Origin of the sequence: Microcoleus sp. Pol12B3, assembly GCF_036701355.1 — a bacterium.
GTDB lineage: Bacteria > Cyanobacteriota > Cyanobacteriia > Cyanobacteriales > Microcoleaceae > Microcoleus.
Genome location: NZ_JAUBQS010000012.1, coordinates 1 through 115,343, shown reverse-complemented (window position 1 = coordinate 115,343; position 115,343 = coordinate 1). Strand labels below are relative to the sequence as shown.

Annotated in this window: 83 protein-coding genes and 1 tRNA gene (1 of these 84 running past the window's edge); 38 read left to right on the top strand and 46 right to left on the bottom strand. The window is 45.4% G+C overall.

Features of this window, described 5'->3' with window-relative positions; all coding sequences use genetic code 11:
* The 3 genes from QUA53_RS08845 to QUA53_RS08835 all read right to left on the bottom strand — a co-directional run.
* Window positions 1-4,925, bottom strand: the 5' portion of a protein-coding gene (locus QUA53_RS08845) for a PAS domain S-box protein (protein WP_333096300.1). The gene continues 868 nt to the left of window position 1, outside the view; 4,925 of the gene's 5,793 nt are visible here — the first part of the coding sequence; it begins with the start codon at window positions 4,923-4,925; its stop codon lies off the left edge, out of view.
* Window positions 4,926-5,015: 90 nt separating this feature from the next.
* The gene (locus QUA53_RS08840; protein WP_333070276.1) at window positions 5,016-5,519 is read right to left on the bottom strand and encodes a chemotaxis protein CheW; all 504 of its coding nucleotides are present in this window, start codon (window positions 5,517-5,519) and stop codon (window positions 5,016-5,018) included.
* A gap of 257 nt (window positions 5,520-5,776) precedes the next feature.
* The gene (locus tag QUA53_RS08835; protein ID WP_333062848.1) at window positions 5,777-6,142 is read right to left on the bottom strand and encodes a response regulator; all 366 of its coding nucleotides are present in this window, start codon (window positions 6,140-6,142) and stop codon (window positions 5,777-5,779) included.
* Between the two features lie 929 nt (window positions 6,143-7,071).
* Here QUA53_RS08835 and QUA53_RS08830 point away from each other — a divergent pair.
* A complete protein-coding gene (locus QUA53_RS08830; protein WP_333096305.1) occupies window positions 7,072-7,806 on the top strand; it encodes a phosphoadenylyl-sulfate reductase in 735 nt (244 codons plus the stop codon).
* A 294-nt stretch (window positions 7,807-8,100) separates the two neighbouring features.
* A complete protein-coding gene (locus QUA53_RS08825) occupies window positions 8,101-9,078 on the top strand; it encodes a class II fructose-bisphosphate aldolase (protein WP_333096308.1) in 978 nt (325 codons plus the stop codon).
* 53 nt (window positions 9,079-9,131) lie between these two features.
* Here QUA53_RS08825 and QUA53_RS08820 read toward each other — a convergent pair whose 3' ends face one another.
* Window positions 9,132-9,353 (bottom strand): hypothetical protein, encoded by a 222-nt coding sequence (locus QUA53_RS08820; RefSeq protein WP_333096310.1) that lies wholly within the window; start codon window positions 9,351-9,353, stop codon window positions 9,132-9,134.
* On the bottom strand, window positions 9,354-9,926 hold the full coding sequence (locus QUA53_RS08815; RefSeq protein ID WP_333096312.1) for a Uma2 family endonuclease: 573 nt from the start codon (window positions 9,924-9,926) through the stop codon (window positions 9,354-9,356).
* Window positions 9,927-10,132: 206 nt separating this feature from the next.
* Here QUA53_RS08815 and QUA53_RS08810 point away from each other — a divergent pair, with 206 nt between their 5' ends.
* Window positions 10,133-12,337: a Tex family protein gene (locus QUA53_RS08810; protein ID WP_333096314.1), complete on the top strand. Its 2,205-nt coding sequence runs from the start codon at window positions 10,133-10,135 to the stop codon at window positions 12,335-12,337.
* A 93-nt stretch (window positions 12,338-12,430) separates the two neighbouring features.
* Complete coding sequence (locus QUA53_RS08805; RefSeq protein WP_333096316.1) at window positions 12,431-13,003, top strand: Uma2 family endonuclease; 573 nt, start codon at window positions 12,431-12,433, stop codon at window positions 13,001-13,003.
* Window positions 13,004-13,320: 317 nt separating this feature from the next.
* Here QUA53_RS08805 and QUA53_RS08800 read toward each other — a convergent pair whose 3' ends face one another.
* Window positions 13,321-14,400, bottom strand: a complete 1,080-nt coding sequence (locus QUA53_RS08800) for a PIN/TRAM domain-containing protein (protein ID WP_333096317.1) — start codon at window positions 14,398-14,400, stop codon at window positions 13,321-13,323.
* Between the two features lie 375 nt (window positions 14,401-14,775).
* On the opposite strand from QUA53_RS08800, the gene hemW reads away from it, so the two are divergent.
* The 3 genes from hemW to QUA53_RS08785 all read left to right on the top strand — a co-directional run bounded on the left by hemW (window position 14,776) and on the right by QUA53_RS08785 (window position 18,778).
* Entirely contained in the window at window positions 14,776-16,143 is a 1,368-nt protein-coding gene (hemW, locus tag QUA53_RS08795; RefSeq protein ID WP_333096319.1) for a radical SAM family heme chaperone HemW, read from the top strand.
* A gap of 603 nt (window positions 16,144-16,746) precedes the next feature.
* Complete coding sequence (locus QUA53_RS08790) at window positions 16,747-17,019, top strand: DUF1830 domain-containing protein (RefSeq protein WP_190661072.1); 273 nt, start codon at window positions 16,747-16,749, stop codon at window positions 17,017-17,019.
* Between the two features lie 193 nt (window positions 17,020-17,212).
* Window positions 17,213-18,778: an FAD-dependent oxidoreductase gene (locus tag QUA53_RS08785; protein WP_333096322.1), complete on the top strand. Its 1,566-nt coding sequence runs from the start codon at window positions 17,213-17,215 to the stop codon at window positions 18,776-18,778.
* Between the two features lie 90 nt (window positions 18,779-18,868).
* Here QUA53_RS08785 and QUA53_RS08780 read toward each other — a convergent pair whose 3' ends face one another.
* Window positions 18,869-19,738, bottom strand: coding sequence for a lipid kinase (locus QUA53_RS08780; protein WP_333096325.1), 870 nt, complete (start codon window positions 19,736-19,738; stop codon window positions 18,869-18,871).
* A gap of 208 nt (window positions 19,739-19,946) precedes the next feature.
* Here QUA53_RS08780 and QUA53_RS08775 point away from each other — a divergent pair, with 208 nt between their 5' ends.
* A complete protein-coding gene (locus QUA53_RS08775) occupies window positions 19,947-21,269 on the top strand; it encodes a HEAT repeat domain-containing protein (RefSeq protein WP_333096326.1) in 1,323 nt (440 codons plus the stop codon).
* 138 nt (window positions 21,270-21,407) lie between these two features.
* Here the strand turns inward: QUA53_RS08775 and QUA53_RS08770 are convergent, their stop codons facing one another.
* From QUA53_RS08770 to QUA53_RS08735, 8 genes are all read right to left on the bottom strand, one after another.
* Window positions 21,408-22,535 carry an aminotransferase class I/II-fold pyridoxal phosphate-dependent enzyme gene (locus tag QUA53_RS08770; RefSeq protein WP_333096328.1) on the bottom strand — a complete coding sequence of 376 codons (1,128 nt, stop codon included), beginning with the start codon at window positions 22,533-22,535 and terminating at the stop codon, window positions 21,408-21,410.
* Window positions 22,536-22,571: 36 nt separating this feature from the next.
* Window positions 22,572-23,648, bottom strand: a complete 1,077-nt coding sequence (locus QUA53_RS08765) for a GNAT family N-acetyltransferase (protein WP_333096330.1) — start codon at window positions 23,646-23,648, stop codon at window positions 22,572-22,574.
* 5 nt (window positions 23,649-23,653) lie between these two features.
* Window positions 23,654-24,526 carry a phytanoyl-CoA dioxygenase family protein gene (locus QUA53_RS08760; RefSeq protein WP_333096332.1) on the bottom strand — a complete coding sequence of 291 codons (873 nt, stop codon included), beginning with the start codon at window positions 24,524-24,526 and terminating at the stop codon, window positions 23,654-23,656.
* A 17-nt stretch (window positions 24,527-24,543) separates the two neighbouring features.
* Entirely contained in the window at window positions 24,544-25,644 is a 1,101-nt protein-coding gene (locus QUA53_RS08755; RefSeq protein ID WP_333096333.1) for a DegT/DnrJ/EryC1/StrS aminotransferase family protein, read from the bottom strand.
* 13 nt (window positions 25,645-25,657) lie between these two features.
* Window positions 25,658-26,344: a sugar transferase gene (locus tag QUA53_RS08750; protein WP_333096334.1), complete on the bottom strand. Its 687-nt coding sequence runs from the start codon at window positions 26,342-26,344 to the stop codon at window positions 25,658-25,660.
* A 344-nt stretch (window positions 26,345-26,688) separates the two neighbouring features.
* On the bottom strand, window positions 26,689-27,636 hold the full coding sequence (locus QUA53_RS08745; RefSeq protein ID WP_333096335.1) for an NAD-dependent epimerase/dehydratase family protein: 948 nt from the start codon (window positions 27,634-27,636) through the stop codon (window positions 26,689-26,691).
* 3 nt (window positions 27,637-27,639) lie between these two features.
* The gene (locus tag QUA53_RS08740) at window positions 27,640-28,791 is read right to left on the bottom strand and encodes a glycosyltransferase (RefSeq protein ID WP_333096337.1); all 1,152 of its coding nucleotides are present in this window, start codon (window positions 28,789-28,791) and stop codon (window positions 27,640-27,642) included.
* Window positions 28,788-29,984, bottom strand: coding sequence for a glycosyltransferase family 4 protein (locus tag QUA53_RS08735; protein ID WP_333096339.1), 1,197 nt, complete (start codon window positions 29,982-29,984; stop codon window positions 28,788-28,790). Before QUA53_RS08735 ends, QUA53_RS08740 begins: the two co-directional genes overlap by 4 nt.
* A 420-nt stretch (window positions 29,985-30,404) precedes the next feature.
* On the opposite strand from QUA53_RS08735, the gene QUA53_RS08730 reads away from it, so the two are divergent.
* A complete protein-coding gene (locus tag QUA53_RS08730) occupies window positions 30,405-30,947 on the top strand; it encodes an acyltransferase (RefSeq protein WP_333248796.1) in 543 nt (180 codons plus the stop codon).
* 72 nt (window positions 30,948-31,019) lie between these two features.
* Here the strand turns inward: QUA53_RS08730 and QUA53_RS08725 are convergent, their stop codons facing one another.
* The 5 genes from QUA53_RS08725 to QUA53_RS08705 all read right to left on the bottom strand — a co-directional run bounded on the left by QUA53_RS08725 (window position 31,020) and on the right by QUA53_RS08705 (window position 39,002).
* Window positions 31,020-32,237 carry a hypothetical protein gene (locus QUA53_RS08725; protein WP_333096343.1) on the bottom strand — a complete coding sequence of 406 codons (1,218 nt, stop codon included), beginning with the start codon at window positions 32,235-32,237 and terminating at the stop codon, window positions 31,020-31,022.
* A gap of 35 nt (window positions 32,238-32,272) precedes the next feature.
* Window positions 32,273-33,637 carry an O-antigen ligase family protein gene (locus QUA53_RS08720; RefSeq protein WP_333096344.1) on the bottom strand — a complete coding sequence of 455 codons (1,365 nt, stop codon included), beginning with the start codon at window positions 33,635-33,637 and terminating at the stop codon, window positions 32,273-32,275.
* 28 nt (window positions 33,638-33,665) lie between these two features.
* Entirely contained in the window at window positions 33,666-34,862 is a 1,197-nt protein-coding gene (locus tag QUA53_RS08715) for a glycosyltransferase family 1 protein (protein ID WP_333096346.1), read from the bottom strand.
* Window positions 34,810-36,144 carry an oligosaccharide flippase family protein gene (locus QUA53_RS08710; RefSeq protein WP_333096347.1) on the bottom strand — a complete coding sequence of 445 codons (1,335 nt, stop codon included), beginning with the start codon at window positions 36,142-36,144 and terminating at the stop codon, window positions 34,810-34,812. The genes QUA53_RS08715 and QUA53_RS08710 overlap by 53 nt, the downstream gene beginning before the upstream one ends.
* An 80-nt stretch (window positions 36,145-36,224) precedes the next feature.
* Entirely contained in the window at window positions 36,225-39,002 is a 2,778-nt protein-coding gene (locus QUA53_RS08705; protein WP_333096348.1) for a polysaccharide biosynthesis protein, read from the bottom strand.
* 440 nt (window positions 39,003-39,442) lie between these two features.
* On the opposite strand from QUA53_RS08705, the gene QUA53_RS08700 reads away from it, so the two are divergent.
* Entirely contained in the window at window positions 39,443-41,656 is a 2,214-nt protein-coding gene (locus QUA53_RS08700) for a polysaccharide biosynthesis tyrosine autokinase (RefSeq protein WP_333096350.1), read from the top strand.
* A gap of 35 nt (window positions 41,657-41,691) precedes the next feature.
* Here the strand turns inward: QUA53_RS08700 and QUA53_RS08695 are convergent, their stop codons facing one another.
* Complete coding sequence (locus QUA53_RS08695) at window positions 41,692-45,084, bottom strand: PAS domain S-box protein (RefSeq protein WP_333096352.1); 3,393 nt, start codon at window positions 45,082-45,084, stop codon at window positions 41,692-41,694.
* Window positions 45,085-45,697: 613 nt separating this feature from the next.
* Between QUA53_RS08695 and QUA53_RS08690 the strand changes: the two genes are divergently transcribed.
* From QUA53_RS08690 to QUA53_RS08660, 7 genes are all read left to right on the top strand, one after another.
* Complete coding sequence (locus QUA53_RS08690) at window positions 45,698-46,672, top strand: LysR family transcriptional regulator (RefSeq protein ID WP_333096354.1); 975 nt, start codon at window positions 45,698-45,700, stop codon at window positions 46,670-46,672.
* 93 nt (window positions 46,673-46,765) lie between these two features.
* Window positions 46,766-47,830 carry an anthranilate phosphoribosyltransferase family protein gene (locus QUA53_RS08685; protein WP_333096355.1) on the top strand — a complete coding sequence of 355 codons (1,065 nt, stop codon included), beginning with the start codon at window positions 46,766-46,768 and terminating at the stop codon, window positions 47,828-47,830.
* A 130-nt stretch (window positions 47,831-47,960) separates the two neighbouring features.
* Window positions 47,961-48,566 carry a molybdenum cofactor guanylyltransferase gene (locus tag QUA53_RS08680; RefSeq protein ID WP_333096357.1) on the top strand — a complete coding sequence of 202 codons (606 nt, stop codon included), beginning with the start codon at window positions 47,961-47,963 and terminating at the stop codon, window positions 48,564-48,566.
* A 49-nt stretch (window positions 48,567-48,615) separates the two neighbouring features.
* The gene (locus tag QUA53_RS08675) at window positions 48,616-49,791 is read left to right on the top strand and encodes an aminotransferase class V-fold PLP-dependent enzyme (RefSeq protein WP_333096359.1); all 1,176 of its coding nucleotides are present in this window, start codon (window positions 48,616-48,618) and stop codon (window positions 49,789-49,791) included.
* 414 nt (window positions 49,792-50,205) lie between these two features.
* On the top strand, window positions 50,206-50,553 hold the full coding sequence (locus QUA53_RS08670) for a DUF6717 family protein (protein WP_015175132.1): 348 nt from the start codon (window positions 50,206-50,208) through the stop codon (window positions 50,551-50,553).
* A gap of 14 nt (window positions 50,554-50,567) precedes the next feature.
* Window positions 50,568-51,917: an LCP family protein gene (locus QUA53_RS08665; RefSeq protein WP_333096361.1), complete on the top strand. Its 1,350-nt coding sequence runs from the start codon at window positions 50,568-50,570 to the stop codon at window positions 51,915-51,917.
* 20 nt (window positions 51,918-51,937) lie between these two features.
* Window positions 51,938-52,462: a pentapeptide repeat-containing protein gene (locus tag QUA53_RS08660; RefSeq protein ID WP_333096363.1), complete on the top strand. Its 525-nt coding sequence runs from the start codon at window positions 51,938-51,940 to the stop codon at window positions 52,460-52,462.
* 160 nt (window positions 52,463-52,622) lie between these two features.
* Here the strand turns inward: QUA53_RS08660 and QUA53_RS08655 are convergent, their stop codons facing one another.
* From QUA53_RS08655 to QUA53_RS08630, 6 genes are all read right to left on the bottom strand, one after another.
* Window positions 52,623-52,874, bottom strand: coding sequence for a hypothetical protein (locus tag QUA53_RS08655; RefSeq protein ID WP_333096365.1), 252 nt, complete (start codon window positions 52,872-52,874; stop codon window positions 52,623-52,625).
* Between the two features lie 28 nt (window positions 52,875-52,902).
* Window positions 52,903-55,260, bottom strand: a complete 2,358-nt coding sequence (locus QUA53_RS08650; RefSeq protein ID WP_333096367.1) for a polysaccharide biosynthesis tyrosine autokinase — start codon at window positions 55,258-55,260, stop codon at window positions 52,903-52,905.
* A 1,034-nt stretch (window positions 55,261-56,294) separates the two neighbouring features.
* Window positions 56,295-57,725, bottom strand: a complete 1,431-nt coding sequence (locus QUA53_RS08645; protein WP_333096371.1) for an MFS transporter — start codon at window positions 57,723-57,725, stop codon at window positions 56,295-56,297.
* A gap of 212 nt (window positions 57,726-57,937) precedes the next feature.
* Window positions 57,938-58,495 (bottom strand): Uma2 family endonuclease, encoded by a 558-nt coding sequence (locus QUA53_RS08640; protein WP_333096373.1) that lies wholly within the window; start codon window positions 58,493-58,495, stop codon window positions 57,938-57,940.
* Between the two features lie 59 nt (window positions 58,496-58,554).
* Entirely contained in the window at window positions 58,555-59,109 is a 555-nt protein-coding gene (locus QUA53_RS08635; protein WP_333096375.1) for a hypothetical protein, read from the bottom strand.
* A gap of 115 nt (window positions 59,110-59,224) precedes the next feature.
* Complete coding sequence (locus QUA53_RS08630; protein ID WP_333096377.1) at window positions 59,225-59,902, bottom strand: ATP-dependent Zn protease; 678 nt, start codon at window positions 59,900-59,902, stop codon at window positions 59,225-59,227.
* A 57-nt stretch (window positions 59,903-59,959) separates the two neighbouring features.
* Here QUA53_RS08630 and QUA53_RS08625 point away from each other — a divergent pair, with 57 nt between their 5' ends.
* The 6 genes from QUA53_RS08625 (at window position 59,960) to rpsN (ending at window position 63,340) form a co-directional block, all read left to right on the top strand.
* Window positions 59,960-60,121 carry a hypothetical protein gene (locus QUA53_RS08625; RefSeq protein WP_333096380.1) on the top strand — a complete coding sequence of 54 codons (162 nt, stop codon included), beginning with the start codon at window positions 59,960-59,962 and terminating at the stop codon, window positions 60,119-60,121.
* 35 nt (window positions 60,122-60,156) lie between these two features.
* Window positions 60,157-61,251 (top strand): RIP metalloprotease RseP, encoded by a 1,095-nt coding sequence (rseP, locus tag QUA53_RS08620; protein ID WP_333096382.1) that lies wholly within the window; start codon window positions 60,157-60,159, stop codon window positions 61,249-61,251.
* A gap of 213 nt (window positions 61,252-61,464) precedes the next feature.
* Window positions 61,465-62,142, top strand: coding sequence for an endonuclease III (gene nth / locus QUA53_RS08615; RefSeq protein WP_333096383.1), 678 nt, complete (start codon window positions 61,465-61,467; stop codon window positions 62,140-62,142).
* 131 nt (window positions 62,143-62,273) lie between these two features.
* Window positions 62,274-62,525 carry a hypothetical protein gene (locus QUA53_RS08610; RefSeq protein ID WP_333096384.1) on the top strand — a complete coding sequence of 84 codons (252 nt, stop codon included), beginning with the start codon at window positions 62,274-62,276 and terminating at the stop codon, window positions 62,523-62,525.
* On the top strand, window positions 62,525-62,857 hold the full coding sequence (locus QUA53_RS08605) for a type II toxin-antitoxin system RelE/ParE family toxin (protein WP_333096385.1): 333 nt from the start codon (window positions 62,525-62,527) through the stop codon (window positions 62,855-62,857). The genes QUA53_RS08610 and QUA53_RS08605 overlap by 1 nt, the downstream gene beginning before the upstream one ends.
* Before the next feature lie 180 nt (window positions 62,858-63,037).
* A complete protein-coding gene (gene rpsN / locus QUA53_RS08600) occupies window positions 63,038-63,340 on the top strand; it encodes a 30S ribosomal protein S14 (RefSeq protein WP_333055623.1) in 303 nt (100 codons plus the stop codon).
* A gap of 124 nt (window positions 63,341-63,464) precedes the next feature.
* Here rpsN and QUA53_RS08595 read toward each other — a convergent pair whose 3' ends face one another.
* Window positions 63,465-63,794, bottom strand: a complete 330-nt coding sequence (locus tag QUA53_RS08595; RefSeq protein WP_333096388.1) for a hypothetical protein — start codon at window positions 63,792-63,794, stop codon at window positions 63,465-63,467.
* Between the two features lie 46 nt (window positions 63,795-63,840).
* On the opposite strand from QUA53_RS08595, the gene aat reads away from it, so the two are divergent.
* The 4 genes from aat to QUA53_RS08575 all read left to right on the top strand — a co-directional run bounded on the left by aat (window position 63,841) and on the right by QUA53_RS08575 (window position 69,015).
* Window positions 63,841-64,437 (top strand): leucyl/phenylalanyl-tRNA--protein transferase, encoded by a 597-nt coding sequence (gene aat / locus QUA53_RS08590; protein ID WP_445304931.1) that lies wholly within the window; start codon window positions 63,841-63,843, stop codon window positions 64,435-64,437.
* A 100-nt stretch (window positions 64,438-64,537) separates the two neighbouring features.
* Window positions 64,538-65,212: a Uma2 family endonuclease gene (locus QUA53_RS08585; protein WP_333096390.1), complete on the top strand. Its 675-nt coding sequence runs from the start codon at window positions 64,538-64,540 to the stop codon at window positions 65,210-65,212.
* A gap of 276 nt (window positions 65,213-65,488) precedes the next feature.
* A complete protein-coding gene (leuS, locus tag QUA53_RS08580) occupies window positions 65,489-68,047 on the top strand; it encodes a leucine--tRNA ligase (protein WP_333096393.1) in 2,559 nt (852 codons plus the stop codon).
* Between the two features lie 71 nt (window positions 68,048-68,118).
* Window positions 68,119-69,015 (top strand): alpha/beta hydrolase, encoded by an 897-nt coding sequence (locus tag QUA53_RS08575; RefSeq protein ID WP_333096395.1) that lies wholly within the window; start codon window positions 68,119-68,121, stop codon window positions 69,013-69,015.
* A gap of 106 nt (window positions 69,016-69,121) precedes the next feature.
* Here QUA53_RS08575 and QUA53_RS08570 read toward each other — a convergent pair whose 3' ends face one another.
* A complete protein-coding gene (locus QUA53_RS08570) occupies window positions 69,122-69,931 on the bottom strand; it encodes an SAM-dependent chlorinase/fluorinase (protein WP_333096397.1) in 810 nt (269 codons plus the stop codon).
* An 18-nt stretch (window positions 69,932-69,949) separates the two neighbouring features.
* On the opposite strand from QUA53_RS08570, the gene QUA53_RS08565 reads away from it, so the two are divergent.
* Entirely contained in the window at window positions 69,950-70,798 is an 849-nt protein-coding gene (locus QUA53_RS08565; RefSeq protein ID WP_333096398.1) for a DUF3598 family protein, read from the top strand.
* A gap of 99 nt (window positions 70,799-70,897) precedes the next feature.
* Here QUA53_RS08565 and QUA53_RS08560 read toward each other — a convergent pair whose 3' ends face one another.
* The 3 genes from QUA53_RS08560 to QUA53_RS08550 form a co-directional block, all read right to left on the bottom strand.
* Window positions 70,898-71,575: a GIY-YIG nuclease family protein gene (locus tag QUA53_RS08560; RefSeq protein WP_333096401.1), complete on the bottom strand. Its 678-nt coding sequence runs from the start codon at window positions 71,573-71,575 to the stop codon at window positions 70,898-70,900.
* Window positions 71,576-71,718: 143 nt separating this feature from the next.
* A complete protein-coding gene (locus tag QUA53_RS08555) occupies window positions 71,719-72,582 on the bottom strand; it encodes an aldo/keto reductase (RefSeq protein WP_333096403.1) in 864 nt (287 codons plus the stop codon).
* Between the two features lie 221 nt (window positions 72,583-72,803).
* Complete coding sequence (locus QUA53_RS08550; protein WP_333096405.1) at window positions 72,804-73,598, bottom strand: ABC transporter permease; 795 nt, start codon at window positions 73,596-73,598, stop codon at window positions 72,804-72,806.
* Window positions 73,599-74,045: 447 nt separating this feature from the next.
* On the opposite strand from QUA53_RS08550, the gene QUA53_RS08545 reads away from it, so the two are divergent.
* A complete protein-coding gene (locus QUA53_RS08545) occupies window positions 74,046-75,119 on the top strand; it encodes a radical SAM protein (protein WP_333096407.1) in 1,074 nt (357 codons plus the stop codon).
* A 982-nt stretch (window positions 75,120-76,101) separates the two neighbouring features.
* Window positions 76,102-76,305 (top strand): hypothetical protein, encoded by a 204-nt coding sequence (locus tag QUA53_RS08540; RefSeq protein WP_333096412.1) that lies wholly within the window; start codon window positions 76,102-76,104, stop codon window positions 76,303-76,305.
* Between the two features lie 68 nt (window positions 76,306-76,373).
* Here QUA53_RS08540 and QUA53_RS08535 read toward each other — a convergent pair whose 3' ends face one another.
* The 3 genes from QUA53_RS08535 to QUA53_RS08525 all read right to left on the bottom strand — a co-directional run bounded on the left by QUA53_RS08535 (window position 76,374) and on the right by QUA53_RS08525 (window position 85,360).
* The gene (locus QUA53_RS08535; RefSeq protein ID WP_015175045.1) at window positions 76,374-77,963 is read right to left on the bottom strand and encodes a glycoside hydrolase family 57 protein; all 1,590 of its coding nucleotides are present in this window, start codon (window positions 77,961-77,963) and stop codon (window positions 76,374-76,376) included.
* 543 nt (window positions 77,964-78,506) lie between these two features.
* Window positions 78,507-81,716, bottom strand: coding sequence for an EAL domain-containing protein (locus QUA53_RS08530; RefSeq protein WP_333096414.1), 3,210 nt, complete (start codon window positions 81,714-81,716; stop codon window positions 78,507-78,509).
* Window positions 81,717-82,084: 368 nt separating this feature from the next.
* Window positions 82,085-85,360, bottom strand: coding sequence for a PAS domain S-box protein (locus tag QUA53_RS08525; protein WP_333096416.1), 3,276 nt, complete (start codon window positions 85,358-85,360; stop codon window positions 82,085-82,087).
* Between the two features lie 542 nt (window positions 85,361-85,902).
* Here QUA53_RS08525 and gatB point away from each other — a divergent pair.
* The 5 genes from gatB (at window position 85,903) to QUA53_RS08500 (ending at window position 91,816) form a co-directional block, all read left to right on the top strand.
* Window positions 85,903-87,393, top strand: coding sequence for an Asp-tRNA(Asn)/Glu-tRNA(Gln) amidotransferase subunit GatB (gatB, locus tag QUA53_RS08520; RefSeq protein WP_333096417.1), 1,491 nt, complete (start codon window positions 85,903-85,905; stop codon window positions 87,391-87,393).
* Window positions 87,394-87,765: 372 nt separating this feature from the next.
* Complete coding sequence (locus QUA53_RS08515; protein WP_333096419.1) at window positions 87,766-88,932, top strand: pentapeptide repeat-containing protein; 1,167 nt, start codon at window positions 87,766-87,768, stop codon at window positions 88,930-88,932.
* Between the two features lie 43 nt (window positions 88,933-88,975).
* Entirely contained in the window at window positions 88,976-89,563 is a 588-nt protein-coding gene (locus tag QUA53_RS08510) for a Uma2 family endonuclease (RefSeq protein WP_333096422.1), read from the top strand.
* A 273-nt stretch (window positions 89,564-89,836) separates the two neighbouring features.
* Entirely contained in the window at window positions 89,837-90,475 is a 639-nt protein-coding gene (locus tag QUA53_RS08505; RefSeq protein ID WP_333096424.1) for a Uma2 family endonuclease, read from the top strand.
* A gap of 108 nt (window positions 90,476-90,583) precedes the next feature.
* A complete protein-coding gene (locus QUA53_RS08500; protein WP_333096427.1) occupies window positions 90,584-91,816 on the top strand; it encodes a pentapeptide repeat-containing protein in 1,233 nt (410 codons plus the stop codon).
* A gap of 536 nt (window positions 91,817-92,352) precedes the next feature.
* Here QUA53_RS08500 and QUA53_RS08495 read toward each other — a convergent pair.
* The 10 genes from QUA53_RS08495 to QUA53_RS08450 form a co-directional block, all read right to left on the bottom strand.
* On the bottom strand, window positions 92,353-92,733 hold the full coding sequence (locus QUA53_RS08495; protein ID WP_333096457.1) for a response regulator: 381 nt from the start codon (window positions 92,731-92,733) through the stop codon (window positions 92,353-92,355).
* A 125-nt stretch (window positions 92,734-92,858) separates the two neighbouring features.
* A complete protein-coding gene (locus QUA53_RS08490; RefSeq protein ID WP_333096429.1) occupies window positions 92,859-93,293 on the bottom strand; it encodes a hypothetical protein in 435 nt (144 codons plus the stop codon).
* A gap of 116 nt (window positions 93,294-93,409) precedes the next feature.
* Complete coding sequence (locus tag QUA53_RS08485; protein WP_333096432.1) at window positions 93,410-93,790, bottom strand: response regulator; 381 nt, start codon at window positions 93,788-93,790, stop codon at window positions 93,410-93,412.
* Window positions 93,791-93,847: 57 nt separating this feature from the next.
* Complete coding sequence (locus tag QUA53_RS08480) at window positions 93,848-97,282, bottom strand: PAS domain S-box protein (RefSeq protein ID WP_333096434.1); 3,435 nt, start codon at window positions 97,280-97,282, stop codon at window positions 93,848-93,850.
* Window positions 97,283-97,356: 74 nt separating this feature from the next.
* Complete coding sequence (locus QUA53_RS08475) at window positions 97,357-99,261, bottom strand: response regulator (RefSeq protein ID WP_333096435.1); 1,905 nt, start codon at window positions 99,259-99,261, stop codon at window positions 97,357-97,359.
* Between the two features lie 313 nt (window positions 99,262-99,574).
* A complete protein-coding gene (gene dpdE / locus QUA53_RS08470) occupies window positions 99,575-102,910 on the bottom strand; it encodes a protein DpdE (RefSeq protein ID WP_333096437.1) in 3,336 nt (1,111 codons plus the stop codon).
* A gap of 345 nt (window positions 102,911-103,255) precedes the next feature.
* The gene (locus tag QUA53_RS08465; RefSeq protein WP_333096440.1) at window positions 103,256-103,912 is read right to left on the bottom strand and encodes a glutathione S-transferase; all 657 of its coding nucleotides are present in this window, start codon (window positions 103,910-103,912) and stop codon (window positions 103,256-103,258) included.
* Between the two features lie 253 nt (window positions 103,913-104,165).
* A complete protein-coding gene (gene trhO / locus QUA53_RS08460) occupies window positions 104,166-105,116 on the bottom strand; it encodes an oxygen-dependent tRNA uridine(34) hydroxylase TrhO (protein WP_333096442.1) in 951 nt (316 codons plus the stop codon).
* A 54-nt stretch (window positions 105,117-105,170) separates the two neighbouring features.
* A tRNA-Gly gene (locus QUA53_RS08455) sits at window positions 105,171-105,242 on the bottom strand.
* 151 nt (window positions 105,243-105,393) lie between these two features.
* Complete coding sequence (locus QUA53_RS08450) at window positions 105,394-105,639, bottom strand: HEAT repeat domain-containing protein (protein WP_333096444.1); 246 nt, start codon at window positions 105,637-105,639, stop codon at window positions 105,394-105,396.
* Between the two features lie 867 nt (window positions 105,640-106,506).
* On the opposite strand from QUA53_RS08450, the gene QUA53_RS08445 reads away from it, so the two are divergent.
* Window positions 106,507-110,250 (top strand): chemotaxis protein CheB, encoded by a 3,744-nt coding sequence (locus QUA53_RS08445; protein ID WP_333096446.1) that lies wholly within the window; start codon window positions 106,507-106,509, stop codon window positions 110,248-110,250.
* A gap of 223 nt (window positions 110,251-110,473) precedes the next feature.
* Here QUA53_RS08445 and QUA53_RS08440 read toward each other — a convergent pair whose 3' ends face one another.
* Window positions 110,474-112,267, bottom strand: coding sequence for an efflux RND transporter periplasmic adaptor subunit (locus QUA53_RS08440; RefSeq protein WP_333096448.1), 1,794 nt, complete (start codon window positions 112,265-112,267; stop codon window positions 110,474-110,476).
* Between the two features lie 412 nt (window positions 112,268-112,679).
* On the opposite strand from QUA53_RS08440, the gene QUA53_RS08435 reads away from it, so the two are divergent.
* Together QUA53_RS08435 and QUA53_RS08430 are read left to right on the top strand one after the other, a co-directional pair.
* Window positions 112,680-113,813: an AI-2E family transporter gene (locus QUA53_RS08435; protein WP_333096450.1), complete on the top strand. Its 1,134-nt coding sequence runs from the start codon at window positions 112,680-112,682 to the stop codon at window positions 113,811-113,813.
* Between the two features lie 152 nt (window positions 113,814-113,965).
* Window positions 113,966-115,033 (top strand): ABC transporter permease, encoded by a 1,068-nt coding sequence (locus QUA53_RS08430; RefSeq protein ID WP_333096452.1) that lies wholly within the window; start codon window positions 113,966-113,968, stop codon window positions 115,031-115,033.
* Window positions 115,034-115,343 lie beyond the last annotated feature (310 nt).

Below are 115,343 nucleotides of genomic sequence, written 5' to 3'. Positions count from 1 at the left end.
TTGAAAGAGTCGGCGACAGCACCTAAAACATCGTTAGTCACTTCCGCCCTGACTGTCAAGTCGCCTTGAGCCGCGCCTTTAATTTCTCCCAACAATTTAAGAACTTGCTGCGTCAGAGAATCAGCTTCAGCTTTACGTTCTGCTGCCAATTTTCCTAGTCGTTCTTCTGCCTCTTTGCGCTCGGTGATGTCAAAGCGAATGGCGATATATTTGACTATGGTGCCGCTGGTATCAAAAATGGGGGAGATCGTCGAATCTACCCAGTAAAACGAGCCATCTTTGCGTCGGTTTTTGATTTCCCCTTTCCACACCAAACCGCGAGAAAGTGTCACCCACATTTCTTCAAAAAATGATTTGGGATGGTAGCCGGAATTGATGAGGCGGTGGTTGCGGTGCAGGAGTTCTCCCATGCTGTAACCGGAGATTTCAATGAATCTGTCGTTGACGTAGGTAATCATGCCTTGGACATCAGTTTCGCTGACGATCGCCGATTCGTCTAGGGCATTTTGCCGCGTTTTGAGTTCTTGCAGTAAGCGTTCCTGTGCCTCCGCCAACTGCTGCATTCGCTGCTGGGATGCTCTTTGTTCGGTGACGTTGCGGCAAACGACTACGCCGCCTTTAAGCGCCCCTGTTTCGTCTTTGAGCGGCCGGCCGTTAACTTTCACCCACAGGCCCTCTGGCTTGCCTGGGTGGCGGGTGAAAAGGTCTATGTCGTCAACGGCTTCTCCTCGAACCGTGCGCGCTAAAGGTATGTCGGCTGGGGGAAAGGGAGTTACCGTATCGGGCAAGAATAAACCGTATCTTGCCGACCATTCGTTGAGAACAGCATCTGTCGCACCCATGCCAAACATATCTTCGGCGGCGGGGTTGAACAAAACAAAATTGCCTTTTTCGTCGGCAGCAATTATGCCGTCGCCAATGCTATTTATTAGCAGTTGCAAGAGATTGCTTTGTCGCCGAAATTGCTCTTCGGAACTGGCTAATTGGGCTGTTGTTGTTTCCAGTTGCACCATCGCGTGTTTGCTTTCGGTAACGTCGCGAGCCACTGCATACATGAGCTTTTGTTCGGTTTCAGGTCGCACTTTCCACGACAACCATTTGTAGGAACCGTCTTTGCAGCGGTAGCGATTTTCAAAGAACTTTATTTCCCGGCCCTCGTTTACTCTTTTTGCTGCGGCTATACTTTCTTCGCGATCGTCTGGATGGAGGAAATTGAGAAAAGATTGGTCTTGCACTTCTTCTAGGGTGTAGCCGAGGGTTTTTTCCCAAGCGGGATTGAGGCGCTTGAATCTGCCTTCAAAATCTAAAGTACAAACCAAGTCTAGGGAAAGGGTAAAAAATCGATCGCGCTCTGCTTCTGCTTTTTTGCGATCGGTAATTTCGATCGCCACAACCCCGATACCGATGGGTTTGCCGTCAGATCCGGGCAAAGGAAAGTATGACGCCAGCCAATCTCGCAGGACGCCCGGTTCGTTGAAGAATGATCCCGACACCTCAAGGTTTAACAACGGTTGGTTGGTGGCGAGAACCTGCTGCAACATCGGCACTTGGGTATCGCTCATTTCGGGTATAACTTCCCTCACCGTCTTACCGAGGTGCTCGGCAACTGAGACGCCGGTGGTTGCCGCTAATTTCTCGTTGACTTGCACGAAGCGCAACTGCTCGTCAAAAATACACATTGAGGCCGGGGCGGCTGCGAAAAATGCGTCAAAGCGGGTTTGACGCAAAACTAATTCTCGTTCTAGGGCTTTGCGATCGCTAATGTCCCGGCCTTCTGGAATTAGCATCAAGACTTTGCCACTGTCGTCTGTGATGGGTTTGATGGAGAAGTCAACTGTCGCGACTGCACCGTTGGCAACTAGCACATCCACTTCGTAACGGACTACCTCGCCGGCTGCGGCGAGGGCGATCGCTTCTTGTATCTGTTGCTTGGTTTCTGGGGAAATCTGCCACCACAGGGTTTCCGAAAACGGAGTGCCTACTATTTCTTCGATCCGCAGGCCTGCGGCGGCGAGGGCTGTTTGATTGGCTTCCAAAACGGTGCCGTCCGGTTTGAGCAGACCTATGAATTGGAACGATTGGTCAAAAATGGCTCGGAACAGTCTTTCGCGCTCGCGCAGCATCTCTTCTGCACGTTTGCGATCGCTGATGTCGCGAGTAACTGTTGCCAACCCGATAGGCTCGCCGGTTTCTGGGTTTTTGACGGTAAATAGGGTGAAGTCAACCGGAAAGTCTTCGCCGGTTTGAAAGTTCCTCAAGCGGAATTCACCCTGCCAAAAACCGTCTCGCACAGTAGCAGCCACGATTTCTTCTTTGAAGATTTTAGCATCTTCTTCTGAGAAGAATTCATATATAGTTTTGCTTTTTACTTCTTCAATATTTTGCAATCCTGCTAGTTTAATCCCAGCGAGATTCAGGTATGTTGCCTCTCCATCCAGGGTAGCCGTGCCGATAAAATCCGAGCTGCTTTCTACGATCGAAATCAATCTTTGTTTTTCGATTTCTGCTTGCTTGCGCTCCGTGATGTCGTTGTTAGTTTCTAAAATGGCTTTGGGTTTGCCCTGTTCGTCTCGCTGCAAATTCCAGCGGCTAAATACGGTAATCTTGGTATCGTAATTGGTGGTATGAATTACTTCTCCTTCCCAATAATCCTGCTCTTCTAACTGTGACAAAATAGCTGCGAAAGGCTGGGGAAAAATGGTGTGAAGTAGAGTATGGGTGACTTTCCCCAAGGCTGCTTTTTTTGTCCAGCCGTACATCCGTTCGGCTCCCTGACTCCAATAATTAATCGTGCCGTCCATATCCCGAACGATCAAGGCGTCGCTAGCAAGGTCGAGCATTTGCAAGTTCTGCTGCAAGGCTTCTTCTGTGCGCTTGCTTTGTGTAATGTTGCGGGCAATCGTTGACAGAAATTCAATTTCTCCCTTCTCGGATTTGTGAGCAATAATTACTTGAGAAACTGGTATTTCTTGGCCGTCTAAAGTTCGCCACGTTGCCTCGCCGCTCCAGGTTCCCTCCCGGCAAGCTGCGGGGATACCGACGTTGATAAGAGTGTCGATACTTTTGGGCGATGTCAGGTCGGAAATGCTGAATCCGGCTAAATCTGCGTTTTCGCCAACTCTCAACATTTCTCTGGCTGCGCGGTTGAGATAAATGGTGCGCTGTTGGGAGTCGGCGATGCCTACCCAATCTGTTGTGGTTTCTAAAATTGCTTTGAACCGCAATAGTTCTTTTTCAGATTTGCGGCGCTGTGTGATGTCGCGCGCCAAGCCGAGCATTCCTAAAATGTTGCCTTCTGCGTCTTTGAGGGGCAATTTCAGGGTGTCGAAGCTGTGTACTTTGCCGTCGGCTAAGGTGGCTGAGTCGTTAGAGTTCGGGGCGAGATGGTTGTCTGCCCCGAAGTTTTGAATTTGGTTCTGGGAATCGGTTTGAGCCTGGAAGCTGCCAAAGATTCGATCGACCGATATGCCTATTTCTGCGTCGTCTTTGCCGATAATTTCTGCTTGAGTTTTGCCGAAGGCGGTGGCGAAACTTGCATTGACTAGGGTATAGCGCGAGTTTCGATCTTTGACAAATATGCAGTCTGGCGTAGCGTCAATGACTGTCCGCAGCAAGTTTTGGGAGCTTTCTACTTCAGCGAGTGTCTGCCGCAGTTGTTCTTCCATTTGCACGCGCTTGGTGATATCTCTCATCGCGGAAACGAGAAATTTCCTGCCCTCGGTATCTACAAATGTAGATTTTTGGGCGGAGAGAAAGCGGGTGTTTCCTGCTGGGTCTGTGAGGGTTTTTTGGATTTCGCTGCTGGTATTTGTCAAGAAAACTAATTCGTCTTTTTCTCGATATCTCTGTGCTTCCTCTTTGGGCAAAAACTGGTCGTAGCATTTGCCAATTAGTTCTTCTCTGCTGTGACCGATGTATTGACAAAAGGCATCATTTAATATAATCCAGCGGTGCTGTTGGTCTTTGACATAAATCGGGTCGGGGATGCTGTTGAGGATGTTGTTTAAGAATAGTTCTGAGGTTTTTAATTGCTCTTGGGCTGCGGTGCGATCGAGAATTTCCTGTTCCAATTGTGCGTTAGTTTGCAGGATCTGCTCGGTTCTTTCATTCACTCGCTGCTCTAGTTCTGCGCTTAGCTTCTGCAATGCGGCTTCAGCCTGTTTGCGCTTGGTAATCTCCCGGCCTTCTGCGAGGATTTGAAATACTTCTCCTGTTGCATTTAACAGCGGCTTAAACGACAAGTCAATTACTGTTACCTGGTTGTTAGCTCCGGTGATTTCGTATTCTTCCCGGATAAAATTTCCGGCAGAAACTTGTTGAATGTTCGTTTTTAGGCGCTGCTGGTTGGTTGAGGATGATGCCCACCCTGGTGTCAGCCAAAATTTCAGCCCCTGCACTTCTGATGCTGGGAAATCGCCCAATCTTAGCGCTGTCTGATTGGCTTCGATCAGAGTACCGTCTGCCTCCAATAATGCGATCGCTTGAAAAGCTTGGTCGAAGATTGCGTGAAATCGCTGGGTTGTTTCGCTGAGCGCTTGTTCTGTTTCTTTTTTAGCGTTAAGGATGCGGGTGGAACCTACTAAGAAGCCGTAGCGGTTGGACAAACTCAAAAAAGCGATCGCCGCAATTACAGTGATCCAATCGAACACAGTTTGCACTACCGCAGAGTGCGGCAGTCCTAGGTATTCGGCAGCGTGGCCGCTGTGGCCGAAAGCGCAGCTCCAAAATATGCCTGCTGTGACTGTGGCGAAGATGTCGAACCCGAATTGACGGTTTCGCCACATAGCTAAGCTGATTAGCCAAGCGATGGCAAAGTAACATCCAGAAATGATGACATTAGCAGCCCCAGCTACCAGCGATGGGGAGAAGTCAGGGAACGTCAGGGTTAAAGTCGTTGCGATCCAGGTATAGAGAATTTCGATCATAAAATTAAGGATGGGCAAATCGGATGCGGGCGATCGTTAGTTAAAATTATTGATGGAAAGCAGTTGTAGACTTACCTGTATGGTTGCTTTTTACCAGCGTTCGGAATGGGCGATCGCTTCTACATCGACAATCATTAGCAAGCGTCCTTCGGAATTGTACAGACCTTTTAAGAATGGAGCTAGGTCGGGACTGACATCTAGTGCTGAGACAATGCGATCGGGATTGAGAGGTAAAACTCCTTCGACGCGGGAGACGGCTAATCCCAGGCTGATTCTCGACAACAATCTCACGTCTCGCGGATCGGGGGCTTCTACAACTAAGATGCGGCTGTTTGGGTGGTGGATGTCAACCGACTCAATACCGACGAACAGTCCGAAGTCTGCTGCTGCCAAGATTTCGCCCCGCAAGTTTGTTAATCCCAGCAAAAATGGCAGGGTATTGGGAACCAGGGAAATCGGTTGTTCATTGAGGGAAAGGACTTCCCGCACTGCCTCTAAGTCTATGGCGAACAGACTGCCTCCTTGACCGAACAGGAGAAATTGCTTTGTTCCACTTGTCTGATTCCCCCCAGCCGGGGGAGCCGTTCTTTTCATGGCTTATTTTTAGTTTATAGTGTAGCTTACAAATTATAATTTTGCTTTGACCCTAAAGCCGATCGCCGATCTAGTTTTTCTGGATCGGTTTTGATGCGTCAAATGTTTCTGTTAAATAAATCGCCTATTGGCAAATAAGCAGGTTGCTATCATTAAACATAAACTTTTATGGAATTCTAAAACCCAGTTTATTTAATAAAAACGGGGTTTGTCGGTATAAGGTTTTTTGGAAAGCTGCCGATGACTTTATATTCGGATTACGCCGAAAGCAGACGCTGCACTATGTGGACCAGTTGCTGAGGTTCAAAGGGTTTGCTAACGTAAGCGTCGGCGCCTAAATCGGTTCCCCAAGCTTTATCGATCTCGGTGTTTTTATGAGTACAAAATACTACGGGCAATTTGGCAGTTGCGCGATCGCCCCGCAATTCTCTGATCACTTCAAACCCGTTCATTCGTGGCATCACTACATCTAAAACGACCAAAGCCGGAGGGGTTTTGCGGATCATGGCGATCGCTTCTTCGCCGTCGCCTGCCCGGATCACATCCAGTCCGGCATCTTGAAGAATGCGGCAGATGATTTCTAGTTCGGTCTTAACGTCGTCCACTACTAAAATTTTTGACATGATTCCACACTTCCTTGCTGTTATTGACAGCAGACTACGTTTATTTAGAAGCTGGCGCGACCGGCGGCGATGGGACTAGACCGCTTTGCCGACAAATTAATGTACTTCCAAATACAATATAGCCGATCGTATGGCTGAAGGTTAGCTGTCATCGATAAAAAACGATACAAATTTACTTTGCTAAAGGAATCATCCTGAATAAATTAATCGGTAATTAGTAATTGATTATCGGTAATTCGCGGTTGGGAAACCAACAGGTCTTAGTAGAAGGAGCGATGGGAAGACCCAAGCCGGATTTTCTATCATATTCTTTTAGCTTTATTCCACTCACCTAATTTAGAGCATTGCCTAAAGAATGCAGACTATTTTTTAATTAGCGCCATTAACAGCAATTGGAAAGTATTAATAGCGTTTTTTTTACGGACAACAAAACTATTTTGAATTGAAAAAACAGCAAAACATAGCTTAACAAGCGCTATTTATTTATAAATAATACAACTCAAAATTGAGGATGGTAACACTGACATTTATTAAATAATTTTATTGTCTATGATTTATAATTTGGGGGCAAATTCAATGGACCGCCCGGCAGTCCTATTTTACCCAGTAGAGAAGTGTTGGGTTCATCATAACTACTACCAGCAGGCGATCGCCATCCTTGAGGTTGATTGTGTGCCCAGCCGAAAAGACTCCTGCAAGATGCGGTCAATCGATTTTAGATTTTAGATTTTAGGTTTCAGAATTGAAGAAGCGCTCACACTGATAAATCCGGGGGCTGGTGATGAGCAGTCTGAGCTTTTTTCTCGCTTCACGGATGAATCCGGCGGTCGCGGACGAAATTGCTTGATGGTAAAATTAGTCGGTGAGGGAGAGACGGCGATCGGCTATAATAAAGGGCTAGAGGAAAAGAACACCGAAAACCCGAAAATATGGTTGCCATCCAAAGAAATCTCAACATTGCCGCGCTAGAAGCAGAATACAGTCAAAAAACACCGCGAGACATTCTCAAATTTGCCCTAGAAAATTTTGACAATATCTCCATTTCTTTCAGCGGGGCTGAAGATGTAGTTCTGATCGATCTTGCCTCAAAAATCACCAAGAATTTCCGCGTTTTCACCCTAGACACCGGACGATTGCACTCTGAAACTTATCAGTTTTTGGATCGAGTCAGAAAACATTACGGCATTAAACTAGAAGTAATGTTTCCCGATGCTGCTGAAGTACAAGCCCTAGTAGAAGAAAAGGGATTGTTTAGTTTTTATCAAGACGGTCACAAAGAATGCTGCGGCGTGCGGAAAGTCAAGCCGCTGCGCCGCAAATTGAATACTCTCGATGCTTGGATTACTGGTCAGCGGAAAGACCAAAGTCCCAGTACCCGCAACGGTATTCCGGTTATTGAAGTTGACACTGCATTCTCAACTCCCGACCATGAATTAATTAAATTCAACCCCTTAGCAAACTGGTCTTCGGCAGAGGTTTGGGAATACATTCGCGCTTTGGATGTGCCTTACAACAAGTTGCACGAACGCGGTTTTGTGAGTATTGGTTGCGAACCTTGTACGAAGCCGATATTGCCGAACCAACACGAACGCGAAGGTCGCTGGTGGTGGGAAGAAGCAACCGTAAAAGAATGCGGTTTACACGCTGGTAACACACAAACATAGTAAATCACTCCAGGAGTAAGGTGCGCTAGGCTCACCAAACAAATAGTAGGGTGCGCTAGGCGCACCTTACCCAAGAATAAATGCGCTTCACATAAATGCTAGCCGAAGAATTCGCAATTAAAATAAACACAAATTAAGCTGAGCTTGCCCTTAAACTTTGATATAACGATCGACATGCAGAATAAATGCTAGCCGAAGAATTCGCAATTAAAATAAACACAAATTAAGCTGAGCTTGCCCTTAAACTTGGATAGAATGATCAATATTCAGAAAAGTTTTTAAAGTAGGTACTATATGCTCGCCTCAACTAACGAATTGCTGAACACGGCTTTGAGAAATGGTTATGCGATCGGCGCTTTTAACGTCTACAACCTCGAAGGAGTAAAAGCCGTCATCAATGCGGCAGAAGCGCTGCACAGTCCTGCTATACTGCAACTTCACCCCAGCGCCCTCCAATACGGAAAATCGCCTTTAGTCGCACTGTGCATGGAAGCGGCCCGCAAATCTCTAGTGCCGATCTCAGTACACTTAGATCACAGCACCTCAGAAAAAGACATTCACCTCGGCCTAGGTGCGGGCATTAAATCAATTATGGCAGACGGTTCTTTTTTGCCCTACGAACAAAACTTAATATTTAGCCGGGAAATGACTAAATTAGCCCACGCTAACGGTGCGGCAGTTGAAGCAGAAATCGGCAGAATTAGTGGCAGGGAAGACTGTTTGACAATCGATGAGAAAGCCGCAAAAATGACCGATCCCGTAGCAGCAGTAGAGTTTATCAAAGAAACTAATGTGGATTTTTTAGCCGTAACAATTGGTAACGTTCATGGCAAATATTTAAGCGAACCAAAACTAGATTTTTCGCGTCTGGCAAAAATCCGGGCTGCTGTTTCAGTGCCATTAGTGATGCACGGTGCTAGCGGTTTGCCGGAATCAATGATTCATCAATGTATTCAATTAGGGGTATCGAAATTCAATGTGAGTACAGAAGTTCGCGAAGCTTATATGGACGTGTTAAAAAGTAGCATTTCTTTGTCAGATCCGGATTTGTTGGAAATAATGGAAAAATCTATCAATGCCATGCGATGGGTCATTTCTGACAAACTGCAACTTTTCGGTTCTGTCGGTAAAGCTCATTTGCATCACTCTCCCTACGCGGATGACTTGACCGCAAAGAGCACCAGCAACAAACAAACAAGCGACAACAAATCAAGTTTCGATCAAATGTTAAAGCCTGTGTATAGCGAGGCTTTCAGTCTTCTTGTGAAGTAAAAAAACAAAAGTCCTGACTGCGAACCCCTTTTTAGTCAGGACTTCAGTCCTCTCTAACCGTTTAAAAATCGATCGGGCTCGATGCCAGATTCCCGCAGCCGCCGAATTAAAGACTGCAACTGAGCTTCCGCTGACTCTGCCCGCTGCCGTTGCTTTTCCGCTTCAGTCAGAATCCAATTGCCATCAACATCATACCAGCGCAACCAAAGTCGATCGATTCCCTGAAACTCTCCTTGCCACAAACCCAAGCCCAAACTTAGGTCAGCAATCCACACTCACGACTCTGGCAATTCTAATTCTTGATAGTGTCCGCCTTTCAATTCAAACACTCGCAATTTGTTAGTATAAACGCTGAAAACGGCATAAATAGGAAACTGCAAAAATTGCTCGTAAACATCCCATTTTTTGGGCGGTTTCTCCTTCATCTCCGGCTCCAAAACTTGCCCCTTACCCGCAGTGTTTCCCGACTGAGGTGGCAACTTTTCTTCATCGTTCTTGTCGCCTAAATCTTCTTTTTCCGTTCCCGGCGAAAGCAGTTCTACAATTACAAAAGGATTGATGCCTTCCTGCCAAGTAACATAACTCATCCGCAGTTCGGAGCGATCGTAAAGTCGGGGAACTCCCACCACTGCAAACCAATCCGGCCGCTTGTGCAAGAGAGTATGATGCACGTCATAATAAAGGTTCATGTCGGTGCCGCTAAATATCTCAGAAGCAGGATAATTCCGAGGTCGAAACATCAGGCTCAACAACTGCGCCTGCAAATCGTGAAATTTGTCCCGCAAACCAGGTTCCTCCGGGTCTTCGCTGGGTAAATCGTACATCGTCGGCAGCGTTTCTCTGGGCATCGCGGCGGATCGGTTTGCGGCACAGGATATTTAAAAGGCAACATATAATATTGAGAAATGACTGCATTTATGCTAACATCATTTTAATACTTGCAGGACGAGTGCCCACACCCTGTAAAACGTTTATTTCAAACTTTTCTTCCTCTCTTTTGTGAAGTAAATCTCACCTCTAAAATCTCAAATCGACCGATCCGAAATTCTGCACTATGATCGACATTCCTCAACTGATTGCTCAAGAACTTTCCATTAATCTGTCTCAAGTCAATAATGCTCTGGAACTTTTCGCAGAGGGAGCAACAATTCCGTTTATTGCCCGCTACCGCAAAGAACGCACGGATTTGCTGAATGAAATTCAGTTGCGGGATATCTCAGATCGCTTCACCTATCTGACGGAAATTGAAGAGCGCAAAAAGTCGATTTTAGATACGATTAGCTCTCAGGGAAAACTCACAGAAGAACTGCAAGCTAAAATCGAATCGTGTTTGCACAAAAACGAACTCGAAGACCTTTATCTGCCTTACAAACCCAAGCGGCGGACGCGAGCCACAATTGCTAGGGAAAAAGGTTTGGAACCGCTGGCAGAATTTATCAAATCTCTGAACTTACCGACGGCTAAACCAGCAGATTTTGAGGCGGAAGCAGCTAAATACATTTCAGAAGAAAAGGGAGTGAAAACAGCAGAAGAAGCTCTAAAAGGGGCTGCGGATATTTTGGCGGAAGCGGTTTCGGAAAAAGCCGAATTGCGGGCTTATTTGCGAGAATTTTTGATGAAAACAGGAGTTTTTGTCTCAAAAATTAAAGATGATTTCCCGGAAGGAAGCACTAAATTTGAAATGTACCGCAATTACCAAGTTGCAGCGAGAAGCGTTCAGTCGCACAATATGTTAGCGCTATTTCGCGGGGAAACGGAAGGGGTTTTAGATTTGGAACTGGCGTTTGATGAATCCGCAGTGATGGCTTATTTGGAAGGTCAGGAAATTAGAACTAGGATACCGGAAGTTAAAGAGTTTTATCGATCGACCTTGAAGGATGCCTTCAACCGACTGATGAAGACTTCGTTAATTACAGAAGTGCGATCGCACAACAAAGCCGTCGCCGATATCGAGTCCATTACCACTTTTGAAACCAACCTCCGCGAGTTGCTGCTGTCGGCGCCGGCGGGAATGAAACCCACACTGGCGATCGATCCGGGATTTCGCACGGGGTGTAAAGTTTCCGCCCTCGATGAAACCGGGCAATTTTTAGAATATCAAGCAATTTTTCCCCACCAAGCGGCCGCCCAGCGACAGCAAGCTGGTAAAATCGTCAAGCATTTAATTGAAAAATATAAAATTGAATTAATCGCGATCGGCAACGGTACAGCTTCCCGCGAAACAGACGAATTTGTTTCGGAAGTTTTGGCAGAAATGGACAGGAAACCGATTAAAGTCATGGTGAATGAATCCGGTGCATCGATTTATTCAGCAAGCGAAGTGGCGATCGCCGAATTTCCCGATCTCGACATCACCGTCCGCGGCGCAATCAGCATCGGGCGGCGCTTGCAAGACCCCCTCGCCGAACTCGTGAAAATCGACCCAAAATCAATAGGAGTCGGCCAATACCAGCACGATGTTGACCAAAAATTGCTCAAAAAGAAACTCGACGAAACAGTCGAAAGCTGCGTTAATTATGTCGGAGTTGACTTAAACACAGCCTCCAAAGAATTGCTGACATTTGTATCAGGAATGACGGCAACAGTTGCAAAAAATATCGTCAATTACCGCAACGAAAACGGCGCATTTAAAAATCGCCGTCAACTCCTGAAAGTTCCCAAACTCGGGCCAAAAGCTTTTGAACAAGCAGCCGGGTTTCTCCGCATTCGCGGTGGCGAAAACCCCCTGGACAATACCGCAGTTCATCCGGAAAGTTATCCTGTCGTGCAGGCGATCGCCAAGGATTTAGACTTGCCGCTGACAGAAACAACACAAATATCGGAAAAAATCAAGACTGTAAATATCAAGAAATATGTCACTGAAAAAGTGGGTGAACCAACACTTCGCGACATTATTTCCGAACTAGAAAAACCGGGAAGAGACCCGCGTGCCGAGTTTAAATATGCCACTTTCCAAGCAGGAATTAAAGAAATCTCCGACTTGCAAGTTGGGATGGAATTAGAAGGCATAATCACGAATGTAGCTAACTTTGGAGCCTTTGTTGATGTGGGAGTGCACCAAGATGGTTTGGTTCACGTTTCTCAATTAGCCGATCGCTTTGTAGATGACCCCAAACAGATTGTTAAAGTCGGACAAGTGGTGAAAGTGCGGGTTTTGGAGGTGAATGAGAAGTTAAAGCGGGTTAGTTTGACGATGAAGCTGCAAGAAAAACCGCAACCGCAAAATAGTGCGAGGCTTCCGGCCCCGCGCCGACGTTGAAACTAGGGCTGAAAACTGAAAAAGGGCGATGGCGTCCCGCCCTCGCCCGTGCTACGACTATAATTGTGTAATCCTCACCAACCTCAAAATTATATGGTTGCAAGTGAAAGCGACACCTACGTCTCTCCTGAAGATTATTTAGCAGCCGAGAAAGTCAGTCCGATCAAACACGAGTACAGGCAAGGTGAAATCTATGCAATGGCAGGGGCAAGCAAAGCTCATGTCATCATTTCCGGAAATGTGTTTGCACTGTTGAGAAATCATCTTCGGGGTAGTGGCTGCATACCTTACATGGCAGACATGAAAGTTATGCTCGATACATCAAATTTTTATTACTATCCCGATGTAGCGGTGAGTTGTGATGAACGAGACAAAAATGCTGGGGAAGATTTCATTCGCTACCCGCGCTTAATTGTGGAAGTTTTATCGCAGACAACAGCGGCTTTTGACAGAGGCGATAAATTTGCTGATTACCGCACTTCTGAAAGTTTGCAAGAGTATGTATTAATAAATCAAGAAAGAGTTAGTGTAGAGTGTTTTCGCCGGAATGCAGAGGGTTTTTGGGTGCTTTATCCTTACACTCAAGGACAAGAAGTTCAGTTTGCTAGCGTGAGTTTTAGCTGTGCGATCGAGACCTTGTATGAAGATGCGATCGAGATTGCTTGATTTTAATTACTCCTGAATCACTGATGTTGATATGATTGAACCGCGAAGACGCGTTAAGCGAAGCCGCGCATAAGCGCTAGGACGCGAAGAAAGAGAAAAGAAGAAGAAGCTGGTAATGGCTATTTTTTCTTGCTGGCTTTCCAAGTGCCACCGTAGAAGTAAAAAGGATTGTTTTTACTTACCGATTCCCAACATTTAAGACACAAAAAAAACCACTGCCCCGACTCGTCATACCGGGCACGGTAGAGAGTCGGGGCAGATTGGGAACAGCGATCGCAATATTTGATTCTGATTGCCCTGGCCATTGTTACTCTGTTTCAAACAATAACGGACTCTTGAGGGCGGGCGAATATCATGCGGCCGGCGCTTGTTTGCAGGGCGCTGGTGACTACGACTCTGGCTTCGCCGCCGACATAGCTGCTTCCTGCTTCTACGACAACCATTGTTCCGTCATCCAAGTAACCGATTCCCTGAGAGGGTTCTTTGCCTTCTTTGCGGATTTTTAGTTCGATCGTATCTCCCGGCAAATAAGTGGGGCGCACCGCATGAGTCAAATCATTAATATTCAAAACCGGCAGTTTTTGGACAGTAGCTACTTTCGATAAGTTGTAATCGTTGGTGAGCAAAATGCCGTCGATATCCAAGGCGAACCGAACTAATTTTGCATCGACTGTGGCAAGATCTTCGTAGTCAGCCGAGTGAATTTGAATCCGTTCTGGATATGTTTCTTTGATGCGGTTGAGTACATCTAAGCCGCGGCGCCCGCGCACTCGCTTTTGATCGTTGGCTGAATCAGCTACCAGTTGCAGTTCTTGGAGAACGAATTGCGGGATAATAATTTGACCTTCGAGGAAACCTGTTTCTAACAGGTTTTCAATCCGGCCGTCAATAATGCAGCTAGTATCAACCACTTTGGCAGAGGCTGGTTTGAAAGTCCCTTCCGCTACCAACACCGTGTCTAAGCTTTTGGGGTTGATCAGCCGCAAGAAAGCACGGCCGTGGGTGTCGGTCAAACTGACGCCTGTGAAGCCGAACATGACGCTACCCAAGACGGCGACTAGAGGTTTGATGAAGCCGAACTCGCGGGGAATTGGCAGCAGGAATAGCGGAGCCAGCATTAAGTTCGCTACTAGAAGTCCGATGATTAAGCCGATCGCCCGCGTCAGTAACATCTCCACTGGCATATCGCGAACTTGTTTTTCCAGCCGGCGGTAGGTTGTTTGAGCCACTAATCCCATCACGAAGCCGATTAATGCTCCAAAGGAACCTAGTACAGAACTTAAACCTTGTATATTTGTAACTTGCAGCAGCAGATTGCTCGGCAGGAGTTCGACTCCGTAATAGCCGATGCCTCCGCCTGCGATTATGAATGAGATTATTATGATTGCGTCTAGCATTAGTTCTAGGTTAATGAATTTATTCCTATTATATCTTTCCAGTGCTGATACTTGTTTTCATGCTGTGGTCGGATCTGGCTATATCTACTCAAGGATTCTCATAAACTTATATTTCGGGGTTGTACCCTCTGAGGGATGTGCGATCGAGCATATCGGCATTTACCATGCCGGGCCGAAAGCAGGCACGAGGTGTGAATAAACCGCCCTGCGGGCTGTTCGGGAATTGTGACGGAGCGAAACTGGTACGAGGTTAAATTACAAGAGCCGATCGTTCGCAGCGCTTTTTTGGTAAGCAAATGTCATAATATACATAATTATTCATGATTGTTTAATTAAAACTTTAGATTTGAAGTTGCGCTTTTGGCTTGAAAAGTAATGAACCCTATCACTGATTATTTAACATTTGAATTAAAAAAAAGTGTGCCAGCGACAAATCCCAGCATTCCCACTTCGGCTTACCTGCACATACCTTTTTGTCGGCGCCGCTGTTACTACTGCGATTTTCCGGTTTTTGTGGTGGGCGATCGCAAAAATGGCGATAATTCCGGCACAATTGTGCAATACGTTGCCGTACTCTGTCAAGAAATTCAAGAAACAAAAAATTTAGGCGCATCCCTGAAAACAGTTTTTTTTGGTGGTGGCACGCCTTCGCTGCTTTCAGTGAGTCAGTTGAGCAATATTTTGGAGACTCTCGACGGCAAATTTGGGATTGCTGCTGGGGCGGAAATTTCTATAGAAATAGACCCGGGTACGTTTACTTTAGAACAGCTGCGGGGATATGCAGCGGCGGGAGTAAATCGAGTTAGTTTGGGAGTGCAAGCTTTTCAGGATGAATTGCTGCAAGCTTGCGGACGATCGCACTCGGTAGCAGAAATTTTTGAAGCAGTAGAAATAGTGCGATCGGCTGGTATTGTCAATTTCAGTTTAGACCTGATTTCGGGACTGCCGCACCAAACTTTAGAACACTGGGAAGCTTCCCTGAAATCGGCGGTGGAAATTAGCCCGACTCATCTGTCGAGTTACGACTTAATTGTTGAGCAGGGAACTGCTTTCGGGCGCTACTTTGAAGCAGGCGCACAGCCACTGCCTGCAGATGACACCGCTGCTCAAATGTACCGTTTAGCAAGGGAAATTCTGACGGGGGCTGGCTACGAACATTACGAAATTTCTAATTACGCTCGCGATGGCTATCAGTGCCACCACAACCGCGTTTATTGGGAAAATCGCCCTTATTACGGCTTGGGCATGGGGGCGGCGAGTTACGTGGAAGGCCGGAGGTTGACCAGGCCTCGCAAAACTCAAGAATATTATCAGTGGGTGCGATCGATTTCTAGCCTCAATTCCCCTGCTACTCCTCAAATTAGGGGGGAAACCCAGCAGGAAATTTACTCAGCAGTTGAGCAAAATTTTCAAGTTTCAGAAAATGACGTTTTGTTAGAAACGCTGATGCTAGGTTTGCGTTTAGCAGAAGGAGTTAGCCTGTCGGCGCTGACTCAAAAGTTTACTCAGCAAACGGTTGATAAAATTTGGCGTTGTTTGCAGCCCTACTGGCGGCAAGGATGGGTGGAAATTATGACGGAGGAGGGGGCGATTCCCTACGGCATAGCTTCGCTTCACGCAACTTTAGGCGACGGCGGCAAACTGCCACTTTCGGGGAATTTGAGGTTGAGCGATCCCGAAGGTTTTTTATTTTCTAATACCATTTTATCGGATTTGTTCAGCAAGTTAGGCGACAATAATTAGCTCTGTCTGAGGAAGTATATCTCCAGCAAGCGCGATCGGCCCTAAAGCCGGGGCCGCCAATGCGCCCGAAAGAAAATTCAATTGCTCCCTAGCTTGATAATCTCAAAAATAATATATTTTATATCGATCCCTAAACAAAACTTAAAGGCGAACTAAGCCTTGAGATAGACGCCAGGACTGCACTTCAGCCGTCATACTTAAGACTGAACATTTAAAAAGTAGTAATTTAATGAACACTTTAACTATCGACCGCAACCAAACCCAAAACCAGCCCTGCCTTGTAATTAGCGAGCGCGGGTGCAATCCGACTTCCAAGTGTAATTTTTGTGGTCACTACCAACAGGCAAGAGGTTCAGTTGGTCACTGTCAATTGTTGAACGCACCTGTTAGGGGAGGATGGAAATCTTGCACTTTAGCAATGCCGGCTTTTGCACCTTCTTGGGAATAGGGGGAAGGCCCTGATGTTTCCCCGGAGAAATTTATTAATTAACCCAAAGAATGTAAAAAAAACGTATAAAAAATTCTGTTTTAACTGGGAATCTGCTATAATAAGCTTAGGCCTTTCGCCACTCGATCGCACAATTGCACAAACAAGTTAAAAAGATGAATTTGACACTAAATCAGGTAATTTCCGAAGGTCATACGCGCATTTTGTGTTGGTATCTAAATAATACTAGCAAAGTGCAAATCGCTCGCATTACAAATATTCCTAATTGGTATTTTGAGAGGACAGTGTTTCCGGGGGAACGTTTTTTGTTTGAAGCGCTGCCGGAAGCTCAGTTAGAAGTTTGCAGGAGTGCGGATACGGGTGTTATAGTGTGCGAGCGAATTTTGTGCGATCGGCTGCGAGTAGAAGAATTAAGCACGGCTGATTGAAGATAATTCCTCAGACTTACCAACGAGAGGTAGAAACCCGGTTTTTTCAGAAACCGGGTTTCTCTGTGTGATTATTTGTATGATAATAAAAACTCCGTGATTCTCGCCACCGATGCCTCAGCACTGAAACTGTCGCAAATGTTAATCTAAGCTAAATTATAAAAAATCCACCACTGTTTAATACTAAAACCCAATGCCCCTCACCGAACAAATCCTCTCCCAACTGCCAGGAGACGCCCTCGGAGGCCTGAGAAAAGTCGATCGACTCTGGGAAAACCTCAAACAAAACACCGCACCAGCACCTCAAGCAATCAAACACAGCCAACACCCCCTCGAAACCCTCGACTTCGACATAGTTATCGGGGGCGGAACCCTAGGAATATTAATCGGTACAGCCTTAGCCGTGCGGAGTTGGCGAGTAGCCCTGCTCGAACGCGGCACCCTGCGAGGCCGCGATCAAGAATGGAACATTTCTCGCAAAGAATTAGACGCATTCTTAGAACTCAATTTGCTATCTGTTGAAGAGATAGAAAAAGCCATAGCCACCGAATACAACCCAGCCAGAATCAGCTTTGCAAACACCCCCGACATCTGGGTGCGGGACGTACTCAACATCGGAATCGACCCAGTGTACCTCCTAGAAACCCTCAAGCAGCGATTCCTCCAAGCTGGAGGAAAGCTATTTGAAAATACACCATTTAAAACAGCAACCATTCACCCGGATGGAGTCTTGGTAGAATCTGCAAATACCGATACACAACCTGCTACAAATTTATTTAAAACCCGATTATTATTAGACGCAATGGGCCATTTTTCGCCTATTGTGCGCCAAGCAAGACAAGGCAAAAAACCAGACGCCATATGTTTAGTAGTCGGCAGTTGCGCTCGAGGATACCCCAAAAACGACACTGGAGATATATTTGCATCCTTCACCCCAATGCAAAATCAGTGCCAATATTTTTGGGAAGCATTTCCAGCCAGAGACGGCCGCACAACCTACTTATTTACATACATAGACGCCGACACAGAAAGATTCAGTTTAGAAACATTATTTGAAGAGTATTTGCGCTTGCTTCCCCAATATCAAAACGTCGAACTCGAACAGTTAAAATTCCAAAGAGCACTTTACGGAATCTTCCCCTGCTATCGCCAAAGTCCTCTAAAAATGCCTTGGAATCGCATACTCCCAGTCGGAGATAGCAGTGGTAGCCAATCTCCCCTCAGCTTCGGCGGTTTCGGCGCAATGGTACGGCACCTCAAACGCTTGACTCTAGGAATTGAGGAAGCTTTGACAAGCGACAGTCTCGACAAAAATTCCCTCGCACTTTTGCAACCCTATCAGCCGAATCTATCAGTTACCTGGTTGTTTCAGCGTTCGATGAGTGCTGCGATGAATCAAAGAATAGACCCCCATCAAATCAATCAACTTTTGGCTGCCGTGTTTCAGGTAATGGAAGAGTTGGGAGAACCCGTACTCAAACCGTTTCTTCAAGATATCGTGCTGTTTCCGGCTTTGTCACAAACCCTGTTTAAAACAGCAGTTAGCCATCCCGGATTAGTTATGAGAATTATCCCGCAGGTGGGAATAGCTAATTTGCTGGATTGGATGGTTCATTACTTAAATTTAGGAATTTATACGGGATTGTATCCTTTGGGGAAAGCAGTAGAACCGCAGGTAAAAAAATTAGCACCGCAGCAGCAATACTATTTGCACCGATTAGTTGAAGCATGGCAATATGGCGCTGGAGGCGATTATTAAGTGAACAGCCTCTCCGGCCTGTTACACAATAAAATTACTCGTTACCATGCTAGAGCCTGGGAACCAGTTAACTGATATATTAATTATGAGTTATGAAGGAGCTATAACTGCTAAAGCTTGGGGAATTACTCGGAATTTTGCAGGTGTGTGAGTTGTGATTTCACCGTCGGTATTAATCGGACGGCGTTTGCTAGTATTAACCTCAAATTCTTGAGCGTGCAAGGCGCGAACGTTAGGCCAACTTGTATGATTTCCTTGCCTCATAGCTGGCAGCAAAGCAATGATTTCCCACCATTTTTTTATTTCCAAACTGTATAAATCTAGTCGCTTGTCGTCGATTGTGGCATCTTCGGCAACGGTCATGCCACCGCCGTAGTAGCGGCCGTTACCAATGGCAATTTGAATAGTTTTTACATTAAAAGATTGGTTTTTTACTTTAATTTCTGCTCGGAACGGTCGCGCTGACAAAATTGTTTGCAAAGCAGTAAAAGCATAAGCTAAAACTCCCCAGCGCTGCTTTACGTCTTTAGTCAGCCGCTGGGTAATTTCCACGCTCAATCCCAAACTTGCCACATTAAAAAAATGCTGGCCGTTCACCCAACCCAAGTCTATGAGCCGAACTTTACCGCTGGCGATTACTTGACAAGCTGCGGGTAAATCTGTAGGAATTCCCAGAGTGCGGGCTAGGTCGTTAGCAGTTCCCATCGGCAAAATACCCAAGGGTAACTTGGTGTCTGTCAAACCTTCTATGGCAGCGTTGAGAGTGCCGTCGCCACCGCCAATTATTACTAATTCAACTCGATTTTGGTAGCGGCGAATTGTGTCGGGAAGTTCGCGGGCGTGATCCGTAGATTCTACAATTAGCTCAAAACCCAGTGCTTCTAATTCTACAGTGGCTTGAGATAATAGCTTTTGTCCTTTTCTGGAGTGCTGGTTTACTAAAAGTAGAGCTTTGTTCATTTGTTGATTTTTAATGGGGAATATTGAGTGTTTTTAATTACCAAAATTATAGCTTGATGGGTTAAGCGGCTCACATTAATGCTTGATTGCGATTTTACCAATTATGCTCGATTGACAAATATGTCAAAAAATGGATAATTGTAACAAAAGATTGCTAAAAAGTATCTTGCGTTCTCCGCTAGCTCCTTAAAGAAGTAAAACTAAAATTATGTCTAATTTTTTTGAAGAAGCGCAAGTCGCTGCCGATCGCCAAAACTGGCCCTTGTTAGTTGAATGCTTGCAGCAAGTGACAGCCGACGGTAGCAAGCCGCAGGAACAACACATTTTAGAGCAAGCTGTCAGTTTAGCAATAAAAGCCTTAAAATCGGGCGATTTTCAAGACCGCTGGGAAATTGCTAAAGTATTGCCAAATTTGGGAAATGGCGCGATCGCACCTTTAATTGCCGTACTCGAAGACGAAGACGCAGACACGGAACCCCGGTGGTTCGCCGCCCGCATTCTCGGAAAGTTCGTGAAGCAAAGCTATCCCGTAGGGAATCGCCCGGAGGTGATTCAAGCTTTAGTAGAATTGGTCAAAAATTCCGACGAAGAATTGAGCCAAATCGCTGCCGAAACCCTAGGGAATTTTGGTCCGACAGCCATAGAATCCCTCGCAACTCTCTTGCAGCAAGAAGACTCGCGACAGTTGGCCACAGCGGCACTCGCCCAAATTCGGCGCACCGAAACCATCCCGCCGCTGTTGAGCGTAGTCGCAGACTCTCAAGTTGCGGTGCGGGCAGCCGCAATCGATGCCCTGAGCAACTTTCACGACTCCCGCATCCCGCCGGTGCTGGTAGCAGCACTCAAAGATCCTGCGACAGCAGTCAGAAAAGAAGCCGTGCGAGCTCTTGGCGCGCGCGCCTATTTAGACGCAGAATTAGATTTAGTTAACTTGCTCAAACCTTTACTTTCGGACATCCGATTAGAAGTTTGTCAGCAAGCGGCGATCGCGATCGGGCGAGTGAAAACCGATGCTGCAGCGGCTGCTTTATTTGAATTGCTGCGATCGCCAATAACTCCGGTTGAATTGCAAATCGAAACTGTGCGCGCCCTAAGCTGGATGGAAACTGCAACCGCTTTAGCATATTTGCATCAGACTTTAAGGGCGCCATTTACTAGCATAAATTCTACTGTTTATCAAGAGATAGTCACTGTTTTAGGGCGAGTAGAAAAGCCGGAATTAAAAGCTATTGCTGCTGAAATTCTGATTGATTTGTTAAAAACAGGTCATCCGGCACTGCAGGAGGCAGTTAGCAAAAAATCTTTAGCTTTAGGTTTAGGAAAATTAGGAGATATCAGAGGGCTAGAAGCTCTGATTTCAATGTTGGGCGACGCAGACAGCAGCGTCAGGCTGCACTGCATGGCAGCGCTCAAACAGCTAGGTGCTGCCGAGGCCAGGCAGAAATTAGAAAACTTAGTGAAACAAGAGACTCTCGAACCAAGATTGAAACAAGGAATTGCGATCGCCCTGCAAGAATGGCAAGAAAATTAATCAAAAGACAGAATACCCAAATCCCCAACTTCTTGGAGAAGTCGGGGATCTAATAGCGATCGCATCTTTCTTCTTCCTGTCTCCGTTACATCAGTTACAAAATCCGTTGCCGAACTTCCTTCGGCTATATCATCGATTTTATTTGTGAATTTGGGCTATCGCACTTATCACCCGCTCTAAATCTTCATCAGTTAAATTAGAGCCAGAAGGCAAGCAAAGCCCGTACTCAAATAACTCTTGAGCCACCGCACCGCCCATACATTCGCAATCAGCAAATACTGGTTGTAAGTGTAAAGGTTTCCAAACCGGACGCGCTTCTATTTTCTCTTGAGCAAGCGCTAGGCGAACTTGTTCTCTATCTGCACCGAAAGCTGCCGGATCGATCGTCAAACAAGTCAGCCAGCGAGTAGCTTTTCCAAAAGCAGCTTCCGGCATAAATTCAATTCCCGGCAAGTTTCCTAAAGCTTGTTTGTAAAAGTCAAAATTGCCCCGTCTCGCTTGAACTCGCTCCTCCAAAACCCGTAATTGACCGCGACCAATTCCCGCCAAAACATTGCTGAGACGATAATTGTAGCCAATTTCTGAATGTTGGTAATGAGGAGCGGGGTCGCGGGCTTGTGTTGCCAAAAAACGAGCTTTTTCTACCAGTTTTTGGTCATCGGAAACTAACATTCCGCCGCCGGAAGTGGTGATAATTTTATTGCCGTTGAATGAGAAAATGCCTATTTTACCAAAGCTTCCAGGCGATCTATTTTTGTAGCTAGCCCCTAGAGATTCTGCCGCATCTTCTATGAGCGGAATTTCATAAGCATTGCAAGCTTCCAGAATTGGGTCGATATCGCAACTTTGACCGTAGAGGTGTACGATAACAACAGCTTTGGGTAATTTACCAATTTTTGCTCGTTTGTCCAGCGCTTCTCGGAACAAATCGGGGTTCAGATTCCAAGAAGTGCGATCGCTATCAATAAAAACTGGTTTAGCGCCAAGATAAGTAATCGGGCTAGCAGTCGCAATAAAAGTCAGAGTCGAGCAAAAAACCTCATCTCCCGAAGCGACGCCAATTAATTGTAAAGCCAAATGCAAAGCTGCCGTACCGGAACTAACAGCCGCTGCGTGTTTAGCGCCAACTACTTGGCAGAATTCTTGCTCGAAAGCGTCTACATGGGGGCCAACGGGGGCGATCCAGTTGGTATCAAAGGCTTCTTTGACGAACTCCTGTTCCAGTGAACCCATGTGAGGTGTTGAGAGGAGAATTTGTTTGAGCATGACTTCTAACCAGGCTTATTTACTACGAGCTTGCTGTTATGGTAAAGCACGATAGGCAGGAAAAAACCCTGAATTGAGCAGTGTTGCAGAATCCGTCTCCAAAGCGCTTGCCCGCAATTTTACCAAATGATAATATTTTTCTTCATCTGTAATCAGACGCATTGTAAAAAAAAGATGCCTTTGTTGAGAAAACCCAGACTTGAATATATAGAGACTATCTTGATTTGATCCTCCCACACCACCTCCCATGTGAAAAAACTCATTGCCTCGTTCTTGAGACCAGTATCTGCCGTAATCAAATACTAAACTAAAAGGAGACTCGCTCAAAAACTCGGTTTTGCTTCCCCCGAGGTGAGCCTGAACTATGCCTCCGCATTCCAGAAACAAGCAAGCACTGGCAATTTGATCTTCCTTTTCTACAAGGCATAAATGAATGCCATCGCCTAATTTTGATAAATCTTCAAAATAACTGCGTCCAAAATAATAAGATTGACTTGCTTCAACGCGCCCCATAGTCTCTTCATAAATTGCCATGAATTCATTGATATATTCTAAATAAGGGACTATCCTTGTCGTCAAACCCAATCGTTTGCACTTATTAATTGTACTTTTATGACCTTTTCTAGTACGCGATTTAATTTGAGCTGCAGAAAGTTTTAAGTCAACGGATACCGTGATGCCATTCTCAGTGACTGTACCGGGTTTAAATATTTGATTTATGTTGTCGTTGAGGATGGGATGAAGCCGAAAAAAAGCGGAACATATATTCTTGCTCCTGAATGTTCGCTTCAACTCATCGATCGCCGAATCTGGAAACCCCGGCGTGCTAGCTGCTGCCTCACTTAATAAAATTCCGGGATACCCGTAGGGCGAAACCGCATCAAAAATTCCCCGTGCGGTTGATTTTGTGGGAAGTATATCATCGCATTGACGCAGCAAATAAGGCAGGAAAAAAATCTTTTCGCCATCAACCATCAAAAAAGCTTCAGGAGTTGTCTTGGTTCTTTTTGCTTCGGCCAACACATACTCAGGCAAATGGTAGATATCGTGGCGTACTTTTTGCAAGGTTTCCCGCCACAATGGGTTTAATAAATCAATAATTTGAACGTTCATTTGTCTTACTCCGACCACACAATGGGAAATATTGCCGGATCGCTGAAATCAGGAGCGCCGTTGGGCAATTTACGGCACAAAAGTTCGTTAGGGATGTGAACTTCTTCTCCTTTTTGGTTCCAAAAAGACCGATATTGGTTGGCTTCGTCCTGTAGGTGGATTGCCATGGCCAAGCGGAAGACATTGCTGGTGTTGGGGTAGCTGCCGTGAATTGTCCAACAGTGATGAAAGCTGATTTGACCTTTCTTTAATATCATTGGCAATTTAACGATTTTTCGTCCTTCTCGGTGAAATTTATCTTCAATTTCTTCAAGGTTTGGGTTGTTGAAGGAGCGCATATTTCCGAGCCCGGGCCACTTGTGGCTACCGTCGAAAACGGCGATCGGCCCCAGAGACTCATCGCAGTCTTGGAAAGGTATCCAAGCGGTAAGTAAGTTGTCGGAGGTACAGGTAGACCAGTAAGCGCGATCGACGTGCCAGCCGATTGTGGTTTTGGTGCTTTTGGGTGGTTTACAGATGATTTGATCGTCTAGAATGCGAATTTGTTTGGTTCTGGCGAGTCGTGCGGCGATCGCGCCAATAATTGGCTGAAGGGCAAATTTTCGCAGCAGCTTGCTTTGCAAGGAAATGAATTCGTTATTGCGCGTAACGTCCCCATCTTCCGGCTTCCAGTTGCAGTATCCGCCACTGAGGGGAAGTACCGCATCTCGTTCTCCCCGGTAGAACTTTTCGCAGCCAAGAATTCCCTCTTCAATCATTTCATCGGGGATGACTTTTTTAGAGATGTACCAGCCGTGTTCTTCGTAAAAAGCAACATCTTCTTCTGTGGGTAAAAGAGCTATCTGTTCTGCGGTAAGATGTTGGGAAAAAGTCTCCATTCTTGATTTACTCCTGACTAATAACTAGCGCTTGGTTGCAGTTGGCAAAATTCAGCAAATTTTGCTGCTACTTGGGTAATATCGTTGTAGGAATAACGATGATCTGCGGGAACAGTCAGCAGGCGGTTAGATAAATCGAATGCCTTCGGATCTTTACCCGACAATTGGTCTGGCGGTTGAGGCCAATGAACGGGAGCGAAAATGTTTTTACTTATCAAAAATCGGCGCAGTTCTTCCCTAATTTGATGATTCTTACAGATTAAGATGCTATTAAAGGGAACCGAACCGGAAGACCAATTTGTAAATAGAGGTTGGTAACTTTCCTGTTGATTTTTTAATAGCAGATCTAAAAAATCTTTGACGTTGGTTGCCCGCTGTTGCCTCATTTCGGAAATCTTTAAACTTAAGAGTACATTGTTTGTGAGGGCGGAAATAGACCGATCGCCATCATTGATTAGATGCTCCTCTCCTTCCATTTGCAGGATTCGATAGCTATCTTTGGAAATATCCGCACCCATTAAATACGTTCGCTTTAGCAGCATAGCCGTGAGTTTTTGGGCGGCTGCCGGTGATTCGGGTTTAGAAGGTCGAGGCAGTTCCATTTTTTGCCCCGACCAAATCATCGCTCCGTCTGGAATCGGCAGTGTTTTACGCAGCGATGCCATTGCATAATGAGCGGTAGTTTGCTGCGCCCAAAGCGAGAAAGGATCGTGGCTGTGGTCTTCAATTAAGATAATATCTTGATTTTGAGTCTGCCAATCTTGCCAAGGTTTTCCTTCTTTCACCCCAAACAAATTAACTGCCAATACTAAATCACCCGGTAAGGGGCGAAGGGAATTAAAATCTGGAACTCGTTCTGTGGGCAAATCGCGATACCAACACAGCTCGAAAACTTTACTGATTTTTGCTGCAACTTCCATGCAGTAATATGTCGGTAAATGCAGCCTTAATCGACCTTCGCGAGATCCTTTCAAAAAACGCTCAACAGCCAATAGAATGCCCGTAGCTGTGGAAAATAGTTCGTAGTTTTCGGGGAATAATTTTTCCGATGATGATGATGGTGTCAAGGCATCATCCGACCAATGAAATTCTGAACCGACTTCCCATCTTGCTATCATTGATTGTAATACCTCATTCATTACCTTTAAACTCTTCACCCGTAGCGTGGCCTTCTTGACTAATTTCTTTTTGCCCCAAGACTTTCCAGACTGTTAGGAAAAGTATTTTTAAATCTAATGACAGGCTCCAATTATCGACATACCAAACATCCAGCCTGAATTTCTCCGGCCAATTTCCATCTAGAAGTCGGCGACCATTTACCTGGGCCCAACCGGTGATTCCGGGCATAACATCGTGGCGGCGCGCTTGTTCGGGACTGTAGCGTTCTAGATATCGTACTAATAAGGGGCGAGGCCCAACAAAGCTCATGTCGCCTTTGAGGACGTTCAATAGTTGAGGGAGTTCGTCCAGACTTGTTTTGCGAAGAAATTGACCCAGGGGTATGAGACGCTGTTCGTCGGGCAGCAAATTGCCATCAGCGTCGCAATCGCTTGTCATAGTGCGAAACTTGTAGAAATTGAAAACCCGGCCGTTTTTACCGGGACGGGGTTGGCAGAAAAAGATGGGCCCACCCATGCGGATGTAAATGGCGATCGCAACTATTAATATTACCGGAGAGAAAAGCAAAAGGGCGATCGCTGCACATAATCTATCTAATACCCACTTAACCAATTGACTGACTTTTTTGGGATTTACTCGTTGATTAAGTTGCGATATTTGTGAGTTTGACTTGCTCGGTAGTAATTCGTAAATACTCATGATTCTGCACCCCAAAAGCAATTTACTGTACTTCACTGATTCTTGCAGTATCGGGGTTTATACGGTAACGAGTTCTGTCAACTTTACAGAAAATTTAAATAACTTCGGTTTTTTATGAAGCCTTTGTGAACCTGTGGTTGGGACGATCGCTTACTGTTACATAACTTAACGATGAAGTAGGTAAGATCGAGGGCCGTGCGAGCGTTGACCTGTGTCCAACCTGTAATATTATGTCCGGCTAATCGACCTTGACACGAGCGCGATCCGAGCTGCGGACTTTAGTATTTTGAGGACTAAAATCCTGACTACAAGCTTTTTTTAAGCGTTTATTGATTCAGTACGTCCTAACCATACAAAGACTGCACCCATTCCCATTCTTGCCTCAATCCTTCCCTCAAAGAAACCTGTGCCTGATATCCCAATATTTTCTGAGCTTTGGAAACGTCAGCGCTAGTATCCCGCGCATCTCCTTTGCTCGATTCTAGGTAATTGATGCGAATCGGGCGATCGACAATATTTTCCATTGTGTGAATAACTTCTGCTAAAGCAACTCGACTTCCCCCTCCTATATTGAAGATTTCGCCCACAGCTTCTGGAACTTTAGCAGCAGCTACATTAGCAGCAATGCAATCGCTGATAAACGTGAAGTCTCGGGTTTGCTGTCCGTCTCCGTAAATTGAAATCGCTTCGCCGCGCAAAATTGATTTAAAAAATATGTGGAATGCCATATCGGGACGCTGGCGAGGCCCGTAAACGGTGAAATAGCGCAACATGGTTGCCGGAACGCCGAAATTGCGATAATAAAGCGAACACAAACGTTCAGCGGCTAACTTAGTAATTCCGTAGGGAGACACTGGTTGAGGACAGGCAGTTTCGCTGGTAGGGAAAGTTTCAGCATTGCCGTACACCGAAGAAGAAGAAGCTAGCACAAATCTTTTCAGTTGCGGTGCATTTTTTGCTGCTTCTAAGAGTACCTGAGTTGCATTGATGTTGCGATCGGTGTAGCGGCGGAAACCTTCTCCCCAACTAGCGCGGACGCCTGCTTGCGCTGCTTGGTGATAAATGACTTCTGTATTAGCCAAGAGCGGACCCCAATCCAAAGATAAAATATTGTCTTCCAGCAGTTGAAAATTTGGATGTTTTGCAAAATGAGCTAGATTTTTTCTCTTCAATTCGGGCTCGTAATAATCGTTGACTTCATCAATGCCGATAACTTTCTCACCCTGTTTTAACAGAGTTTCTACTAAGTGAGAGCCGATAAAACCTGCCGCGCCTGTAACTATATTAGTCATTTGTTAATTATTGATTGTTGATTGTTGGTTGTTGATTTCAGCGTACAAAGCCTCGTATTGCTTCAGAATGTTCTGGAGTTCGTAAGCAAGTATGCTTTTACTACCGCGCTGTGCCATTTCGCGAGCTGCGACCGGGCGATCGAGCACCCAAGCCATAGCCTGAGCCAACCCGTCGATATCTCCCAACTTGACAAGAAGGCCGCAACCTCCTTCGAGCAAGTCCCGAGTGCCGCGAATATCTGTACCGATCGCCGGAACTTCCAGGCACAGCGACTCCATGACACAATTGGGAAGCCCCTCTTGCTCAGAAGCCAGGACTGTTGCTGCTGAGGCCCGCATCAAAACAGGAATGTCCCGACGAAACCCCAAAAAATGCACCTGATTTTCCACTCCTAGCTCAGATGCCAACTGCTGCATCTCCTTGATTTTTCCCTGGCCAGCAAAGGCTAAGTGTGCCTCTGGTCTTCCCAAACGAGCGAAAGCCTTTAAAACGTCGTGGGGGCGCTTGCGGGGAATCAGCTCAGCAACCGACAAAAACAGCGGCGTATCCGGCGATATTCCCAATTCTTGGCGCACTCTCCGTATTTCTGCTTCAGGAATCTCCAAGGGGTTGTAGCGATCGACATTTAACCCAGTTCCCGGTATATAACGGACTCGTTCAGCGGGAACCAGCCATCGTTTGGCCGCTTCCTCATCCTCTCGGTTCACCACCACTAGGCAATCAGTCCAAGGCCCGGCAAGCTTTTCTAGCCCCAAAAAAATTGCATTTTTCAGCGGTGAACCTCCTTTGTAGAAGTGAAAACCTTGGGCCGTATAGATCACCTTGAGTTTTCCCTGCTTTCTCCAATCATTGAGAACATAACGACTGACAAAGGCCGCCACGGGGGTGGAAACATTTACCAGGTTATAGGCTTGCTGTGATAGCACTTCTCGGATTTGTGGCGGCGCAACCAGCAGATTTTGCGTCGCGGTGGGGTTTCGGGACCAGTCGATTTCCCAGGTGCGATCGAATGCCTGCAAGCATTCTGGACAAGTCGAAACTCCTTTGGCCATCCCGTCTACCTCCCAACCGATCTCGCGCAAGTGGCGGGCAATGGGTGCGAAGAAAGCGCGGAGAGTTGGTGCGATCGTCGTTACTATCAATAGTTTGTTCATTGTTTTTCTCTCAACCAAACTTCTGTTTGCTCTCGAACGAAGCGGTAAAGTTGATTCCGCCGTTCCTGCAGCACTTCATCTCGATAGTCTTTGGCTTTCTCCAGGTTGCGGGCCGACATCCGACTCATGCGTTCTGGATTCGTCACCACTTCGCGAATTTTATGAGCCAAAGCAGTCGCATCACCGGGGGGTACAAGATCTTCGGCCGGCAGCAGTTCGGGAATGCCACCTACCGTAGAACCGATGCACGGGAGCGATCGGGCCATCGCTTCGATCATTGCTCTAGGTAAACCTTCCTGGCGGGAAGGCAGGATGAAAAGCTCTGCTTTGTCCAACTGGGCGCGTACAGCATCGCCAGCAGTTAATTGGCCGAGAAAACAAACCCGATCTGCTATACCGCGGGCTTGGGATCGCGCCTCCAATTCAGACCGATGTTTGCCATCTCCTACCAAAACCAACTTCAGGTTTAATCCCGACTGCACGCAGGAAGCTACAGCATCAATTAAGACATCGGGGGCTTTATAGAGTTGAGCCAGCGTACCGACACTAACCATGGTGAAAGATTGGTTGTCGCGATCGTAAAAACGGGGTGCAGCAGCAAAAGCCGAAGTTGGCAATTCAACACTGGAATAGTGGGTTGACAACGCCCCAGACCCAGAAGGGTATCGGCGTTGCAGGGCACCTTCTGTAACGTAGGCAGCAGCACAAGCCCCAGCACATTGATGCCTCAACTTGCGTGGAAACCACCAGCGGAAGAACGGGCGCAAGGGATGTTTAACTGCACCGGGCGCGAAGACATCATAGGGGTCGGCTACGACTTCTACGGCATACGGATGATTTATCTTGCTTAACATCGGTTGAATGCAAGAAGCTATCTGCGAACCAACCCGCAGAATTACCGCATCGTTTGCTGCCACTGCATTTCTGGCGGCACGCTGGACTTGCGAGACTTTCTGGAGGTACTGCCAAGGGCCGATGTAGTATGGTACGGCTGCGAAGGAAACCCCTTCGCCGTCTGCGCGTTTGCAGTCGCCAGAAACTGAAGCAACTTCTCGAACCCTTGCCACCACGCGCACGCGATCGAAAACTTCCAAGTAACGCATCCAGAAGGAATGTGGAAACGCTACTTGCGTCCAAACTTTTCCGTCGGGAGTGCGATCGAATCGATGTTCGAGAGCAACAACAACATTCATAAATTGACAACCCCTAAAATTTATTTATTCATAATAATAAATTAACTTTGATGAGTTTTTTTGCTGTCAATATTTTTTAATTAAGTAATGACATAATTTTTATAGCATAGCCTGTATTTTAAGGTAAGTTATTTATATAAAGTTTACAAATATTCATTTACTGAAGCAGGATCTAATGGAGCAACAATGGAAATAGAAATACCTAGATGACCGTATTATTAAACGGAATGTCGTTGATAGGTTTACCAATTGGGATAAACACTACAGATTATGTAAAAATTATAACAATTAGAGCGTTACCGATCGTGCCATTAAAGAAGCCAGCCCTGTCAAGGTGGTAAATTTTGCTAAGATATCGTAACATCAGTTATATTTATATTGATTGTTTAAAAGATTTAGGAAACTGTACCAATGGTCAAGATGTCTGTATTTAAGAAAAAGATAACACTAGGAAAGGTGATTGGTATTTTTCGTGGCTTGTTCCTTAAGTTGCTTTTGCGCTCCTGCGGTTTTCCCATCACTATAGAGCATGAAGTTCGATTTCTCAGTAGAAGAACTATAGAGATAGGAAATTGGGTAACTATTCGTTGGCATACTCAAATCAATGAAAATGTTAAGATTGGGGACAAAGTTTTTATTGGAAAATACTGTGACATTGGAAAAAACGTAGTCATAGAGGATACTGTGACTCTAGCAGATTATGTATGTCTGCTCGGTAATACTCATAATTATAATGACCCTGAAAACAGAGCAGGTGAAATTTATTCACCAGGTACGAAGGTTATTGGTCAAGGTGCTTGGATAGGCTACAGAGCAATTGTCCTACCACAAGTTCGATATGTAGGGCGGGGTTCAGTAATTGGAGCAGGTGCTGTTGTTACCAAAGATGTTCAGGATCACACTATCGTAGCTGGAAACCCCGCAAAAGTGATTGGATGCCTTTTACCTGTGTCACAAAAGTAATCCTTAAAACCGTACCTGTCCGTCGGGGGTGCGATCGCATCGATTTTCTCAAGCAAAAACAACATTCATGAATCAGCTTCTCAGACGATAAACGTGAACATCTAAGGGATTGAGGAAACCACTGAGTTGACCATTTTTGAAGCTCATACCAGAAGTATGACCTGAAAACATAGGTTGTACTTCTCTCACATTTCCTGGAAGTTTAATCGCCACTTGAGGAGTGCGATCGTATGAAGTATTGATGAAAACAGCTAGATTTTGGTTTTGATGCACCCAAATTCCAGCTAAGATGTTTTTCGCGCCCGTCTCAATAGTTTTGAAATCTCCTTCTAGTAAGAGCGAATTAATTGCTTGCATTTCTGGTACTAAAGATTTGATTCCCATCCATAAATCTGGATGTTCCAGTAAACTCCACTTTCGATCGTAATAAGTGTAGTAAATAATTCCTTTCGCACCCGCTAAAATGGCCTGATATGTCATATTACGTACCTCATCAAAAGTTGGTACCGCCGCGCCTTTCTCATACCACCGAAATGACTGCAAGTTTCCAATAATTAAACGATTGTTGGGAGCAGCATCGCGAGCAATAGAAATTATATTTTTAACCGAATTCAATGGTAAATTTAATCCCACAGGATAAGCTTGAACTCCTACTGCATCAGCACTATTAATAAAAGTAGAAATTTTTTTTTCTTTGCTACCGCTAATATAGGTTATGTGAGCGGGGTCGGCAGTTTTAAACTTACAATGTAAATCTAAAACCTGATTCAAAGTAAATCCATCTTTGTTACTATCGACATCATCAGCAATACTCCAACCAAAAATAGCTGATTTATTCTTGAATTTATTGACAACTTGAATAGGATCGACCGTTGGCACTAACTCAAATTCAGTCAGGACGTAAATACCCATTCGCTCAGCCTCATCGAGAAATTTTTCATATTCTTCAAACTTTTCAAATCTTTTAAAAGAAGGGTGAATTATATTAAATCCTGCCGCCGCAATTTCACGTAAGTGATTCATGCGAACGTCTGCAGTAGATGCCCAGGAAACGTGATAAAAACCAAAGGGAAAGAAGGGCTTGCCATTAACCATAGCAGTACCGTCTGCGCGCACCCCCACTATAGGAGTAGTAGTAGGAAGAACGGGGATACGATCTGCACAGGATAAGCTGACATAAGAACTATTGCACGAACTAAAATAAAAAATAACTGAAATCAATAAAGCCGATAATGTTCTAATTAATTTACTAGAAAACTTATTCGTTATTTTTCTATTATTACTACTCATTTGTTAAGTTCCTATGCGATTATCTTGCTACCTTTTTAAAGTCGGTCAGCGTGTCTTGCAAACTGCGATCGTTCATCGGGAGGAATAGTATTTTGTGTTCTACACGAACTCGCAGTTGAACTCAAGGCTAAAGCACCGAATAGGAAAATCCACCACAGACAAGTGAGCATTTGCAGTCTAAAAATGAAAAAATTCATAAATAGTGAAAATCCTGAAGCAACAATACCACAGCCCAAGATTGGAAATTCCAATTTTCTTGAATCCCGAAGCAGGAGACGAGCATAAACAGTCCACAAAAACAGAAAATATAGAAAACCAGCCATTCCTAGCTCGACAATTAGTAGCAAAAAAGTTGAGTGAGGGTGATATAAAATTGGTCCGAAGGAAGTTCGTATTATCTTAAAAGTTCTTCCTCCCTCTGCATCTGAACCATCCTCAATATCTAGAATATACCAATCCCAATAAGAGCCATACCCAGACCCCAAAATATTCAAGTCTGTAGTCCGATTACCAATAATTTTAAAAGATGTTAAGTATGTATCTGAACGGGATGAGTCTTCCAAGGACTGCAAGCGCTCGCCAGTATTTGATGTTGCAAATACTATTGCTGCTGCTATCATTACGAAAACAATTACTCCCAGAGCAGCAAGAAGAGCAATTTTCTTATTTTTATTAAATAAAATAGTCAAACAAAGAAATACACCAATAATGAGTATTGCGCCCCGTGACCCAAGACCGATTAGAGTCAGCATTAAAATAAAAATAATGGTAAGCTTAAATAAACGTTTGGTAGGAGTTTGAATCAGCTCTTGAATCGCAAATGCTAACGCCGGTATTAGCACAAAATATCCATCATCTGACCCAAACAACGGGCCTTGTACCCGCACTGTCGGATCGTTAATTAGCGCGCTTCTTACACCTGCAAACTGGAAGGATGATAAAGATGCAACTGTGTATAACAGCCCTACTCCAGTTAAACCAACTGTGAGTCGCCAGAGAAATAGCCGTACAGATTCAGCCGGTCTTTTTGCGATCGCATTATAGCCAAGCAAAAAGCTGGATGCTGTCAAAATCAGGGTAAACATCATTCCCTTAGCATCGCGCGGGTCGATGCGACTATCTTGAAGGGATAGCGTAGCATAAAATATCAGGCTAACTGTCAATATCGGCAAGTGATAATGCCAAGGTTCGAGGAAGGCGTTGATTAGATGTTCCCGTCTTTGTAAGGTGGTACTTGAAGTTTTTTTCCTCCTCGGACACAACAGGAATATGCAAGCGACTACTACAAGAAGTATGTCTTTGCCGTTAACAGGTATCGATTCAATTTCAAACCACGGAGTTTTGGTCGATGGTAGCACCGTCCAATAGAAAAAGCTCAACCAAAACAGCAGGTCTAACATAAAATAAAATTACGAAAAATGACTAATGCTAGCAGCTAGGAAAGTTAGCCTCATAGACTTTTGTTAGCTCTTTTACACTCATATCAATACTGAAAGAACTATTTTCTAAAATCCCTAGTGCATCCGATTGGGTAATAGCCGATGTATCGCCTCGTGCTGCCAAAACTGCCTCAGCCCAATCCGATGCCGATCGCGACAAGGACATTCGCCGCACCAGAGGCTTGACAATATCGACTTCCTCGGTAATGACATCCGAAAAAATACAGGGAAGCCCAGCCGCTTGTGCTTCTAGCAATACTAAGGGCAATCCTTCGTGAAAGGATGGCAAAAGGAATAAATCCATAGCACCTAGCATTAACTGGGGTACGTCAGGTCGGACACCTGCGAAAATAATACGGTCTGTCAAACCAAGCTGAATAACTTTCTGTTCGATTTCTGGGCGCAGCGAACCATCACCTATCAGTAATAGGCGCATTTTTGGTTCTCGTTTGGCAACTTCCGCCACAATTTCCAACAGAAACAGATGGTTCTTTTGTTCGATAAATCTCCCTACATGACCGATCGCAAAAGCATCCGCAGGTAAACCCAATTCAGTCCGAATAGCAACCGAATTGACAGGAGACTGGAACGGAGTTAGATCGATGCCATAGTAAAGAATTTGCCTGCGCGGATCGGTTGACCATGCTGAACCAAATAGAGACGCGGCTGCCTTGTAGCTAACTCCTAAACCAACTGTTGCGTAGCGATCGACCCACCATTCTGTTAAAGCGAGATACAAACGCCGATACCATCCTGCTTTTGCCTGAACTGAGGAGGTATCGTTATGGCTTTGGGCAATGCGGACAGCTATGCCGGCTTGTTTTGCCAACCAAAGAACGTAACCGCTGAAGTGGTGAACGTGACTGTGAACAATATCATAGGGCCCGTATTCGCGTAAAATTCGTTTAAAGTTGTTACCGTAAAGCCAAGGTTTTGAAGGATGGAGGCACGGGATAATTTTGCTGCCAAGAGCACGTACTTCGTCGTCGTAAGGACAGGGTTTCTCAGTGTGAACTACAAAGTCCATCTGGAAACGATCGCGATCGATATTTCGCAAAACGTGTATCAACCAAGTTTCTATGCCGCCCCGATTCATGCCGCCGACGACATGAAGAATACGGATTGGACGCTGCTTAGTCGATGTTTGATTTTGTTCCTTGATATCTGTCGAGTCTGTGCAGTGCATAGACGATAACTCCTAAACTAAAAACTGCTTGAACAATTGCAGTAACGATCAGCGCCAGCGCCGCCCCTTGAAGTCCCATAATTGGAATTAACCACAGACAAGCGATCGCAGAACACCCCGTTACCAAAACAAACAAAGGCATTTGCACTCGAAAGTATCTAGCTGCCGTCATCCCGTAACCCAAAAAGGCAGAAACGTACCAAATACCCGCAGCCACCATCAGCCATAGGAACAAATCTGCTCGATCGGCATATTCCGGTTTATAAAGTAAAGTTAAGATTGGTTTGCCGGCAACAACCGCGACAAAAACGCCTCCCGCACCTAACATCAAGCCAACCCCCACCAGCTTGAGCAAAAGTGTGCGAAAAGCAGTGCTATTTCCCGCTGCATAATATTTTGCTAGTCGCGGACTTGCAGACTCCGCTAGCGCACTCACTACCATCTGCCCAACCACCATCAGGTAAGACATGGCAGCGAAAATGCCCAGTTCGCGTTCGCCCAAATACCGCTCGATAAAGTATCGAGGAATGTTAGTATTCAGCGAAATCAACATCATCACAAAACCCAGAGGTAAAGCAAGCCAAACTAACTTGCCCAAAGTTTTTCGGTGCCAGCGCGGGTACAAGGGATTGTGGCTGTTTGCAGGTTGAGCATCGGCAACAAATAAACTTTCTCTCTCTCTTCCATGCGAGGAATTCTTTAAAATTAATCTACCATTGCGAAGATCCCAAGCGAATAGGACTAAACCCCAGGCAATTGCTAATCCGATCGCTCCTCCTACAACACTCCCAGTCAGAGAAACTCCGATGCCTAAAAGTAACAGCGATAAAGGGCCTTTAATCATCAGGGCGATCGCAATCCGATCCATCCGTTCGTGTTGTTGAATCAAGCCGTAAAACACATCGCTGATCGACTCAAAAGCCTTTGCCAGGGCGATCGCCAAAATCACCAGTGAAGTCTCCCACCGATATCCAGCTTTGAGCGTAATTCCCGCAATTATCAACAGTGCTAACCCAGTTCCAATTAACCTCAGACCCAGATAATCGCTAAAAACATAGTCTCCTTTCGCATCTGTCGCTTGGATACCTCGCAGTTGCAGATTAGTAAACATGATAACAGGGGCTGTCACCGCCAAACCCAAGGTAAATTGACCCACCATTTCAGGACTGCCCAATTTAGCTAGCACTACTAACATCCCCCATTGGGAAGCCGCATAAACGAGATTACCCGTGAAAGTCCAGGAAAAATTCCGGCGTAATGTTAGTGGTTTCAACTGTTGCATTAGTACCTAATTACCTGATTGCTAATTGGTGAATTCAAATCGTATATTTTTCCATTTCCAAGTTAGTCACAAATACCCCATTAACTTTTAGCAGCCATACCCCCTATCAAGTTCCCTACCGCCGCGCATTCTACAGGCTTCGAGAAAAAGTATCCCTGTCCGTAGAGGCATTTCAGAGCTTTGAGTTCAGCTATTTGCCATCTCGTTTCAACTCCTGTGGCAATCATGCCCATGCCTAACTCCTGAGTTATGGCAATAATTTTGTGAAGAATTTCTAAGTTCGGGTTGCTAGCATCAAGCCCGCTGACTAAAGAGCAATCCAGCTTCAAACTGTCGAATTTCCCATACTTCAGCCGCGTCAATTGGTAGAGGTGAGTTAATGATAAATCACTGAGACCGCAGTGGTCTATTTGTACTTGCAACCCTAAACTTTTAAGTTGGACAAAAACAGACCCAGCCAAATCTGGATTTTCCGTCACAACATATTCAGGAATTTCTAACCTCAAACTAGAAGGATCAAGATTTGTCTCCTTCAATATTTGGCATATTGTCTGGATTAAGTCGGCTTGGAAAAACTGTTTGCTAGTTAGATTCACGCTGACTGTTAAAGGAGACTGAAGACAAAATTGCGACTGCCAAATTCGCATCTGGCTGCAAGCTTGCCGCAGTACCCACTCGCCAATAGGAATAATCAAGCCCGTTTCTTCTGACAGTGTTAGGAATTCGTCTGGCCAAAGCAAGCCTCGATAGGGGTGCTGCCAGCGCAACAGTGCTTCAAAACTACTAATTTGGTTGGTTTCCAGGCAGACGATCGGCTGATAGTGAATCCGAAACTCCTCATTGGCAAGAGCCACCAGCAAATCATTCTCCAACTGAACTGATGCTGCACTGCTAATCTTTGCCGGAGCGGTTGTTTCTGTTGCTGTATTTGCGTGCAAATTCGCTGTTGAATATCCTGGTACGTACTCAGGCACTAACTGCTGTAACATTGAAACTATTAAATTGGTATCATTGCGATCGCCTGCTTGACAAAGAGCTTCTACTTCCAGATCGATATTTTCTTTCACTATGCGGCTGGCATTGCCCAAGCTAAGAATTTTTTCGTGTTTAGTGCGGTTGTATTGCTCGCCCGGAATAAACAGTTCTTCAAACAATTTTTCTCCAGGTCGCAGCCCTGTAAACGCGATTTCTATGTCTTGACCCACTTCATATCCTGAGAGTCGGATCAAGTCCTTGGCTAAATCGAAAATTCTGATCGGTTCCCCCATCTCTAGCATGAATACTTCCCCCCCGCCGCCGAGGACTGCTGCCTGCAAAACGAGTTGAACTGCTTCGGGAATTGTCATGAAATAGCGACAGATATCTGGATGGGTAATTGTGATCGGCCCGCCCTCAGCAATTTGTCGCTTGAAAGTGGGTACGACGCTACCGCGACTGCCAAGAACATTACCGAAACGAACCACTACAAAGGGGTTTTTGCTTTTTTTTGCTGCTTGCAGCACCAGCATTTCGGCAACTCTTTTGCTAGCTCCCATAATGCTAGTTGGATTCACCGCTTTGTCAGTGGAAATCATTACAAAGTGTTCTACATTGTATTTCAAGGCCAGATCCAGCAGATTTTTCGTCCCCCGCACATTGTTAGTAATCGCTTCCGGCGAGTTTAATTCCATCATGGGTACGTGTTTGTGAGCCGCTGCATGAAAAATGATGTCTGGCCTATTTTTTTCAAAAACGTACTCTAAGCGATCGATCAAACGAATGTCGGCGATAAAAGCTGTCAGGCGAGTAAGAGCTGTTTTGGTTTGGCTGGTCTTTTTGAGTTCTGACAGGACTTTTGTGAGCTCTTGTTGAATGTTGAATACAGAATTTTCTCCATGTCCGACGATGATGATTGCCGCAGGAGCGCACTTTAATATTTGCCGACAAAGTTCGCTGCCGATGGAGCCCCCGGCACCAGTAATTAGAACTTTCTTGCCTCCAATCAATCCCAAGACTTTCTGGGTATCGGTTTGAATGGGGGCGCGGCGGAGCAAGTCCTCAATCTGTACTTCTCTGAGGCTACCTAAACTGACGCGACCTTTGATGATTTCATTGAGGCCGGGGAGAGTGCTGGTTGGAATTCCAATTGACTGGCAAATTTCTACGATTTCCCTAATCTCTTTTCCCGGAGCTGAGGGGATGGCAATCATAACTTTGCCGATATTTAGCGATCGAACTACTTCCGGAATGTTGCAGCGATTCCCGACTACAGTCAGTCTGCCAATCTGCTTGGAGATTTTTTTGGGGTCGTCGTCAATGAAAGCGATTGGATCGAGTCCTACCTCCGGGCTCCTCTGCATCGTTTGCATCAGAGATGTGCCTGCACTGCCCGCACCGACTATCAGGACGCGATCGCGTTGCTGAACTTTCCACGGTTTTTGGTTCCATCTTTCGAGGGCTGGAATACTGAAACGAATGGCCGCAACTAACAAAAAGCTAATGATAGCGTCTAGTAGCGGCAGCGATCGTGGCAGATTTGCGATCGGCGAATTATTTAGCTGGTAGAGTTCTTGGAACAATATAATTTCTCCTGCTAGGGATATACCTATCAGCATCGTTATTTGTGCCATTTCTTCCAGACCCGCATACTGCCAGTAACGCTTGTAGAAGCCCCCCGCATAAAAGACTGCTAGTTTGACTGCTACAAATAATACTGTCACTAACGCTAGACTGTTTAGGTAGGGAGCCAGAGTTAATGTATCATCTAAACGAATTGCCAGGGCAAATAACGGTGCAATTGCTAAACAAATTGCATCGATTATTAAAAAATGACGGGTTCTTAATCCCACCAACACTTTGCTGATTCTTTTGACACTCATATTCATCCTACCCTATTACACAAAAACTTTACTAAACCTATATCTAGTACCTAATGCTGAGGTATTTTTTTATACCGCCCAGCCCGCTGAAATTAATCCGTCTTTCTTTTAATCCGGCATCACTCAAGTGATATCATTAAGGCGATTACCAAGAATACTTCGCCTCTCCTAATTGTGGTTTTTATTCTTTTTTTAGATTGAATTCTGAGATTTTAATGCTGAGTCAATCTTCTCCTAATACTGGTTCCCTTGCTCGTAAATTTATAATTCTTTACTTTTTTTTAACAAAAATATATAACTTATTTGTTATGGGGAACACACATATATTTGTTTAAACCATGACAGTGCTTGACTTAAGTGATACAATAGATATCCTCAATAATGAGTTGAAAAGCCTAGGGTGTTACTGTTTACCAAAAATCATTTTTCGGGAGTAACTGATGGAATCAACTGAAAGTGGTATCGGATTTCAGCAATACTGGCAGATTCTTAAGCGCAGGTGGCTGCCAGCTTTAGTTGTATTTGCCTCCGTTATTGCACTCGTCAGCTACAGTGCGATCGAGGAAAAGCCCATTTATGAAGCAGAAGGAAAGCTGTTATTTAAGAAAACAACTCCTGGTTCTGCTTTAACAGAATTGGGAAAAGAAATCGGACAGTTGACTCCTGCCGCAGAGCAAAGTAACCCTCTGACTACTGAGATCGAACTCGTTCGTTCTCTAGAAATTATTGAAAAAACTATCAATATACTTCAGTTAAAAGACGAAGAAAATAATCATCTCAAAACTAAAGATTTTTTGAAAAATCTGACTGTAGCTACTATTCGGGGAGCTGATATTCTCAGGATTTCATACAAACACAAAAATCCGCAAATAGCAGCAGATGTCGTAAAAACTCTAATGAACTATTATATAGATAACAATCAAAAAGTCAATCGCTTAGAAGCTGTGTCTGTTCGACAGTTTATTGAAAAAAAACTGCCTAATTCAGAGAAAGTTATGCGAAAAGCCGCGGGAGAATTGAGCAAATTTAAAGAAAATAATAAAGTTGTAAATCTTGAAGAAGAAGCTAAATCAGCAGTGGCAGTTATGGCGGAACTAGAAAGTCAAATCGACCAAGCTAAGTCTGATTTGCTCAAGGCAATTGCTAAGTCCAAAGCATTTGAAGACGAATTACAAATGAATCCCCAGCAAGCATTGACCGCCAGCACTCTCAGCCAATCTAGCACGGTGCAGGAAGCTCTCAAAGAGTACAAACAGATCGAGCGGCAGTTAGCAATTGAGCAAAACCGCTACCTGGAAACTTCGCCTGTAATAACTAGGTTAGAAACTAAGAAAGCTACTATAAAAGCTTTACTAGACCAACAAATACAACAAGTTTTAGGCGAAAAAAAGCTGTTGCCAACTCAAACTTTACAGATAGGAGAGGTGAAACCAAAACTGATCGAAGAATTTGTTAAGGTAGATGTAGAACGCCAGGGTTTGGCTGAGCGAGTTACTATTTTATCAAATGCTCTAGCTGGCTACAGGCAGCGAGTTAAAGTTTTGCCGAAGCTAGAGAAAGAAAAGCGCGAACTTGAAAGGAAACTTCAAGAAGCCGAAGCTGATTATGAAGAATTGCAGAAAAAACTTCAGCAAATTCGGATTACTGAAAATCAGCAAGTGGGGAATGCTAGGATTATCCAAAAGGCGAGTGTTCCTGAAGAACCAGTAGGTTCTCGCAAGCTTTTATTGCTGGTATCTGGCGGTTTGTTGGGAACTCTGCTAGCTATAGCTGCGGCGATACTTTTAGAATCTCAAGATAAGTCTGTGAAAACTATTGAAGAGGCGAGGGAATTGTTTGGGTTTACTTTGTTGGGGGTAATTCCTTTGCATAGAAAGCCGGACAAAAATCCTCGGCGCAATTCCCGGCAGATTAAGTCTGCTACGCAGGATTTAGAGCTATCTCCCGGACAGATTGTGGTTAGAGATACTCCTCATACTTCGAGCAGTGCTGCTTATCGAATGCTTCAGGCAAATCTGAGATTCCTGAGTTCTGATAAAGAGCTGAAAGTTATTGTTGTCAGTAGTTCGCTACCGCAAGAAGGCAAGTCTACGGTATCTGCTAATTTGGCTGTAGCTATAGCTCAATTAGGAAGGAAGGTTTTGTTGGTAGATGCGGATATGCACTGTCCTGTTCAACATCGGATTTGGGAACTTCCCAATCAAGTAGGTTTGAGCAACGTGATAGTCGGACAAGCTGGATTTGGGGATGCGATCGCACAAGTTATGGATAATTTAGATGTACTGAGTTGCGGTGTGATTCCGCCTAATCCAATGGCTCTGTTGGACTCGCAGCGGCTCACTTTATTAATTAAGCAATTTTCGGCTAGTTATGATGCCGTGATCGTTGATACTCCTGCTTTGAATGTTGCTGCTGATGCTCTGATTATCGGGAATAAAGCCGATGGGATTTTATTAGTAGTGCGACCTGGAGTTCTTCACTCTGGTACTGTGGCTTTTGCGAAGGAGCTATTGAAGAAATCAAATCAGCACGTTCTGGGCTTAGTGGTGAATGGAGTAAGTCCTAAAAACGAACCGCACAGTCATTACTATTTTACCAACGAATCTTACACTCAAGAGCAGAGTCCTGGTATTAAAAAAACGAATAACCAGTAACCAATAACAACAGTTAACTGTTAACTGAGAATTGACTAAATTGGCAGCCGCACTCCGAAAGTCGAGCCGAGTCCTTCCCCAGGACTTTCGGCCCAGACACTGCCGCCGTGGAGTTCCACGAGATGGCGGACGATCGCCAATCCCAGTCCCAAACCGCCGTAATTGCGCGTAGAAGTGCTGTCAGCTTGGCGGAAGCGATCGAACACAAAGGGCAAAAACTCCTTGCTGATGCCAATTCCGGTATCTCTGACAATGATCGAAACAGAGTGAATCGGAGACGGCCCAGATAACATGGCGCCACCCGCTGCTCCCGGTTCCCCATCCTCCGATAGGGTGATTTCCACGCGACCCGACGGCGGCGTAAACTTAATAGCATTCGAGAGCAAATTCCACACCACCTGCTGCAAACGAGTAGCATCCCCCCTCACCAAGCTCACCCCTTCATCACAAAAACTCACCACTTCAATTCCCCTAGCTTCAGCATCAGGGCTGAGCGCCTTCACGGCCGTTTCTACAATCCGTGCCAAATCCACCGGGCACAGCTTCAAACAGACTTTGCCACTCACAATCCGGGAAACGTCCAGCAAATCCTCAATCATCTGAGTCTGCAACCGCGCGTTTCGCTCAATAGTCTCCAAACCCACAGCCGTTTTTTCCGGACTCAATTTGCGCTGCCGCAGCATCTGGGCCCAGCCCAAAATCGCGTTCAGAGGCGTCCGCAACTCGTGAGAAAGCGTTCCCAAAAACTGGTCTTTAATCCGGTTGGCCTCGTCTGCTTCCCGGTAAAGCCGCGCATTGTCGATAGCCACCGCCGCATCCCGCGCCAAATCCTCAAGTAAAGCCAAGTCGTCCTGCCCGCAGCGGCGGCCCGACTCCCCGCACAGCAGCGAAATCGCTCCCAGCGTCCGCCCACGAGCGATCAGCGGCACGCAGATTGCCGACAGAACCTGGGATTGCGATCGCAGCACCAACTGCAGTTCCCTGTCTGGCACAACCGCCTCGATCACCCATTCCGGTATTTCTGGGTAGAGCTTCGACTCACCAGTCCGTAGCACCTTTGCTACTCCGTGCCGTCCATGGGGGTCTAGCGGCATACGCCGATCGATTTGCCACAGCAGAGCGACTTTGCTGGGATCAGAGTGAGCAACTGCTTGCAAGCGGATCGAGCCGTCGGTATCGAGCAAATGCACACAGCACCAATCCCCCAGCGCCGGTACTGTTAAATCTGCCAAACCTTGCAGCGCCTTCTCGTAATCTAGGGAAGCCGACGACAGCAAAGCCAAGGCTTGAGCGCTAAAATAGGCTGTTTGGGCCGATCGCTGGCGATCGTCAATATCGGTACAAGTCCCGAACCATTTGAGAATTTTCCCGTCAGCGTCCCGCACGGGTAATGCCCTGCCCAGATGCCAGCGGTAAGCTCCGTCAGATGCCCGTTTAAAGCGGTATTCCACCTCGTAAGTCTTCCCTGTCTCCACCGAGATCTTCCAGCTTTCTACGGAATTTTCCACGTCATCTGGATGCAGGGCTAGCTGCCACCCCCAGCCTTGAGTTTCCTCCAGCGTCAAGCCAGTATATTCAAACCAGCGCTGGTTGTAGTAGTCGAGCCAGCCGTCGGGTCTGGCAGTCCAAACTATTTGCGGGATAGCTTCAGCGAGGACGCGGTACAACTGTTCGCTGGCTTCGGCTTGGCGACGGGCGGCCTGTTCCCGGGCCAATGCCCAATTCCTCTGTTCTTCGGCCTCTTTGCGAGCGGTGATGTCGCTAATCACGCCGATCCACCTGCAGGGATTGCCTTGTTTGTCAAGCACTGCTTTGCCCCGATCGATCCAGTGGAGCAAGCGGCCCCGCTGGCACTGAACGCGGTATTCCTGAAAAAATGGGGCGGCAGAACTGTCTGGCGCACTCAAATACCGATCGACCGCTGCCAAAACTCGATCGCGGTCGATCGGGTGAACAATACTGTTCCAAGCTGCTCTTGTCCTCGGAAATCCGCCTTTTGCGTACTCCAAATGTTCGTCTACGTGACCGAACCACAGCACGATCCCGGTTTCGATATCCCATTCATAAATTAAATCACTGGCACTTTCTGCCGCAATCCGAAACCGCTCTTCAGACTGTCGCAGCACTTCTAGAAATTTAAAGCGTTCCGTCACGTCCAAAACCAGAGACAGCACCGATATCAACTGTCCAGAATCGCTGTAAAAAGCCGAATTGTACCACTCGCAGTGTACCAACGAACCCCACTTATTATAATTCGTGTTGCGAACTACATTGCAGCGATTTTCTGGTTTTTTTAAACTATAAATTGCCGATTCTACCTCTTCAAAATCCCCCCGACCGATAAATTTCCATTCGCTAAAATGCTTGCCTAAAACTTCTATTTTGTCCCAACCAAAAATCTTTTTTGCCGCAGGCGACCACCCACTGATCCGAAAGTTTTCATCCCACTCAATCACCGCTAGGGGGGTATTTTCAAAATGAGAAGTTAGTTTTTGCAGCGCCTCGCGCAGGGATGCTTCTACTTGCTTGCGCTTAGTAATATCCCCAAAAGAAATAGCAATGCCATCGCCCAATTTAACGGTCATAATCCGAAACCAGCCGACAATGCCTTCGCTGTTGTAATAAATCTCGGTGTCGAGGGGAATTCCTGTTTCTATAACTTCGACGTAACGGTCGAACAAATTATTATCTTTATGACCGGGCAGCACTTGCAGCAATCGCTTGCCGATTAATTCTTCAGGGGTACTCTGCTGAATTTTTGCCGCTGCGGGATTGACGTATTCCCATTCAAAATCCACAATTGTGGATTCGTCGCGAATGCTGCGGAACACGTTAAATCCGTCTAGAGATAATTCCTGAAAAACGCGGAAGCGTTCTTCGCTTTCTTGCAACTTGTCTACAGCGTCAAGCAGGAGTTCCTCGACTCGCTCCCGCTGTGTTATTTCTGCAAGCAATTGCTGGTTAATTTGCTGGAGTTCGCTTGTGGGGGATGGGAAGGAATTTTTAATAGCAGAGTCGGCTTGCGGTCGATCGACCTTTTGGGTTCGCAGCGCGGTATTTCCTGCAAAAGAGGCAGCTCCAGCCATAGCCAAGAATTGAGAAATCCAGGGTATCAGGGACGCTAAAGCCCACAAAGAGATGATAGCGGTTAAGCCGGCGATCGAACTTGACAGCCATTCGCTGGGATGCACCAGCATCCAAACTTGCATCAAGTGAGTTGTCCCGCCCCAGAAAAACCAGGCTCCCAATAGGAGAAATCCCTTACTCAAAGGCACGTCCGGCTGCTTCCGGGCATAGTATGTCAGAATTGCTGGAATTGAATAATAAGCCAAGGCAATTAACACATCGCTGACCGCGTGCAGTCCCATCAACTGGGCTTGCCACTGGCAACATCCGCCTTGCAGAATAAAATTGTGGTTAAATGACATAATCTTAATAAAATGGCAGCATTTCGGCTTTCCTGTGCGATCGATCCTAGTTGCACTTGTGTTGCTGACCCGCTAATTTCTAGTTTATACACAAAAAAACATAAAACAAGAGTGACTTTAGTTCGGGGAGGAAAGTTCATAGCAGGATTTAACCGGCCTGCAATATTCGTACATTTATTGAGAGGTTTAGGGAGAGTGAGGTACTATAATTCCCCAGGATGTACGAAATTCAATGCTATCTTTTGAATTCACAACTGACGTAAAAACAGATCGATTGAACTCACTTGATAAAGGGATTACTAGAGTGCCGTTCATTGAAACGGTTTAGCTAGAAGCTGGCAATATTCGATAAACTCATCTTTATTGAATCTATTTTTTGATAAGTTTGCCGATTCAGAAATCCTTTCAACATAAGAGAACCGACTTCTACTTGGAGGCTTAGAAATCCTGCCGGAGCAGATTGATGCTTGGAGCTTAGCATCCCCGCCTCTCGCCCCGGAATCAAAACTAATCTGTACCTGTATCAAAGTCTACTAAATTCTGCTACTAAATCGGTTAATGTCACAGATTATCTTCCAGTAAAATTTCTGAAACCATCTCGAATTAAACCTCCATGCGCTTAGAGCAGCTTCAAGCATTTCTTTCAGTTGCTGAAACTGGTAGCTTTCAGCAAGCGGCCCGGAAGTGCGGCGTTACCCAATCGACTATTAGCCGCCAAGTGCAGGGATTAGAAGCGGAAGTGGGTTTGTCGCTGTTTCACCGCACAGCCCACGCGAAACTGACTGTGGGAGGGGAATGCCTGTTACCTCACGCTCGCAAAATATGTCAGACTTGGCAAAATGCTGCTGAAGAATTGGGAGACTTACGGGCGGGAAAGCAGCCGGAACTGTGCGTGGCTGCGATTCACTCGGTTTGCGCTGCTTATTTGCCGCCTGTGCTGCAAAAGTTTTGCCGCGACTATCCAGACGTGCAGTTGCGGGTGACTTCCCTCGGGAGCGATCGAGCTCTGAAAGTCCTCAAAGACGGTTTGGTGGACATCGCGGTGGTAATGAACAACCGCCATTTTACTCAAGCCCCGGAAATGTTGGTTGAGGTGCTCTACAATGAGCCGATCGAGGTATTGATGGCCGCTAGTCATCCCCTGGCCGAGTACGATCGAGTACCTTGGCCGGAATTGATTTGTTACCCGCAAGTGGTGTTTAAGGACGGGTACGGAATGCAGCGGATGGTGCAAGAACAATTTGGACGCATAGGTGCTAAACTTCATGCTGTTTTGGAACTCAACACTCTTGATGCTTTTCGGGGTGTGGTGCGACAGGGAGAATTGATTGCTTTGCTGCCGCATTCAGCTTTGGTGGACGCGAAGGGCGATCGCACTTTAGCAGTGCGGTCGATCGCCCAAGAGCGCTCAAATTCCAAGGTTTCGGCGATCGGTCAATTGGCCGCAGATCCCACTTGGACTCGCGAAGTGGTATTAGTGACAACTCACGATCGAATGCAAATTCCGCCGATCGCCCATTTTTGGAATCTGGTACGCGAATTTGTGCCGCCACTTGATGTAATCAAGCTAGAAAAATCAGGCAGTTAATTAGATAATTTTGAATTGAATTTTGGGAATTTTAAATTTAAAACGATTCAAATATTACCAATTACTAACTACCAATTACTAACTTCAAAAGTTATGAGTGACGCATTTAGAGAATTGCTGCGAAAAATTGGCAGCGGAGTACACACAGGAGAAAACTTAACTCGTTCCGAAGCAGCAGCAGCCACGCGGATGATGCTGCTGGGGGAAGCAACACCGGCTCAAATCGGAGCTTTTATGATTGCCCACCGCATTAAACGGCCCACTGGGGAAGAATTAGCCGGAATGCTCGATGCTTATGAAGAATTGGGCCCTATGCTTGCCCCCCCAAACCGAGAAAAAGGTTTTTCCGTCTCTACCGTCGCCGTATTTGGCGTTGCTTACGACGGGCGATCGCGAACGGCTCCAATTAGCCCTTTAACAGCCCTAATTTTAGCCGCCTCTGGCGTCCCAAGCCTCATGCACGGGGGCGATACCATGCCAACCAAGGAAGGCATTCCCCTGATTGAAATTTGGCGCGGTTTGGGAGTAGACTGGAGAAAACTGACTTTAGAAAAAGTCCAGCAAGTTTTTGACAGTACGGGTTTAGGTTTTGTTTACCTTCCCAAGCATTTTCCTCAAGCAGCAGCTTTAGTACCCTACCGCCGCGAAATTGGCAAACGACCACCTTTTTCCACAATGGAGTTGATGTGGTGTCCCTGTGCCGGCGACGTTAATGTCATATCCGGCTACGTCCACCCGCCCACAGAAGGTATGTTTCAAAAAGCCTTTGAGTTGCGGGGAATCAAAAATTATACCACTGTCAAGGGATTGGAGGGAAGCTGCGATTTGCCGCGCGATCGTACTGCGATTATCGGCATTGCTAAGCCGGACGCTGACTTCGAGCGAGTGCTTTTGGCCCACGGAGATTACGGTTTTAGCAGCACAAATCCTGCCTTTGAATCAGCCTCTGAGTTATTCAAACAAATGCAGGAAGTGTTGCTGGGAAAACCCTCGGAATTGATGCAGTCCGCTATCTGGAACGGCGGATTTTATCTGTGGCTCAGCGGAATTTGTTTGGATATGAACTCGGGTTTGATTGAGGCAGAAACTTTATTGAGTAGTGGTCAAGTCGTGCAAAAACTTGAGGAAGTTAGCCAAGCCGTTAGCGTTTTGAGTTGAGAATGACAGTTGAAAGTTGACAGTTAACCGTTAACTACTGACTGCTGACTACTAGACATCTCCAATAATTATTGTTGAACAGGCATCTTGCCTGTTCAAAACAGGCAATTCTTACGATGACTACTGACTAATGACTAACCATCAAATTGCTGTAATTGTGCTTGCCGGCGGCCAAAGTTCGCGGATGGGTAGGGATAAAGCTCTGCTGGAAATTCAGGGCAAATCCCTATTGCAGCGGGCGTTGGAAGTGGCGGCAGTTGTAACGCCAGCAGTTTATGTTCTGACTGCTTGGCCCGATCGCTATCGATCGACCTTAACCGAAACATCACAATTTCTTGTAGAGTACAATCCAGGCTCCGGGCCATTGGTTGCATTGACTCAGGGATTGACAGAAATTGCCGCCGAGTGGATTTTACTGTTAGCTTGTGATTTGCCTTTGTTGGATACCCAGATTATTCAGAAGTGGGCAAGTCAGTTAACAGAATTTCCCCCATCAACTTTAGCAGTTGTGCCTTATCACAATTCGCGCTGGGAGCCTTTGTGTGGCTTCTACCGCCAACAATCTCTGCCCAGTTTGCAAAGTTTTATTGACAAAGGGGGACGTTCCTTTCAAGTGTGGTTAAATCAAACCTCCGCCATCCCTCTACCTGTAGGGGAACGAGAAGCAGTAATGTTATCCAATTGCAATACATTAGAAGAGTTTGAGCAATTAAAAGGTAAAATGGTTGACAGTTGACGGTTAACTGACTAATGACTAATGACTACTGACTAAGGATTAATTACTAATGATTAACGAATATTGGTTGCTCGATCGCAATATAACCTTCCTCAATCACGGCTCTTTTGGGGCTTGTCCGATTCCCGTACTCGAAGCGCAAACCATTTTTCGAGAACAACTGGAAAGAGAACCATTGCGCTTTTTACTGCGGGAATTTGAACCATTGTTGGATAATGCAAGAAATCAGTTAGCAGCATTTATTGGTGCGAGTGAGGATGACTTGGCGTTTGTCCCGAATGCGACGACGGGAGTCAATGCAGTTTTGCGATCGCTCTGTTTTTCTTCGGGCGACGAATTGCTAACTACAAATCAAGAATACAACGCTTGTCGCAACACACTTAATTTTGTAGCCGAGCGTACAGGCGCTAAAGTAATAGTAGCAGAAGTCCCCTTTCCAATTGAGTCACCCGACCAAATTATTGAAGCAATAATTAAGTGCGTTTCACCGAAAACAAAGTTAGCCTTATTAGACCACGTTGTCAGCCAAACAGGTTTAATATTTCCCATCAAACAATTAGTCGGCGAGTTAGCTAACCGTGGCGTCGATGTATTAGTAGACGGAGCTCACGCGCCGGGAATGGTAGCCTTGAATTTAGAGGAAATTGGCGCGGCTTACTATACCGGAAATTGCCACAAATGGCTGTGTACGCCGAAAGGTGCGGGCTTTTTATACGTGCGGCGCGACAAGCAAAATGCCATTCGGCCAACTACGATCAGTCACGGTGCTAATTCGCCCCGCGCTGATAAATCGCGCTTTCAATTAGAATTTGATTGGATGGGAACTGTCGATCCCAGTCCCTATTTGTGCGTGCCTGTAGCTATTGATTTTATGGGTTCTTTGTTGAGCGGCGGCTGGCCGGAATTGAGGGCAAAAAATCATGCTTTAGCCTTGGCGGGGAGAAAAATATTGGCAGACAAATTAGATTTGCCACTGCCTTGTCCTGATGAAATGGTGGGTTCTATGGCGGTTGTGCAACTGGTAGACTCTCAGTCTGATGTGGTTGCAAAGGGAGGAATCCCACCTTTGCAAGAGGCACTGTGGGAGATTTTCAAGATAGAAGTTCCGGTGATTCCTTGGCCGGATGCTAGCAAGCAGTTGGTGAGGATTTCGGCTCAGTTGTACAATACTTTGCCACAGTATCAATATTTAGCTAAGGCGCTGGTTGAGCTGACGAAAATTTGAGCTGAAGCTTCCCGAAAATAAACATAACACCCAGCTACGAACAGTTATAGGTTTCTAGTTAGGATGAAGTTTTCATAGTTTTAGTGAATACAGAGTATTCGTCCTTACTACCAACATAATAATTGTTATCAAACAAGGCACAATTAGAAGTATAAATTCGGCAAATAATAATCTTTAACACTTTTTTAATTTGTTACCATTTACCTCAGATAAAAAACTGCTCTTAATCCCGATAGCCATAGATTTCTCCAATCTGCCCAAGCCCAATAAAGTTTGTAAATAGCCCGCGAAATTTTTTAAGTTAAAACAGGGTTTTCAAATCGGATAGCGCCCAACTTCCGCGCAACACAATATAATGTATCAACATTTGCATTTTCGCAGACAAAACAAAGGAAAGGAAAAGAGGAAAATATCATGTCCAATGCCATGATGGTAATTTACCCCTACCGCGAACAGTACACCTGGGTTTTTGACGACGAGCGAGTCGGACTTGTGCGAGAACCATTTGTTCAGGGCGTCCCGGAAATGATTAACGCGCTCGTCGCAGACATTCCCAATGCCGCTCAAGGTTTCCGACTTTTATTTTCAGCCAATCCATTTCCCGGATATCAAGCAGAAATGCTGTGGTTGAAAGCAGAATACGGCGGTAACTGGTATCGGTGGGAATCCAAAAATCTCGAAGGCTGGCTGTGTCCGGCTATGTTCAAATACTTTCCAGAAGCACCGCCCAAGTTTTACTGCAAAGCTGAAAAACTGCAATAATTAACAGCAAGTCAATGAAAAACTTGTCAATTTTTAAAAGAGACTTTGTTACACCAGTCGATCAAACCTCTCGAAAAAAGCCTAAATTCTTCCTGTATATAGTGGGGCTATTTTTCCTAGTCTTCACCGCCGCCATCTCGGCCACAATGGGGGCAATTACTGCCCTGTTAGCTCCCGTGGAACCCCCAATTATCAATAGAGTATTAGAGGCGACTGGCTTTGACTATCTATCCTCCAACCGCTCTGGATACCGCCTGTCGCGGTCAGTTAATATCTTGATATTGGGAATTGACGGCGTGCCTGAAGCTGCAGCCAATGGCCCTAAGATTTTTGAGGGCCGCAGCGATACAATACTCTTATTTCACCTCGATCCTAGAGATAAATCTATTAGTTTGCTTTCTGTTCCGCGAGATACTAAAGTCGAAGTTCCCGGAATTCGCTTTAGCAAAATTAGCGAAGCCAATGCTAGAGGAGGAGCAGCTTTGGCGACGCGATTGGTTAGCAGTATGCTGAACAATACGAAAATAGAACGATACGTGCGAGTCAGCAGCAATGCGTTTCGGGAATTAGTCGATTTAGTGGGCGGAATTGAGGTATTTGTACCTCGCGCCATGTCGTATACAGATAGCGCCCAAAAGTTAAAAATAAACTTAGCCAAGGGATGGCAAACTCTCAACGGAGAACAAGCAGAACAATTTGCTCGATTTCGCAACGATGGTTTAGGAGATATCGGCCGTATTCAGCGACAGCAATCTTTAATTCAAGCTATTCGGAACCGCCTCACAAGTCCATCAGTATTGGTGCGCTTGCCACAAATTGTGCGATTGATGCAAAAATATGTGGATACAAACCTAAATTATGAGGAAATATTGACCCTGGCAAATTTTGGTTTGCAATTGGATCGAGAGAATTTTAAAATGGTAATGTTGCCTGGAAGTTCTAGTTCAGAACAAGCCGATTTGAGGAGTTATTGGATTGTAGATGCGATCGGGCTGGAGCGCATTATGACACAATATTTCAATCAGAGCGTGCCGGATTTTGCACAAGGACGAGTTCGCAATCCAACTGAGTCCGTTTTGCCCAAAAACCTCAAAATAGCTGTCCAAAACGCTTCTAGCAAACCGACAACGGCAAAAAACGTTGGTGAGCTTCTCACAAAAAAGGGCTTTTTTAATGTATCTGTAGTGCAGGATTCACCCCAGAAGGAGCGTCAAAGTCTAATTATTGTTCAGCAAGGCGATTTAGAGGCAGCGAATCTACTGCAAAAAGAATTAGGAGGCGGTAAAATTGAAGCATCTTCTACCGGTGAAATCAATTCTGACTTGACGCTTCGCGTTGGCGAAGATTGGGTAAAGCGATTTTGATGAGTCATGAGCCAATTACCATGAGCGCAATATCTGTGAAAAGTGTTTTCAGAATTTTCCTGAGCCTGTTTGTAAGTTTAGTGTTGGCTTTGGGGTGGGTGCTGCTGAGTGCTACTCCGGCATTGGCCCTGCCGAAAACAAATATTAATTACACAAATATTAATTTGTCCGATCGCGATTTTTCCAACTCGAATTTAGCGGGGGGAACATTTGTCGCTGCTGAAATGCGGGGAACAAATTTTCAAGGTGCTGATTTAACTAATGCGATTTTGACTAAGGGAGTTTTACTAAATGCCAACTTATCAGGTGCGAACCTCTCCGGTGCTTTGGCAGATAGAGTTACATTCGACGGCGCTAATTTGACGAATGCTAATTTTTCCGAGGCAATTATGACTCGAACTCGGTTTTTTGATGCTGCAATTTCTGGCGCAGATTTTACTGACGCGATTATCGACGCTTATCAAGTAACTATCCTGTGCGAAAAAGCAGATGGTGTCAATCCCGTGACGGGAGTTCCTACCCGCGAAAGTTTGGGATGTCCCTAAATATTTACACTTACAGGAATTACGCCAAAATGGGTTTTACGGGCTACTTATAGCGGTTACATTTATCGCGGTAAAGTGCGCAGTGGACACCCTACATAGGGCTTGCTGAATAAAGAGAAAAAAGAGATGTTTTATGGATTTGTCAGCGCGGCTGGGGTGGTCAAATGCAATAATTGCTGCTAAGATGTCTCAAAACCAGTGCATCATTACCTGCGATCGTGTACCGAAAAGTCTCGCGGTGCCCCAAGCCCAGCAGCAGAGTTTGAACTCCCCAACGGGTGCGCGTTAGCAGCAGATAATCGTTGGGGGAGCATCTCATATTTGTAAAAACACTTGTTCTGACTCCTTCTTTCTGAGCCTTTCCTACTGGATCCTGTCTCCTGCCTTCAATTCCTACCTTGGGTGCTTTCATTGAGATGCTCCCTCAGCTTTGTGGGGTATCACTCTTTTTTATGAGCTAGTTTGCGGATACGAGACGATGCTGGTGGCAAATTCAAATATTCATTTTTATCTTCAACAACTGAGGCTCTAGATGCTGGATACTTCTTGCGTTTAGGGGCATGATTCGCAACTGTACCCAAGCATGGTATGCCAAAATTTTCTAATTGAGTGAAAACCTTTTGAACTACGGAAAAGGGAACCTGCTGAATTGCTACAACCATCAATATGCCATCTGTGCGCGCAGCTAAAAAATTCGTATCTTTACTGTCAACGAGCGACGGCGTATCGTAGATAACTAAGTCAAATTTTGCCTGAAGTTCTTCCATTAAATACTGCATCCCAGATGAGGCCAGCCGTCGGGCAGTACCAGGACCAGGGACACCGGCAGTTAATACAAAAAGATTATCTGTTAGATGCGATCGTTGGATAATTTCATTGGGTTCGTTTTTATGGTCGAGCAAGTTGCTCAATCCCTTGACATTAGGCAGTTCCAGCAGCAAGTGCACGCTGGGCGAATGCAAATTCGCGTCTACTAACAGCACTCGCTGACCCGCCAGCGCTGCCACGTGAGCTAAGTTTAAAGCAACGGTAGATTTTCCTTCGCCAACTGTAGCCGAACCAACTGCCAAAGAGCTAATCGTTCGATTGGAAGAAAGAAAGCGGATATTAGTATAAAGAGAGTCAAAAGCTTCTATAAATTCCGCAGCATTTTTCTTATTACCCTCTTTTCTTTCCAGATAAGCATAGGCATTAGCAATAGAAGGGGGCAATTTTCTAGCATTTTTGTCCAGAGGAATTGCTCCTAATAAAGGTGCTTCAACCGCATCTTTAACATCATCAGCACAGTAGAAAATATTGCGGAACTTTTCAATAAGGATAGCAGCTCCCAGACCCAAAACTAGCGCTCCAACAATTGCCATCATTAATTTGTTTTTAGCTTTCGAGGCAACTGGAATCAGGTTGCCCTTCTCATCTCGCGGTATGCCTGGTTCAGAAATTATTTCCCAAGGTACTTGGCTTTGAGCTGCTTGGACGCGCAGAGTTTCCCGCTGACTTAAAAGTTGATCGCGGGTGCGGGCAGCTACTTCTAATTGCTGTTGCAGTTCGTTGTAGCGGCGGGCTATAGTGGGGAATTCTGTTGCTTGTCGGTTTAAATTATTTTTAGTTTGGGTGATTGCTTGAAGGCGAGCTTCTAAGACTTCAACTTGGTTAGCAGTATCCACCAATTGTTTAATCAAGCCTATGCGAATAGAATTTTGAAAATTTTGAACTTTAGAATTAGCTTGAGTGCCGACTAAATTTTGCCCCAAAATTCTATCAGTTTGCTGGTTGAGCAAAGCTACTAAATTTGCCCGCTTGCGCTCTAAAGCTTCCACTATAGGGTTAGCAGATTTAAAACGAGCTGTTTCTACAGCAATCTGACCTTCTACTTCCTTAACCTTGGTCAGCAACTCTTTATATTGAGGCTCTTCGCTTAAAGCTGAAGCGGCAATAGCTTCATTTGGTGTAAAATCTAATTGTTTTTGCAAGTTAGCGTACAGCGTTTTCTGTTCTTGCAGTAGCCTTTGAGTTTCTAACTCTAAAGTTTCTACGGCACGAACTTGCTGGATTAATTGCGCGCCTTGTTCTTGAGGATTGGTAATCTTTTGCTTCTCCTGTATCACCTGTAACTCCGATTTCAGGCTGTTTACGCGCTTATTGAGTCCCGGAAGCTGGTCTTCAATAAATTTAACACCTTCACCAATCCGAGTCTTGCGTTCATCAAGACTGTACTTTAAATATTTCTTTTTAGTTTCTTGTAAAACGAACTCAATTAATTTAGGGTCATCCCCCATGAAGCGAACTTGCAAAATTTTAGTGAGCGTCATCTGATCTTCTCCCATCCGCAAAACAATTAATTCTTTTTCAAGAATTTTTTCTGTAACTTTTGGATATCGTTTTTGGACTTGTTTTGCAATAGCAGAAAGCATCTGAGGACTCTTGAGAATTTCAAGTTGAGTTGCGTAGTCCAAACTAAAAAAATCTCGATTAGGTACTCCTCCCCCCTCGCTGCGATTGGCTAGGGCAGCGGGGTCAGCAATTCTTGCCTCCGTTGTCACGGGTTCCACTAGCATCCGAAAATCGCCTTGATATGTTTTCTTGCCTCCCTGGATCTGATAAACAGCTCCAGCGCCCACTAGACCTATAATCCCAATAATGATGAGGGCTTGTCGCTGAAAAGTCCTCAACAACGGTTTAACATTCAATCCTTTCTGAGGCTGCGCGCTTAACTCTTCTCCCTCGTCAACGGAAAATTGCTGCACCTGTCGGCTCTGGTTGCTAATGGGTACGATATGAGCGTCCTGTTCTCTTTCCATGTTGACCTCTTGGATATTGTGTGGGTAAAATCAGCTTTCTTCTGCGAGCCTTCGGGTTGATACTTTGAGCATTGGCTTAAGGATATCACACGAAATTATTGGTTGGTCGAGCCCACTTCCTTCTAATAGTTCTCACTCTTTTCACATAGTATACAAAAATAACTAAATCCCTATGCTATGCCCGCGGCAAAAGTTCTTTTACAACTGCTGGATAGTTATATCAGACTGCATTTGAGTCTGCTGCGTTGTGCTTGTATTTAAGGTTTCCGGGCGAGGAAGCCAACTTTTTCAGGTGTCGCTCAGCTTCGCGACAGGGAACTCAATAACTTTACTAAACTTTTACAATTGACTGTAACACCTGAGCCACCACTTGCGCTGGTATTGGTTTTTCTTCTATGCCATTTTTCGGTTCGCAGTCAACTGCAGAAGCATATGTTAACTTACTACTTAACTGACAGGCTAAAACGTTTGGCATTTTCTATGTAGATATAATTAGTAACATTCAGCAAATTTTTGGAACGGCAACTAATCGAATCAATTTCCGAGAAAAATCTGTCTCTTCTCTTAATTATAAACTTTTTGAGTAGCTGGGTGACTGTTGAAGTTGATCGGCTTACTCATCGTCCTCCTTATATCACACACTACTCTCAATAGTGTGCAACCGACATAAAATTTAATAATTTGTTTTTTCAGGATTGATAGACATCTCGAACAACTCAAGCCTTGTCGGTTTTTCTACCGGGGCGGATGGTGCTGCGCTATTTATGCTTTTTAGTATACAAACTAGGTTTTGGGTTCGGGGGCTATTACTAAAACAATCGCTTTTATTAGCCCTCCGAGCGAAAGCAATAGCAATCCTTTCGGTAAACGCGCAACAGTTTTTTTATTAACCGATGCAATAAGAAGATGACACATTGTTAAATAAAAAAAGAGTTCGCACCGCATAGGAGGATTGCTATTGCTTTCGCTCGGATTAACTATTGGTAGTTATTGTTTTTTGATTTTACTAATTACCAACTACTTTTTATTAGCGCTTACTGCTTTTGTGCTTTTCTTTCTCGAAGTTTCAACAAAATTTCTGCATGAACTTCGCGGGTTATGGGATAAAAATATGTGAGAATCATGCCAGCTATTAAAGCAATTGTGGGCAGCGGTCCGATCGCAACTCGAATGGCAAAGAGTGCAGAATCTGGTTGTACGGGTGTTGGCTGTCCCGGAACTGTAGATAGAAATCCAGCTCCTTCTAATGCTTGGCCTACCAACCACAAACCCACTGCCAATCCGATTTTTTGCAGCAATACCATAAACGAATAGAAAACGCCTTCGCGTCTTTCTCCTGTTTGCAGTTCGTCGAGTTCGATCACATCCGGTATCATCGACCAAGGTATTAGATAAGCCGTGGAAACTCCGACACCTGCCATGACTGCTAATAGGTACATCTGCAATACTTGTCCTGGTTGGAGGAAAAACAGTCCAGCTTGGGCAATAATCCACAAACTCATGCCCATAAAATATACGGCTTTTTTGCCGTATCTCTCGCTGACTTTACTCCAAACAAATAGCATGATTAATGCAGTGCCTTGAACTGCGATCGCAACTAAGCTAAAAACGTACTGTGGCTGTTGCATCCAGTTAACAACAAAGTAGGGAATAATAGTAGCAGTCAACTGCACTCCCAGCCAAGAAAAAAGATAAATTCCAATTACGTACAAAAAAGGGCGATTGCTAAATGCAATCTGCAACTGTTCTTTCAGTGGCAAGGATGTAGAATTATCGAGTTCTGCGTTTTCTAGTAGTTGAGCTGCGACGTGCTTGCGAGTTCCCAAAACGCACCAGTACAAAGGTAAGACAGAGATAACAGCAGAGATTGCACCTAAGACTAAATATTGTTGATTCGGGTTCTTGTCAAATACAGCAAAGATAATTAGAGCTAAGATTAATGAAAAGATGCTGCCGCCAATGGAGAAAGCAAATCGAAAACTATTAAGGCTAGTGCGTTCGTTGTAGTCTTGAGTAAGTTCTGGGGTCAGGGCAGTGTAGGGAAGATTGACAGCCGTGTAGGCGGTGTTGAACAAAATGCTGATCGCAACATAGTACCAAAATAACACTGTGTGATCCGTGCTAGGTACAATCCACTGCAATAAGAAGAATATGCCGAAGGGAATGCCACCATATACTATCCAAGGATATCGGCGGCCCCAAGGATGAGAAGTGCGATCGCTCAAAACCCCCACAATCGGGTCGTTTATAGCATCCCAAACCTTGCCTATCACCAAAATATTGCTAGCTAAGCCAGCAGGTAAACCAGCGACATTGGTAAAGAAAACTAGCAGGTAAAATGCCAAAACATTAGCGGTAATTGCCGGGCCGAGATCGCCTGCACCGTAAGCTAATTTTGTCGAGAGGCTGAGTTTTGGTGTTCTGGGGTTGTCGGCGGCTGGTTGAGGCGGGGAAATGTTGCTCATAAACTTTGATTTCGGGATTTTTTGGCAGTCACAGTCTTTCCAGTAGGAGTATAACTCGCGCTACGCCCTAATACTAAGTTTTTTGTAGCGATCGGGACAAGCTTGAAGATTTGGTAATTGATAATTGGTAATTGGTAATTGATAGGTTGGTGGGGGCAGGTTTACGAGATTATTGGTCTTAGGCAATTATTCTTGGTAAAACCTGCCCCTACTTAAGGAAACAGTTGCGAAATCTGAACTTCTATTTCTGGAAATGCCAGCATTGACAAAACATCATCTTCATTAAATACTGTTTCTTGCCGGTAGTCTGCCTCGCCCGGTTCGCGAAAAACATAAACTTGTCGCGTGTTAATATCAAGTATCCAATAATCAGTAATTCCCGCCTTAGCATAAGCCGGTGCTTTTCGCTTGCGGTCTGTTTCTAAGGTGGTATCAGCTATTTCTACTAATAAGAAAATGTTGGCGGGTGCGGGATGAAAATCTTGGTACAGCCGAGGGTCGATTTGCACTACAGCAATATCCGGTTCTGGTTCTGAATTATAGCTTAGAGCGATCGGGTCTTGGATGCGAATTAAAGCAAGTCCTGCCAGCAGATTTCTAAGATAGTCGGCTGCACAGAGATTAGTTGCTGCGTGGGGAGGATTTTTTGCACTCATTGAAATAATTTGCCCGTCAATTAATTCGACTCGTTCATCGGGATTGAGAATGCCTGTTTCGGTCATGCGGCGATATTCCTCTACAGTCCACAAGCGTAAATCTGTTACAGTCATGGCACAATTTCCTTGGGCGATATTATCTATTATCGATTCACATTCTAGTTTTTCTTAAATTACTCGGTCAACAATCTAGATTTTGTTGTAATTGCTCCCACACACCACAAAATGGCATTGACAATCTCCGATCGCTGAATATCTTCGGCGTCTAAAAAACTTGCAAACTCTTCCTCAATATTCAAATGGTCTGCAAAATCATAAAGTATGCGCTTGTATTCAGTTGGCATCGGTATTAAAGTAGCTTTCACTAAATCGAAAAGCGTGTTCAAACAGTTGAGGATAGTAGCTGACTCGTCAAAATCTTCGGCATCGAGCAAGTACAGCGTTTCCGCAATGTCGCAAATAGCGTCTATTTGTGTGGGTGGCTTTCCCAGTTTGCTGACATCGATATGGCACAATTTGAGAGCGTTAATCGCTAGTTCTGGACGCGTAAAAAATACAAGTTGACCGCCGGCTACTAAGGGCGGCTCTTGTTCTCCATAGACAATTAGAGTATATAGATTTGGTATTTCGGTGCCGGGGTCGATCCGAAAACCAAACAGCCACAACAATTTTTCTGTATTTGGGTTTGCTGTTTGCAGTGTTGTTGGAAAATTGTTTGGTTCTGACATTAATTTTTAATCCTTAAAATACGCTCTTAAACTCGGTTTCTACGCAAATTTTTTGTTTTTGTGATAAATCTAGAGATAAACCGGGTTAATAAGGCAAGAGGGCGTAATCTTTTTCCTATAAATTTTGCTGGATTATGTCGCAGCATTCGGCAACAGTTGCTCTTTTTTCCATTGCTGATACTAGGGCTTCGTAAGCTGATTTGTGGCTTTCAATCAGGTTTTTTGCTCGCAGCAAACCCCAGTTTTGTTTGAGTTGAATCTCTGAACTGGGACGGCGCAGCTGTGTTAAAATTGCACTAATTTTTGTGCGGTCTTCTGCTCCTCCTTGTGCGCTGCCGTAAACAAATTTTTCGGCGACTATTCCGGCCATCCACACGGTGCAGTATTGGTCTAAAAGTTGGGCGGAAAGAGTGCTGCTTTGGAGTTGAGATGCTAATTGTTCGTCTTCAAATCGGACGCCGCCTTGGGCTGTTTGACCTTGTTTAAATGCTTCCCAAGCGTTGAGGGCGTAGCTGGTTACGGGAATTCCCAAGAGGTGGGCGACTAGGAAGTGTCCGGCTTCGTGATGAAGGATACGATCGCGCTTTTGTTTGGAAGTTCCCCCCAGCCAATCTAATAAAATAGTACCGCCTTGACCTTGCCACTGGAAACTGTCAAGGGTGGCTAGCCCCAACAGGCAAAAAGTGGCGATCGCAGGTACGGCTTCTGGCAAGTTGAATAGGGGCCCCAACAATATTGAAACGGTGATGGCAAAGATAGAAATAGCGATAATATTCAAAGAAGTGTCTTTCATAATGGCGAAGGGCTAACTGGGAATTGGTAATGGGTAATTTGTAATAGGGAATTGGTAATGGGAATGGGTTTTAGAGGTAAACTCAGGTACGATCGCGCGATCGGTTTGGCAGCGTCGGGTCGATCGCAGCAGCCGGGACTTCCGACAAAAACACCACCTTCCAGTTTGACTGAAAATTGCCCCTCCGAAGCCACCGATATTAAAAAGATATTAAAATAAATCAAAGTCCAGTAAAAGTGTTAGTGGAATCCTTCATGTCAGTTTTGGCAGCGATCGCAGTTTTAGGTATCTTGATTGTCGTTCACGAACTCGGCCACTTCTTGGCGGCGAGACTTCAACACATCCACGTCAACCGCTTCTCCATCGGTTTCGGGCCAATCCTCTGGAAGTACCAAGGCCCGGAAACTGAATACGCCCTCCGCGCCTTTCCCCTGGGAGGTTTCGTGGGTTTCCCGGACGACGATCCCGAAAGTACAATTCCCCCAAATGACCCGAATTTGCTCAAAAATCGCCCCGTGCTCGATCGGGCGATCGTCATTAGTGCAGGGGTAATTGCCAACTTAATTTTTGCTTATTTCCTGCTGGTGGTGCAATTGACCACTGTCGGCGCGGCAGAAATGAACTACCTACCGGGAGTTAAAGTCCCGGAAGTCGCTGCGGAAGTCAGTTCGGCCGCCAAACAAGCGGGAATTCGATCGGGCGACGTTGTTCTGTCTGTTGACGGCAAGGAATTGGGCGCTTCCCGCGAAGCAGTCAAATTATTGGTCACAGCAATCCAAGATCATCCCAACCAACCCCTAGCGTTGGAAATTCAGCGCCAAGAACAAAAATTTGTGGTGACAGTAACTCCTGAAGAGTCGCCCGACGGCAAAGGTCGCATTGGTGTGCAGCTAACTTCTAACGGCACTGTGGTGCGGCAGAGGGCCGGAATTGTAGAGGCGTTTAGCAAGGCCGCCAAAGAATTTGAGCGGATTGTGGTGCTGACGGTTCAAGGTTTCGGGCAGTTACTTAGCAATTTCAGCCAGACTGCCGACAAGTTGTCCGGGCCTGTGGCGATTGTGGCGATTGGTGCAGGGATTGCCAAATCAGATGCTGCGAGTTTGTTTCAATATGCGGTGTTAATTAGCGTCAATTTGGCTGTGATTAATATCTTGCCTTTACCTGCTTTGGACGGCGGTCAGCTAGCTTTTCTGTTAATAGAAGGACTGCGGGGCAAGCCTCTGCCGAACCGCATTCAGGAAAATGTCATGCAGACTGGTTTGGTGTTGTTGCTGGGTTTGGGAGTTTTCTTGATTATTCGCGATACTGCTAATTTGGCTGGATTTGATTTGCGAAATTTCATGCAATAGTAAATGAAGGCAGAGGGAAGAAGGCAGAAGGCAGAAGGAAGAATTATGTCTAGTTTTTCTTTTTCCTATTTTCCTATTTTTCCTTCTTCTTTTTTTCCTACTCAAGCGAGGCATATCCTATGGTTATGGGTTCCCCGGTCGTGCCTGGTGGGAACCAGTTAAAAACAAATAACAAATGAGTAATGACTACTGATGACTAATGACTACTGACTAATGACTAAAAAGTTAAGTTTAAAACAACGATCGCTCGAAATTCTGATTCGCCTCAAACGCCTCTATCCAGAAGCTCCTTGCACTCTCAACTACGAAACTCCCGTGCAGTTGCTGGTGGCGACTATTCTCTCGGCTCAGTGTACGGACGATCGAGTAAATTTGGTAACGCCGGCTTTGTTTAAGCGTTTCCCCGATGCGGTGGCTTTGGCAAATGCTGATATAGAAGAACTAGAAAGTCTGGTGCGATCGACTGGTTTCTACCGCAATAAGTCTAAAAATATTAAAGGTGCTTGTCAGGCGATCGTCAATAAATTTAACAATCAAGTACCGCAGCGGATGGAACTGCTGCTAGAATTGCCCGGAGTTGCCCGCAAAACGGCTAATGTCGTTCTCGCTCACGCTTTTGGTATTAATATGGGCGTGACCGTAGACACTCACGTCAAACGTTTGACTCAGCGGTTGGGATTGACCGAACATACCGATCCTACAAAAATAGAGCGGGATTTGATGATATTGTTGCCGCAGCCGGATTGGGAAAATTGGTCGATTCGGTTAGTTTATCACGGCAGGGCAGTTTGTAATGCGAGAAATCCGGCTTGCAATATTTGTGAACTTGCAGATTTGTGTCCTTCTGCTAATATTACGCACGGGTGCGTCAGTGCCGAGGCTAGCAACTAGCATTAAAATATAGAATCTGAGGCACATTACAATTGCTGAAATGAAGAGTTTATAAATGAACTCGCTCGGTCGCTCGTTTTTTGAGTTTGCTATAATTATTGTCAACAGCTTAATGCTAAGGAAGTAAGTATATGAGTATTGCGATTTCCCTCAGTCCAGAAATAGAGGCACTACTTCGTGAAAAAGCGAATCGGGAAGGACAAGATATTAGCCTTGTTGCGGCCCAATTGCTAACTCGGATATTAGAATGGGAAGCCCGAGACTCTGAAGAAGCTATTGAGGGTATTCAGGAGGGGTTAAATGATTTTGAGTTAGGACGGTTTCGTTCTTTTGATGAATTTGCTAAATCACAGCGCACCAAGTACAGTTTTCCAACAAACTGATGAGATATCTCATTGAAATTTCTAGCGTTGCAGAAGCACAAGCGGATAGTGCATTCCTGCTATTATCTCAGATGACATCACCAGAGAAAGCAAGGGAGTGGTATGAGGGATTGCTGAAGGCGATCGAGTCTTTATCAGCGATGCCCAAACGTTGTCCTATCGCCAGGGAAAATCAATACTTCAGTAAAGAAATTAGGCAGTTACTTTATGGTAAAGGGCGCAACTCATACCGCATTCTTTTCACTATTGCCGAAAGTGAAGATGTGTCCGCAGTTCGCATCCTCCACATTCGACACGCTGCACAACAAACTCTTGGCGAGAACCAGGAGTAGTTCCTAGGGTGCGTCAGCTCGAATTCGAGCAACTGTCGATCGCACAATATTAGCTGAGGCACCCTGCAAATGAGATAAGTTGTTATGTGTAAATAAAAATATTTAAAATTAAAGTTATCCAAAAAGACAAAAATATAGTAAAATAGTAGATTGTGATTAATCTAAGGATATCAACAGATTATGGCTAAGAAGAGCATGGTCGAGCGCGAGAAAAAGCGCCAGCGACTCGTAGACAAGTACGCCGACAAGCGGGAAGACCTCAAAGACCAGTTTGACCAAGCTACCAATCAGATGGACAAAATGGCGATTCACCGCCAACTGCAACAGCTACCTCGCAGCAGTTCGCGGACTCGCTTGCGGAACCGCTGCTGGGCAACTGGACGGCCCAGAGGTTACTATCGTGACTTCGGACTGTCTCGCAACATGATGCGAGAAATGGCTCACGAAGGTCTTTTGCCCGGTGTTGTGAAGTCTAGCTGGTAGCACGAGAAAGAAGGAAGAAGGAAGAAGGAAGAAGAAAGAAAAAAACTCACAATTAATCGGCAGGATTAGGTTTGGGGTTGATTTTTGTTTCAGACTTATGAGTTAAATTTTCCTCCTTCTTGCTTCACTGACCACAGCATTTATCGATGCCGAGACTTTCGAGTAACAAGTCGCTGACGGCATTGGCGATCGCAAATTCGCCGTAGAAGCTTTTAGAAAAATCATAGGCCTGCATTTCGGTGACGATCGCAATTACGAGGCTGCCCAAGTCGTTTTCCCCTTCCATGCGCTGGCGGACATAGATTTGGGCAGCCCTTTTAGCTATTTGCTGGTTGGCTGCTTCTGGGATAAACTCGGAGTCTAGCCATGCCAGCAGCGTTTGTTGGAGCCATTGGCCTTCTTGTTCGGGGTTTTGGGCGGGCGGTAAGGTAATAGGTTCAATGATTTCAGACATGATTATTCCTAATTGCTAATGTTGACTTTGAAAAGTTAACTGAGAAATGACAACTGATAAATATATGCAATATGATATACCGACAATTATACAAGGATATGCCCAAGGCTATTTCTTGATGGCAAATGACGGCGAGGAAAGTTTGGGGTGGTATTCGAGCCGTCAGCGGGCGCTGATTCCCCTGGATGAAAGATTTACCTATCCGAAATCCCTGCGTCGCCAAATCAATCAAAATCGATTTTCGGTGGCTGTGAACCGCGATTTTGGGGCGGTGGTTGAGGGTTGTGCCGATCGCGAAACGACTTGGATTTCTAAGGAGCTCAAGAAGATTTACTGGGGTTTGTATGAGGCCGGTTGGGCTTACAGCTTCGAGACTTGGTGCGGCGACGAATTGGCGGGCGGTATTCTCGGATTGTCGATCGGCGGTGCGTTTATTGGGGAGTCGATGTTTTACCGAATTCCCGAGGGTTCTAAGGTGGCGATGGTGAAGTTGGTGGAGAGATTGCGCAATCGATCTTATCTAATTTTCGACGCTCAAATGAACAATCCGCACTTAGAAAGATTCGGCGCTTATACTATTAAAGAAAAACTGTACAACACTCTTTTGCAAGCAGCTTTGAAGCGCCGCTGCTCGCTATTTTGAATATTTTTTCATTCGGGAAAAGGCAGTACCGTGTCCGACCCCAGTAGCGGCTTCAAACAATAGTATAATTAAGCTGAGATACTTCTCGGAGACAACCACAATGCAAGTCACAACAGAAGAAATTATTTATCCATGCAGCGACGGTCAACCGATGGCAGATAGCACAATTCAATACAAATTAATTGTCACCATCAAAGAAGGTTGCGAGTCGCTGTTGAAAGATGACCCAAACGTGTTTATAGCCGCCGATTTACTGTGGTATCCGGTTGAGGGTAGAACAGATATTTCTCAAGCGCCCGATGTAATGGTGGTATTTGGGAGGCAAAAGGGCGATCGGCGTTCTTACCTACAATTTCGTGAAGATAATATGCCTCCCCAAGTCGTGTTTGAGATTCGCTCTTTCAGCGACAGCCAAATAAAAATGAACAAGAAATTTTCATTTTACAATCGCTACGGAGTTGAGGAGTATTACCTTTATGACCCAGCACAAAATGAGTTGACAGGTTGGCGAAGAATTGAAGGAATGTTAGAAGTAATTGAACCTATGGAGGGCTGGATAAGTCCAAGATTGGGAGTGCGGTTTGAGTTGGGTTCGGAAGGGTTAGAAATTTATCGACCTGATGGACAAAAGTTTCTTTCCTATTCCGAATTAGATGAACAGCGAGAATTAGAGCGACGGCGCGCAGAACAAGAATTTCAGCGTGCCGAAGAAGCTTCGCAGCGTGCCGAACAAGAAGCTCAAAAAGCGGAACGTTTAGCCGCCAAACTGCGGTAATTGAACATCGATCCTGATAGCATCTAAGCTCTAACTAGGAGAATAAACCCGGTTTGTCAAAGAAATCGGGTTTCTGGGGATTGCAGTTATTTACTTTTTTCAGGGCGAACCGGGATATTTGGTCGATCGCCCCCAGCTCAAATTACTTATACTACAATATATAATACAGATATTCGAGCCAAAATCCTTGGTACTCAGAAAAATCCTAATCGATACCCCTTGAATGTGCAAAAATATTCAAGCAAACATTAGTAAATTATAAAAGGAGAAATTGTTGTGGATTCAAGATATAACCCCCAATCCATAGAAGAAAAATGGCAGCAGACATGGGCTGAGCAAAACTTAGACCAGATGCCAGAAGATACCCAAAAGCCTAAATTTTATGCCTTATCCATGTTCCCCTACCCGTCGGGAAACCTGCACATGGGCCACGTCCGCAACTACACAATCATCGATGTAATTGCCAGACTCAAGCGAATGCAAGGTTATCGCGTATTGAATCCGATGGGATGGGACGCTTTTGGTTTGCCCGCAGAAAATGCAGCTATCGAGCGAGGAATTCCCCCTGCACAATGGACTTATCAAAACATTGCCCAAATGAAAGGCTTATTTCGCCGGCTGGGTATTTCTTTCGACTGGACAAAAGAAGTTACAACTTGTTCTCCCGATTATTATCGGTGGACTCAATGGATTTTCTTGCAATTTTTAGAAGCAGGATTAGCTTATCAAAAAGAAGCGGCAGTTAATTGGGACCCCATAGACCAAACAGTTTTAGCAAACGAACAAGTAGATAACGAAGGTCGTTCCTGGCGTTCCGGTGCTAAAGTCGAGCGCAAATTATTGCGGCAGTGGTTCCTCAAAATTACCGATTACGCCGAACAGTTATTAAACGACTTAGACAAATTGCCAGATTGGCCAGAAAGAGTCAAATTAATGCAAGCCAACTGGATCGGCAAATCAGTCGGCGCTTACTTAGAATTTCCGATTGTCGGAATGGATGAAAAAATCGCCGTTTTCACCACACGTCCCGATACAGTTTACGGTGTCAGTTACGTTGTTTTAGCACCGGAACATCCACTAACTCAGCGCGTAACAACCGAAGATAGAAAAGCGGCCGTAGAAACCTTCATCAAAGAAGTCGCCGCCCAAAGCGAGATCGATCGCACAGCCGAAGACAAACCAAAGCGCGGCATCCCCACAGGCGGCAAAGCAATCAATCCTTTCAACGGCGAAGAAATCCCCATTTGGATTGCCGATTATGTGCTGTACGAATACGGCACCGGCGCAGTCATGGGAGTACCCGCCCACGACACGCGAGATTTCAAATTTGCCAATCAATATCAACTGCCAATTAAAGTAGTAATTGTGGATGATGATGAAGTTCCGCTGACCGAAGCTTACACCGAACCTGGGATTATGATTAATTCCGAAAGCTTCAACGGCATGGATTCAATTAAAGGCAAAGCAGCGATTATTCACCATGCCGAAAATGCAGGTTATGGCAAAGCCAGAATCCAATACCGCTTGAGAGATTGGTTGATTTCTAGACAGCGTTATTGGGGCGCCCCGATTCCCGTAATTCACTGTCCCACCTGCGGCACAGTACCCGTCCCTCAATCAGATTTACCCGTGTTGTTGCCGGAAAATGTAGAATTTACTGGCAAAGGTTCGCCATTGGCAAAGATGGAAGAATGGGTAAACGTTCCTTGTCCGAGTTGCGGCACTCCGGCGAAGCGCGAAACAGATACGATGGATACTTTTATCGATTCTTCGTGGTATTTCTTGCGCTATCCCGATGCTCAAAATCAAGAGCAAGTCTTCGATACGGCAAAGACAAATGATTGGATGCCCGTAGACCAATATGTCGGCGGCATCGAACACGCCATCTTGCACTTACTGTATTCGCGGTTCTTTACCAAGGTTTTGCGCGATCGGGGTTTGATCGATTGTGACGAACCATTTAAACGCCTGTTAACTCAAGGCATGGTGCAAGCAATGGCATACAAAAACCCCGTTACTGGCAAATACGTTCCCCCAGCAGATATAGACCCCGCAAATCCAAAAGATCCTGAAACTGGTGAAGCTTTAGAAGTCTTCTACGAGAAGATGTCAAAATCAAAATATAACGGCGTTGACCCCTTGCAAGTTATGGGAAAATATGGGGTAGATACGGCGCGGATGTTTATTTTATTCAAAGCGCCGCCAGAGAAGGATTTGGAGTGGGACGACGCTGATGTGGAAGGGCAATTTCGCTTTTTAAATCGCGTTTGGCGCGTGGTTACAGAGTTTGCTGGACGAGTCCCTGCCACCCCCGATCAAGCAGGAGAGAATGCTGAATTAAGCAAAATTGAGAAGGATTTACGGCGGGCAATTCACACTGCAATTAAGGAAGTTAGCGAAGATTTAGAGGGCGACTATCAGTTCAATACTGCTGTTTCTGAAATGATGAAACTCAGCAATGCTTTGAATGATGCTAAGTGTAAAGATTCGCCAATTTATGCAGAAGGAATTAACACTTTGATTCGCTTGTTAGCGCCTTTTGCACCGCATATAGCTGATGAGTTGTGGCACAATACTGGTAACAGTGAATCTGTGCATACGCAAAGTTGGCCGGCTGTCGATCCATCTGCATTAGTTACCGATGAAATTACGCTGGTAATTCAAGTTATGGGCAAGACTCGCGGCATAATTCAAGTGCCTTCTGGTGCTGATAAAGCTGCTTTGGAAAAGTTTGCTCGCGAGTCGGAATTGGCCAAGCGTCACCTAGAAGGTAAGGAGATTAAAAAGGTAATTGTGGTGCCTGGAAAATTGGTTAATTTCGTGGTAGCTGGATAAAGATGAGAAACCCGGTTTCTTCAATAAACCGGGTTTTTAATACTTGAAGTTAAGAATTAGCCCTGCCAAAAATGAGCAAGCTAAACAAAACCAAAAAACGTTTTTTGAGAGGGCTATTGTGTTTAGGAAAACTTTGGGCGATCGCCTACATTGCTTCCTGTATACTCTTGTTTTTTCTGCAAACTCGTTTGATCTTTCAGCCAACACCTACAATCGCCAAAACACCAGATGCTTTTAACATCGCTTACCAAGAAGTTTGGTTGCCAGTTAAGGGTCGATCGCGCAAAATTGAAAAACTTCACGGTTGGTGGCTGCCCGCCGCAAACCGACAATCATTAGGAACTTTATTGTACCTGCACGGCAGGGGTTTGAACATCGGTGCGAATATCGCTCAATCTTACCGCTTTCGGCAATTGGGTTTTTCTGTATTGCTGATTGATTACCGGGGTTACGGCCGCAGTCAAGGCAGCTTTCCCAGCGAATATCGGCTATATGAAGATGCGGAAACCGCTTATAATTATTTAGTTAAGCAGCGGCAACTGTTGCCTAGCCAAATTTTATTTTATGGTCATTCAATGGGAGGTGCTGTTGCTATTAAGTTAGCAATAAGGCATCCAGAAGCTGCTTGTTTGATTGTCCACAATTCGTTTACTTCTATGGTGGATATGGTGGAAAATAATGCTTATATGCGATTTTTTCCGGTGCGGTTGTTGCTGACGCAAAGGTTTGATTCTATTGCTAAGGTTAAATCACTGCGAATGCCGATTTTGTTTGTTCACGGGATTGCCGATTCTTTTGTTCCTGCTACTATGAGCAAAAAGTTATATGCTAGTTCTCCTGAATATAAAAAAATTTTGCTAGTTCCTAATGCTAGGCACAATAATGGAGATGCTTTTTTTAATAATCCCGAATATCGCCAAACTATTGTGGATTTTGCCGAAAAAGTAATCGATCGAAAAAAACTATGACTTACGCACTCCGCCTTCATAACCGGGTTTTTCACCGCATCTGCTGGTGACAACAAAGTATTTTCGTAAAAAACCCGGTTTCCGATCGCCCATGCGTAAGTCCTATTTAATTGTTAGTTTCAAAAAGCAATTGCACGATCGCTCCGCATTCCAATTTTAAGACAGATTGAGCGCTGCCGCCATTAACGGCAATTTCTACCCAACCGTCAGAATCAGTTATGGCAATTAAATCGCCCGGTTCGCTGTCGCTGTAGGTTTTACCGCTGGGGATGCGAATTGCATCAAAACTATTGCTAATTGTCACTGACCAATTGTTACCTATAATGCAATTATTGGGGATATTAGTAATTAGATTGCCGAAGCGATCGACATATTGAACACAGCCATCTATACCTGTGGCTGTAACGGCACAATTTGGTATTTCTAACTGCACTAAACTTGCAGGGTCGATCGCATCTCCCAACTCTTCCAACGCCACCCCGTTCGCCAAGTGAGCGCCCGCTGCAGCGAAAATATCGCGACCGTGGAAAGTGCTGCTGGGTTGAGGTGTGCGCCAGTATTTGGGGTTGGTGAGTTCGACAGAGGATCTCGCACTTTCCCGACTCAACACCCCGCTAAACAACCCGTTATCCGGTCCGACAAGAAAGCAATTAGCACATTTAACCGCAACCCCGCGTCTCTTGCTTCCCACACCCGGATCGACGACAGCAATATGTACGGTTTCCGGCGGAAAATAAGCAAAAGCAGTCATCAAACAAAACCTCGCCGCCGCAATATTTTGAGATGGTATTTGGTGCGTAATGTCAATGACTTTTAACTGCGGGTTAATTTGGGCGATCGTACCTTTCATCACTCCCACATAAACATCGCTTAATCCAAAATCCGTCAGCAGAGTTATAATTCTATTTTTAGACATATATCCACAGGTAAGAATATGGTAGCGCAGTGGGAAAATTTTCTGCAAAACTTGGGAGAATGGCACGGTTCCTTCACTCAGCTATCAATGCGAGGAGAGGTACTTCAGGATACTCCTAGCATTATTTCTCTCGAAGGTTTCAATGACAACAAAACAGTGCGATTGAAACTCCGTCGCTTTTCCCCAAATCCTAGCGGTGTCGGCGAACCAGAAGTGAGCGAACTTGTTCGAGAATATCAGGGTTTGGGACGGGATATCTTGTTTTTTGAAAATGGAGCTTTTTCTCAGGGTACTATTCAACTAGCGCCTTATTCTGAGTGCGGTGCCGAGTTTGGTTTTATCTACAATTATCGCCGATTGCGCTTCGTTCAGCTATACAATACCGACGGCAATTTATCAAACCTTACCTTAATTCGGGAAAAACAGCCGGATAAAAATGTCCCCGAACGTCCGCCTTTAACTGTTGAGGCTTTGCTGGGAGAGTGGCAGGGTGAAGCCGTGACAATGTATCCAGATGGGCGTTCTCCTGACATTTATTCAACCAAAATGCAATTGCATTTAGAAAGTAGCGATCGCCTAGTGCAGAAAATTACTTTTGGCAGTAATGCTACTGTTATCACTTCTAGCGCCAGCATTGACGGTTCAGTTCTGCACTTTAACGAAGGTGCTTCCCCCGTGCAAGTTGTGCTCCTTCCTGACGGCGGTTCTTGCACTTTACCTGTTAAGATTGAATCCAGAAAACCTATATTTTTCGAGGCTGGTTGGTTGGTAGAACCTCACTTACGGTTTCGGATGATTCGCAGTTACAATGAGCGGGGTGAATGGGTAAGTTTGACTTTAGTTACTGAACGCAAAGTTAGTCATTAATTAGTATGAGCTGGTTCACAAACACTCTTTAATTTCCACCCATAATCTACATAAACCCGCCCCATTTAGGGCGGACAAAAGTTTATGTATCTGCGAGTTTTATTCGCCGGATTTTGTTTCCTGGGTTTGCGATTGAATCACCGCACTCCAGTCATCATTATTAACAGCCGCTTCCAAATCTTTAGCGCGCTTGCCGTCACTTTGGACTGCGGTTTCTAACTCTTTGGTAAGACTGGAATCTGCCATTGCTTTTCGCAATTTCAGCTTCTTTTCCTCATAAGCTTTTTGTTCCTCCGCAGACATTGCCGATCGCGCCGCTTGACCTACTGTACTCGCCCACATTTCGCTTTCAGCACCGTTTCCAGGCGGAATACTGCCAATTTCTGCTATCCAAGCATCCCGCAAACTTTCCATTTCTTCCCGCTTCGGGAATTTGAAAGTTTGCACGCGCAGGAAAGCACAATTTTCGGCGCCATTTTGGGCGATGTGACCGTTGATTGAAAGCAGGATATTTCGCGAATAACCGATAAACTTAGTGTTGCGGGAAGTGTCCATTACAGCGTAAACGCCGGCGACTTTCGCGTTAGTTGCCAAATCGCGCCATGTATCTATTGACATTACTTGCGTGCCGTCATTTTCTATTTCAGAAATAGCGGCTGCTGCGCTGTGTTCTGAGTCGGAACTGTATAAAAAGTTGTGCAGTCCTTCATGGGCAACAGGTACGTTTTGATGTTCAATTGCTACGTCTCGATCGGCATTCACTTGATTAGCTTCCATAAAACCCAATTCCTCAAAAAATGTCAACTTTACTCATTAAATTCGACTTTCAGGGGCGGGCTTTCCGACCCACCCCACAATAAAGTTCTGTTTGTGAAACAGGCAGAAAAGCCTGTTCTATTGTTTTTTTTGCCCTTATATACTTAACTTGCGGCAATTTGTTGCAATTCCTCGTCAGTCAATTTAACTTCGAGCGCCCGCACAGAGTCCTCAATACTCGATACTTTGGTCGCACCGGGAATCGGAACGATGCAGGGCGATTGAGCCATTAACCAAGCTAATACTATACAGTAAACTGAAACGTTTTTTTCTGCGGCTAATTTGGCGATCGCGGGTATATCTTGCAAGCTGGTGACGCGGCGGCTTCCTCCCAAAGGACTCCAGGGAAAAAATGTCAGTTTTTCGGTTTCGCAATATTCCAGAACGCCGTCTGATTCCGGCTGTCTGTGCCACGGATTGTACTGATTCTGCACAGAGACAATTTCTACTGTATCGCGGGCGCGTTTGATCTGCTCTACAGAAAAGTTGGACACTCCAATAAATCGAATCATTCCTGCTTCTACTGCTTCTTTTGCGGGTGCTAGGGCTGCTTCAATGGTATAAGCGGGATCGGGCGAGTGATATTGCCAAAGGTCGATCGGTTTCTGGCCGCCCAATGCTTCAAAACTTTCGCGAATTGTCTTGCGTAAATGGTGGGGGTTGCCATTGCGCGTCCACGCACCTTGAGGTCGCATTAAGCCGCCTTTAGTGGCGACGGTAACCGCCCTAACATCTCCGCTGTACTGTTGCAAAGCTTTGGCAATCAGTTGCTCGTTGTGGTGTTTGTCGGATTGATCTTGGCAGTAGGAATCTGCGGTGTCAATTAGGGTGACACCCAAATCGAGGGCGCGGTGAATTACCGAAATTGATTGCGATTCGGGCGGCCGGCCGCTTAAGGACATTGGCATACCTCCAAGACCGATCGCGCTGATAGTAAAATTACTGTTACCCAGTTTTTTTCTTTTCATTGGTTTGCCTTCGTTTGCGTGGTTTATTTCCAGTTTACCTTTCAAGGATAAGTTGAAGTCTTAAATCTATTTAACTATCTAAGTAAGTAGAAAAACAAATTTAGATACGCTGTTGGGCTTTTAAAATGTATATTTCAATTCCCTGTTCCCCGGTGTCAAATCCTCTCCCTCTCAAACATAATAGACAATCTAGATGTGCACCAGCTTACCTACCTACTTAACTAGCTGGAAGCGCTGGTGTAAAAGCGGAGTGCAAATTGCCAGAAGTAGCGGGAGAAAAATAACAGCCCGATCGCCAATATTCCCGCCCCTGCCATCCAAACGATTTCACCTCTCCCCAGCATGGCTTCTGCTGGCACAGTCGTCAAGAAGGCAACGGGAACTACGAAAGTGAAGAAAAATCGATAAGCTGCGGGATAAGCTGCCATTGGAAATCTACCCGCTTCTAACAATCCTTTGAGGACTTCGGTAACATTGTAAATTTTGACAAACCAAATGCTGGTTGCCCCTAACATAAACCATATACTGTAAAGAGTAATAGTTCCAAATAACAGCGGTATTGCTGTTAAAAAATAGTTGCCGATTTCTACTCCCAACTTGTTAGCAGCATACAGCAGCAATACGGTGCCGAAGATTAAATCTGGGATGCCCCAAGGCGAAACTGTGTTTGCAGATAGCCAGAATTGGGAACTGATGGGTTTCAGGAGTACAAAATCGAGAGTACCTTGCTGCACTCGATCGACAATACGGCTGAGATTAGGTGCTAGAAAGGTTGACGAAAACCCCTGCAAAATCGTGAAAATACCGAGTACAACTAAAGCCTCTTCCCATGAATAGCCGGCAAACGTGTAGTCGGTACGGTAAAACAAAAACAGCCCAAACAAGCTGCCCGCAAGATTTCCGAGGCTGCTGAGGGTCGCGAGGACAAAGTTGATTCGGTATTCTAGTTCCGCTGCGATCGCCGCACCCCAGAACAATTTCAGTACGTGCAAATATCGTCCCATGTTTGTCGTCATTTTTTGCCCTGTAAATACTTAAATTCCCATATTTTAAAGGTTGTGTGAAGTTAACTGCTGTATGGGCTGCTCATTTAACTATAATTTTAAATTATTGATACCGCTTACTTAAGGAGTTTTACTCACAAAAAATATTAAGTTATTTAACAATATTTAAACAAAAATTACAAATATTAATTTGAGGCAAGATTAAACCCATATATTTTGGCAATTATTAAGCATGATTCATGTTTTAACACAAAGAAACACTTGATTGATTGGAAATACTAATATGTTACAACTCTTAAAATTATAAATATTTCAAAAACATCTAGCCATACCCAAAGGGAACACTTAGGATGGGGCATACGTACTTAAAAGCAATACGTAATCAGCGATGCGTAATTATACGTACAAAAGAGGGTGCGAGAAATTGACTTAACTAACAACACGTAAGGAAAAAAAGACATGGATGCTTTAACATTATCGAGACTGGGCGTTAAGCACACCAAGAGTGCAGTAGCGGAATCGCTGCGGATCAATACAGGATACGACGTGACGAGCCCCGTAACTTTTTACGGAATCGTCAATGAGCATTGCAATGTTAAATGCCGCCAGTGCGAATATTGGCGGCTTAAAGAATATAAAGACGAAATGACGATTGAAGAATGGCAAAATGCCCTCTTGAGCGTCAAAGAATTTGTGGGCGAGTTTTCAATCAACTTTAGTGGCGGCGAACCTTATATTAAAAAAGGTTTTCTAGACTTGCTGGCCTTTGCGAATAAAAATGGCATTCACGCCGGCGTCACCACCAACGGCTATTGCATGACCCGGGAAAATGCAGCCAAAACTGTAGCTGCTCGTCCTTTTAATGTGAATATCTCCGTTGACGGGCCGAATGCAGAACTGCACGATTATTTGCGCGGTCAACCGGGATTGTTTGACAGACTTTCTAAAGGAATCGGTTATCTGCGCGAAGAACAAGAAAAACAGAACATCCTGTTTCCGATCAACATCAAACCGACAATGAACCGACTCAATTTCCGCCACCTCCCGGAAATAGTCACTTGGGCTCAGGGAATTGGGGCGACGACGGTGAACTTCCAACCAGTCAACCGCTGGACGCCAGAAACATACGAGGAATTGTGGATTGAAAAAGAAGACATTGAGGAATTTTCACAGGTGATCGAGCGCCTAATTCAAATGAAGCATAACGGTGCTCCGATTATGAACAGCGATGAAGTGTTGCGATTGATGATTCCTCACTTTGCGGAAGAAAAAGCTCCTGATTCAACTCGTCCTTGCCGCGTTGGACTGCGGAATTACTGGATTGATACCCGCGGCGATGTGAAATTGTGCGATGAGTTTCCCGTAATTGGTAATGTGAAAAACGCCAGCGCCCGCGAGATTTGGTACGGCGAAAAAGCTCAGGCAGTTCGCCGCGATACTTTGAATTGCGGCAAGCTTTGTCTGATTACTTGTGTCTCGCAAAAAACGATTTTGGATAAGGTGAAAATGGGGATGAAATTATTGAAAAATTGAGGTTTGAGCAGTGTTAATATTGCTTGTCTTAATGGTGACCGGGTTTGAGCAGAAACCCGGTTTTTTGTTTGATGAACTGTATTGCCGTTCGGTTTTGCTGCGGGACAGGGCAATGCCGTTTCCTTACGAATACACTGTTTTGTAAGTCCTAGGGTAGGCGAAGGTGAAAAATGATTGCACGGCAGCCATTTACTATTGACAGTCACGCACCGCTTTACCTGGGCAATATTTTTCTTACCAGTGGCAGGATTCTGGGGGATATTTTTATCGCCAGTGGCAGGATACCCCGTATCAGCAGGCCGAATATTAAACCGCAAAGCAAATTCCATATAATCGTCGCCGTGAAGGGATGAAGGGGGAGGGAAAAATCGGGTTGCCATTTAAGGGGTGTATCTTTGATTAGGGGATAGCTGGTCTAAAAGATTTGTCCGCCTCCGATCGCAGTTCCGACAAAAAAAGATGATATTCTCAAGTTGGCTAGATCGCTTTTTCTCTTTGTTTTTGTTCTTCCTGCAGATTTCCATTTGTTCTTGAGCGCACTCTTCCTGCTCTTGTTCCTTTTGCTTGTATAATTCTATTTGTTCGCATCGCGCTGACGTTCCTTCTCTTCCTGTTCCCGTTTCAATTCCACCTATTCTATTTCACCCCTCCCACGAATTGTGGATATTGTCTGCTAGAACAAATCTTGATGGGCAAGCAGGTAGTTTAAGTATTTTTAACTTAGATTTGATATTTCCGCGATCGCAAACTCAGGAACTTCGGCAAAAACACAAGTTGCCGCCTTCAATGGAAAAACTTTGGATTTTAGGATAACTTTCGATATAATAATTTTCCGCATTAATATCAACAGTATTGCTGTATCCTCGCAACTACGGCAATTCTTTAGCACAATCAAATACTTGGCTTCGGATTTCAACTAACAATCGCTTTAACTTCGCGAGTTAAGTTTCTCGATTTGGTTCCGCTTATATTTGAGTGAATTATGGCAGCTTTCTTTCTAATTAGCTGGCTATTTGCTGGTCTCGGCGATCGACCTTTCCATACCAAAAAGGGGCTCGCCTGCGCGTTGAGAAAAAGACATAAAGTGCGATCGACCTTTCCCGACCAAAAATGCGATCGCACTCACACTCTCAACCAAATATCGCCCCTCTCATTCGACTCATGGCGATCGCCCCATCACCCATAATTTTAATTAACATCCTGTCCCTCCCTTAAGCAGGGCTGGGGGGGACAGGATTAAAGGGGAAACGAGACCTAAAGCGATCGATAAACGCGATAGTTAATTTCAGGGAAAATATTATCAATCTCCTCAACCTTCTCCAACCAACCCGAATCAACTTTCCCTTCTTTCACTTCATCGTAAAGCTTGTGAAAGCGCATTAAGTGCGATCGAGTCCGCCGCACTGCATAGGGCACCATCGTTCCTGTACGCATGATAAATGCCCAGTCAGAAGATTGAGCTAGCAGCACTTCCCGCGCCGCCTGGTTCAAAGCCCGCCACTGCAATTCATCCGCAGGTTCCATGCTTCCCAACTCAATCATCCGTTCCGCAGCTTTGTGCAAGTGCGGGTAAATCCAAGCATTGGTATCGTTGAGCCAATATTCGTGGAAACCCCGGAAACCCCAGCTAGACTGAGACGGGCGGCACACTTGCTGAGTCGGATTTCCCCGCAAATAATCGGCTAAGTGCGTCATATCGTAGGTATTTTGGTCGTACCAACTCTTGCGGAACAGGTAATCTAAGAACCAAGGCCCTTCGTACCACCAGTGACCGAAAAGTTCGGCGTCGTAAGGCGAAACAATAATCGGCGGACGCTGCATAATGCCGTTGAGGTGTTCGACTTGGCGTTCCCGGTTAAAAGCAAAGTTGCTGGCGTGTTCGGCTGCTTTTTCCCTTGCCCAGTAAGGATCGTACAACTGTTTATCGCCTAAACCCAATCCGCGACCGGTGATTTTGTGATATTTAATCCCGGTATTTTTCCGCTGGCCGTTGGGCATGATGTAGGGCTTAATGTAATCGTAGTCAGCTTCCCAGCCCAAATCTTTGTAGAATTCGCGGTATTCGGCCGCGCCTGGATAGCCGACTTCGGAAGACCAAACCTGCTGCGAGGATTCGTGATCTCGGCCGAAGGCTGCGACTCCGCATTCGGTGAAAATTGGGGCGTAGCTGCCGTAGCGGGGACGCGGGCGGGCGTAGAGGATGCCGTGACCGTCTGTGAGAAAGTAGCGGAGGCCTGCGTCGGCTAACATCCGTTCTAAGCCTTCATAGTAGGCGCATTCGGGCAGCCAAATGCCTTTTGGTCGGCGGCCGAAGTTTGCTTCGTAGTTGTCGCAAGCTACTTGAATTTGTGCCCAAACTGCTTCGGGGTACATTTTCATCAGCGGTAGGTAGCCGTGGGTTGCGCCGCAGGTGATGATTTCGAGGTTGTTGGTGTCTTGGTGTTCTTTGAAGGCTTTGACTAAATCTCGATCGTACTTTTCCCAAAAGTTGCGGACTTGAGAGAAATGGGCGGCGTAATGTTCTGCTAAATAGCGGAGGTGACCGTTTCCGCTGTTGTGTTCGATTTCGAGATCGGCTAATTCTTCGAGTTTAGCCAAGTGGTCGTCGAAGCGGTCTTGCAGCAAGGGGTCGCGCAGCATGGCAACCAAGGGCGGCGTCATGCTCATGGTAATTTTAAAGTCGATGCCGTCGCGCTTGAGCCCTTCAAAGACTTGCAGCAGGGGAATGTAGGTTTCTGCAATCGCCTCAAACAGCCATTCTTCTTCTAAAACGTAGTCGCTTTCGGGGTGGCGGACAAAAGGCAAGTGGGCGTGGAGAACGAGTGCGAGGTAGCCAATAGTCATAAAAAAATTCGGTAAGTGGGAAACGAGCGTGTCTTTAGACCTGAGACGGAAACGGCTAGGCGGTTTTAACCGCCGTGAATCTTTCCATTACACGGGGATTGCTAGATGGGAGTGTACTTTTGTAATGTACTTTCAGTGGGACAATTACCACATCCAAAGTCGCAACCGGCGATCGCATAATGTTCGCTCCTTTATGAGCCTCTATGAGAGGGGTAATGTTAGCTTGCGCCTTCGTTAACAGCCGGTACTATATCTAGGAAACTGATTTAACCCAATAAGTCTGTTTAATCCTAAATTTCGCTTGGCAAGGAACTAGCGAGAGCATTCCCTGGTAGGTCTTTAACTCTTACCGTTAACGTAGTACGCAGGTACGCCTCTGGTCAACTATGGTTTAAGTCTTAGGCCCGAAGCAAGAGTGTCTTGAGATCTGGGTCGTTGACAGTGATTTGGATGCCGTAGTTATTAACTGACGCCAGTTAGGCACAGCTTTAAAATATTTTAAGATTTTATGCTGAAACGGGACTCAGAAAATGCCGTGTTTTTTTAATGACCTTTCTCTAACAAACTAAATGTCAGCAAATTCTGATTTTCTGCTTGCTGTCGGATGAGGGCTGCTGCTGTTTGAGAGTCTACTGCCTTTGAGAAAAAGAATCCCTGGGCGTACTCGCATTTTAACCCTTTGAGTATAGATAGTTGCGAGGCTTCTTCGACTCCTTCTGCTACTACATCCATGCCTAAATTGTGGGACAAAGTAACGATCGACCGCACAATTTCTGTGGGGTCAATCCCTCCTTTACTGAAATCGAACTCACCTCCCATCCTGCTAACAAAAGAGCGGTCTATTTTTAAGGTATTGGTGGGGAAGCGGTGCAGGTAGGAAAGCGATGAATAGCCGGTGCCAAAGTCGTCAATGCACAAGTGTATGTTTCGCGTTCTGAGCTGCACCAGCATTGCTGTTACTGATTCGGAATTTTCTATGAGTACGCTTTCGGTAATTTCTAGTTTTAAACTGCTGCCGTCGAGGTGAGTTTCTGCGAGAACTTGGTCGATGTATTCGATTAAATCTGGCTGAGAAAACTGTTTGACAGAAATGTTGACGCTAACGCTCAAGGGGGGGTTGCTGGGAAATACCTGCTGCCACTGGCGGATTTGGTGGCAAGCTGTGCGAAGTACCCAGCGGCCCAGGGGTACGATCAAGCCGGTTTCTTCGGCGATGGTGATGAATTCGCCGGGGGAAACTAAACCGCGTTCTGGATGCTGCCAGCGCACTAGGGCCTCAAAACTGGTAATTGTGTTAGTGGCGATCGACACGATCGGCTGGTAGTGAATAATAAACTGGGGCGCTGCGGATAAGGGAGGTAAGACTGATTCGGGGGATGGGGGAAATTCTTCTTCTTTGGCCGGCTCTCTAATTGATTCGATCGCCCGTCGCAAATCGTTTTCTAGCTGCAACAGTCGCAAAGCGTGGGCGTGCATGGAACTGTTGAAAACTTCGTGTCGGGCTCTGCCGAGTTCTTTGGCGCGGTACATTGCTGTGTCGGCGTCGCGCAGCAGGGTTGTCGGTTCCAGGTATTCGCCAGAACTCAAAGCTATGCCGATGCTGGCGGTGATAAATACTTCATGTCCGTCTAGAAGGATAGGGGATGTGATTTTCTTTTGCAGGCGGTTGACAATGGTGGTAGCTTCATGGATGCCCTCGATGTCTTCTAGCAACAGCACGAACTCGTCACCTCCGAGGCGGGCCACTGTATCTCCGGGCCTGAGACAAGCTTCCAGACGCCGCGCGATCGATACTAGCAATTGATCGCCGATGGCGTGGCCGAGGGAATCGTTGACTACTTTAAATCTATCTAAATCGAGAAACAGTACGGCAAACAAGTAGTCTTTGCGCCGTTTTGCCAGCCTCAGAGCGTGTTCCAGCCGATCGGTAAATAGCGATCGGTTCGGCAATCCGGTGAGGGCGTCGTGGAAAGCATCGTGCAGCAGTTGTTCCTCGGCGAGTTTGCGCTGAGTGATGTCGTGACAGTTAATCACGATTCCCTCGACTGCGGGATCGTAGAGCAAGTTGGTGGCTACAGCTTCTACATAACACCAGGAACCGTTGCGGTGGCGGACTCGGTACTCAACTGGACACTGGCTTCTTTTGGGGTTTTTTATAGCTTTGTGGAGGGTTTCGGCGATCGCGGCGCAGTCGTCGGGGTGAACTATTTCTAAGGCGCTGCGGCCGATCGCCTGGTGGGGCGCGTATCCTAAAATTCGCTTGACGGAAGGGCTGATGTAGCGGAAGATTCCTTCGGCGTCGAGAATGATGGTGATGTCTGTGGCATTTTCAATCAGCGAGCGAAATCGCTGTTCGCTTTGGCGCAGGGCTGATTCTGCTTGTTTGCGATCGCTGATGTCTAGGGCTACTCCGTCTATAATTACGTCGCCGTTTTCGTTTTTGGAAAATTTAGCGCTGTCTTGCACCCACTTGACCTCCCCAGATCTCAGAACGATGCGGTACTGGCGATCGCACGGCAAAAGACTCGCTCTCGATGCTGCTACCCTGCTGTCACACGAACTTTTGTCCTCTGGATGGATGATTTCGGTCAAGAGTTCCGGGTGCGAAATCACTTCTTCGGCCCCGAACCCAGTAACTTCGCGCACGCCCGGACTGATGTAGGGCATGGACATTGTGCCATCTGGATGCAGCACGGTGCGGTAGACTGAGCCGGGAATGTTGGCTGCCATTGTGGCTAGCTGCTGCTGGATGCCGCAGACTGCTGCTTCGGCGCGCTTGCGTTCTGCAAGTTCGGTTTGGGCTTGTTGGTAGAGTTCGGCTTGGTGGATCGCGATCGCGCACTGATCGGCTATGGCTTTGAGTAGCGACAGTTCTTCCACGCTCCAAGAGCGCGCCCGATCGCACTGATAGAGGCTAATTCCTCCCAAAAATGACTGCTGGTAGAGCAGTGGCGCGATCGCAACGGAGCGAAACCCTACCAACCCTGCTGATTCTTGCAGGGACGGGCACAGGGTCGATAACTCGTCGATACTCAGGGTTTCCCCGGCCGCGAGTCCCGATCTGTAGTGCTCGGCCACTTTGCAATTTAGCCCGACAAACCCTTCTCTGTCTGATGCTTTACTGATGTAGCGAACTCTGATGCCGCCTTCAGCATCTGGCTGCAAGATGGCGCAGGCGCTGATGTCTAGAGCTTCGTGCAGTTGATCTGCGGTGGTTTGCAGCACTTCGTCGAGTACAAGGGTGAAGCGCATGGCTTGGAGGATGCGGTTGACGATCGCTTCTCGCTGAGCTTGCCGCTGAATTTGGGCGATCGCTTCTTGTTGCTGGCGCCGCATTTTGTATTCTTGGAGCGATCGTTCTAAGACTGTTGGCAACCTAAACAGCCGCCCTTTTAATACGTAATCAGTCATTCCAGCTTTGATGCACTCTACGGCAGCTTCTTCTCCCAAACTTCCCGTTATTAAAATCAATGGTATGTCGTGGTTCAATTCCTGCATTAATTTCAACACTTCTAAGCCGTTGAAGCCCGGCAGGCGGTAATCGGATAGTACAGCATCGTACTTGCAATTTTGGAGCAGTTTTCTGCACTCTGTTGCTGTTTCTGCTGTGTCGTAATTAAAATTTACTCCCCCCGCTTCTAATGCGAGCACTATTAATTCCATATCTTCGGCCATGTCTTCGATAATCAACAACTTTAATGTTGATTCCGCTACCAGTTTTAGTAGATAATTAGTCTGAGTTATATCTAACATAAGCTATGGGGGAGGTTTTAAATTGGTTATTCGTGTGGTTGCTAAATGTAATTTTTACGACTGAGTTTGGTTAATTTTATCTCAATATTTTTGGTTTTTAGCACAATCAATTATATTCTCTACTCTCAAGGCCTTTATTTACCACAGGGAGTCTAAGTCTGACTGAACCAATGGGGGAGCCTCCCTATTCTGTAAAAAGGTTTTTTTCGGAGTGCAAGTATCTTGCACAGCCAAGCCTATATCTTTCGCTTCCATCCCTCACAGTTAACACTCGTGTCAAACTAAAATTCTCATACTCTCACCGATTGTGACTTATTTAAGTGTATAAGAGTTTTAAATGTAGAATTTAAAACTCTTATACACTTAACTTACGAATCTATATTACGGTTTGAGATTGTTTGCCCTAGTTTAAAGTAAAACGTGGCTCCTTGACTAGGTAGGCTTTCGGCCCAAACCGTGCCGCCGTGGCGGTGAATAATCCGCTGGACGATCGCCAAACCTATGCCCGTACCTTCAAATTCTCTCTGGGAGTGCAGCCTCTGAAAGGCTCCAAACAGGCGATCGGCATATTCCATCGGAAAACCCACACCGTTATCCTTGATAAAAATCGTTCCATCAGGTAGACCCTCAATAACTATTCTAGCCGGAGTGCGTCCGCGGCTGAACTTGACGGCGTTGCTAATCAAGTTGCTGAACACCTGTTGCAGCAAGGTTGGATCTCCCATTACCGTCGGCAATTTTCCGACGGCAAATTCAACGCTGTGGGGAGTTTGGTTCGCATTTGCGACAGTTGGAGGTTTAGTCAATTTAATCGCATTTTGTACCAAACGGCTCAGATCGATCGGAATTTGTCTCAACTCGGTGCGAGTCACCCGCGACAGGGCGAGCAAACCGTCAATCAACAGGCTCATTTTTTGGCTGCTGTCTTCAATTACTTCCATATAGTGAACTATTTTGCGATCGCTCAAAGCCTCAGTTAATTCTAGCCGCTGCTTCAACGCTTCTATAAAACCTGAAATGTGTCGCAAAGGTGCGCGCAAATCGTGGGAGACGGAGTAAGAAAAAGATTCTAATTCTTGATTTGCAGCTTCTAATTGCTCTGTACGTTCTGACAAAGCTTGTTTTGTCTCTACCAACTCAGTGATATCGCGAGCAGTGCCAATTAAAGCATAAACTTCACCGTTGAGATTTCTCAGCGGAATTTTAAACGTGTCGAAGTAAGCATTGCCGCTCGCTCTCACAAATTTTTCCTGGAAGTGCAGAGTTTTGCCAGATTCAAATACCTGCAAATTTTCCCGGCGGAATCGTTCTGCGAGTTCGCTGGGATAGCACTCAAAAATGGTTTTGCCCTGCATCTGCTGCCTGCTGTCGAAGCCGGAAAATCCGGCAAGGGGATGGTTGACAAAAGAAAAGTGCATATGGTCCCGTTCTACAACATAAATGTAGTCGGGCAAAGCATCGAAAAAAGTCTCTAATTCTGCGGTACGCTGGGCGACTTGAGCTTCTAAAGTTTCGTTGAGTTCTTTGAGTGCAGCTTCTACTCGTTTGCGTTCGGTGATATCTTGACCAATGCCGATACAACTGCCGTCGGAAAGGTGAACATTAGCCCAAGAAGTGTCAATAATTCGCCCGTCTCTAACTTGTGTTTTGAAATCGCTCCACTTCTGAGTTGCTGCTTGGATTTCATCCAAAACATATTGACGGTATTCTGGCTGCGGATAAAATTCTGCTAAGATATCGCGGTTTTTGATTTCTGCCAAACTCCAGCCTAGCACTTGTTCCCAGTGGCGGTTTACCCAGTTTATTTGACCATTTTTGTCTAAGAAGGCGAGCATAATCGGCACGTTGTCGAAGATAGTTTGCAGCAGTTCTTTTTGCTGTTTTAATGATTCTTCGGCTTGTTTGCGATCGCTGATGTCGAGTACGGAACCAATAAGTTGTAAAATTTTTCCGTCTGGGGTTCTTTTGAAGATTGTAGAGCGATCGTGCACCCAGCGCCATTCCCCATTTTTGTGTTTGATTCTGTAGTCTCTGTCATCCGTTTCATAGGGATTCCTGCTGTGTTTTAGTCGCTCTATGCCTGTAATTAGCTTTAACACATCATCGGGATGAACTAAGTTAGCGAGAGCGTCGGTACCCAAATCTTGCAATTCTTGGGGAGTGTACCCCAGCATGGCTGTGATCGATTCATTTGCATAAATATTTTTGTTTTCTACTGCATCGTAAATGTAGAGAAAGTTAGGTATTGTTGTAACAATACTCTCTAAAAGTTGCTGATGTTTTTGCAGTTCTGATTCTGCCTGCTTGCGCTCGCTTAAGTCCAGCACAAAACTGACGCCTAACTGCTTCGTTCCTTCTAAAAATGTGCTGCCGAGCAGCACAGGAACGCGACTACCATCGGAGCGTATAAATTCTTTTTCAAAGGGAACAACAGTATTTCTAGCCTTCAGTTCGGCAACTTTTTCTGTATCTAAACGCACGTATTCTGGTGGTGTCATTTCTTGCCAGTTAACTCTTCCGGCAAGCAGCTCGTCCCGCGTATACTTTACCGTGTTTAAAAAAGCCGCATTGGCATCTGTAATGCTGCCGTTAAGATCCCAAAAAATTAAGCCGATCATATTAGAATCAACTATGGCTTTAAATTTGGATTCGCTCTGTCGTAACTGCGATTCGATTTGTTTGAGTTCTGTGATGTCGCGGGAGATGGATAAAACTGTTTCTACTGAATTGTCTTCAGCCAATTCGGGAATGACTCGACAGTGGTAATGTTTTATGCCATCGGGAGTGGGAAACTCAAATTCTATAGTTTCTGGTTTGCCGCTACCCAAAACTTTGATAAAAGCCTCATCCCACAGGCTGCACAAGTGCGGTGGCATCCCTGATTCTTGGTTGGTTTTGCCAATCAATTTGGCAGCGGGTTTTCCAATTGTTGATTCTACTGCTGGGTTGATGTACAGGATGCGTAATTTGCGATCGAACCGGGCGATAATATCTGTCGAATTTTCGGCGATGGCGCTGAAAGCTTGTTCGCGATGATGCTGTTCTTCTTGAGCGCGCTGGAACTCGGTTATGTCTCTGGCAAAAGAGAGAATTGAAACTACTCTTCCCGATTCATCAATGAGTGCATAATTGTACCATTCGCAGTAAATTACCGAGCCATCTTTGGTATAGTTGCGGTTGCGGCAAATGTTGCGGGTTTCTCTGCAGTCTAACAGTTGATTTGTGACGGCACACACTTCCTCGAAGTCTTCTTGATGAACTATTGACCATTCGTGCCAGTATTTGCCCATTACTTCTGCTGCACTCCAGCCAAATATTTGTTCTGCCCTTGGCGACCACCGCACTACCCGAAATTCTTTGTCCCACTCTACAACTGCCATTGGTGAGTTTTCTAGGTGAAATTCCCGTCGCGAGTTGGCTTTTTTTATTTGAGTCTGAAGTTGCTGCCGGAGTTGCTTCGCCCCGACTAAGCGGTCTCTGAGTTCCTGTGGGTTTGCTGAGCCGATGTTGGCAATGCGAGCAATGGTTTCTGCTGTTTGTTTTTCGAGTTCGTTCCAAGCGAGTTCGAGGGCTGATTCCGCCTGCTCTAGCTCAGTGATGCTGTTCTGAAACAGTGTGGCACTTTTAACTGGAATTTCAGGCATAGTTTTGACACTTAGGCAAGTGTTACTTTTAGAATTCAAAATTAAAGCTTAAAAGTTAAAAATATGTAATTTCCTGTTAAATTATACATTTTTAACTTTTAAGCTGTGCGTGGAGCAGATCGTTGGAGGCGGGCGGCGTTATTAAAAACTGCCAGTCAAAGAATTTGGGGTGCAGATCGATCGGCAATTGTGGTGGATCGGTCTAAAACTCTCTTGGGTAAGGGAAGGGTACGGGCAGGAGCTGGCCCTAAGTATATTTTTGCATAGAGTTGTTGTTTGGGGGCGATCAAAAGGAGATCGGCGTGGCTGCGGGCTTGGGTCGATCGCCAATCTGTCGCAGGGCGTTGCCTATGCAGATCCCCATTTGTCTCAACTAAACACGCTTTCTCAAAGTCTGGCAGGGGTTTAAACCTCCCGAACTAAGGGTTTGACGCGCTTGCTGACACCAATGAAAACCCCCCTACCTACAAATAATCTCCAATCAGTTTGGTCAATAAAAAGCTAAAATAAAATCTAAAGTTATTCAGTCTTGTAGGTCGCTTATGACTGCTGCTGCACCAGTTAAAACTCAGTACGAAGCCATTATCGGTCTTGAAACTCATTGTCAATTGAGTACGAATACTAAAATTTTCTCCAGTTCTTCTACAGAATTTGGCAATGCTCCAAATACTAACATTGACCCAATTTGTATGGGAATGCCTGGAGTATTGCCAGTATTAAATCAAAAAGTTCTGGAGTATGCGGTGAAAGCAGGGCTGGCTCTCAACTGCGAAATCGCACCTTACAGTAAGTTTGACCGCAAGCAATATTTCTATCCCGATTTGCCGAAAAATTATCAAATTTCTCAGTTCGATTTGCCGATCGCTACTAACGGCTGGCTAGAAATTGAACTGGTGGATGAGACTGGAAATTCTACTAGAAAAAAAATTGGGATCACTCGCTTGCACATGGAGGAAGATGCCGGAAAATTGGTTCACGGCGGCAGCGATCGGTTGAGCGGTTCTACTTATTCAATGGTGGATTACAACCGTGCGGGTGTGCCTCTAATCGAAATAGTTTCGGAACCGGATTTGCGATCGGGCGCGGAAGCGGCCGAATACGGTCAAGAATTGCGCCGGATCGTGCGCTACATCGGTGTGGGCGACGGGAATATGCAGGAAGGTTCGCTGCGGTGCGACGTGAATATTTCGGTGCGCCCCGTTGGCAGAAAAGAGTTCGGCACGAAGGTGGAAATTAAAAATATGAACTCTTTTAATGCGATCGAACGGGCGATCGATTACGAGATCGAGCGGCAAATTCAAGCTGTGGAAAATGGCGAAACCATCGTCCAAGAAACCCGGCTTTGGGATGAAAACAAGCAGTGTACTTTCAGCATGCGGGTTAAGGAAGGCGCGAGCGATTACCGATATTTCCCGGAACCGGATTTGCCTCCGATCAAAGTTTCGGCCGAGCAATTACAGGATTGGCAAGCTCAACTGCCAGAATTGCCGGCAATGAAGCGCAATCGCTACGAAACAGAGCTCGGTCTTTCTCCCTACGACGCGCGGGTGCTGACTGACGACAAAGCGGTGGCGGAGTATTTTGAAAAATCGATCGCCGCCGGTGCTGTGGCTAAACAAGCTGCCAATTGGGTGATGGGCGATATTACTGCTTATCTGAAAAATGAAAAACTGGCGATCGCAGAAATTCCTTTCCAACCGCAGGATTTAGCCGAACTGCTGGGGCTAATTGAGGCCGGTACGATCAGTGGCAAAATCGCTAAGGATATTTTGCCGGAGTTGCTGGCAAACGGTGGTTCGCCTCAGAAGTTCGTTGAGAGCAAGGGTTTGATTCAAATTTCGGATACTGGGGCGCTCGATCGAGCGATCGATGCGGTGTTGGCCGCCAATCCCAAGGAGCTCGAACAGTACCGAGCCGGTAAAACTAAGCTGCTGGGCTTTTTTGTCGGCAAGGTGATGAAGGAAACGGGCGGCCGGGCCGATCCCAAACTGACCAATGAGCTGCTGGCGGCGAAGCTTAACGGCCCAGCCTAAGCAGTTGTTAAGGGGGTCGTGTAGCGGATACAGCGGCGCGCGATCGGTTTTTCCGGAGCTCGCCGCGCGATCGCCCTTCTCGCGAGATCGTAACTTTATAATTAATCTACATTTCTTTACAACATCTTCACGTTTGGGGGTGACACCCCTCATCCTAATAGTGTTATATTGTGTTATGTAGATGCACCCTGATGGCAGAGAGAGTTACTTAGGTAGCTCTCTCTTTTTTTTGTCTTTTTTTTTGCACGGACGTGAAAATACGGATGGGAGAGGGGGATTGGCCATACCGATCCCCGATTACTGATTACCGATTAGCAATTACCGCTTTGAGTCGATTAATATCAACTTTAGTTATTAACTAATTTTGACATTATGAGCGAACAAGCTAGCGAGCTAATCAAGCAGGGGATTTCGCAATATCAGGCGCGTCAATTTGAGGCGGCGCTGGGTTCTTGGCAGGAAGCGCTGGCGCTGTATCGCTCAATGAACGATAAGCGACGATCGGGTGCGGCGCTGGGTAATATGGGCGTAGCTTACGAAGCGCTGGGAAATTATGTTCAGGCGATCGACTGCTACCAGCAGCATTTGGTGTTAGCGCGGGAAATTGGGGATCGCCGGGGCGAGGCAAATGCTTTGGGAAATCTGGGGAATGCTTGCTGTGCTCTGGAGGATTTTTCTAGTGCTATTGATTACCAGCAGCAGCGTTTGGCGATCGCACGTGACACTGGCGACGGGCGCTCTGAATTGGAAACTTTGGGCAATTTGGCGCTAGCTTACGATGCTAAGGGAGATTTGCCTGGTGCGATCGAATGTTATCAGGAGCAGTTGTCGATCGCGCGCGCCAGCAAGGACGATCGCGTTGAGCGCAATGCTCTCAAGAATTTGAAGCTTGCTTACAAGTATTTAGCAGATTACGAGAAGGCTAATCAGTACCGACAGGAGCAATTGGCGATCGTCCGGCAACTGTTTTTAACTGATAAAAATAAGAGTTTTGTACAACTTGTAGAAACAGTTGGTTTGAATCCGGTTGAAGATTTTGCTGGGGCTAATTTAAGCGGTTTTGACTTGCATTACACTGATTTTAACGGTGCTGATTTGCGCGAAACCAACCTCCGAGGCGCCGATTTGACTTTGGCAGATCTCAGCGGTGCTTTGCTGAGCGCTGCTATTTTAATTGATGCTAATTTGTGCAATGCTAATTTGCGGGATGCTGAGCTCAGCAGCGCCAATTTGAGCGGTGCTGATTTGCGAACAAAGCTGCCCCGGGCGAATTTGAGCGGTGCAAATTTAACCGGCGCCAATTTGAGCAGTGCTTATTTACCGAATGCGATTTTAGTAAATGCAAATTTGACAAATACTGATTTCAAGAATGCTGATTTAAGCGGTGTTAATTTGAGTGGTGCGAATTTAAACGGTGCTGATTTGAGCCGCGCTGATTTGACAAATACAGTGGTTAAAAATGCGAAATTTTCTGGTTGTGTGGGAATTTCCGAAGCCCTGAAGGTTGAATTGATGGCACGGGGCGGGATTTTTGAATAAAATTAATTGGAAAGGTTGGTAATTGTGGAGGGTAAGAAAAGCTATGACTGCCGTAACTGCAAAACGATTTTCGATCGCCGAATATCACCGTTTGGGAGAACTGGGTTTTTTTGAACCGGATGACAGAGTTGAATTGATTCGCGGAGAAATTATCATTATGGCTGCTAAAGGTACGTTTCACTCTGTTTGTAATTCGCTGCTGTTTGGAGAATTGTACGCGCTGCTGGGAAAAAGGGCGATCGTGCGCGGTCAAGAGCCGATTATTTTGACGGATGATAGCGAACCAGAGCCTGATGTTGTTATTGCCCGCAATCGTTCTGACAATTATTTATCTTCTCACCCGGAGCCTGCTGATATTTTGTTGGTAATTGAGGTTTCGGATTCTACTTTGAAGTACGATCGGAGAACGAAGTTGCCTCTCTATGCTGAAACAGGGATTCCTAATTATTGGATATTTAATTTGCTTGACAACCAACTGGAAATGCACAGCGAACCTTATCAGAAACAAAACGGGAGTTATAGTTATCAATTGCAACGGGTTGTTTTGCCAAATCAGACGGTGGTAATTCCGGGTTTTCCAGAGTTGTCTCTAGATTTGTCTTCGGTATTTCCGGCGCAGAGTGGTGACTAAACATTCAGGCTCGATAGCACATATTTTAACTCAGTAATTAAAGAGTGATCGAGCTTTTTTCGATGATATAATCTAAAAGTGCAAAGGAATGATATTATGTCCGGTCGATTACCCCTAATACGGTAGGGGCGGGTTCACGAAAAATATCTGCCAATAATTGACAATCTCAAAAACCCGCCCTTTTAATCGCTATCATCCAAAACAATTTGGTTTCTGACCCCTAATTTATTCGCGGGATAAATCTAAAATCTAAAATCTAAAATATAAAATCAGATGACTGCTCAAACTCTCTCCCCCCCGGAACAAATTGTCCAGCTATCGGGTATCAGTTGGCAAACTTACGAAACTTTGCTGGCTGAACTCAGTCAGCGGCGACTGCGGCTGACATATAATCGTGGCAATCTTGAAATTATGGTACCTTCTCCAGAACACGAACGCTTCAAAGAAGTATTGGGTCGATTTGTTGAAACCTTAGCTGAAGAATTAGAGGTGAGAATTGAACCTCTTGGTTCTACCACATTCAAACGTCCTGAACTTAGCGGTGTAGAACCAGATAAATGTTTTTACATCCAGAATATTAGTGCCGTTAAAGGCAAAAAAAGAATCGACATGAATCAAGATCCGCCGCCGGATTTAGTGGTAGAAATTGATATTACCAGTCGTTCAGAAAATACCTTGCAGGTTTATGCGGCTCTGGGAGTGCCGGAAGTTTGGATTTATAATGGATCGCGACTCAGAATCAACAGATTAGAAAATGGAGAATACGTTGAGGGCGATATCAGTTTAGCATTTCCCAGCTTACCGATATTAGAGATTGTCAGATTTTTGGAACAAGCAGAAACAATAGATTATTTGGAATTAGTAAAAGCATTTCGGAATTGGGTAAAAAGCCAAATTAAGCCAAACCTATGAGTTGCGGATAAAATTAAACAAAATTTACAATTTTAACCTACTAAAAAAAACTCTGTTGTGATAAAATAGAGATGATAAACTAATTTAAATATCAATTACAGGCTGGTAGTGCCAGCAATTCTACCCGATATGCGATCGATCGAGTCTCACAACAAATACCCAGATTGCTTGTGGATGCAATTAGAAGCAATTCCACTTCCATCGGTTGCAGCCCAAACCCAGCAGCTAGACATTCACTTGAGCCTGAATTTTAACGAGCATTGGGAACCCCTGCTAGGTGGTCGCGTCAAATTTGGTCTGCAAGGCGGAACGCTCAAACTCCATCTAGAAAACGGCAAAATTCCCGTAGCATCGCGTCAGTTAGTCGGTGCTTTTAAGCTTTTGCCGATTAAAGAAACCCTGGCCATTCAAAGCAGTGCAGAAAATTTAGTAACCGAAAGTCAGCCGGGAGTTCAGGACGGGGAGAAGGCGGAAAAAACTAACGAAACAGAGAGCATATTTTGTCACATTTCCACAATCAGCGATGATACAACGCCAGCTTGGATTTTTTCAGTAGAACAAGGCAAATCAGTATTAAAAGGTTTGCTAAAAAATGCTAAGCTGGGAGAAATTTATGGCAAAGAATTTCGGATGGCAGCCGCTTTTGAGGTTGCTAAAGAAGATATTAATCTCACAGATGCGGAGGGTTTGTGGCCGCACGAAATCACGCCAAATCAACATTCTATTTTAGAAAGAATCCTAACTATATACCTGCAAAAACATAAACTCCAACCTGCCCTCAGTTGGGCGCTATTGTCCTACAATTTACCTCCGGTTGAACCGCGCGAACTGAAAATTGTCCCGGAAGCTGAATCGGAATTGCAGGAAATGGTCGATCGCATTATCTCCGCTGAAACCGACAATTTTGTAGAGCTGGCCCAAATCGCCAATCTCAATCCAGCACTGGATTTCGCAGGTGGTAGCTTGCGCGGAACGACTTTAAGTGCAGTGGATTTTAGCAGCGCAAATCTCGATCGGGTAAATTTCCGGGGTGCAAATTTAAGCGATGCCGATTTCAGCGACGCCAACCTGCAAAATGCCAAATTCGGCGGTGCAGATTTGAGTGGTGCTTTCTTAGGAAATGCTGATTTAAGCGGTGCAGATTTGCACAAAGCCAGTCTAGCTTTAGCTAACCTCAGCGGTGCCAATTTGAGCGGCGCAAATCTGCTGGAAGTGAACTTAACAAATACAAATTTCAGCGGTGCGAATGTCGAGTCAGCCAGATTCGGGAACAATTCAGGAATGGATGAGGAGATGCAGGTGAATCTACAGCAGCGAGGCGCAATTTTTGAGGAGGTTTAATCGGTAAGTGCGAGCTCCCTTTTATTCATCCGCCTCCATTGTGGCACGGGCCTCACGCCTGTGCGATGGGATTTCACCTTAAAACTATCGCCTCTGAAAAAATTTGCTTCTTAATCCTTAAGTCTGTAACTACATTTATAGAGAGCGATGAACCGTAGCTGTTAAGAGGGTAAACAGGCATTTCTTGCCAACACTGACGACAAAACCAGTATACTTGACTTTGGCGAACGTGACGCAGCATTTGATTCGTGCAGCAAGGACAGCTTGTCATAAAAACCTCTTTTTTATCGAAAGTGTATTTGTCTCTTGTTGCCAAGTGCTGTAAGCTGGGTTGAAGCAGCAACTCTATGAATGTAGAGGTAAGAAGTAAAGATTTGGTAAAGAATACAAGGTTGTTAAGGAATTGATGCAAATCGAAATCTTTCGTAAAAATAGCAATAACTGAGAGAAATTGTATCCAACAATCCCCAGATTTCCAGAGAGGATATTAAGATTGTCAAGTCTTAAGAATCCTGCGTCTGCCATACCAGGGAGTGTCAATCATCCCATCCCAACATCTCTGCCACTTTTCCCGGCAGGGTGGTGGGTTCAAATGGTTTGCGAATGATCCCAGCAACACCCATTTCGGCAAAGTTGCCCATATCGCTTGGCATAACTCTGGCTGTCAGCAGAATCACTGGAATCGATCGAGTTATGGGATCGGATCGGAGACGAGCGTACACAGCAAACCCATCCATTCCCGGCATTGATAAATCCAGCAAAATAGCATCAGGTCGTTCTGTTTGTAGGATTTGTAAACATTCTTCTCCTGATGCGGCCACCAGGGTGTTCCATCCTGCGAGGTCTTCCAGGCACAACTGTACCAGTTCGCGGAGGTGTTCTTGGTCATCAACGATGAGAATTTGTTTCCCGATCATCTTGTTTTCGGGCAGGAGACTGCCATCATAATTAGCTACTTGCAAAGTGTTCATTTTTTTTGTTGATTAGAAATCAATTTTTCTGTTGCCAATTGGGTCCCAAATACACATCTTTAAGCAATCGCTCAAAGATGTGTATTTGAGAGTTGAATCCGAATTTGGGATGGCGGAACTCTCAATTCTTTAGCAAGCTGAATTGTTAAACCATCCGAGTGTATTTCAGTATCGTAGATTTCAGGATGTACGCGGTGGGGCAACGGGATGAGACTTTGAAATCTACTAGGAAGGAAATAACCTTCTACTCCCGCAGCTTCGGTAGGTTGACCTTGAATTAAAACAGTTTCTGGAGTGATTTGGAGATTCAACTTGACAAGATGAATGTCAGAAATGTGAACTTTAAGGATAAGTGTCAAATCCTTTTCTTGAATTTTAATATCTGCGATCGGTGTTTCCTCTGTATGAGCAATCCAAAGTGTGGATTGCTGACAACCAGTGGGCAAACCGGAAAATGAACCTGCGACATCCTGATTTACATCATTCAAAGCCTGAAAAGCATTCATTGAGTCTCCTTTTAATGCAAAGAACTTTTAGCTGCATAACAGGAGACTAAATAGCAAGGGTAAGGAATTGGTAAAGATTCGGTTATTGTTACAAAACTTGACAAAAATGGTGAAAGTTATTCATCCCATCCCAAAATCTCTGCTACTTCTTCCGTCAGGGTGATGGGTTGGATCGGTTTGGCAATTACCCCAGCTACCGCCATGTGGGCAAATTTAGCCCGATCGCTGGGCAAAACTTTCGCTGTCAGCAGAATCACTGGAATCGATCGGGTAATCGGATCGGACTGGAGGATCTCGTACACAGCAAACCCATCCATTCCCGGCATAGATACATCCAGCAAAATAGCGTTGGGTTGTTGTATTTGCAGTATTTGTAAACATTCCTCTCCCGATCCTGCCCCCACTGTTTTCCATCCGCCTAAATCTTCTAAGCAGGCTTGCACAAGTTCCCGAAGGTGTTCTTCATCGTCAACAACTAGAATTTGTCTGTCTGTCATGGGATTTTGGATTGGAGATTTTGGATTTGGGATTGATGCTACAGATTAATCTAAGCGTTATTCAATGGTGCGTAAGGGTAGGGTAAAGCAAAATGTGCTGCCTTCACCTAAGATACTTTCCGCCCAGATTTTGCCGCCATGCCGCTCAACAATACTGCGACAGATTGCTAAACCTAAACCGGTGCCTCCTTTTTCGCGGGAGTCGGAGGCATCGACTTGCTGAAATCGACCAAAAATGAGTTCTAGTTTATCGGCAGGAATGCCTCGTCCGCGATCGCTAACTTGGAACAGCACAAAGTCTGCCTGGTTTTCGGCACTCAGATGAATTGTGGAATCGGCAGGTGAGAATTTAATCGCATTACTGAGCAAATTTGTTAAAGTTTGGACGATCGCATCTCTTGTTGCCCAGACTTCTGCATCCGTGGGGGTAACGATTAAGGAGATCCGCTGTTGAGTAGCGATCGCCTGAGTGCTATTTACTGCTTGCTGCATCAAATCCGCAGCTTTGCAAACGGTTTTCTCCACAATTGCCCGCCCGGAGTCTAGGCGCTCCAAATCTAAAATATCATTAACCAAGTTCACTAATCGATTGGTATCGAGGAAGGCAATTTCAATCATGCGTCTAGATTTTTCGGGCTTTTTATCATAAACCCCACTTTTTATTAGCCCCAATGACATTTGAATTCCTGTCAAAGGAGTGCGAAGTTCATGGCTGACAATGCCAATGAACTCATTTTTAATGTGTTCGATCTTTTGTCGTTCGGTAATATCTTCCCCAATGCTGATAGTTCCAATGATGTTTCCCTCTGAATCTTGCAGCATGGTATTGTTCCAAGCAATGAACCGTTCTTCACCAGATTTGGTCAAGATGGGATTTTGATAATAGGGATGATAGTTATGGGCTAAAACTTCCGAAAAAACTACTTGAATCGATGGTTGAATAGAACTGGGTACGAAGTTTTTAAACCAATTTTTTCCTATAACTTCTGGGTGAGTATATCCCGTAATTTTGCAGAAGAAAGGATTAACGTAATTGATATTTCCCCCTATATCAAGTCCGACAACAATCAACTGCACGTTATCCAAGAGCGATCGCCAGCGTCGTTCGGCTTCTCGGATCGTGGCTTCGGCTTGCTGGCGTTCTTGCAGTTCGACCTTAAGTTGTCGGTAGAGTTTGGATTGCTGAATAGCGATCGACAATTGGCTGGCAATCTGTTCAAGTAATTCTATTTCCCACGATTGCCATTGACGAGGAGCCGTATTTTGGTAGATAGCTAACAAACCCCAGAGATTTTCTCTCAAAAATATCGGGAAAACTGCATAACTTTTTGCTTGAAATTGTTCCAGTAGCTCGATATGACAGGGTTGAATTTCAGCGCTGTAAATATTATTAACAACAAATTTTTCATGATTGCGGAATCGACCGCCGTGAGTTTCTTGCAGATAGGTATCTGCACAATTTTTTTGAAGCTCGCTTCCTATCAGTTTTACCCAACCCTCACCAACTGACTCCACGACAAAATCACCACTCCAATCAGGATTAAAGCGGTAAATGGCAGTGCGATCTGTTTGTAATGTCTGCCTGATTTCAGTAACCGCAGTATTTAGAACCGCATTCAGATCCAAAGATTGGCGAATCCCTTGAGTAATCCTCCATAGCAAATGTTCCTTTCGAGATTTCTGTAGTAAGGCTGCTTCCGCCTGTTGTCGAACTTCTTCGAGGTGCTTCGCTACTGTGATATCTTGATGAACTGCCACCAGAACATCGCCATAGTCGGAATGATTGAATACACAGCAAGTGGCACTACACCAAAATGGAGTTCCATCTTTCTTGACATTATGAACTTCATAGCTAAATTCACCCCTTTGTAAAACTGCAGACCGAATGGCTTGATTTACATCTTCAGGACTGACCGATTCGTTGCCATAGTTGAGAATCGAAACGTGCTGACCGTTGAGTTCGCCAAAGTCATAGCCAAACATCTGCTCAAATTTAGGATTGGCATAGACAATAACTGCATTATCTACTCTTACTAAGCAAATTCCTTCCGCCATGTTGCGGGTAATGACAGCCTGAAGCTCCAGCATTTGTTCGGCTTGTTTAAGTTTAGTCAGATCGCGCAGAATAACGATTATCCCTACAATATTTTCGCCTGCATCACGTAAAGGTGTATAAGTAACGCTCAAAAATTGCCTGACTAAATTGGGAGAATCAAACCAGTTTTCATACTGAATTTTTTCGCCCGCCAAACACCTATCTAACCGAGGTTTGATCAAGTTATCGAACACGTCTGCACCCAGGATATTTCTAACAGAATTTCCGATAACTTCGCTTTCATATTTGTTGCACCAAGTCAAATAAGCTTGATTGACTATTTGATAAATATAGTTGCGATCCATCAACACAATCCCATCTGTTGTATTGAATACGATGCGTTCATATTGGCGAAATGCTTCTTCAGTACGTTTGCGATAGGTGATATCAAATACGCTAGAACGACTCATCATGAAGTTACCTGCTTCATCATAAATTGCTGTAGCATTTAAGTTTAGCCAAATGGGTTTTCCGCTTTTATTCAACACCTCAAACTCTAAATTCTCGATCCAGCCTTGTTTTTTAAATAAGGGAAAGTTTTGATAAAATTTTTTTTTACTTTCAAGTGTCATTAAATCAACAAATTTCTTTTGGTTTACAATTTCATCGCGGGTATAGCCTAACCACTTCAGTTCCGTATCATTAATCATAATTATTGTTCCTGCTGCATCTAGGGAATGATAGCCACAGGGAGCATTATTATAGAGGTCTTCAACTTGACTGAGCTCGTGTTGCAAACTATGGTTGACTTCACTGAGTTCTGCTGTCCGTTCTATGCCTCGTTGTTCGAGTTCAGTATTGAGTTGTTGTAGGGCAATTTCTGCTTGTTTTGGCTCCCTCAGTTCCGTTTGTACTTGCTCAAATAAATCAGCTTGCTGAATGGCAATTCCAGCTTGAGTTGCTAGCTGTCGCATGAGCTCAATTTCTGAGGGTTGCCATTCGCGAGGTGCTGCACACTGATGGGCAATCAATAATCCCCAAAGTTCTTCTCCCTCAAGGATAGGAATAACCAGGTTAGCTCTCACTTGAAAAGTTGCCAGGAATTCCCGGTGACAAGTATCAATTCCGGCAGTATAAATATCTGATTTAGAGGTGAATAAGCCTTGTTTGAAGGGTTCGATATAGCTTTGACCCAAGCAAGGATCGTGTATCTGAGTGGATAATATTGCTGTCCATTCTGAACCAACTGACTCTACCACCACCTTTCCGTTCCAGTCTGGAGCAAATTGGAAGATAATTACCCGATCGCATTGCAGAATGTTTCTGAGCTCCGTGACCGTAGAGTTGAGAATATCTTCTAGTTTGAGGGATGCGGAGAGAGAAACTGCTGTTTTAGCCAGGATTGGGTGTGGCTGTTGTTGCCATTTCCCATAATCTTCATCAGTATGTTCTATCATTAATCTACTTAATTAATTACATTTTTTAGATTGAGGCGGAAACCGGGTTTTTAGCCCTCGTGCGTAAGTTCTATTTAACTATTCGCAGGCTTAAGTAAAGGACGAGTGCGCTTGATTCGGCTGAGTACCCGCGTGACTAATTCAGGCCCTAGTACCGGCTTGGTAATAAAATCATCGGCTCCCGCTGCAAAGGCTTGTTGGAGAGATTCTGGATCGGTATGGGCTGTCACCACCAAAATCGGTAAATTTTCCCATTGGATATCCTGTCGGACAACCTGACACAATTCTAAGCCGCTGACGATCGGCATTTCTAGATCCAGCACTACTAAATCTGGTTCAATGCTAATTAACACCTCCCAAAATTGCTGTGGTTCTTTGAGATTTGTCACCTCAATTCCCCAAGGAGTCAGTAACGCTGATAATTTAACCAGCATCAAAGGGTCATCATCTACGATTAAAACTTTGGCTTCTGAAGTTTTGGGACTGGGTAGAACACGGGCGATCGCTCGAAAAATTTGCTCGGTGGTTGCAGGTTTGTGGAGAAATTGCTTAGCACCTAAGCGCGATACAGCCAAGCGATCGGCAAGGCTATCTCGTCCGGTAAAAACGATTATAGGAAGAGTAGGCGATCGCTCGCTCAGTTCTCGCAGTAGCGTCAATCCATCTTCCTCTGTCTCTGCAAAGCTTAAATCTAGTAACATCACATCGGGCATTGACAAAGCAAGACGCGATCGGGCATCAGTAATATTGGGCGCAATTTTCATCCGAAATCCCCAAGCTTCGGATTCTAATTTCAATCGCTCTGTTAATGCAGCATCATCATCAACTACCAAAACCCGATAGTTAAAATTTGAAATAGTAGAAACTGGTGCAGCCGTTGATGTAATTAATGTTTTGTCTAATTCCTGCTGTAATCCTGTCACCAATTCCGAAAAGCGGGTAATTTCCTCAGCAGTCAAAGAGCGATCGTTTATTAGTAAATGCTCTGCTGATCGTGCCAATTTCGAGCCTTCGGGATAACCAAAAGATCCCAGAGAGCCTGCCAATTTATGAGCTTCATGTTTTGCCGCTTGCTGTAATTCTGTTTCTAACTTTCCGGCTAATAGATCGGTTTTTGCCTGTTCCAATACAGTCATTTGTTGGTTGAATACTCCCCGAAACCGCTCTAACACTTTGTCGCTATCAGATTTATCTATCCGGCGAGATTGAGGTTTTTGGGTGCGCTCAATTCCATGATTATTTGAACTAGATGACGCAGATTGGGGGTACGGTTTCAGTCGATAGCCCATGCCATAAACTGTTTCGATGATTTCTTCAGTTAAGCCGCCGGCCTTCAGTTTCTTTCTGACATCCTTAATATGAGTGATAATGGCGCGATCGGTTGGTGCGTCATCAAATCCCCACAGACGATCCAAAATAGCACTGCGGCTAAAAATGCGATCGGGATTTCGGAGTAATAATTCCAGCAGATTATATTCTGTCGCTGTCAGTGAAATTATTTGTTCGCAAAATGTCACTCTACCAGCATCCAAATCTAAACAAAGATCTCCCCAAGTCAATGTATTAGTCGCTGAATTCTGAGTAGAACCTGCTGGGGAAAGTGCTTTACTGCGTCGCAATAAAGTTCGGATTCTTGCCAGTAATACTTCCGTAGCAAAAGGCTTGCTAATGTAATCATCGGCTCCCGCATCGAAAAGAGCCACCACCTCCGCATCTGAATCATTTGCCGTCATCAACAGGATCGGTTTGCGGTAGCCTTGCGATCGCAGTTGCCGACATAGACTAATCCCATCTAGTTTGGCAACCTGCACGTCTAACAAAATCAGGTCATACTCAATTGCTCCTGCCAAGTCTAGGCCCGCTTGTCCATCATTTGCCCGATCAAACCCGTAATGATTTGCTTCCAAAACCTTGGCGAGTGTTGCACTCAGCCCTCCATCGTCCTCTACTAGCAGAATTTTTATGGGAGACTTCTTCATTTTGGCTGTGCGGTTCAATGCCCATGCGATCGACGCGCTTTGATGTCAGACCGAAACGTGGCTTTTAACTAAATCACTGCTACTCATTACTACTGCTTTTATCTTACCCTTTTTACAGTCCCATAACCTAAAAATTGCTGTCACTTCCGCAGTTTAAATAAGACCGATCGCCCTTTCATTCATCTGCGTCCATCCCCGTTTATCCGCCTGCATCTGCGGTTGAAAAAGAGCGTGAAGCGAAGCTATCTTCCCGCATGGGTTCCCAAAGGGTAGGGAATCGCCCTCAAAAAGAGCGATCGCCCTCCCAAACAAATTATCCTTCATCCTCCGACTTTACAGGAGGACGCCCAGAAATCACAATAAATCCCACAGACTCAAGAGTCATGTGCGGGCGGCGAATACCAGCTAAAACCGCTTCACTCAACAAACTTTCCGTATTGATTTCATCAGCTAAAACCGATGCTAAAACTTGTTCCGATGTAGAAAGTTGATGCAAGCGCAATTGCAATTGATTCACCCGGTTTTCGAGTTGGATAGCAGCAGTGACAGCGAAACTATTGCACATTTCCACAAAAGCCGATCGCCCGCGCAGCAATTCCTCCGATACCACCCGTCCCTTTTGGCAAAAATCATCCCATTCTAGCGGATCGACAAAACTGTCAATCAGCGACGTGCGATTTTTAGACAAATTGTAATCCCGATTCGGCCCGCCTTTCCCCTTATAAGGCCGCTGCAAAATCGCTAGAAGTTCCGCATCTTCCACCAGAGACATTTCTTCGCTGCGAGCATCTACAAACACAGTTTCAAAAATTGGCAGAAACAGAGCATCAGCGCGGCGCTGCAAAGCTTTCAAGTTGTAATTTTCGATATTTTGTGCTTGCAAAACTTGCTCGGCCGGCTGCACATCAGTCTGGATTGAATAATTAAACTGAAAGCCAAACCACTCCTTCCCAGGCTCCGCATCCCAACTTTCATCATGCCGCCACATGGCAAAAGCTTGACCGCGATCGTCCCAGCGAATATAAGAGCCAAGTGCATCGATCAATCCCTCACCAATTCGGTAAAGAGCGACATCCGCATTCTGATGAGCAATGCGGCGATTGTAACTGCCATATTGCTGGCAATAAGGAATCAATCTGGTTCTCAAATCGTTCGAGGGAATCAACGTTTTTTGAGTAGGTTGATAGCGCAACAGCCCGGATACACTCGGATGTTCGATTTGTTTGAAGTGAAGAGCTTGACACAACCAGCCTTCAGTGGCCCGCTGCATTTCTTTATGCTTAGCATCGCAGTTATCGAGAGATTCAAAATACTGAGATGCGCTGTCATCAAGAGTATCAATTTCATCGAGAACGTATTGTTCGTCTATGTTGATTTTCTCTTGTTCGATTTCAGTTTTAATCGCTTCAATTTCGCTTGATAAGCCCTTGCCTCCCTCAGCAAACAACTTTTCTTCAAGTTTGAGAAGTTTTTCTTCAGCATAAAACTGAAGGCTGGCAATAGATTTGTTGAAAATATCAAACCCATCTTTTAAAACTTGAAACCAAGCTTCGTGGGGACTCTCTGGCAAATCCGGGCCTGCAAACAAACAAAATTGCACTCCCATTTTGCTGCCGATGCGATCGACTCTGCCGAGTCTTTGTTCTAACTGGTTGGGAAACCACGGCAAATCGAAGTGAACTAACCAATCTGTCAATTGCAGATTTACCCCTGCTTCGGCCGATCGATCGCACACTAAGATAAAACAATGCGGTTCAGTCTTAAACCGCTTGAGACTAGCCTCCACATCATCAGCCGATTTGGTCGTGTCATGGCTGGCGATCGCATTTTTACCAAAGATTTTCGCTAAATTTTCCGCAATCTCTTTACAAGTTGCCGTAAAACTGGTAAAAATCACAATTTTCGGGAAACGCTCGCCCGGAATCGGGCGTTTTATTTGCTGTTGAATTCGCGACAACAAATCGCGAGGTTTGCTGTGATACTCGCGCGGAACCTTCAAAGCCACTGCCAGAAATCGGAGAATCGCGATTCGTAACAAACTCAGTCGATCGAGTCCTTCCTGGGGCTTTTCCAGGGTGTTGAGCAAGGTTTCCAGCATTTCCCTTTCTTCGGGAAACAACGCAGTTTTGGTCAAAATTGCCGTGTCATTTTGTCCAAATTCGCGATCGAGTTCTGGAGTCGATTTTTTCTGCAAGCGAGCTTTGACAACCCGTTCTAAAACACTCAGCCAAGTACCGGAAGCGCGGAAAAATAGCAGAAAAATTCTCTGATATTCGCTAGACTTGGGAGCGACTGTGCGCCATTTATCGAGTACGGTTTGAATTTCCGCCCACTGTTCGTCATTCAGATCGTACTCGGTTTTGGGGACAGCATCTCGATCGAAAATCACATCTTCAACCGCATCCCGGCGGTTGCGAAGGATGCGGCGGTGCAAACGGTAGGTATCGCTAACGTGAGTGCGAATAGTTCGGACAAGGCGAGCCTGTTCTGCTGTTTCTTTAGTTTTCAAACAACTTTCTAACTCGGTTGCTAATCCGATTAAAAAATCATCTTTGGCAAAAATAGTGCGAAGTTGAGCGAGTGTTGTTTGCAAAACAGCAGGCTTGGCATTTTCTCGGAAATCCAGCAAAGCGCGGCCGATTTCTTGACGGTTTTGCACCTGTTCTTTGAAGCTTTCCAGGTCATCAAGACGGTAAGTTGTGGGATCTAGCAAGTGCAGCATCGTTAGAAAATCTTGCTCGCGGCCGAGAACTGGCGTTGCAGATAATAACAATACATTTTTGCTTTTCTGAGCTAGTTTCTGACAGAGTTCAAAGGACTGCTGCTGAGCGCGATCGCTCGAATTGGCCATTGCCGCCACATCATGCGCTTCATCCACAATCAGAAAATCTAGGTTAGCGTTGCGGCTAATTTGATTGATGTCGCTAACAGCCACAAGCTGCACTCGGTCAGCAAAATGAGACAAATAGAATTTATTTTCTAACTCCTGCCGCCACTGTTCGAGCAAGTATTTCGGAACCAGAACCACCGCGCGTCCGTTGGGTTCATCTAGCAGGAATTGGCGGAGAATTGTCCCTGCTTCTACTGTTTTTCCCAATCCTGGTTCGTCTGCCAATAAATAGCGCACGATTGGGTCTTCTAGGACGCGCCGGACGACTTCAACTTGGTGCGGATAGAGGTCTATGTTAGCAGAAATTAAACCCGTCATGCCGCGGCTGACTGCCCGCTGTTCGATCGCAGATTGAACAAATGCCAATCGGCGATCGTGAAAATACGGCGTTTCTTGGCCTTTGACTGCTAAAATGTCGATCGGATCGGCGATCGGGATATTGCAGCGAACGTAAAGTTCGCTTTCCACTGCTTGCAAACTTTGGCTGTCGGGCAGATCAATTTCGTACTCTAATTTATCTTCATCCCAGTCATAAACTCGCCCAATTATCCATCTTTCCTGAGTGGTACTCCAGAGGTAGCAGCGGGTTTGGCGCTGAAGTCTGGCTTCTTGCAGCAAACCCAAGGGTACAGTTTTGCGGATGCGGTTTTTAACTGAGCAAAAATATTCAACTACCGCCTCGGTACGCGATACCTCGACAACTTTTCCGACTCCCAAATCGTTTCGGGGCGATCGAACTAACGAACCAACATCAATCATAATTTCAGCCTGACAATACTTACTAGATTACAATAAATCCTTTCCAGTTAAAAATTTTAGCAAAACGCAATTTTTGCCTGCATCACTTTTCTAGTCAAATGACAGCCAATCGATTTTAGATTTTAAATTTTAGATTTTAGATTAAAGAATTGAAGGATTGACCCCACGGATAAATTCGGGGGCTTATTTATCGGATATAGGTTTTTTATTTATTCACGGATGAATCCGGGGGCTTGTACCCTGGATGCTTTCGGTCAATCTGGTATTCTCAAAACAATAAGTTTAGCATGGTAAATAACATTTTGAGAATTAATAAATATGCGGGCAGCGAATAAGAATAAGTAATTACGAGGGAGGAAAAATAACCCCTGGATTACCGGATTCCCATTTCTGATATTTCTGCATAACACTGCTATAAATTTCCGAGTCTGTAAACCCTGCTAACCAAGCTTGTAGTTGTGGCCAAGGCTGTTCGTTAAACCAAGCTCGATCCGTATGAGCGAATTGACGAACAAAAGGTGCGATCGCCATATCAGCCAATGCTACATTGTTACCAAACAAATATTTAGTGGCACTTAACTGTGAGTTGAGTTTCTCCAGGAATAAAGAACCTTCATACCGATGTACTTGGGCATCAACACCGGGATAACGATCGGGGTACTTATAACGGTCAAGATGATATTTAAACCTATCATCAAATAGAGCGATTAGTTCCAGCATTTCTGTAACAGAACCTTGCTGTGGCATCAACCATTTTTCAGGATCGTGTTGTCTCAATGCCCACAACATGATATCCATACTTTGATCCAGTACCTGCCCGTCAACATCAATCAATATTGGTACTGTACCTTTGGCAGATACTTCCAACATCTCTGGTGGTTTGTCTCGCAAAACAACTTCCCGCAACTCACACACCCGATTGCTAACCATCAAGGCCAAGCGCGCGCGCATAGCATAGGGACAGCGGCGGAAGGAATACAAAATTGGGTATGTTGCTGACATATTATATCAATTCCGGTTGCACCCGAATTATTGTTGACTGTTGACTGTTGACTGTTGACTGGGGGTCGAAAAACTGAATGGTTGAGTGTTAACTGTTGACTCAATTTTATTATTTCGATGCAACAGGAAAGGATATAATTAGTCGATCGCACGATCGGGTTTTTCGGATCAGAAACCCGGTTTCTTCGTAGATTTATCGCCGCCAAACAAGATTTTTCGGAGAAACCGGGTTTCTTTGAGCTTAGTTTTAATACTATTGGTCGCAGGCGTCATCTACTTTTTCCTTCGCATCGTAGCGCGCGCCTATATGTACTTGGTTGCGACGCTTAGCAAGCTCAATCTGACGTTGACGTTCAGATAAAGCTTGTTTTTTGGTTTCAGTTTTGGAGTCATGACAATGAGGACAACTCACACCAAGTACAAATAATTCAGAAGCCTTATCTTCCTGACTAATCGGGTGACGACAGCCGCGACAAAGTTCATAGTTACCCGGCTTTAACCCCTGACCAACAGAAACCCGTTCATCAAAGACAAAACATTCACCTTCCCAACGACTTTCGGCTTCCGGCACCGTTTCCAAATATTTTAAAATTCCGCCTTCGAGATGATACACTTCCTCAAAACCTTGAGTACGCAAAAAAGCAGTAGATTTTTCGCAGCGAATACCACCTGTGCAAAACATTGCCACCTTGGGTTTATTGCGTAAAGCAGTTTCCCGCAGCGCCCATTCCGGTAACTCAGAAAAGCTTTTTGTTTTTGGATTAATAGCGCCTTCAAAAGTACCCATAGATACCTCGAAGTCATTACGCACATCAACCACGACAACATCGGGATCGTCAAGCAGCTTATTCCACTCCTCCGGCTTAACATATTTGCCAGCCATGAGGCGGGGATTAATGTCCGGTACTCCCATCGTGACGATTTCGCGCTTCAATCGTATTTTCAGGCGGTAAAAAGGTGCTTTTTCCGAGAAAGATTCCTTGTGTACCAGATCCGCAAAACGCGGGTCACTACGCAAGAATGCCAGCACTGCGTGTACGCCCTCGGACGAGCCGGCAATCGTGCCATTGATGCCTTCTTCGGCCAGCAAGATAGTGCCTTTAACGTTGTTGTTGTTGCAACAATCGATTAGCGGTGCTTTCAGCTCAGCAAAATCAGGTAGTTCAACGAACTTATATAAAGCAGCGGTTAAGAAATAAGCCATAGATTGAATTTATAGCACTAATTAATTTTCATACTTCTATGAAAATTCAGTCAAAGCGGACGGTGGGACTCGAACCCACGACGTTCAGCATGGGAAGCTGACATTCTACCACTGAATTACGCCCGCGCTTAGTGTTTTTTACTTGCGTTCACCTGCTTTCACTTTGGAGGCCCAGCGCTAAAAAACCACTAGAAAAACATTGTACAACTATTTTCTGATTTTGAGTATAGCATTTTGACAATCAATTTGGGGTGGCAGCGATCGTACACTGGAACCATCAACTGCGGCGGACGAGCAAATTGTCATCGCCACGAAAAGCTGCCCCGAACATTGACAAAGAGTTAGCGGCTTCTGCGCGCACGTTCGGATCGCGATCGAACTGCATCATTTTTAACAGCGCCGCCAAAGCTTCCGCAGTTTGAGTCTGCCGCCATCCCATCACCACTAACCGCACAGTAAACTCCCCATCGTTCACTTTCCTCACCAACATCGGTAGCGCCACCGCAGAAGCGCCCTTTCTCACAGCAGTTACCCCCGGCAGCCTGTCTTGAGAATCCGAACTTTGCAGCGCTGCTTGGATTTCCCTAATTTCCCTCGCCCCATTAAAATATATTTTTGTTACTTTTATTTAAGATATTAGCAAAAAGTGCCTGATTGTGGGAAAGTAATCAACTCAGTTATTAGATTGTGTCGGCAAATTAACAGCCTCAAACTTAAACACGAGAAGAAGTTCAGAAAGTAATTGGTGAATTCGATCGATATTGGCAACCGCTAATCGACGATACTCTGGAAATGACTCAAAAGGTAAAAATGCCCCAGCCAAAAGTGATGAAGCAGTTAAAAACATAATCCAGAGATAGTTTATATCGACGCGGCGCTAGCGAATTTGGGAGCGCCACAAGCTGCCTAAAAACAAGATTAATTACGGTTCTGTATGGTCTTCTGTTTTTTTAGGTTTATCTACTTAATTGTACTGTTTTCTTTCGCCGCCTATTATCCCTAGCCCCACTGCTTGAGAAGGGTGGACAAGATTCCGGTTGGAAGTTCCTCGATAAGTAGGGGAACTGAGGGGAACTCGACTCTCTGGCAAACATTCATAGAATTGCTACGATCGCAGAAGGTGAAAAATTTACTCCTTATCAACTTTCAAGAGTACAATTAGTAGAATTTTTGATAAATCTCAACCCTCACGATTGTCCCCCTTGATGCAGGCAGTATGGCTCTCTATAATAATAATAATTTAAAAATCGCTCGATCGCACGCGCAGACTGCCTCTCAATATATCCGCAGGTAGATGGTTAATCATTTATTTTAGGATTATCAATTATTATAATAAATATAAACTCTAAAATAATACTTGGTCAAAAAAAGAATAAACAGGGTATAAAAAATGACAATAAAAAATAATTCCAAGAAATCTCAACGTAAAGTTGGTATCCAAGTCCATCGCAAGCAACAAAACAATCAAAACGACTTATTTCCTGTAGTCGGAATAGGAGCTTCTGCAGGTGGATTGGAAGCCTTTATGGAATTACTGAGCCATTTGCCGATCGATACCGGCATGGCCTTTGTAATAATTCAGCATATGTTGCCGAGTCAGGGAAGTGTGTTGAGTGTGATTCTGGCTCGATCGACCCAGATGCGCGTGCATGAAGTGACAGATGGGATGCTCATAGCACCGAATCAGGTGTACGTTATCCCCGCGAATTTCAGCATGACCATTGAGGGCTCACTGCTGAAGCTAAAGCCTCGCGCCAGACGAACCGGGGTATTTATGTCCGTCGATACTTTTCTGTTATCCCTCGCCGAAGAACGGGGGAACAAATCCATTGGCGTCATTTTGTCCGGGGGCGACGGCGATGGTGCCCAAGGGTTAAAAGCGATTAAGGCTGCCGGCGGTATTACTTTTGCCCAATGTGAAAATTCGGCACAAGTTAGCTGTATGCCGAATACTGCGGTGGCTACGGGTCAGGTAGACTTTATCTTGACACCGGAAAAAATTGCCCAGAAAATAGCAGAGATCGGCCGTCATCCCTACATTGCCGCTCAGCCTGCGACAGAATCGACAACCAGCGAAGAGACGATCGCAAATAAAGATGCGATCGCCATTATCTACATTTTGCTGCGGGCTGCTACAGGAGTTGACTTCACTAACTACAAGCAAACCACCTTGAAGCGGCGGATAAATCGGCGGATGTTGCTCTACAAGCTGGAACGGATCGAAGATTATGCCGAATATCTTCAAAACGCCCCGACAGAAGTAACGGCGCTGTATCACGATGTCTTAATTCATGTCACCAGCTTTTTCCGCGACCCCGAAAGCTTTGAAGCCTTAAGCGCCAATGTTTTTCCCGCAATTGTCAAAGATAAATCGCCGAAAACACCGATCCGAATTTGGATTGCCGGCTGTTCAACAGGTGAAGAAGCTTACTCGATGGCCATCTGCTTGCTAGAGTTTTTAGCAGCTCGATCTACTAACCTGTCGATTCAGATTTATGCCACAGACATCAGCGAAAATGCGATCGTGAGCGCCCGCACTGGCTTTTATACCCGGGCCCAAGTCGCGAATGTTTCAGCCGAACGCCTGCATCGGTTCTTTGTCGAAGTCGAGGGCGGATACCAAATCGCTAAGCCCGTGCGGGAACTCTGCGTCTTTGCCAGACAAAACCTGATCGCCGATCCGCCATTTTCCCGGATGGATTTGATTGCCTGTCGGAACGTGCTGATCTATCTGGGACCAGAGTTGCAGAAAAAACTGCTGCCACTGTTCCACTACGGGCTTCGACCCGCGGGCTTTTTGCTGTTAGGCTATTCGGAAACGGTTGGTGAGTTTTCAGAATTTTTTGCGGTATTCGACAAAAAGAATAAAATTTATACTAAAAAACAGCGATCGGATTGGCTCAGCATGGATTTAAATGTGAGCAACTATCCTCTGAAAGCCTCCAACCTTCTACCGCAGCAGACCGAAAGATGGGAGGAATTCGAAATGGAGAAAGAGACCGATCGCATTGTTTTGAATCACTATGCCCCTGTCGGGGTCGTGATTAACTCAGCCAGCGAGATTCTGCAATTTCGAGGACAGACGAATCCCTACCTAGAAGTCGCTCCCGGTAGGGCGAGCTTTAACTTGCTGAGAATGGCAAAAGAAGGATTGCGCGTGGAACTGCAAACTGCAATTCAAGAAGCCTCACGGCAGAAGCAATCGATCGCACGGGCAGGCTTGCAAGTTAAAGAGGGCGAGATCGTCCGGCAGGTCGGAATTAATGTGATTCCATTCCAAGCCGGCGCTGTGGCAAAAGACTATTTTTTAGTTTTGTTTCAAGAGGAGTCCCCGACGATCTCTGCAATGCCTGCTGCAGACGATAGTAGAGTCAATTCCGATCCTTTACAGTCTGAAAGTCAGGAGATTGCAAGGCTGCTAGAGGAACTGAAAACCACTAAACAACATCTCGGAGCGATCGTCCAAGAACATCAAGCCGCTAATCAAGATTTGAGAGCCGCCAACGAAGAGATTTTGTCGAGCAACGAAGAGTTGCAAAGCATGAATGAGGAACTCGAAACGGCAAAAGAAGAGATTCAGGCAACCAATGAAGAACTCAACACGATTAATGACGAATTGCAGCGGCGCAATGTTGAATCCACTCAGGTGAGCAACGATTTAGAGAATCTGCTGGCCAGCATCAATATTCCGATCCTGATGCTGGGAAGCGACCTGCGAATCCGCCGGTTTACTCCTGCAATCGAAGGTATCTTCAACTTAATTTCTAGCGATGTCGGGCGGTCTTTGAGCGACATCACTCACAAGTTAATAGTGCCGGACTTAGAACAACGGATTTTAGAGGTGATCCGCACGCTCAATTTGAAAGTTCAGGAGATTCAAGATCGAGACGGTCGTTGGTACGATTTTCACATTCGACCCTACCGGACGATCGACAACAAGATTGATGGCGCTGTGCTGATGTTGGTGGATATCAACGAGCTAAAAGTGAGCGCCCAGCAGTTAATGGAAGCGAAAAATTACGCCGAAACGATCGTGGAAACCGTGCGGGAACCGTTGCTAGTGCTAGATCTCGACCTGCAGGCGATCACCGCCAACCGTTCTTTCTACGAGACGTTTCAGGTGATGCCGAGCCAAACTGAGCAGCGCTCATTGTTCGATATGGGTAATGGACAGTGGAATATTCCCGAGTTGCGATCGCTCCTAGAAGAAATTCTGGCAGGCAACCCCGAGTTTAAAGATTTTGAAGTCGAGCATGACTTTGAGCAGATCGGGCATAAAATAATGCTGCTCAATGCCCGCAAAATGCCTCCGATAGGCGATACACAGATGGTTCTGTTGGCGATCGAGGATATCACCGAACAAAAACAGTTGGAGACAGAACGCAGCCTTCGGATTCAAGAACAATCGGCTCGTGCGGCTGCTGAGGATGCCAACCGCATCAAAGATGAGTTTTTGTCCGTCCTCTCTCACGAACTGCGGACGCCGCTCAATGCGATGATTGGCTGGGCACAGTTGCTGCGCCTGAAAAAATTTGACGAGGCTAAAACAGAGGAGGCGCTAAAAAAGATCGAGCGCGCCGCCAAAGCACAAAACCAGCTCATCGATGACATCTTAGACGTTTCGCGGATTACCACAGGTCAATTTCGGCTCAATGCTTCTGAAATTGAGCTGAATCCACTGGTTGAAAATGCAATGGAGGTGGTTCTTTTGGCAGCAGAAGCCAAAAATCTTCAAATGGAATCCAGGCTAACTCCTTTAACACTAAACGTATTGGGCGATCCAAACCGTTTACAACAGGTAGTGTGGAATCTACTTTCAAATGCGATTAAATTCACCCCAGCCGGAGGAAGAATTGAAGTCGCATTAGACTACATTGATGGCATGGCTCAAATCCAAGTTAGCGATACTGGTAAGGGCATTCACCCTGATTTTCTCCCCTATGTGTTCGAGCGCTTCCGTCAGGCCGATAGCAGTTTCTCTCGCAGAGAAGCTGGATTGGGGCTAGGACTCTCGATCGTCCGTCATTTAGTAGAACTCCACGGCGGTACTGTTAGTGCAGAAAGTCCGGGTGAGGGACAAGGGGCAACCTTTACCGTGAGGTTGCCGCTACGAACAGATATCCCAGAAAGTTAGACACTGATATTTACCAAAGACATAATTGATATCAATTCTGGTTGTACCGTCCGTGATTGTTGAATGTTAACTGTGCTTTAATTATGCAATTTCCGTAGACGTGCGTAATCGAAATGTTGGCAGTGGTTATCTGCGTTCATCGGCGTCGATCCGCCTGCATCTGCGGCAAAAAAAAGGCAATAATCTCTAAATAACCCTAACTCCAAATAGCCCTAACCAATAACTATTTAGCAACCTTAACCTCAGCGCCATCCTTAAGAAAACCAGCCCCAGTAACAACCACCCGATCGCCCGCCTTCAAACCCTTTTTAACCACCACCTTAGCAGCAGTCAAATCGCCCACAGCACCCCCGGAAATTTCCCCAACTTCCACCGGTTGAGCCTGTACCTTGTCCTCGCCCACAAGTTTATAAACAATAGAACTGCCGTCAGCTTGCGGCACAATAGCTTTAGCCGGCACTTTTAAACCTTGAGCCGTTGCCGTCGAAATAGATGCGCGCAAAAACATTCCCGATCGCAAAAACTCGCTTGCCGGCAAATCAATCTTCACCGTAGCTTGTCGATTTTGCGGGTCAACTAGCGGCGAAATCTCTCGCACAGTTCCTGACAACTTAATGCGCTTGTCAGAGTCAGAAGTAATTTGGACTGCTGTTCCCGGTCGGACTTGCGAAACCTGAGTTTCCGGTACTTTTAATTGCAGTTCCAGCTTGTTGCCGCGAATAATCGAAAAAAGTTTTTGGCTGCCCGAAGAAACATCGCCAACTCGACCAATTCTTTCAGCCACAGTGCCACTATCCGGCGCTCGAACAATTGTTTGTTCTAGTTGAGTTTGTAACTGTTTGACTTGGGCATCATTGCTGCGGACACTTGCTGCGTTATTTCCGACATTGGCTCTGGCGCTGCTGACACTCGCTCCGGCCGTATTCACTTTTGCACGAGCGCTGGCGAGAGCGGCTCTAGCCGTACTGATATTAGCTTCAGCAGTAGCTACTTTAGCGAGAGAAGATTGCACTTCTTCCGCTGCTTTATTCTGTTCTTCCAAAGCTGTATTCAAGTCAGCTTTAGCTTTGTTCAAGTCTTGAACAGCAGTCTGCCGTTCTGTCTTGCGTCTTTCTAAATCTTGCTTACTAATTACTCCCTGGGTCGCCAAATCTTGGGTGCGATTTACTTCTCTTTGAGCTTGATCTAATTTAGCCTGAGCGGAGGCAATGCCTGCTTTAGCTTGAGTGACACCGGCTTTAGCTTGTTCCACACCTGCCCTTGCCTGCCCGACCCCTGTTTTGGCTTGCGCTGCGTCAGCGATGGCTTTTTCTACGCCAGCTTGGGCTTGAGCGACCCCGGCTCGGGCTTCTTGTTGGGCTGACTGAGCTTGCTCTACCTGAGCTTCGGCTTGTTCTACGGTAGAATTCGCCGATTGTACTCCCGCAAGCGCTTCGGCAATTTGCGATCGTAACACCGAATCGTCCAAAACCGCCATCGTCTGACCTTTTTCTACCACATCCCCTTCATTCACCAACACCTGCTTGATTTGCAAACCGTTGGCTTGTGGCAGTACCGGCAGCAAGTCGTAGGCTGCCACCGTGCCTGTCGCTTCCAAAGTTTCACCCACCTGGGCTGATTCCACAGGCGCCACTGTCACCGTCGCAGCCGTCGCCTGCTGAGTTGCCGATGGAATTGGAGCTGCCGGAGGTGAACTCTGCTTGCCCCCAGTCAAGTTTACTGCTAGCAGCGTTGCAGCCACCCCAACCCCCGCGCCCGCCAACAATGCCGGCCACCTGATTTCTTTACGGGACCCAACTTCAGTTGCTTCTGGTTCCCACTCTTCTGATTGTTCCCCCTCCATTTCTGGAGCTTCTAGGGCAACTTCTCGTTCATCTTCCTCACCGGATAACGACCAGCGAGAGTGTTCTGAGACCCCACTTTCAGGTACATCCACTGCTGAGTTCTTGTCGCGTCCGCTCTGCACGGGGGGAAGGGGTTGCTTTTCTTCCGCTTCTGAAAAAATTTGATTGGTCACGGTAGTTCCTCTCGCCGTTATTAGCCTGTGATTTTTTGATTGTAAAGAAAGATTGCGGTTTTTATATTTGATTCATTTTAGCGGATGGCCTCAGCAGTCCCGCGTCCCCCTTTTGGGTGAGTGTGGTGCCCTTTCACATTACAATGGCGAATTGATCCGAGTTTGTACGATCGACATTTAATTTGATCGGTCTGTGGGGCATACTGAATATTAGAGTGATTTCGGCTCGTGGGGTCGATCGGGCTGGCATTTGTGTCTCCCCAACTGGCTGAGCCGTCACCTATCTATCAATGCACAGAAAAGTCAGTCTAATCTTGAACAGATTATTCCTAATCTATACTCTCATGTGTTTATTGTATAATACGGCACATCTGATGAAAAAATTGTGCCACTTTATTTAAAAAAAATCAAAATGAATAGTCTCTTTTCTCCCCTCCAACAGTTTCTAATTACTTGGCTGCTAGTGCTAGTGACGGGATGGTTTACCCTAACTGCTGTCAGTTATGTTGGGGAACTGGTGAGCATTTTAGTAACAGCGGGACTCATTGCATTTTTATTAAATTATGCAGTAAAAAGACTGCAAGTATTTTTGCCGCGGGGAGTAGCTGCGGGGCTGGTTTATTTAACTGCGGGTGTGATAGTAGTAGTAATCGGTTTAACTATTGTGCCGCCCGTATTCAGCCAAGCGAGCCAGTTGGGGGTGAGGTTGCCGGAATTGCTGGAGTCGGGGCGGCTGCAGCTAGGTGAATTTCAAGCGTGGAGTGCCGAGCGCAATTTACCGTTTGACGTGCAAATATTCGAGCAGCAACTGTCAGCTAGAGTCCAGGGACAAGTCCAGGCGATCGCCGGTACGGGTTTAGGCTTAGTTGTAGGTACTGTCAACTGGTTTTTGGACTTAATTTTTATTTTGGTAATTTCCTTTTATATGCTCCTAGACGGGAAAAGAGTGTGGCAGGGTTTGACCAGCATTTTTTCCCCAGACATTCGCTATGTTTTAACAGAGACTTTGGAGAGAAACCTCCAGCGATTTGTATCGGGACAGTTATTGCTGGGACTATTTATGGCCATCTCGCTGACTCTGGCTTTTTGGTGGCTGCAAGTGCCGTTTTTTCTGTTGTTTGCCGTGTTTATAGGGTTGACGGAAATAATTCCGTTTATTGGAGCAACTTTGGGAATTGGCACTGTTAGTATAATTGTAGCCTTTATTGATTGGTGGCTGGCGCTGCAAGTGTTGGTAGTGGCGATCGGTCTTCAGCAAATCAAGGATAATTTAGTAGCTCCCCGAATTATGGGCAATCTCACCGGATTAAGTCCGGTAATTATTTTCACAGCTTTGCTCTTAGGAGGAAGAGTCGGAGGATTGTTGGGAGTTATCTTAGCAATCCCGCTCACTGGGGTTGTAAAAAGTATAGTAGAAATTGTACTCAATCCCAAATTGCCGCCCCAAACAGGCTCGTTTTTCTACAATCCTTTTAGCGGCGAGGAATTGGGGAAAATACCAGAAGATGAAACTAGAATAATCTTGGTCGAAAATGAACACAAGTAGTCTAATTTTTGTAGTAAGCAATTCAATTATGAAAACTTTTATAACTCAGAAATTAACTGTTGGCTGTTGAGTCCATTAAGAACAGACTAAAGTCTCTACAAAGAACTTTAGTCTTTATTACTAACCCACTTAAAACTCAAACCTAAAAACTTATGAACTGGTGGCAAAATCTTAGAAACAATCCTCTAGCTCGGTTGGGAGCCGTGCTGCTGTTAATTTTTTATACAGTCGCGCTTTTAGCCGAATTTGTGGCACCTTACGACCCCTACGACTCTCAATTAAACGGTTCATTGCTGCCACCGACTCAGATTTATTTAACCACCCAAGACGGGCGATTTATCGGGCCCCACGTTTATCCGACTACTCAGGGCCCGGTGGATGCGAATACCGGCGCTCGCGAGGTAATTGTAGACTGGCAAAAACCCTCTGTTATCGGTTTGTTTGTCAAAGGTTCTCCCTATAAGTTTTTAGGAGTTTTGCCATTAGACAGGCACTTGTTTGGTACTACAGGAGAAGGCCAAATTAACATTTTAGGTACGGATGAACAAGCTCGCGATCAATTCAGTCGCTTAGTACACGGCAGCAGAATTAGCCTCAGCATCGGTTTAGTAGGAATAGCAATTTCTTTTCCCTTGGGATTGTTAATCGGAGGCATATCTGGTTATTTCGGCAGTTGGATTGATAGTATTTTAATGCGTTTCGCCGAAGTATTGATGACGATTCCCGGTCTTTATTTATTAGTAGCGCTAGCAGCAGTATTGCCACCGGGATTGACAAGTGCTCAACGATTTATATTGATTGTGCTGATTACTTCATTTATCAGTTGGGCGAGTTTAGCCCGGGTGATTCGCGGTCAGGTACTGTCAATTAAACAGCTAGAATTCGTGCAAGCGGCGCGGGCAATGGGCGCAAATCCAATTTATATTATTGTCCGCCACGTTTTGCCACAAACTGCTACTTATGTAATTATTTCTGCTACTTTGTCGGTTCCGGGTTTTATTGTGGCGGAGTCGGTTTTAAGTTTAATTGGCTTGGGAATTCAACAGCCCGATCCTTCTTGGGGAAATTTATTATCCCTGTCTACTAATGCTTCAATTTTAGTGTTGCAGCCTTGGTTGGTTTGGCCTCCGGCTATACTGATTATTTTGACTGTGTTGGCGTTTAATTTATTGGGGGATGGGTTGCGGGATGCTCTCGATCCGAGAAGCATTCAAAGGTAATTGGGAGTTAGATATTTTCTAGCCCCTAAAAAAGCTGAAAACTTTTTGGAGTAAGTCAAAGAGGTCGATCGGTCAAAAATGGCTGAAACCCTTAAATATACTGGATTCCTACCCATTAGAGCTAAAAACCTCTATGTATATAGGTTTGAAGCAATTGAGGCTTCAGTTTTTGTCTAAGTCCCGTTAAACAACACTCTCAAAATATTCGCGGTAAATAGGTAGACACTGTAAAACCCACATTCCGCAGATGTGGGTGGAATTTTTTTATCAGTTGTGAAAAGTTGGAACCCCAAAGTTTTTCCGTTTAACT

Coding starts and splice junctions, on each gene's coding strand:
- QUA53_RS08840 (WP_333070276.1), bottom strand. CDS start 5,519: ATGAAAAGAACGGCTCCCCCGGCTGGGGGGAATCAGACAAGTGGAACA.
- QUA53_RS08835 (WP_333062848.1), bottom strand. CDS start 6,142: ATGTCAAAAATTTTAGTAGTGGACGACGTTAAGACCGAACTAGAAATC.
- QUA53_RS08830 (WP_333096305.1), top strand. CDS start 7,072: ATGGTTGCCATCCAAAGAAATCTCAACATTGCCGCGCTAGAAGCAGAA.
- QUA53_RS08825 (WP_333096308.1), top strand. CDS start 8,101: ATGCTCGCCTCAACTAACGAATTGCTGAACACGGCTTTGAGAAATGGT.
- QUA53_RS08815 (WP_333096312.1), bottom strand. CDS start 9,926: ATGCCCAGAGAAACGCTGCCGACGATGTACGATTTACCCAGCGAAGAC.
- QUA53_RS08810 (WP_333096314.1), top strand. CDS start 10,133: ATGATCGACATTCCTCAACTGATTGCTCAAGAACTTTCCATTAATCTG.
- QUA53_RS08805 (WP_333096316.1), top strand. CDS start 12,431: ATGGTTGCAAGTGAAAGCGACACCTACGTCTCTCCTGAAGATTATTTA.
- QUA53_RS08800 (WP_333096317.1), bottom strand. CDS start 14,400: ATGCTAGACGCAATCATAATAATCTCATTCATAATCGCAGGCGGAGGC.
- hemW (WP_333096319.1), top strand. CDS start 14,776: ATGAACCCTATCACTGATTATTTAACATTTGAATTAAAAAAAAGTGTG.
- QUA53_RS08790 (WP_190661072.1), top strand. CDS start 16,747: ATGAATTTGACACTAAATCAGGTAATTTCCGAAGGTCATACGCGCATT.
- QUA53_RS08785 (WP_333096322.1), top strand. CDS start 17,213: ATGCCCCTCACCGAACAAATCCTCTCCCAACTGCCAGGAGACGCCCTC.
- QUA53_RS08780 (WP_333096325.1), bottom strand. CDS start 19,738: ATGAACAAAGCTCTACTTTTAGTAAACCAGCACTCCAGAAAAGGACAA.
- QUA53_RS08775 (WP_333096326.1), top strand. CDS start 19,947: ATGTCTAATTTTTTTGAAGAAGCGCAAGTCGCTGCCGATCGCCAAAAC.
- QUA53_RS08770 (WP_333096328.1), bottom strand. CDS start 22,535: ATGCTCAAACAAATTCTCCTCTCAACACCTCACATGGGTTCACTGGAA.
- QUA53_RS08765 (WP_333096330.1), bottom strand. CDS start 23,648: ATGAACGTTCAAATTATTGATTTATTAAACCCATTGTGGCGGGAAACC.
- QUA53_RS08760 (WP_333096332.1), bottom strand. CDS start 24,526: ATGGAGACTTTTTCCCAACATCTTACCGCAGAACAGATAGCTCTTTTA.
- QUA53_RS08755 (WP_333096333.1), bottom strand. CDS start 25,644: ATGATAGCAAGATGGGAAGTCGGTTCAGAATTTCATTGGTCGGATGAT.
- QUA53_RS08750 (WP_333096334.1), bottom strand. CDS start 26,344: ATGAGTATTTACGAATTACTACCGAGCAAGTCAAACTCACAAATATCG.
- QUA53_RS08745 (WP_333096335.1), bottom strand. CDS start 27,636: ATGACTAATATAGTTACAGGCGCGGCAGGTTTTATCGGCTCTCACTTA.
- QUA53_RS08740 (WP_333096337.1), bottom strand. CDS start 28,791: ATGAACAAACTATTGATAGTAACGACGATCGCACCAACTCTCCGCGCT.
- QUA53_RS08735 (WP_333096339.1), bottom strand. CDS start 29,984: ATGAATGTTGTTGTTGCTCTCGAACATCGATTCGATCGCACTCCCGAC.
- QUA53_RS08730 (WP_333248796.1), top strand. CDS start 30,405: ATGTCTGTATTTAAGAAAAAGATAACACTAGGAAAGGTGATTGGTATT.
- QUA53_RS08725 (WP_333096343.1), bottom strand. CDS start 32,237: ATGAGTAGTAATAATAGAAAAATAACGAATAAGTTTTCTAGTAAATTA.
- QUA53_RS08720 (WP_333096344.1), bottom strand. CDS start 33,637: ATGTTAGACCTGCTGTTTTGGTTGAGCTTTTTCTATTGGACGGTGCTA.
- QUA53_RS08715 (WP_333096346.1), bottom strand. CDS start 34,862: ATGCACTGCACAGACTCGACAGATATCAAGGAACAAAATCAAACATCG.
- QUA53_RS08710 (WP_333096347.1), bottom strand. CDS start 36,144: ATGCAACAGTTGAAACCACTAACATTACGCCGGAATTTTTCCTGGACT.
- QUA53_RS08705 (WP_333096348.1), bottom strand. CDS start 39,002: ATGAGTGTCAAAAGAATCAGCAAAGTGTTGGTGGGATTAAGAACCCGT.
- QUA53_RS08700 (WP_333096350.1), top strand. CDS start 39,443: ATGGAATCAACTGAAAGTGGTATCGGATTTCAGCAATACTGGCAGATT.
- QUA53_RS08695 (WP_333096352.1), bottom strand. CDS start 45,084: ATGTCATTTAACCACAATTTTATTCTGCAAGGCGGATGTTGCCAGTGG.
- QUA53_RS08690 (WP_333096354.1), top strand. CDS start 45,698: ATGCGCTTAGAGCAGCTTCAAGCATTTCTTTCAGTTGCTGAAACTGGT.
- QUA53_RS08685 (WP_333096355.1), top strand. CDS start 46,766: ATGAGTGACGCATTTAGAGAATTGCTGCGAAAAATTGGCAGCGGAGTA.
- QUA53_RS08680 (WP_333096357.1), top strand. CDS start 47,961: ATGACTAACCATCAAATTGCTGTAATTGTGCTTGCCGGCGGCCAAAGT.
- QUA53_RS08675 (WP_333096359.1), top strand. CDS start 48,616: ATGATTAACGAATATTGGTTGCTCGATCGCAATATAACCTTCCTCAAT.
- QUA53_RS08670 (WP_015175132.1), top strand. CDS start 50,206: ATGTCCAATGCCATGATGGTAATTTACCCCTACCGCGAACAGTACACC.
- QUA53_RS08665 (WP_333096361.1), top strand. CDS start 50,568: ATGAAAAACTTGTCAATTTTTAAAAGAGACTTTGTTACACCAGTCGAT.
- QUA53_RS08660 (WP_333096363.1), top strand. CDS start 51,938: ATGAGCGCAATATCTGTGAAAAGTGTTTTCAGAATTTTCCTGAGCCTG.
- QUA53_RS08655 (WP_333096365.1), bottom strand. CDS start 52,874: ATGAAAGCACCCAAGGTAGGAATTGAAGGCAGGAGACAGGATCCAGTA.
- QUA53_RS08650 (WP_333096367.1), bottom strand. CDS start 55,260: ATGGAAAGAGAACAGGACGCTCATATCGTACCCATTAGCAACCAGAGC.
- QUA53_RS08645 (WP_333096371.1), bottom strand. CDS start 57,725: ATGAGCAACATTTCCCCGCCTCAACCAGCCGCCGACAACCCCAGAACA.
- QUA53_RS08640 (WP_333096373.1), bottom strand. CDS start 58,495: ATGACTGTAACAGATTTACGCTTGTGGACTGTAGAGGAATATCGCCGC.
- QUA53_RS08635 (WP_333096375.1), bottom strand. CDS start 59,109: ATGTCAGAACCAAACAATTTTCCAACAACACTGCAAACAGCAAACCCA.
- QUA53_RS08630 (WP_333096377.1), bottom strand. CDS start 59,902: ATGAAAGACACTTCTTTGAATATTATCGCTATTTCTATCTTTGCCATC.
- QUA53_RS08625 (WP_333096380.1), top strand. CDS start 59,960: ATGGGAATGGGTTTTAGAGGTAAACTCAGGTACGATCGCGCGATCGGT.
- rseP (WP_333096382.1), top strand. CDS start 60,157: ATGTCAGTTTTGGCAGCGATCGCAGTTTTAGGTATCTTGATTGTCGTT.
- nth (WP_333096383.1), top strand. CDS start 61,465: ATGACTAAAAAGTTAAGTTTAAAACAACGATCGCTCGAAATTCTGATT.
- QUA53_RS08610 (WP_333096384.1), top strand. CDS start 62,274: ATGAGTATTGCGATTTCCCTCAGTCCAGAAATAGAGGCACTACTTCGT.
- QUA53_RS08605 (WP_333096385.1), top strand. CDS start 62,525: ATGAGATATCTCATTGAAATTTCTAGCGTTGCAGAAGCACAAGCGGAT.
- rpsN (WP_333055623.1), top strand. CDS start 63,038: ATGGCTAAGAAGAGCATGGTCGAGCGCGAGAAAAAGCGCCAGCGACTC.
- QUA53_RS08595 (WP_333096388.1), bottom strand. CDS start 63,794: ATGTCTGAAATCATTGAACCTATTACCTTACCGCCCGCCCAAAACCCC.
- aat (WP_445304931.1), top strand. CDS start 63,841: ATGACAACTGATAAATATATGCAATATGATATACCGACAATTATACAA.
- QUA53_RS08585 (WP_333096390.1), top strand. CDS start 64,538: ATGCAAGTCACAACAGAAGAAATTATTTATCCATGCAGCGACGGTCAA.
- QUA53_RS08575 (WP_333096395.1), top strand. CDS start 68,119: ATGAGCAAGCTAAACAAAACCAAAAAACGTTTTTTGAGAGGGCTATTG.
- QUA53_RS08570 (WP_333096397.1), bottom strand. CDS start 69,931: ATGTCTAAAAATAGAATTATAACTCTGCTGACGGATTTTGGATTAAGC.
- QUA53_RS08565 (WP_333096398.1), top strand. CDS start 69,950: ATGGTAGCGCAGTGGGAAAATTTTCTGCAAAACTTGGGAGAATGGCAC.
- QUA53_RS08560 (WP_333096401.1), bottom strand. CDS start 71,575: ATGGAAGCTAATCAAGTGAATGCCGATCGAGACGTAGCAATTGAACAT.
- QUA53_RS08555 (WP_333096403.1), bottom strand. CDS start 72,582: ATGAAAAGAAAAAAACTGGGTAACAGTAATTTTACTATCAGCGCGATC.
- QUA53_RS08550 (WP_333096405.1), bottom strand. CDS start 73,598: ATGACGACAAACATGGGACGATATTTGCACGTACTGAAATTGTTCTGG.
- QUA53_RS08545 (WP_333096407.1), top strand. CDS start 74,046: ATGGATGCTTTAACATTATCGAGACTGGGCGTTAAGCACACCAAGAGT.
- QUA53_RS08540 (WP_333096412.1), top strand. CDS start 76,102: ATGGCAGCTTTCTTTCTAATTAGCTGGCTATTTGCTGGTCTCGGCGAT.
- QUA53_RS08535 (WP_015175045.1), bottom strand. CDS start 77,963: ATGACTATTGGCTACCTCGCACTCGTTCTCCACGCCCACTTGCCTTTT.
- QUA53_RS08530 (WP_333096414.1), bottom strand. CDS start 81,716: ATGTTAGATATAACTCAGACTAATTATCTACTAAAACTGGTAGCGGAA.
- QUA53_RS08525 (WP_333096416.1), bottom strand. CDS start 85,360: ATGCCTGAAATTCCAGTTAAAAGTGCCACACTGTTTCAGAACAGCATC.
- gatB (WP_333096417.1), top strand. CDS start 85,903: ATGACTGCTGCTGCACCAGTTAAAACTCAGTACGAAGCCATTATCGGT.
- QUA53_RS08515 (WP_333096419.1), top strand. CDS start 87,766: ATGAGCGAACAAGCTAGCGAGCTAATCAAGCAGGGGATTTCGCAATAT.
- QUA53_RS08510 (WP_333096422.1), top strand. CDS start 88,976: ATGACTGCCGTAACTGCAAAACGATTTTCGATCGCCGAATATCACCGT.
- QUA53_RS08505 (WP_333096424.1), top strand. CDS start 89,837: ATGACTGCTCAAACTCTCTCCCCCCCGGAACAAATTGTCCAGCTATCG.
- QUA53_RS08495 (WP_333096457.1), bottom strand. CDS start 92,733: ATGATCGGGAAACAAATTCTCATCGTTGATGACCAAGAACACCTCCGC.
- QUA53_RS08490 (WP_333096429.1), bottom strand. CDS start 93,293: ATGAATGCTTTTCAGGCTTTGAATGATGTAAATCAGGATGTCGCAGGT.
- QUA53_RS08485 (WP_333096432.1), bottom strand. CDS start 93,790: ATGACAGACAGACAAATTCTAGTTGTTGACGATGAAGAACACCTTCGG.
- QUA53_RS08480 (WP_333096434.1), bottom strand. CDS start 97,282: ATGATAGAACATACTGATGAAGATTATGGGAAATGGCAACAACAGCCA.
- QUA53_RS08475 (WP_333096435.1), bottom strand. CDS start 99,261: ATGAAGAAGTCTCCCATAAAAATTCTGCTAGTAGAGGACGATGGAGGG.
- dpdE (WP_333096437.1), bottom strand. CDS start 102,910: ATGATTGATGTTGGTTCGTTAGTTCGATCGCCCCGAAACGATTTGGGA.
- QUA53_RS08465 (WP_333096440.1), bottom strand. CDS start 103,912: ATGTCAGCAACATACCCAATTTTGTATTCCTTCCGCCGCTGTCCCTAT.
- trhO (WP_333096442.1), bottom strand. CDS start 105,116: ATGGCTTATTTCTTAACCGCTGCTTTATATAAGTTCGTTGAACTACCT.
- QUA53_RS08445 (WP_333096446.1), top strand. CDS start 106,507: ATGACAATAAAAAATAATTCCAAGAAATCTCAACGTAAAGTTGGTATC.
- QUA53_RS08435 (WP_333096450.1), top strand. CDS start 112,680: ATGAATAGTCTCTTTTCTCCCCTCCAACAGTTTCTAATTACTTGGCTG.
- QUA53_RS08430 (WP_333096452.1), top strand. CDS start 113,966: ATGAACTGGTGGCAAAATCTTAGAAACAATCCTCTAGCTCGGTTGGGA.